General features: G+C 64.9%; 106 protein-coding genes and 1 pseudogene (1 of these 107 only partly in view). 54 read left to right on the forward strand and 53 right to left on the reverse strand.

Features of this window, described 5'->3' with window-relative positions; genetic code table 11:
* A pseudogene (locus ACN0SE_RS10335) lies at positions 1-1,214 on the reverse strand (IS21/IS408/IS1162 family transposase); the annotation flags it as partial.
* Positions 1,215-1,261: 47 nt separating this feature from the next.
* Between ACN0SE_RS10335 and ACN0SE_RS10340 the strand changes: the two are divergent.
* The 3 genes from ACN0SE_RS10340 to ACN0SE_RS10350 all read left to right on the forward strand — a co-directional run bounded on the left by ACN0SE_RS10340 (position 1,262) and on the right by ACN0SE_RS10350 (position 3,005).
* Positions 1,262-1,807 (forward strand): alpha/beta fold hydrolase, encoded by a 546-nt coding sequence (locus ACN0SE_RS10340; protein WP_417524436.1) that lies wholly within the window; start codon positions 1,262-1,264, stop codon positions 1,805-1,807.
* Positions 1,804-2,499 (forward strand): RraA family protein, encoded by a 696-nt coding sequence (locus ACN0SE_RS10345; protein ID WP_417524437.1) that lies wholly within the window; start codon positions 1,804-1,806, stop codon positions 2,497-2,499. The genes ACN0SE_RS10340 and ACN0SE_RS10345 overlap by 4 nt, the downstream gene beginning before the upstream one ends.
* A 116-nt stretch (positions 2,500-2,615) precedes the next feature.
* Positions 2,616-3,005: a hypothetical protein gene (locus ACN0SE_RS10350; RefSeq protein WP_417524438.1), complete on the forward strand. Its 390-nt coding sequence runs from the start codon at positions 2,616-2,618 to the stop codon at positions 3,003-3,005.
* Between the two features lie 97 nt (positions 3,006-3,102).
* On the opposite strand, the gene ACN0SE_RS10355 is transcribed toward ACN0SE_RS10350, so the two are convergent.
* The 6 genes from ACN0SE_RS10355 to ACN0SE_RS10380 all read right to left on the reverse strand — a co-directional run bounded on the left by ACN0SE_RS10355 (position 3,103) and on the right by ACN0SE_RS10380 (position 7,901).
* Positions 3,103-4,065, reverse strand: a complete 963-nt coding sequence (locus ACN0SE_RS10355) for a pirin family protein (protein WP_417524439.1) — start codon at positions 4,063-4,065, stop codon at positions 3,103-3,105.
* Positions 4,066-4,236: 171 nt separating this feature from the next.
* Positions 4,237-4,941, reverse strand: a complete 705-nt coding sequence (locus ACN0SE_RS10360) for a pirin family protein (RefSeq protein WP_417524440.1) — start codon at positions 4,939-4,941, stop codon at positions 4,237-4,239.
* Positions 4,942-4,981: 40 nt separating this feature from the next.
* Entirely contained in the window at positions 4,982-5,590 is a 609-nt protein-coding gene (locus tag ACN0SE_RS10365) for an alpha/beta hydrolase (protein WP_417524441.1), read from the reverse strand.
* Between the two features lie 11 nt (positions 5,591-5,601).
* Positions 5,602-6,534: a ring-cleaving dioxygenase gene (locus ACN0SE_RS10370; protein WP_417524442.1), complete on the reverse strand. Its 933-nt coding sequence runs from the start codon at positions 6,532-6,534 to the stop codon at positions 5,602-5,604.
* 248 nt (positions 6,535-6,782) lie between these two features.
* Positions 6,783-7,139, reverse strand: a complete 357-nt coding sequence (locus ACN0SE_RS10375; RefSeq protein ID WP_417524443.1) for a c-type cytochrome — start codon at positions 7,137-7,139, stop codon at positions 6,783-6,785.
* 57 nt (positions 7,140-7,196) lie between these two features.
* Positions 7,197-7,901 (reverse strand): hydrolase, encoded by a 705-nt coding sequence (locus ACN0SE_RS10380; RefSeq protein WP_417524444.1) that lies wholly within the window; start codon positions 7,899-7,901, stop codon positions 7,197-7,199.
* Between the two features lie 273 nt (positions 7,902-8,174).
* Between ACN0SE_RS10380 and ACN0SE_RS10385 the strand changes: the two genes are divergently transcribed.
* Positions 8,175-9,095 (forward strand): LysR family transcriptional regulator, encoded by a 921-nt coding sequence (locus tag ACN0SE_RS10385; protein ID WP_417524445.1) that lies wholly within the window; start codon positions 8,175-8,177, stop codon positions 9,093-9,095.
* 16 nt (positions 9,096-9,111) lie between these two features.
* Positions 9,112-10,185: a maleylacetate reductase gene (locus ACN0SE_RS10390; protein ID WP_417524446.1), complete on the forward strand. Its 1,074-nt coding sequence runs from the start codon at positions 9,112-9,114 to the stop codon at positions 10,183-10,185.
* 1 nt (position 10,186) lies between these two features.
* Here the strand turns inward: ACN0SE_RS10390 and ACN0SE_RS10395 are convergent, their stop codons facing one another.
* Positions 10,187-11,224, reverse strand: a complete 1,038-nt coding sequence (locus tag ACN0SE_RS10395; protein ID WP_417524447.1) for a LacI family DNA-binding transcriptional regulator — start codon at positions 11,222-11,224, stop codon at positions 10,187-10,189.
* Positions 11,225-11,569: 345 nt separating this feature from the next.
* Between ACN0SE_RS10395 and ACN0SE_RS10400 the strand changes: the two genes are divergently transcribed.
* The 11 genes from ACN0SE_RS10400 to ACN0SE_RS10450 all read left to right on the forward strand — a co-directional run bounded on the left by ACN0SE_RS10400 (position 11,570) and on the right by ACN0SE_RS10450 (position 21,005).
* The gene (locus ACN0SE_RS10400) at positions 11,570-12,847 is read left to right on the forward strand and encodes an amino acid ABC transporter substrate-binding protein (RefSeq protein ID WP_417524448.1); all 1,278 of its coding nucleotides are present in this window, start codon (positions 11,570-11,572) and stop codon (positions 12,845-12,847) included.
* A gap of 73 nt (positions 12,848-12,920) precedes the next feature.
* On the forward strand, positions 12,921-13,664 hold the full coding sequence (locus ACN0SE_RS10405; protein ID WP_417524449.1) for an ABC transporter ATP-binding protein: 744 nt from the start codon (positions 12,921-12,923) through the stop codon (positions 13,662-13,664).
* Positions 13,664-14,392: an ABC transporter ATP-binding protein gene (locus tag ACN0SE_RS10410; protein ID WP_417524450.1), complete on the forward strand. Its 729-nt coding sequence runs from the start codon at positions 13,664-13,666 to the stop codon at positions 14,390-14,392. The genes ACN0SE_RS10405 and ACN0SE_RS10410 overlap by 1 nt, the downstream gene beginning before the upstream one ends.
* An 11-nt stretch (positions 14,393-14,403) precedes the next feature.
* On the forward strand, positions 14,404-15,279 hold the full coding sequence (locus ACN0SE_RS10415; RefSeq protein WP_417524451.1) for a branched-chain amino acid ABC transporter permease: 876 nt from the start codon (positions 14,404-14,406) through the stop codon (positions 15,277-15,279).
* A complete protein-coding gene (locus ACN0SE_RS10420) occupies positions 15,279-16,316 on the forward strand; it encodes a branched-chain amino acid ABC transporter permease (RefSeq protein ID WP_417524452.1) in 1,038 nt (345 codons plus the stop codon). The genes ACN0SE_RS10415 and ACN0SE_RS10420 overlap by 1 nt, the downstream gene beginning before the upstream one ends.
* A 4-nt stretch (positions 16,317-16,320) precedes the next feature.
* Complete coding sequence (locus tag ACN0SE_RS10425) at positions 16,321-17,118, forward strand: glutathione S-transferase family protein (RefSeq protein ID WP_417524453.1); 798 nt, start codon at positions 16,321-16,323, stop codon at positions 17,116-17,118.
* 3 nt (positions 17,119-17,121) lie between these two features.
* A complete protein-coding gene (locus tag ACN0SE_RS10430) occupies positions 17,122-18,018 on the forward strand; it encodes a dioxygenase (RefSeq protein WP_417524454.1) in 897 nt (298 codons plus the stop codon).
* The gene (locus ACN0SE_RS10435; protein WP_417524455.1) at positions 18,015-18,761 is read left to right on the forward strand and encodes an SDR family NAD(P)-dependent oxidoreductase; all 747 of its coding nucleotides are present in this window, start codon (positions 18,015-18,017) and stop codon (positions 18,759-18,761) included. The genes ACN0SE_RS10430 and ACN0SE_RS10435 overlap by 4 nt, the downstream gene beginning before the upstream one ends.
* Positions 18,761-19,639 (forward strand): 3-keto-5-aminohexanoate cleavage protein, encoded by an 879-nt coding sequence (locus ACN0SE_RS10440; protein WP_417524456.1) that lies wholly within the window; start codon positions 18,761-18,763, stop codon positions 19,637-19,639. The genes ACN0SE_RS10435 and ACN0SE_RS10440 overlap by 1 nt, the downstream gene beginning before the upstream one ends.
* Before the next feature lie 24 nt (positions 19,640-19,663).
* The gene (locus tag ACN0SE_RS10445) at positions 19,664-20,668 is read left to right on the forward strand and encodes a quinone oxidoreductase family protein (RefSeq protein ID WP_417524457.1); all 1,005 of its coding nucleotides are present in this window, start codon (positions 19,664-19,666) and stop codon (positions 20,666-20,668) included.
* 1 nt (position 20,669) lies between these two features.
* Positions 20,670-21,005 carry a cupin domain-containing protein gene (locus tag ACN0SE_RS10450; protein WP_417524458.1) on the forward strand — a complete coding sequence of 112 codons (336 nt, stop codon included), beginning with the start codon at positions 20,670-20,672 and terminating at the stop codon, positions 21,003-21,005.
* A 180-nt stretch (positions 21,006-21,185) separates the two neighbouring features.
* Here the strand turns inward: ACN0SE_RS10450 and ACN0SE_RS10455 are convergent, their stop codons facing one another.
* From ACN0SE_RS10455 to ACN0SE_RS10475, 5 genes are all read right to left on the reverse strand, one after another.
* A complete protein-coding gene (locus tag ACN0SE_RS10455) occupies positions 21,186-22,859 on the reverse strand; it encodes a BCCT family transporter (protein WP_417524459.1) in 1,674 nt (557 codons plus the stop codon).
* Between the two features lie 95 nt (positions 22,860-22,954).
* Positions 22,955-24,292: a dimethylsulfonioproprionate lyase DddP gene (gene dddP / locus ACN0SE_RS10460; RefSeq protein WP_417524460.1), complete on the reverse strand. Its 1,338-nt coding sequence runs from the start codon at positions 24,290-24,292 to the stop codon at positions 22,955-22,957.
* Between the two features lie 72 nt (positions 24,293-24,364).
* Positions 24,365-25,402 carry an aldo/keto reductase gene (locus tag ACN0SE_RS10465; RefSeq protein ID WP_417524461.1) on the reverse strand — a complete coding sequence of 346 codons (1,038 nt, stop codon included), beginning with the start codon at positions 25,400-25,402 and terminating at the stop codon, positions 24,365-24,367.
* 51 nt (positions 25,403-25,453) lie between these two features.
* On the reverse strand, positions 25,454-26,947 hold the full coding sequence (locus ACN0SE_RS10470; protein ID WP_417524462.1) for an aldehyde dehydrogenase family protein: 1,494 nt from the start codon (positions 26,945-26,947) through the stop codon (positions 25,454-25,456).
* On the reverse strand, positions 26,944-28,491 hold the full coding sequence (locus ACN0SE_RS10475; protein WP_417524463.1) for a lyase family protein: 1,548 nt from the start codon (positions 28,489-28,491) through the stop codon (positions 26,944-26,946). Before ACN0SE_RS10475 ends, ACN0SE_RS10470 begins: the two co-directional genes overlap by 4 nt.
* Here ACN0SE_RS10475 and ACN0SE_RS10480 point away from each other — a divergent pair.
* The gene (locus ACN0SE_RS10480; protein ID WP_417524464.1) at positions 28,475-29,392 is read left to right on the forward strand and encodes a LysR family transcriptional regulator; all 918 of its coding nucleotides are present in this window, start codon (positions 28,475-28,477) and stop codon (positions 29,390-29,392) included. The genes ACN0SE_RS10475 and ACN0SE_RS10480 overlap by 17 nt on opposite strands.
* Positions 29,393-29,736: 344 nt before the next feature.
* Here the strand turns inward: ACN0SE_RS10480 and ACN0SE_RS10485 are convergent, their stop codons facing one another.
* The 9 genes from ACN0SE_RS10485 to ACN0SE_RS10525 form a co-directional block, all read right to left on the reverse strand.
* Complete coding sequence (locus ACN0SE_RS10485; protein WP_417524465.1) at positions 29,737-29,934, reverse strand: hypothetical protein; 198 nt, start codon at positions 29,932-29,934, stop codon at positions 29,737-29,739.
* A gap of 1,052 nt (positions 29,935-30,986) precedes the next feature.
* On the reverse strand, positions 30,987-31,364 hold the full coding sequence (gene mnhG, locus ACN0SE_RS10490; protein WP_417524466.1) for a monovalent cation/H(+) antiporter subunit G: 378 nt from the start codon (positions 31,362-31,364) through the stop codon (positions 30,987-30,989).
* Positions 31,361-31,648, reverse strand: a complete 288-nt coding sequence (locus ACN0SE_RS10495; RefSeq protein WP_417524467.1) for a K+/H+ antiporter subunit F — start codon at positions 31,646-31,648, stop codon at positions 31,361-31,363. Before ACN0SE_RS10495 ends, mnhG begins: the two co-directional genes overlap by 4 nt.
* Positions 31,645-32,145, reverse strand: coding sequence for a Na+/H+ antiporter subunit E (locus tag ACN0SE_RS10500; RefSeq protein ID WP_417524468.1), 501 nt, complete (start codon positions 32,143-32,145; stop codon positions 31,645-31,647). The genes ACN0SE_RS10495 and ACN0SE_RS10500 overlap by 4 nt, the downstream gene beginning before the upstream one ends.
* 1 nt (position 32,146) lies before the next feature.
* A complete protein-coding gene (locus tag ACN0SE_RS10505) occupies positions 32,147-33,688 on the reverse strand; it encodes a monovalent cation/H+ antiporter subunit D (RefSeq protein WP_417524469.1) in 1,542 nt (513 codons plus the stop codon).
* The gene (locus ACN0SE_RS10510; RefSeq protein WP_417524470.1) at positions 33,685-34,041 is read right to left on the reverse strand and encodes a Na+/H+ antiporter subunit C; all 357 of its coding nucleotides are present in this window, start codon (positions 34,039-34,041) and stop codon (positions 33,685-33,687) included. Before ACN0SE_RS10510 ends, ACN0SE_RS10505 begins: the two co-directional genes overlap by 4 nt.
* Positions 34,042-36,921 (reverse strand): monovalent cation/H+ antiporter subunit A, encoded by a 2,880-nt coding sequence (locus tag ACN0SE_RS10515; protein ID WP_417524471.1) that lies wholly within the window; start codon positions 36,919-36,921, stop codon positions 34,042-34,044.
* A 449-nt stretch (positions 36,922-37,370) separates the two neighbouring features.
* Positions 37,371-38,648 carry a hemolysin family protein gene (locus ACN0SE_RS10520; RefSeq protein WP_417524472.1) on the reverse strand — a complete coding sequence of 426 codons (1,278 nt, stop codon included), beginning with the start codon at positions 38,646-38,648 and terminating at the stop codon, positions 37,371-37,373.
* A gap of 97 nt (positions 38,649-38,745) precedes the next feature.
* Positions 38,746-39,714: a DUF6635 family protein gene (locus ACN0SE_RS10525; protein WP_417524473.1), complete on the reverse strand. Its 969-nt coding sequence runs from the start codon at positions 39,712-39,714 to the stop codon at positions 38,746-38,748.
* A gap of 258 nt (positions 39,715-39,972) precedes the next feature.
* Between ACN0SE_RS10525 and ACN0SE_RS10530 the strand changes: the two genes are divergently transcribed.
* The 4 genes from ACN0SE_RS10530 to ACN0SE_RS10545 all read left to right on the forward strand — a co-directional run bounded on the left by ACN0SE_RS10530 (position 39,973) and on the right by ACN0SE_RS10545 (position 45,205).
* On the forward strand, positions 39,973-40,893 hold the full coding sequence (locus tag ACN0SE_RS10530) for a calcium/sodium antiporter (protein ID WP_417524474.1): 921 nt from the start codon (positions 39,973-39,975) through the stop codon (positions 40,891-40,893).
* Positions 40,894-41,295: 402 nt separating this feature from the next.
* A complete protein-coding gene (secD, locus tag ACN0SE_RS10535) occupies positions 41,296-43,755 on the forward strand; it encodes a protein translocase subunit SecD (protein ID WP_417524475.1) in 2,460 nt (819 codons plus the stop codon).
* A gap of 93 nt (positions 43,756-43,848) precedes the next feature.
* Positions 43,849-44,523, forward strand: coding sequence for an exopolysaccharide biosynthesis protein (locus tag ACN0SE_RS10540; RefSeq protein ID WP_417524476.1), 675 nt, complete (start codon positions 43,849-43,851; stop codon positions 44,521-44,523).
* 301 nt (positions 44,524-44,824) lie between these two features.
* Positions 44,825-45,205, forward strand: coding sequence for a DUF4112 domain-containing protein (locus ACN0SE_RS10545; protein WP_417524477.1), 381 nt, complete (start codon positions 44,825-44,827; stop codon positions 45,203-45,205).
* Positions 45,206-45,247: 42 nt separating this feature from the next.
* Here ACN0SE_RS10545 and ACN0SE_RS10550 read toward each other — a convergent pair whose 3' ends face one another.
* Complete coding sequence (locus tag ACN0SE_RS10550; RefSeq protein WP_417524478.1) at positions 45,248-45,577, reverse strand: DUF6476 family protein; 330 nt, start codon at positions 45,575-45,577, stop codon at positions 45,248-45,250.
* Between ACN0SE_RS10550 and ACN0SE_RS10555 the strand changes: the two genes are divergently transcribed.
* From ACN0SE_RS10555 to ACN0SE_RS10565, 3 genes are all read left to right on the forward strand, one after another.
* A complete protein-coding gene (locus ACN0SE_RS10555) occupies positions 45,576-46,595 on the forward strand; it encodes an RluA family pseudouridine synthase (RefSeq protein WP_417524479.1) in 1,020 nt (339 codons plus the stop codon). The genes ACN0SE_RS10550 and ACN0SE_RS10555 overlap by 2 nt on opposite strands.
* A 267-nt stretch (positions 46,596-46,862) precedes the next feature.
* Positions 46,863-47,759 carry an RNA polymerase sigma factor RpoH gene (gene rpoH, locus ACN0SE_RS10560; RefSeq protein WP_417524480.1) on the forward strand — a complete coding sequence of 299 codons (897 nt, stop codon included), beginning with the start codon at positions 46,863-46,865 and terminating at the stop codon, positions 47,757-47,759.
* Between the two features lie 116 nt (positions 47,760-47,875).
* Complete coding sequence (locus tag ACN0SE_RS10565; protein ID WP_417524481.1) at positions 47,876-48,850, forward strand: Gfo/Idh/MocA family protein; 975 nt, start codon at positions 47,876-47,878, stop codon at positions 48,848-48,850.
* Between the two features lie 576 nt (positions 48,851-49,426).
* Here ACN0SE_RS10565 and phaZ read toward each other — a convergent pair.
* Positions 49,427-50,689 (reverse strand): polyhydroxyalkanoate depolymerase, encoded by a 1,263-nt coding sequence (gene phaZ, locus ACN0SE_RS10570; RefSeq protein ID WP_417524482.1) that lies wholly within the window; start codon positions 50,687-50,689, stop codon positions 49,427-49,429.
* 115 nt (positions 50,690-50,804) lie between these two features.
* On the opposite strand from phaZ, the gene ACN0SE_RS10575 reads away from it, so the two are divergent.
* The 4 genes from ACN0SE_RS10575 to phaR all read left to right on the forward strand — a co-directional run bounded on the left by ACN0SE_RS10575 (position 50,805) and on the right by phaR (position 55,006).
* On the forward strand, positions 50,805-52,598 hold the full coding sequence (locus tag ACN0SE_RS10575; protein ID WP_417524483.1) for a PHA/PHB synthase family protein: 1,794 nt from the start codon (positions 50,805-50,807) through the stop codon (positions 52,596-52,598).
* A gap of 133 nt (positions 52,599-52,731) precedes the next feature.
* Complete coding sequence (locus tag ACN0SE_RS10580) at positions 52,732-53,187, forward strand: phasin family protein (RefSeq protein WP_417524554.1); 456 nt, start codon at positions 52,732-52,734, stop codon at positions 53,185-53,187.
* Positions 53,188-53,383: 196 nt separating this feature from the next.
* Complete coding sequence (locus ACN0SE_RS10585; RefSeq protein ID WP_417524484.1) at positions 53,384-54,340, forward strand: HlyD family secretion protein; 957 nt, start codon at positions 53,384-53,386, stop codon at positions 54,338-54,340.
* A gap of 120 nt (positions 54,341-54,460) precedes the next feature.
* The gene (gene phaR / locus ACN0SE_RS10590) at positions 54,461-55,006 is read left to right on the forward strand and encodes a polyhydroxyalkanoate synthesis repressor PhaR (protein WP_417524485.1); all 546 of its coding nucleotides are present in this window, start codon (positions 54,461-54,463) and stop codon (positions 55,004-55,006) included.
* A gap of 67 nt (positions 55,007-55,073) precedes the next feature.
* Here phaR and ACN0SE_RS10595 read toward each other — a convergent pair whose 3' ends face one another.
* From ACN0SE_RS10595 to ACN0SE_RS10655, 13 genes are all read right to left on the reverse strand, one after another.
* A complete protein-coding gene (locus tag ACN0SE_RS10595) occupies positions 55,074-56,273 on the reverse strand; it encodes a DegT/DnrJ/EryC1/StrS family aminotransferase (protein ID WP_417524486.1) in 1,200 nt (399 codons plus the stop codon).
* 102 nt (positions 56,274-56,375) lie between these two features.
* On the reverse strand, positions 56,376-57,671 hold the full coding sequence (locus tag ACN0SE_RS10600; RefSeq protein WP_417524487.1) for an NAD(P)/FAD-dependent oxidoreductase: 1,296 nt from the start codon (positions 57,669-57,671) through the stop codon (positions 56,376-56,378).
* An 83-nt stretch (positions 57,672-57,754) separates the two neighbouring features.
* Positions 57,755-59,113, reverse strand: a complete 1,359-nt coding sequence (locus ACN0SE_RS10605; RefSeq protein WP_417524488.1) for a glutamine synthetase family protein — start codon at positions 59,111-59,113, stop codon at positions 57,755-57,757.
* Positions 59,110-59,787, reverse strand: a complete 678-nt coding sequence (locus ACN0SE_RS10610; protein ID WP_417524489.1) for a type 1 glutamine amidotransferase — start codon at positions 59,785-59,787, stop codon at positions 59,110-59,112. The genes ACN0SE_RS10605 and ACN0SE_RS10610 overlap by 4 nt, the downstream gene beginning before the upstream one ends.
* A 15-nt stretch (positions 59,788-59,802) precedes the next feature.
* A complete protein-coding gene (locus ACN0SE_RS10615; RefSeq protein ID WP_417524555.1) occupies positions 59,803-61,137 on the reverse strand; it encodes a glutamine synthetase family protein in 1,335 nt (444 codons plus the stop codon).
* Positions 61,138-61,340: 203 nt separating this feature from the next.
* The gene (locus ACN0SE_RS10620; protein WP_417524490.1) at positions 61,341-62,147 is read right to left on the reverse strand and encodes an ABC transporter permease; all 807 of its coding nucleotides are present in this window, start codon (positions 62,145-62,147) and stop codon (positions 61,341-61,343) included.
* 97 nt (positions 62,148-62,244) lie between these two features.
* Positions 62,245-63,129, reverse strand: a complete 885-nt coding sequence (locus ACN0SE_RS10625) for an ABC transporter permease (RefSeq protein WP_417524556.1) — start codon at positions 63,127-63,129, stop codon at positions 62,245-62,247.
* Between the two features lie 103 nt (positions 63,130-63,232).
* On the reverse strand, positions 63,233-63,961 hold the full coding sequence (locus ACN0SE_RS10630) for a transporter substrate-binding domain-containing protein (RefSeq protein WP_417524491.1): 729 nt from the start codon (positions 63,959-63,961) through the stop codon (positions 63,233-63,235).
* Positions 63,962-63,987: 26 nt separating this feature from the next.
* Positions 63,988-64,764, reverse strand: coding sequence for an ABC transporter ATP-binding protein (locus ACN0SE_RS10635; RefSeq protein WP_417524492.1), 777 nt, complete (start codon positions 64,762-64,764; stop codon positions 63,988-63,990).
* 139 nt (positions 64,765-64,903) lie between these two features.
* Positions 64,904-65,341, reverse strand: coding sequence for a TerB family tellurite resistance protein (locus tag ACN0SE_RS10640; protein WP_417524493.1), 438 nt, complete (start codon positions 65,339-65,341; stop codon positions 64,904-64,906).
* 698 nt (positions 65,342-66,039) lie between these two features.
* A complete protein-coding gene (locus ACN0SE_RS10645; protein WP_417524494.1) occupies positions 66,040-66,495 on the reverse strand; it encodes a TerB family tellurite resistance protein in 456 nt (151 codons plus the stop codon).
* 3 nt (positions 66,496-66,498) lie between these two features.
* Positions 66,499-66,792: a DUF1330 domain-containing protein gene (locus ACN0SE_RS10650; RefSeq protein WP_417524495.1), complete on the reverse strand. Its 294-nt coding sequence runs from the start codon at positions 66,790-66,792 to the stop codon at positions 66,499-66,501.
* A 71-nt stretch (positions 66,793-66,863) separates the two neighbouring features.
* Complete coding sequence (locus ACN0SE_RS10655; RefSeq protein WP_417524496.1) at positions 66,864-67,439, reverse strand: DUF6151 family protein; 576 nt, start codon at positions 67,437-67,439, stop codon at positions 66,864-66,866.
* A gap of 149 nt (positions 67,440-67,588) precedes the next feature.
* Here ACN0SE_RS10655 and ACN0SE_RS10660 point away from each other — a divergent pair, with 149 nt between their 5' ends.
* Positions 67,589-69,547, forward strand: a complete 1,959-nt coding sequence (locus tag ACN0SE_RS10660) for a bifunctional 2',3'-cyclic-nucleotide 2'-phosphodiesterase/3'-nucleotidase (protein ID WP_417524497.1) — start codon at positions 67,589-67,591, stop codon at positions 69,545-69,547.
* 132 nt (positions 69,548-69,679) lie between these two features.
* Here the strand turns inward: ACN0SE_RS10660 and ACN0SE_RS10665 are convergent, their stop codons facing one another.
* From ACN0SE_RS10665 to ACN0SE_RS10685, 5 genes are all read right to left on the reverse strand, one after another.
* Complete coding sequence (locus tag ACN0SE_RS10665; protein ID WP_417524498.1) at positions 69,680-70,084, reverse strand: hypothetical protein; 405 nt, start codon at positions 70,082-70,084, stop codon at positions 69,680-69,682.
* A gap of 128 nt (positions 70,085-70,212) precedes the next feature.
* Positions 70,213-71,046 (reverse strand): matrixin family metalloprotease, encoded by an 834-nt coding sequence (locus tag ACN0SE_RS10670; protein WP_417524499.1) that lies wholly within the window; start codon positions 71,044-71,046, stop codon positions 70,213-70,215.
* Positions 71,047-71,468: 422 nt separating this feature from the next.
* Entirely contained in the window at positions 71,469-73,112 is a 1,644-nt protein-coding gene (locus ACN0SE_RS10675) for a CTP synthase (protein WP_417524500.1), read from the reverse strand.
* A 186-nt stretch (positions 73,113-73,298) separates the two neighbouring features.
* Positions 73,299-73,658 carry a preprotein translocase subunit SecG gene (gene secG / locus ACN0SE_RS10680; RefSeq protein WP_417524501.1) on the reverse strand — a complete coding sequence of 120 codons (360 nt, stop codon included), beginning with the start codon at positions 73,656-73,658 and terminating at the stop codon, positions 73,299-73,301.
* A 294-nt stretch (positions 73,659-73,952) separates the two neighbouring features.
* Positions 73,953-74,348 carry a DUF6524 family protein gene (locus ACN0SE_RS10685; RefSeq protein WP_417524502.1) on the reverse strand — a complete coding sequence of 132 codons (396 nt, stop codon included), beginning with the start codon at positions 74,346-74,348 and terminating at the stop codon, positions 73,953-73,955.
* 175 nt (positions 74,349-74,523) lie between these two features.
* Between ACN0SE_RS10685 and ACN0SE_RS10690 the strand changes: the two genes are divergently transcribed.
* From ACN0SE_RS10690 to ACN0SE_RS10700, 3 genes are all read left to right on the forward strand, one after another.
* Positions 74,524-75,819: an adenylosuccinate synthase gene (locus ACN0SE_RS10690; RefSeq protein ID WP_417524503.1), complete on the forward strand. Its 1,296-nt coding sequence runs from the start codon at positions 74,524-74,526 to the stop codon at positions 75,817-75,819.
* A gap of 7 nt (positions 75,820-75,826) precedes the next feature.
* Entirely contained in the window at positions 75,827-76,084 is a 258-nt protein-coding gene (locus ACN0SE_RS10695; RefSeq protein ID WP_417524504.1) for a DUF2842 domain-containing protein, read from the forward strand.
* A gap of 94 nt (positions 76,085-76,178) precedes the next feature.
* A complete protein-coding gene (locus ACN0SE_RS10700; RefSeq protein WP_417524505.1) occupies positions 76,179-77,108 on the forward strand; it encodes a DMT family transporter in 930 nt (309 codons plus the stop codon).
* Here the strand turns inward: ACN0SE_RS10700 and ACN0SE_RS10705 are convergent.
* Positions 77,056-77,751, reverse strand: coding sequence for a thiamine diphosphokinase (locus ACN0SE_RS10705; protein WP_417524506.1), 696 nt, complete (start codon positions 77,749-77,751; stop codon positions 77,056-77,058). The genes ACN0SE_RS10700 and ACN0SE_RS10705 overlap by 53 nt on opposite strands.
* 138 nt (positions 77,752-77,889) lie before the next feature.
* Between ACN0SE_RS10705 and ACN0SE_RS10710 the strand changes: the two genes are divergently transcribed.
* Entirely contained in the window at positions 77,890-79,980 is a 2,091-nt protein-coding gene (locus ACN0SE_RS10710; RefSeq protein ID WP_417524507.1) for a hypothetical protein, read from the forward strand.
* Positions 79,981-80,049: 69 nt separating this feature from the next.
* Here ACN0SE_RS10710 and ACN0SE_RS10715 read toward each other — a convergent pair whose 3' ends face one another.
* Positions 80,050-81,423, reverse strand: a complete 1,374-nt coding sequence (locus tag ACN0SE_RS10715) for an L-serine ammonia-lyase (RefSeq protein WP_417524508.1) — start codon at positions 81,421-81,423, stop codon at positions 80,050-80,052.
* Positions 81,424-81,660: 237 nt separating this feature from the next.
* Here ACN0SE_RS10715 and rpiA point away from each other — a divergent pair, with 237 nt between their 5' ends.
* From rpiA to ACN0SE_RS10745, 6 genes are all read left to right on the forward strand, one after another.
* Positions 81,661-82,461: a ribose-5-phosphate isomerase RpiA gene (rpiA, locus tag ACN0SE_RS10720; protein ID WP_417524509.1), complete on the forward strand. Its 801-nt coding sequence runs from the start codon at positions 81,661-81,663 to the stop codon at positions 82,459-82,461.
* Between the two features lie 10 nt (positions 82,462-82,471).
* The gene (gene gor / locus ACN0SE_RS10725; RefSeq protein ID WP_417524510.1) at positions 82,472-83,830 is read left to right on the forward strand and encodes a glutathione-disulfide reductase; all 1,359 of its coding nucleotides are present in this window, start codon (positions 82,472-82,474) and stop codon (positions 83,828-83,830) included.
* A 70-nt stretch (positions 83,831-83,900) separates the two neighbouring features.
* Positions 83,901-85,064: an FtsH protease activity modulator HflK gene (gene hflK / locus ACN0SE_RS10730; protein ID WP_417524511.1), complete on the forward strand. Its 1,164-nt coding sequence runs from the start codon at positions 83,901-83,903 to the stop codon at positions 85,062-85,064.
* Positions 85,064-86,113, forward strand: coding sequence for a protease modulator HflC (gene hflC, locus ACN0SE_RS10735; RefSeq protein WP_417524512.1), 1,050 nt, complete (start codon positions 85,064-85,066; stop codon positions 86,111-86,113). Before hflK ends, hflC begins: the two co-directional genes overlap by 1 nt.
* Positions 86,110-86,307: a DUF2065 domain-containing protein gene (locus ACN0SE_RS10740; protein WP_417524513.1), complete on the forward strand. Its 198-nt coding sequence runs from the start codon at positions 86,110-86,112 to the stop codon at positions 86,305-86,307. The genes hflC and ACN0SE_RS10740 overlap by 4 nt, the downstream gene beginning before the upstream one ends.
* A 244-nt stretch (positions 86,308-86,551) precedes the next feature.
* Positions 86,552-87,994, forward strand: coding sequence for a DegQ family serine endoprotease (locus ACN0SE_RS10745; RefSeq protein ID WP_417524557.1), 1,443 nt, complete (start codon positions 86,552-86,554; stop codon positions 87,992-87,994).
* 162 nt (positions 87,995-88,156) lie between these two features.
* Here ACN0SE_RS10745 and ACN0SE_RS10750 read toward each other — a convergent pair whose 3' ends face one another.
* The 3 genes from ACN0SE_RS10750 to ACN0SE_RS10760 all read right to left on the reverse strand — a co-directional run bounded on the left by ACN0SE_RS10750 (position 88,157) and on the right by ACN0SE_RS10760 (position 89,570).
* Complete coding sequence (locus ACN0SE_RS10750; protein ID WP_417524514.1) at positions 88,157-88,363, reverse strand: cold-shock protein; 207 nt, start codon at positions 88,361-88,363, stop codon at positions 88,157-88,159.
* 193 nt (positions 88,364-88,556) lie between these two features.
* The gene (locus ACN0SE_RS10755) at positions 88,557-89,105 is read right to left on the reverse strand and encodes a peptidoglycan-binding domain-containing protein (RefSeq protein WP_417524515.1); all 549 of its coding nucleotides are present in this window, start codon (positions 89,103-89,105) and stop codon (positions 88,557-88,559) included.
* A 45-nt stretch (positions 89,106-89,150) separates the two neighbouring features.
* On the reverse strand, positions 89,151-89,570 hold the full coding sequence (locus ACN0SE_RS10760; protein ID WP_417524516.1) for an OB-fold nucleic acid binding domain-containing protein: 420 nt from the start codon (positions 89,568-89,570) through the stop codon (positions 89,151-89,153).
* Between the two features lie 121 nt (positions 89,571-89,691).
* Here ACN0SE_RS10760 and ACN0SE_RS10765 point away from each other — a divergent pair, with 121 nt between their 5' ends.
* Positions 89,692-90,015, forward strand: a complete 324-nt coding sequence (locus ACN0SE_RS10765) for a 2Fe-2S iron-sulfur cluster-binding protein (protein ID WP_417524517.1) — start codon at positions 89,692-89,694, stop codon at positions 90,013-90,015.
* On the forward strand, positions 90,015-90,791 hold the full coding sequence (locus ACN0SE_RS10770; RefSeq protein ID WP_417524518.1) for a VCBS repeat-containing protein: 777 nt from the start codon (positions 90,015-90,017) through the stop codon (positions 90,789-90,791). The genes ACN0SE_RS10765 and ACN0SE_RS10770 overlap by 1 nt, the downstream gene beginning before the upstream one ends.
* A 117-nt stretch (positions 90,792-90,908) precedes the next feature.
* Here ACN0SE_RS10770 and ACN0SE_RS10775 read toward each other — a convergent pair whose 3' ends face one another.
* Positions 90,909-92,678 carry a trypsin-like peptidase domain-containing protein gene (locus ACN0SE_RS10775; protein ID WP_417524519.1) on the reverse strand — a complete coding sequence of 590 codons (1,770 nt, stop codon included), beginning with the start codon at positions 92,676-92,678 and terminating at the stop codon, positions 90,909-90,911.
* A 223-nt stretch (positions 92,679-92,901) separates the two neighbouring features.
* Between ACN0SE_RS10775 and ACN0SE_RS10780 the strand changes: the two genes are divergently transcribed.
* The 9 genes from ACN0SE_RS10780 to glmM all read left to right on the forward strand — a co-directional run bounded on the left by ACN0SE_RS10780 (position 92,902) and on the right by glmM (position 104,387).
* Complete coding sequence (locus ACN0SE_RS10780; protein WP_417524520.1) at positions 92,902-93,846, forward strand: glycine--tRNA ligase subunit alpha; 945 nt, start codon at positions 92,902-92,904, stop codon at positions 93,844-93,846.
* A complete protein-coding gene (locus ACN0SE_RS10785; protein WP_417524521.1) occupies positions 93,843-94,373 on the forward strand; it encodes a DUF6446 family protein in 531 nt (176 codons plus the stop codon). Before ACN0SE_RS10780 ends, ACN0SE_RS10785 begins: the two co-directional genes overlap by 4 nt.
* A 50-nt stretch (positions 94,374-94,423) precedes the next feature.
* Entirely contained in the window at positions 94,424-95,290 is an 867-nt protein-coding gene (locus ACN0SE_RS10790) for a DUF1206 domain-containing protein (RefSeq protein ID WP_417524522.1), read from the forward strand.
* Between the two features lie 81 nt (positions 95,291-95,371).
* Positions 95,372-97,420, forward strand: a complete 2,049-nt coding sequence (gene glyS / locus ACN0SE_RS10795; RefSeq protein WP_417524523.1) for a glycine--tRNA ligase subunit beta — start codon at positions 95,372-95,374, stop codon at positions 97,418-97,420.
* Positions 97,421-97,630: 210 nt separating this feature from the next.
* The gene (locus ACN0SE_RS10800) at positions 97,631-100,135 is read left to right on the forward strand and encodes a putative PEP-binding protein (protein WP_417524558.1); all 2,505 of its coding nucleotides are present in this window, start codon (positions 97,631-97,633) and stop codon (positions 100,133-100,135) included.
* A gap of 176 nt (positions 100,136-100,311) precedes the next feature.
* Complete coding sequence (locus tag ACN0SE_RS10805) at positions 100,312-100,953, forward strand: cell wall hydrolase (protein ID WP_417524524.1); 642 nt, start codon at positions 100,312-100,314, stop codon at positions 100,951-100,953.
* A 107-nt stretch (positions 100,954-101,060) separates the two neighbouring features.
* Positions 101,061-101,993, forward strand: coding sequence for a dihydroneopterin aldolase (locus tag ACN0SE_RS10810; RefSeq protein ID WP_417524525.1), 933 nt, complete (start codon positions 101,061-101,063; stop codon positions 101,991-101,993).
* 27 nt (positions 101,994-102,020) lie between these two features.
* Positions 102,021-103,040, forward strand: a complete 1,020-nt coding sequence (gene folP / locus ACN0SE_RS10815; protein ID WP_417524527.1) for a dihydropteroate synthase — start codon at positions 102,021-102,023, stop codon at positions 103,038-103,040.
* Positions 103,041-103,043: 3 nt separating this feature from the next.
* Positions 103,044-104,387 (forward strand): phosphoglucosamine mutase, encoded by a 1,344-nt coding sequence (gene glmM / locus ACN0SE_RS10820; protein ID WP_417524528.1) that lies wholly within the window; start codon positions 103,044-103,046, stop codon positions 104,385-104,387.
* 265 nt (positions 104,388-104,652) lie between these two features.
* Here the strand turns inward: glmM and ACN0SE_RS10825 are convergent, their stop codons facing one another.
* The 3 genes from ACN0SE_RS10825 to ACN0SE_RS10835 all read right to left on the reverse strand — a co-directional run bounded on the left by ACN0SE_RS10825 (position 104,653) and on the right by ACN0SE_RS10835 (position 106,982).
* Entirely contained in the window at positions 104,653-105,777 is a 1,125-nt protein-coding gene (locus ACN0SE_RS10825; protein ID WP_417524529.1) for an aminotransferase class V-fold PLP-dependent enzyme, read from the reverse strand.
* Positions 105,778-105,841: 64 nt separating this feature from the next.
* A complete protein-coding gene (locus ACN0SE_RS10830) occupies positions 105,842-106,300 on the reverse strand; it encodes an Lrp/AsnC family transcriptional regulator (protein ID WP_417524530.1) in 459 nt (152 codons plus the stop codon).
* A 226-nt stretch (positions 106,301-106,526) separates the two neighbouring features.
* A complete protein-coding gene (locus ACN0SE_RS10835) occupies positions 106,527-106,982 on the reverse strand; it encodes an Lrp/AsnC family transcriptional regulator (protein ID WP_417524531.1) in 456 nt (151 codons plus the stop codon).
* A 136-nt stretch (positions 106,983-107,118) separates the two neighbouring features.
* Between ACN0SE_RS10835 and ilvC the strand changes: the two genes are divergently transcribed.
* The 3 genes from ilvC (at position 107,119) to ACN0SE_RS10850 (ending at position 109,869) form a co-directional block, all read left to right on the forward strand.
* A complete protein-coding gene (gene ilvC, locus ACN0SE_RS10840; protein WP_417524532.1) occupies positions 107,119-108,141 on the forward strand; it encodes a ketol-acid reductoisomerase in 1,023 nt (340 codons plus the stop codon).
* 215 nt (positions 108,142-108,356) lie between these two features.
* A complete protein-coding gene (locus tag ACN0SE_RS10845) occupies positions 108,357-109,577 on the forward strand; it encodes a S8 family serine peptidase (protein WP_417524533.1) in 1,221 nt (406 codons plus the stop codon).
* A 49-nt stretch (positions 109,578-109,626) separates the two neighbouring features.
* Positions 109,627-109,869, forward strand: coding sequence for a hypothetical protein (locus ACN0SE_RS10850; protein ID WP_417524534.1), 243 nt, complete (start codon positions 109,627-109,629; stop codon positions 109,867-109,869).
* 3 nt (positions 109,870-109,872) lie between these two features.
* On the opposite strand, the gene ACN0SE_RS10855 is transcribed toward ACN0SE_RS10850, so the two are convergent.
* Positions 109,873-111,069 (reverse strand): UbiH/UbiF family hydroxylase, encoded by a 1,197-nt coding sequence (locus tag ACN0SE_RS10855; protein ID WP_417524535.1) that lies wholly within the window; start codon positions 111,067-111,069, stop codon positions 109,873-109,875.
* Between the two features lie 112 nt (positions 111,070-111,181).
* The gene (locus ACN0SE_RS10860; protein WP_417524536.1) at positions 111,182-111,826 is read right to left on the reverse strand and encodes a pyrimidine 5'-nucleotidase; all 645 of its coding nucleotides are present in this window, start codon (positions 111,824-111,826) and stop codon (positions 111,182-111,184) included.
* 98 nt (positions 111,827-111,924) lie between these two features.
* Here ACN0SE_RS10860 and ACN0SE_RS10865 point away from each other — a divergent pair, with 98 nt between their 5' ends.
* Positions 111,925-112,409: the 5' portion of a GntR family transcriptional regulator gene (locus ACN0SE_RS10865; RefSeq protein WP_417524537.1), read on the forward strand. The gene runs 160 nt beyond the window's last position; only the first 485 of its 645 coding nucleotides appear in the window; the start codon lies at positions 111,925-111,927; its stop codon lies off the right edge, out of view.

Here is a 112,409-nt window from a genome sequence, read left to right on the forward strand (position 1 = left end):
CGAAGCTTTCGAGCAGCCGGAGGACCTGGACGTATTCACGCCGGCCGGCTTTCAGCAGGCGAGCTTCCATCAGCCGCTGCAGGGTGGTGAATGCCTTGGGCAGGTCCCATCCTGCCAGTGGTGCCGCCTGCTCGAAGGCGCCGATCTTCTTCTTGATGAGCGGCAGGTAGTGGATCGGATCGAAGACCATATCCTCGCGGTCGTAGCTGCGCAAATGGCGGGCGATGATCTCGCCGCCACAGCCGATCAGAATCCGATCGACATAGGCACGGATCCAGACATCGCGGTGCCCGTAGGCAACCGGCACGGAATAGTCGTTGGTCTTGTAGCGCACCAGCGCGAGCGAGCTGACACGGCCCGATGTCTGGTCGCAGGCTTTAAAGGAAGTTGCAGGAAGCGTCGCCATCGCTTCCAGATCGCGTTGGAGCCTCTCGCCAATCGTCTTGTTGTGCCCGCGCAGCTTGTCTGATTGCCGCTTCCGGCACTGCTCTTCGAGCCAATCGTTGAAGGCATCCCAGGTCGGGAAGGTCGGGATCGGCACCATGAAGTTGCGTCGGGAGTATCCGACCAAGCCCTCGACCGATCCTTTGTCATTGCCCTTGCCGGGGCGCCCATATCGATCCCGGATCACGTAGTGAGACAGCATCTCGCTGAACAGCTTTGCCCGCCTGCGCGTCCCGTCCGGTTCGATCTTGGCCACCAGACAGCGGTCGTTGTCGTAGAGGATCGACCGGATATGCACGGACGTAGCAGGCATCGCTGTGCGGCAGATCAAGGGCAAAGAAGTGAGCCTTTTGTTCGACACCGCCGATCACCACCACCGCTTCACCGAAATCGGCCTGGGCATGGCCCGGTGCGTGCGTCAGAGGAACGAACACTTCGCGATTCCGCCGACCATGCTCGCGGACATAGTCCTTGATGATGGTGTATCCGCCCGCAAAGCCATGCTCGTCGCGCAGCCGCTCGAAGACCCGCTTGGCCGTATGCCGCTGCTTGCGGGGTCTCTCCCGGTCTTCTGAAAGCCATTGATCGATGATTCCGGTGAACCCATCCAGCTTGGGCCGCCGGATCGGCGCTGAGCGCCGATAGCCAGGCGGAACCGAAAATGCCAAAATCTTCCGAACGCTGTCACGAGATATCCCGAAATGCCGGGCCGCTTCACGCTGGCTCATGCCCTCGGCACAGGCCAGACGAACCTTGCGATACAAATCCACGGTGAAGATCCTCCCGCCCTCCCTCCGTCAAATAAAGAAGAGCAAAGATGGACGACTTTTGCGCCGCCCGCAGCAGGCTCATCCTGCCGCTACCGTGGACGACTTTCTCACCGCCGTTCTCACCCGGCCGCGTAGACCGCATCGCGCTGCTCGACACCAATCCGCTGGCCGAGACCGAGGCCGTCAAGGTCCGACGCGGACCGCAGATCGACAAGGCTCGCGCGGGCCGCATGGCCGAGGTCATGCGCGACGATATGATGCCGAATTACCTTGCCGACGGTCCGGGCAAGCAGCCGCTGCTGGATTTCTGCATGGAGATGGCCCTGGATCTCGGACCGGAGGTCTTCATCCGGCAGTCCATGGCCCTGCGCGACCGCCCGGATCAGAGCGACACCTTGCGCGGTTTCGAGGGACCGGCCCTGGTGCTTTGCGGGCGGCACGACGTTCTCTGCCCCGTGGCGCGGCACGAGTTGATGGCCGGCCTGCTGCCCAATGCGACGCTCGCGATCATCGAGGGCGCCGGACACATGCCCACCCTGGAAAAACCGAACGAGACAAATGCGGCGCTTGAGCGTTGGCTGGAGATACCATGACACCCGACCTTCTGGACCTTCTGCGCAAGGTCGACACGCCCACCGTCTGCAACGCCATCGAAGTGGTCGAGGGCAAGCGCGGCTTTGATCGCTTTACGCGCGGCACGGTGCTTTGCAGCGACCCCGATGCGGGCGCGATCGTCGGTGTCGCCCGCACCGCCAAGATTGCCGCCGCCGCCCCGCCGGACGAGGCGCCGGAGGTGATCAAGACCAGGCGGATGGACTACTACCGCCACATGGCGACCGGACCCCGGCCGGCTCTGGCGGTGGTCGAGGACCTCGACGGTGCGAATGCCGTCGGTGCCTATTGGGGCGAGATCAACACCAATGTGCACAAGGGCTTCGGCCTCGCCGGGGCGCTCACCAACGGGGTGATGCGCGACCTCGGCGACTTGCCAACGGGCTTCCCGGTGATCGCCGGGTCGGTCGGCCCCAGTCACGCCTTCGTTCATGTCCGCGAGATTGGCACGCCTGTCACGGTTTTCGGCCTGGTAATCTCCGATGGAGAGCTGGTCCACGCCGACCGCCATGGGGCGTTGGTGATCCCGCAGGACTACGTCCCCGAGCTCGGCGCCGCGATCAAAAAGTTGCAGGGCACCGAGGCCATCGTGCTGGAGGCTGCCCGCGCGCCGGGGTTTGATTTCGACGCGTTCGAGGCGGCCTGGACCGCGTTCGAAAAGGCGCGCACCTGACCGTCGGGCGCTAAGATCCGAATTGGCGGGATCGGAACGTCAACCGGCAGGATCGTCACTCGCACCGCAGCTGAATGGCGGTTAAAACGCAAAGAACCACTACAATGGAACCAAACGTGCCCCAACTTCTTCGCTTCGGCCTTCTTGCCCTTGTCGCGTATTTCGTCTGCATGGCGATAGCGCATTTCTTCGGAATCAAGGTTCCGATCCTGTTCGTCTATTACGACACGCCGTTTTACGCCTACCAGGACAAGATCATCTCGTTCGCGGTGCTCAGCTATGTCGGGCTGTTCTACGCCGCTGCCCGCGATATCAAGGTGGTCCCGATTGCCTTGGCCGTGCTCGGAATGACTGCGCTCGGCCTCGCGTCGGTCAACATGTCGGATGCGCTGGCGTCGGTGCTGGCCGAGGGACAGTCGACCTGGCCCTACTGGGCGCAGACCGGGATGATCGCAGGCCTTTGGGTCATTCTGACCGCCCTTTATCTCAGGCGGTCAGACGGCTGACCGTCGCGCGGCGGAACAGATCGCTGCCAGCACCGTCCCGCAATCATGCCGCGCGTTGATCCCTTCACTTTGCCCCGGCGACGGAACCGGCGGGCGGCTACCAGTCGCGCGGCCGCGTGCGTTCGAGCTCGGGGCTGATCGGGATGAATTCTCCCTCGTCCCCCGGCGGCAGCCTGAAGGGGCCGCCCGTCCAGTCCGCCGCCTTCCAGTCTTCTTTGGCCTGCTCGATCCGATCCTTCGACGAAGAGACGAAATTCCACCAGATATAGCGCGGCCCGTTCAACGTCGCGCCGCCAAGCGCCATCAGCCGCGCTCCCTGCAGCCCGGCCTTGACCGAGATCCGGTCGCCGGGGCGAAACACCATCATGCGGCCGGCTTCGAACGTGTCGCCGCTCACTTCGATGCTGCCTTCGGAAACATAGATACCCCGATCCTCATGGTTGTCGGGCAAGGGGAAGGATGCGCCGGGCTGAAGGATGACGTCGAGATAGAAGGTTTCGGATTGCATGGTGACGGGGCTGGTCTTGCCATAGGCCTCGCCGAGGATCAGCCGCGCGGTGGCGCCGCCGTCCTGAAACTGCGGCAGCGCGGCTTCCTTGTGGTGCTCGAAATCCGGCGCCATCTCCTCGCGGTCTTCGGGCAGGGCGATCCAGGTCTGGATGCCGAACAGCTTGTGCCGAGTTGCGCGGGTCTCTTCGCTGGTTCGCTCGGAATGGGTCACGCCGCGGCCGGCGACCATCCAGTTGACCTCGCCCGGGTAGATCATCTGGTGGGTGCCGAGGCTGTCGCGATGTTCGAACTCGCCCTGGTAGAGGTAGGTCACGGTGCCGAGCCCGATATGCGGGTGCGGTCGCACGTCGATGCCGCCCTCGGTGATGAACTCGGCCGGGCCCATCTGGTCGAAGAAGATGAAGGGGCCGACCATCTGCCGGTCGGGCGAGGGCAGGGCGCGGCGCACCTCGAAACCGCCAAGGTCGCGGGCACGGGGAACGATCAACGTTTCAATCTCCCCGGAGTGCTCCTGCGGGCATTCGGGGTTTTGTGTCGGGATCCAGCTCATCGGTGTCCTCTCCGGAAATCTTGTGTCAGTTTGAGCGGCCGGTCAAGACGGCCCGGCGGGGCAGCCACTTCAAGAATAGGACCTGCCGGACGCGAGCGAGGGGAGCGGGTTTGCGTCCGGCAAGCAGGCCGATCCACCCAAAGCGGGCTCAGGATCAGCCTTGTTCAAAGGTCAATGCAGCCGTCTTCTCGGCGCGGGCATGGTGAAGAGCAGCGCCGCGCCCTCCGTGGCCCAGTCGAGCGAGGTCGTCTCGCCCGACGGGATTTGCAGCCCGTCGCCGGCGCTCAGGCGCTCGCCCTCAGCAAAGCCCAGACCGTCAAGCACATGCACGAAACGGTCGGCTCCGGGGCGGGCGAGGTCGGTGGTCTCGCCGTCACCCGCGCGGATCAGCGTCACCGTGGTCTGCGACCCAAGCGGCAGCAGCGCCCCCGAGGTCGCAGGGCCGGCCAGCAGGACGTCGCCGGCCTCAGGCACTTTGGTCTGCGCATAAGAAGGCACACCGCCACTATGGTCCGGGATCAGCCAGATCTGCAGGAGGTGGGCGGATTCGCTGTCCGAGGCGTTGTATTCGGAATGCGCGACGCCGTCGCCGGCCGACATCAGCTGCGCCTCGCCCGCGTTGATCACCGAGACGTTGCCCTGGCTGTCCTCGTGCCGCAACTGGCCCTTGGTGACGTAGGTCAGGATGTCCATGTCGGCGTGGTCGTGCATGGGAAAGCCGGCGCCGGGGATGATCCGGTCCTCGTTCAACACGCGAAGATTGCCGAACCCCATCCGCATCGGATCCTGGAAGGTGCCGAAGGAGAAGGTGTGGAAACTGTCCAGCCAACCGCCGCGCGTATGCCCGCGAACGGTCTTTTCGTGGATGGTGATCATGGCAAAGCTCCTTTCGTTCGCAGTGCGGCACCGGGTCAGGTCAGGGTGCCGAAACCAGCGTTTGCAGTGCAAGAAGTTCTGGCTGACGCAATTCGTGCCCGCCGTCGTGGATTTCAGTTGCGACCTCGGCGCACTGGTCGGCGTACCAGTCGACCAGCGCCCTGGTTGCGGGCCAGGGGCAGATCGGATCGCGTTGCCCCGCGGTGATCAGCACCCGCCTCCCGGCGAGGGCGGGGACAGGCTCGGGTGTCCAGGGGATCAGCGGGTGCAGCAGGCCGATCCGGTCGAAGAGATCCGGGCGGGCCATGCTCACCGAAGCCAGGATGTTGGCGCCGTTGGAATAGCCGAAGCCGTAAACCGGGCTCTCCGGGTGACGCGCCTTGTGCTCGGCGACATACTCCGCCATCGCTTCGGTCCGCCGGGCCAGGTCTGCCATGTCGTAGACGCCCTCGCCGGTCCTGCGAAAGAAGCGCGCGGCGCCCCTCTCCGAGACGTCTCCCCGGGGCGAGACGACTCCCGCGCCCGAGAGAAGCTGACCGGCGAGATCGAAGAACTGGGTCTCGTCCCCGCCGGTGCCATGGAAGGCGAAGATCAGCGGTGCGCCCGGCTCCGGGGATTTGGTGAGCGCATGGTAGGTGTCCGTCAGCATGGGGGTGCTCCTCAGGCGGCGATCGGGGGAAGCAGCCCCTCGATCTGCGCGCGGTGCGGTTCGTAGCGGGTCGGCAGCTTCAGCGCCTCGCCCAGGTGCGCGGTATCCTCGTCCCGGTCGAAGCCGGGTTCGTTGGTCGCCACTTCGAAGAGCACGCCGCCGGGGGTGCGGAAGTAGATCGCCCAGAAGTAATCCCGGTCGATCACCGGCGTGACCTGGTAGCCGGTGTCCATCAGTGCGCGGCGCACTTCGAGCTGGGCGGCGCGGTCTTCCACCGCAAAGGCGATGTGGTGCACCGATCCGGCCCCTTGTCCCGCGGTGCGTGCCCCCGGCAGTTCCTCGATGTCGATGGTATCGGCCGCGTTGCCGCCCTCGATCCGGTAGCGGGTGATGTTGCCGGCGCTCTCGTTCTTCTGGTAGCCCATGAAGGTCAGAAGCTCGCCGGTCGCTGCCGCGTCGCGCAGGCTGAACCGCGCGCCGTGGAAGCCGAGGATGCCAGCCTCTTCCGGCACATCGGTCCCGGTCCAGGGGGTACGGCCGCGGGGATCACTTTCCACCAGTGCGAAACCGTCCCCGTCCGGGCCGTCGAAGCCGAGCCGCGCCTCGCCCAGGAAGTTGCCTTCGGTCAAACCGGTCACGCCTTTCGCGGTGAGCCGCTCCTTCCAGAAGCCCAGCGCGCCTCTGGGTACGGCGAATTCGGTCGTCCCGACCTCGCCGGTGCCGCGGCGACCCTTCGGCATCTGGCCGAAGGGAAAATAGGTCATGACCGAGCCGGGGGTGCCGATCTCGTCGCCGTAATAGAGGTGATAGACCTCGGGCGCGTCGAAGTTGACCGTCTTCTTGACCCGGCGCAGCCCGAGGGTATCGGTGAAGAACGCGTTGTTTTCATTGGCATCGGCTGCCATTGAGGTGACGTGGTGCAGGCCCTTGATTTCGGTGATCATCGTCTTGCCTTTCGTGTCGTCCGTGAGTGTTGAGACCAAGATAGGGCAAAGCGGGGCGCGCCTTAATCGAAACGTTTCTGCATTTACTATTGTCTGAAATGCAATAATCGTTGCACTGGCGACAACGATCGGGCCCGCGGCCCGATCTTGGCGACGTGAAACGACAGGCGCCCCGCACGGTGGGCGAACACCGGGCGAGGCGCGTGTCATCGGGCAGGGGCTGCGTGGCGTAGCTCTCAAGCGGCCGTTTAGTCCGCCGGTATCGGGGTATCGAGTGCCGGCGCGGCCATGAAGCGGATGGCGGCCTCGATGTCGTCGCGGGAGCAAGCGTCGCAAAGCCCCATCGGCGGCATAGCCCCGAACCCTTTGACGGCGCGGTCGATCACGTGATCCAGCCCAGGGGCCAGCCGTTCCCGCCACTGAGCTGCATTGTTCAACTTGGGCGAGGACACCATGATGTTTTCGGGCGCATGGCAGGCGGCGCAATGGCTCTGGTAAATCGCCTCGGCGCGGGAGCCGACCTCGGCGGATACGGGCAGGGGCGCGGCATTTGCAAGGGCGGCCAGCGCCAGTGCCGCGGGGAGGCTGGGGACGTTGCGTGTCATATTTCCTCTCCGGAACGAAGGATGCCGGGCGGTATGACCCGCCCGGCACCGCGTGGATTACTGGCCTTCCTTGGCGTTGAACATCTGCTCCGCATAGATCACGCCGAGGCCGTAGCCGCCGGCATGTTCCTTGGCGATCTCCAGAGTGCCGGCGTAGGTTTCACCGCGCGCCCAGTCACGTTGCAGCTCGAGCAGGTACTGGACCCAGGTGATCGGGGTGGCACCGGCATCGATCATGCGCTGCACGGCCATGTCGTGGGCCTCGTCGGTCACGCCGCCCGAAGCATCGGTGACGACATAGACATCATAGCCCTCCTGCAGCGCCGACAGCGCGGGCAGGACGATACAGACCTCGGTCCAGAGACCGGCCATGACGATCTTCTTGCGACCGGTCTCCTCGATCACGTCGACCACGTTGTCGTCTTCCCAGGTGTTCATGGTGCTGCGGTCGATCGGCGCCTGTTCCGGGAAGACGTCCTGGATTTCCGGGAAGATCCGGCCCGAGAAGCTTTCCGCCGCCACGGTGGTCAGGATGGTCGGCACCTCGAAAAGCCTGGCGCTCTTGGCGAGGCCGACGGTGTTGTTGCGCAGCTCGGCCACGTCGATGGACTTGGTGGCAAAGGCCATCTGCGGCTGGTGGTCGATCAGCAGCAGGGTGTGGTTGTCCGGGGTCAGCAGGCTGTCGGCCGGGTCGGCGGCCTGGGCGGCGGTGAGGGAGAGGGTGAAGGCGACGAGCGTCGCGCCGAGGGTCTTGAGTTTCATGAGTCTTCCTTTCGGGGTTGGAATTGCGTTGGTTGAGGGTTGCAGGGGACCGTTCCGGAAAGCGTCACTTTCCAGCAGGTCGGCCGGTTGAGATGCGGGGTATCGAGAAGCGCGCGGTTACCGCGGGGCGCAGATCAGGGAGCGTCTTCGGTGTTCATTCATCTTGCCTTTCGGGGTCGTCTCTGGGTGACGAGGCCAAGGTATGGCGAAGAGGTGTGAAGAAAAATCGAAATGATCTTGCATTTACTGTTGTCGCAAATGTAATGAACGCCCATGCAGGACATCAAGCCGATCCGCGTGTTTCTGAAGGTCGTCGAGCTCAGCAGCTTTGCGGCGGCGGCGCGCGAGCTGAAGATGACGCCGGCCTCGGTCACCCGCATCGTCGCCCGGCTGGAAGAGGACCTCGGCCAGCAGCTCTTGGTGCGCACCACGCGGCAGGTCTCGCTGACCAGCGCCGGGGCGATGGCCGCGGCCCGTTTCGGGCCGGTGGTGGAGGACTTTGATCAGGTCGCGGAAGAGATCACCCGCGCCGTCCGCCCCGATCATGGGCGGCTGTCGATCAACGCGCCGATGTCGCTGGGCCTGCGGCTCATGCCGTCGATGATCGACAGGTTCCGCCTGGCCTATCCGAACATCACCCTGGACGTGAGCCTGACCGATGCCTTCGTCGACGTCGTCACGGAACGCTGCGATCTTGCCATCCGCATTTCCGGCCCGCCAAGCGACAAGTCGACCATCTGGCGCAAGATCTGCGAGGTGCCGCGCCACCTGGTTGCCGCGCCGGGCTTGTTCGACCGGGTCCCGCGGCCGGAAACGCCCGACGATCTCGATCCGGCGCTCTGCATGTCTTATTCCGCAGCGGGACGGGCGGAGCGCTGGACCCTCAGCAACGGCGCGCGGAGCCGGGCTGTCACCGCCGGGATCTCGGTGGTCAGCAACAACGGCGACTTTCTCTACGCGATGGCGAAGGCCGGCAACGGCATCGCGCTCCTGCCGGATTTCATCGTCAGCGAGGGGCTCGCCTCGGGGGCCGTCGAGACCGTCCTGAGCGACTGGTCCGCGCCGTCGCTCTGGTTGACGATGTTCTACCCGCCCTACGAGGCGCTGCCGCCGCTGGTCGCCACCTTTACGGATTTCTTCGAAGCGCACCTGCAGGAAGTCAACGGGCTGACTTTCGGCACGCCGGCGCCCTAGTCACGGAGCAAGACAGATGTCCCATTTCCAGCGCGAGTTTGCCGTCACCCTGCCCGCCGGGCGCGTGCGCTTCGGGCCGGGCGTCCGGCATGACATCGGCGCAGAAATCGCCCGCCTCGGGGCCGAACGTGCGCTGATCCTGACCACCCCGCGGCAGGCCGACGCCATGCGGGCCTTCGCGACAGAGGCCGAGGGGCGCGTGGTGGACGTGTTTGCCGGGGCGAAGATGCACACGCCCGTATCGGTGACCGAAGACGCGCTGGCCGAGGTCGAGAAGATCGGCGCCGATTGTCTGGTGGCCGTCGGCGGCGGCTCCACCACCGGTCTCGCCAAGGCGCTGGCGTATCGCACCAACCTGCCGCAGATCATCGTGCCGACCACCTATGCCGGGTCCGAGGCGACGCCGATCCTGGGCCAGACCGAGGACGGGATCAAGACGACCCTGAGGGACCCCAGGGTGCAACCCGAGGTGATCCTCTACGATGCGAAACTGGTCACCGGTCTTCCCGTCGCCATGACGGTGACCAGCGCGCTCAACGCCATCGCCCATGCGGCTGAAGGGCTTTATGCCGAGGACCGCAACCCGCTCTCCAGCGTGATGGCGGTGGAGGGGATGCGCGCTTTTGCCGATGCCTTGCCGCGGGTGCTGGCCGATCCCGGCGATCTGGATGCCCGGGGCGAGACACTCTATGGCGCCTGGCTCTGCGGCTCGGTTCTGGGCCAGGTCAGCATGGCGCTGCATCACAAGCTCTGCCACACGCTGGGCGGCACGTTCGACCTGCCGCATGCCGAAACCCATGCGATCATCCTGCCCCATGCCATCGGGTTCAATGCTGCGGCGGTGCCGGAGCTTCTGGCGCCGGTGGCAGAGATTTTCGGCGCGGGCTCGGCGGGCAGGGCCCTGCACGGCTTTGCGGCGCGGATGGGCGCCCCGACACGGCTTTCGGACCTCGGGCTGAAGGAGAGCGATCTCGACCGCGCGGCGGAACTGGCCACGCAGAACGCCTATCCGAACCCGGCGGAGATCACGCCGCAGGGGGTGCGCCAGATCCTGGAGGCGGCCTATTGCGGGCGCCCGCCAGTGCGCTGACTCAGCCGCGCGCCGCTCTGCGGGGCGCCGCGACGCTGGCGCGCCGGATCAATTCGACCGGCAGGATGGTCCGCTGCGGCACAGCACCGACGTCACCGCGGATCAGCGACAGCAGGTGCCGGGCGGCGGTCTGGCCGGCCTCGAATTGCTGGATGCGCACGGTGGTCAGCCCCGGCGGGATCAGGTCCAGAAGCGGCATGTCGTTGAAGCCGGTCAGGGACACATCCCCGGGGCAAGTCAACCCGCGCTTGCCAAGCGCGCGCAAGGCCCCGAGCGCCAGCCTGTCGTTGGCGCCGAGGATCGCCGTCGTGCCGGGGGCCGCGTCGAGGATCTCATGCGCACAGCGCTCGCCTTCCTCCTCGTCGAAGCGCAGCGCCTCGGAAATGGCCAGCCCCGACGGATCTAGGCCATGGGCGCGCGCGGCGGCGAGGAAACCCTCGCGCCGCAGCTTCCCCGTCGACAGGTCCGCAGGGCCCGCGATATGCGCGATCTGGCGGTGGCCGAAGCTCGTCAGATGGGCAAAGACCGCGGCAATGCCCGCCTGCTCGTCGTTGATGACATAGGGGATCTCGGTGCCCTCGATCTTGCGATTGAGGGTCACGATGGGCAGGCCCGAGGCGGCGGCCTCGACGATCGACGGCTCGTTGCGCAGGGCGGCGGTGTGGATGATGCCGTCGACACCGCGTTCCTGCAAGGTGCCCAGCAGGGCGACCTCGCGCCCCCTCTGGCTGTCGGTATTGACCATGATCGAGGCATAGCCCTTGGGCTCCATCACGCTTTCGATGCCGCGCACGATTGGCGGAAAGAGCGTGTTGGTGATGTCGGGGATCATCACGCCGATGGTCATGGTCCGATTGGTGCGCAGGCTGTAGGCGGCGCGGTTGGGGCGGTAGCCAAGCTCGCGGGCCGCATCCTGCACCTTCTTCACCACGTCGTCCGAAATCGGCGTCGCGCGATTCGGATCGAGCGCCCGGGACACAGTGGAGACATGGACTCCGGTGGCCTTGGCGATGTCTTTCAGCGTGGCGCGTTTGTTCATGCGGTCCTCCGATCCCGTTCTGAATAAGGGGGTTTCGCGCGAAGCGCAATCGATTGCGCGATTTTCGTTGACGCTTTGTCGCAGTGCGTGGTATCAATTTACGCAATCGATTGCGTGAGATTGCATCTGGAGGAGGGCAGCCACGCAGGATCGAGCCAAGGAGGACAGCCGACCCCGGGTGCCGCAGGACGCGGCAGACCGACACCGACCACCCCGAAGGCGCGCCATGCCGGACCTCGACAGGGGACCGCCTGGCTCGGTCGGGGCGCGGGACACCTACGCCCAATCACGCAAACGATTGCGTGACTGGGCGACACGAGAAATCACCAACGGAGGAGTGACGTGATGACTTACCGACTGATGGGCGCGACGGCGCTGACGGCCGCCTTGGCGCTGCCGGTCCTGGCCCAGGACGGGCCGCTGAAAATCGGGGCCTCGCTGCCCCTGACCGGCAACTTCTCGGTCGCGGGCCAGAAGCACCAGCAGGGCTACGAGCATTGCGTCTCGCTAATCAACGAGCGCGGCGGCATTCTCGGTCGCGAGGTCGAGCTGATCGTCTCCGACAACCGCTCCGATCCGGCCACCGCGATCAACCAATACGAGCGATTTATCAACGTCGACGGGGTCGAGGCGGCCTATGGCACCTTCTCGTCGCGCCTGACCTTCCCGGTGGCCAATATCCTGGCCAAGAACGGCTTCGTCCACCCGGTTCCGGCGGGCGGGGCGCTGCGCATCTATACCCAGGGCCACGACAACATCTATTATTTCCAGCCGAACGCCGCCGAATATGTCGGCGCCTCGCTGGCCGGTGTCCTGTCCGACCTCGTGCCGGCCGAGGGCAGGCCGAAGACCGCCGCGGTGATCTCGGCGGACGATTTCTTTGCCAATGGCGTCTGGTCCGGTCTGATGGGCGACAAGGTGATCGACCCGGCAGATGGCAGCGAGGTCGCCGACCTCGCCCCAGGCTACCTGGCCGACAATGGCATCGAGGTGGTCTTCTCGCAGAAATGGCCGGAAGAAGGCTTCAATGACTGGCTGAACATCGCCAATCAGGTCAAGCGCTCCGGTGCGGAGCTGATCATCGGCCTGACCGCCTCGGCCGAGGAAGCCGTGCAGCTGACCCGTGCCTTCAAGACCGTGCGCGCCGAGCCGCAGATGGTCTATCTCAGCCAGGGCACACAGGCCGAATTCCTCGAAGGCACCGGCGAAAGCTCCGACGGGGTTCTGATCCACACGTCTTGGCACAGGGACGCGCCGTTCCAGTCGGTGCTGGGCGGGCAACCCTTCTCCAACGCCGAGTTCGTGTCCACCTTCGAAGCCAAGTACGGCAGCGTGCCGGACGAGGACAGCGCGATCCCCTTCGCCGTCTGCCAAGGCATCGAACAGGCGATTGTCGGCGCAGGGACCACCGACAACGCGGCGATGGGCGACTGGCTCGATGCGCGCACCAAGGACGACCCGGTCCGCACCATCCTGGGCCGGTTCAACTGGGATGACATCGGCCTGCCGTCGGAAAAACCTTTCCTGATGACCCAGTGGAATGGCGGCGCATTGCAGTTCGTCTACCCGACCGACGAGTTCGAGGGCGTGGCACCGATGACCTACCCCAAGGGCAATTTCTGAAACCTCCCTGAACTGCCGGGCCCACGCAGGGCGTGGGTCCGGGTTTTTTCACCACTCACGGAAAGGACAGGACATGCTCGAGGTAAAGGGACTCTGCAAGTACTTCGGCGGCATCAAGGCGATCGACGGATGCAGCTTCGAGGTCGAGAAGGGATCGATCACCGCGTTGATCGGGCCGAACGGCGCCGGCAAAACAACCGCCTTCAACTGCATCAGCCGGACAGCCCAGCCCACAAGGGGCGAGATCTGGCTGGATGGCCAACGCATCGACGGGCTGCGGCCCCACAAGGTCACCCAGAAGGGGCTGAGCCGCACCTTCCAGATCAGCCGCAACCTGGCCGACATGACGGTGCTGGAAAACGTTATCGCGCAATCCAAGGTGGGCGGCTGGCGCGACATGATGAAGCCCGCCATGAGCCCGGAGGAGATCGACAAGGCCATGGGCCTCCTGGATTTCCTCGGCATCACCCGGATCGCCTACGAGGACGGCGCGAACCTGAGCTACGGCCAGAAGAAGCTGATGGACCTCGCGGCGCTCCTGATGAGCGACCCCAAGATCATCCTGCTCGATGAACCCGCGGGCGGCGTCAACCCCTCGCTCCTGGAAGAGATCATCGGCCACATCCGCAAGCTGAACGAGCAGGGCATGACCGTGCTCATCGTCGAACACAACATGGACCTCATCATGCGCCTCAGCCACCACATCGTGGTGATGGCGCAGGGGCAGGTGATCGCCTCGGGCGAACCCGCCGAGATCCGTGAAAACCCCGCCGTTCTCGATGCCTATTTGGGCGGCGTTCTGGAGGAGGCGGCATAATGACCGAACTGTTGGAAGTCACCAGCCTGACGGCCGGCTACGGCGACGGCCCGGCGATCTTGGACGGCGCGCATCTCACCGTGGAGCCGGGCAAGGTGCATTGCATCATCGGCCCGAACGGCGCCGGCAAATCCACCCTGCTCAAGGCAATCTGCGGGATGCTGAAGATCCGTCAGGGCGATGTGCGGCTCAAGGGCGAAAGCCTCAAGGGCCTGCGCCCTGACCAGATCCTCAAAAAGGGCGTCTGTTTCGTGCCGCAGGAGCGGGCGCTGTTTCCCAAGATGACGGTGCGGGAAAACCTGCGCATGGGCGGCTATTCGCTGGACGACAAGTCGGACCTGGAACGGCGCATCGACGAGATCGAGGAGCGGTTCCCGATCCTGCGCGAACGCCGCGACCAGCACGCCGGCACCATGTCCGGCGGCCAGCAGCAGACGCTGGCCATGGCCCGGACGCTGATCATCAAGCCCGACATCGTCATGCTGGACGAGCCCTCGCTCGGCCTCGCGCCGAAGATCGTGCAGGAGGTGTTCGACATCATGAAGATGATGGCCTCTGAAGACATCACCATCCTGCTGGTCGAACAGAACGCCTTGATGGGGCTGAAAAACTCCGATTGGGGCGTGGTGCTCGACCTTGGCCGGACGCTGTTCGAAGGCCCCTCGGAAGAGGTGCTGGCCGATCCCCGCATTCAGGAACTTTACCTCGGCGGCAAGAAAGCCGCCTGACGGAGGACATCATGGACATTCTGCAAACCCTCATACTGGGTCTCGCCCTTGGCGGCGTCTTCGCCCTCATGGGCTCTGGCCTCAGCCTGATCTTCGGTGTCATGCGCATCGTCAACCTCGCCCATCCGGCGCTGATCATCGGCGGGGCCTATGTCGCCTATTGGGCGTTCCGCCTCTGGGGCGTCGATCCGCTGGTGATGTTGCCGGTGGCCGCCGTTATCCTCGCCGCCATCGGCGTGGTGCTCTACAAGCTGGTGTTCGAGCGTGAAGCGCGCTCGGCCAAGTATACCGAGATGACCGTGCTTCTGACCTTCGCGCTGGCGATGATGGTCGAGGGCGCGCTCGGCACCGCCTTCAGCAACACCCAGCGCGTGACCTCGCCCGACTATGCGACCGACGCCTTCTTCATCGGCTCCGTCTTCATCCCGAAGGGCCAGCTCTATGCCGGCATCGTGTCGCTTGCGATCATCGGCGGGCTGGCGCTGTTCCTGAAGTACTCGCGCTTTGGCTACGCCATCCGCGCCACCACCCAGAACCGTGACGCCGCCGAGCTTCTGGGCGTCAACGTGAACCTCGTCGGCATGATGAGCTTTGCCATCGGCATCGGCCTGGCCGGGGCGGCAGGGGCGCTGGTGTCCTTCGTCTTCTCGTTCTTCCCGGCGAAGCATTGGGAGTGGATCGCCGTGCTGATGAGCCTCGTGGTGCTGGGCGGCATGGGCTCGATCCTCGGCACCGTCGTCGCCTCCTTCCTGCTCAGCGTCATCGCGGCCTTCGTCGGCGTCTATGCCGGTGCCAGCTGGTCGACCATGACCTTCTTCCTCGCCCTCTTCCTTGTCCTGCTGATCCGGCCCCAGGGCCTCTTCGGCGAGAAACCGGAGCTTGCCTGATGACCATCGCATTCGACAACACATCCGCCGTCCTCGAAGCGCGCAAGGCGCACAACCTGAAACTGGCCGCCGCCGCCGACAAGACCCGCGCGACCTGGTTTCCCCTGACGATCCTCGCCGTTCTGCTGGCGCTGCCCGCGCTGCAATTCGTCGGCAACTACAACTACCTGCTGCACCTTGTGCTGTTCACCGCCTGCTACGTGACGATGGCCTCAGGATGGAACGTGCTCGGCGGCTTCACCGGCTACATAAGCCTCGGCCACAACGTCTTTTTCGCCATCGGCGGCTATTTCGCCGGGGTGATCTTTGCCCGGCTCGGCATCTCGACAATCCTCCTTGCGCCATTGGCGGGGCTGGTCTGCGCGGTCGCGGGCTTCCTCTTGGGCCAGATCATGCTGAAGACGCGCGGGCCTTCCTTCATCATCTCGTCGCTAGCCCTGGTGATGATCGTGCGCATCCTGCTCGATCACTGGACCTTCGTCGGCGGGGCCAACGGTCTGGCGCTTCAGGCCAATGACCTGACGGTGCAATGGGCGAAGCTGCCCTACTACTACGCCTTCGTGATCCTCGCCGCCTTCACCGTCTGGGCCTGCTACAAGATCAAGCATTCCAAGTTCGGGCTGGGCCTGCGCGCCATCTCGAAGGACGAGATCAAGGCCGAGAGCGCCGGCATCAACACCCGCCTCTACAAGCAGCTGGCCTTCGCCATCTCCGCCGCCTTCGTCGGCATGGCGGGCGCAATCTGGGGCGAGTACCTGACCTATATCCGGCCCAATATCTTCACCATCATCCTGGTGAGCGTCTACATGGTGCTGATGTGCATCCTGGGCGGCAAGGCCACCATCGCAGGCCCGGTGATCGGTGCCATCCTGATCATCGCCTTCAACGAGCTCTTCGTCGCCACCCTCGGCGCCTCGGAGATCAACATCCTCGCAACCGGCGGGATCATGGCGATCGTCCTGATCTTCTTCCCGCTGGGCATCGTCGGAACGCTGGCGCGCAACCACCGCCTGCCGCGCGTGCTGAACTGGGACTGAGATCATGGCTTTCACCCTCTACAACGCCCCCCAGTCCACCTGCTCCCAACGTGTGCGGTTCGCACTGCACACCAAGGGGCAGGGGTTCACCGAGCACAAGCTCGACCTCTTCGCCGGCGACCAGCTGAAGCCCGCGTATCTGGCGATCAACCCCAACGGCGTCGTCCCGGCGCTCGTGCATGATGGAGCTCCGGTGATCGACAGCGTGGTGATCCTCGAATACCTCGAGGACATCCTGCCCGACGCCTCGCCGCTGCGGCCAACCGATCCGGTGGAGATTGCGCGGATGCGGGCGATGATGCGCTTCATCGACGAGGTGCCGACCCCGGCGATCCGCATCCCCAGCTACAACCTCGCCTTCCTGCCGCATTTCCGGTCGATGACCGAGGCCGAGTTCCAGGCGCTGGCCGACAGCAAGCCGCTGCGCCGCGAATTCCTGCTCAAGATGGGCCGGACGGGGTTCCCGAAAGCCGACATGGACGAGGCGCTGGGCCGTTTGCAGCGCGGCGTCGACCGGATGGCAGGCTGGCTGGAAGAGAGCGGCGGACCGTGGATCATGGGCGCCGACCTGAGCCTCGTCGATATCGCGATCATGCCGGTGATCGTGCGCATGGCCGACATCAACCTCGACCACATGTGGGCCGACAAACCGGCGATTGCCGACTGGCTGGACGCCATTCGCGATACGCCGGCGTTCCGCGCGACCTATTACCACGGCTCGCTGCTGACCGAGAAATATCCGCATCTGGCCAAGGGGATACAGGCTCCCTCTGAGCCGCTGCGCGAAGCAGAAAGGATCTGAGCAATGAACATCCAGACCAAACCCAAGACGCTGATCACCTCAGAGGCGGATGTGACCCCCTTCGTGCTGGCCGCGATGGAGAACACAGACAACGCACGGCTCAAGGAGATCGTGACCTCGCTGGTCACGCACCTGCATGCCTTCGTGCGCGAGGCGAGGCCGACCGAGGAAGAGTTCGAACAGGGCATGCATATCCTCAATTCCATCGGCCAGGCCACGAACGATGGGCATAACGAGGCGGTGCTCTATGCCGATATCCTCGGCGTCTCCACCCTGATCGACCTGATCAACAACGACGGCATGCAGGGCGAAACCATGTCGGCGCTGCTCGGGCCCTTCTATCGCGGCGAAGCCCCCGAATGTGCCAGCGGCGACAGCATCGTGCGCTGCGAGACGCCGGGCGATCGGCTGGTCCTGAAGGGGCGTGTGGTCTCCACCGACGGCAGCCCCATCGCCGGCGCCACGCTGGATGTCTGGCAGGCCTCGCCGGACGGGCTGTACGAGAACCAGGACCCCGGCCAGGCCGATCACAACCTGCGCGGCAAGTTCACCACGCGCGAAGATGGCACCTATGAGATCGTCAGCGTCAAACCTGCGGGCTACCCGATCCCGATGGACACGCCCGCCGGTGATCTGATCCGGGCGCAGAACCGGACCCCGATGCGCCCGGCGCATGTCCACTTCATCGTTTCGGCGCCGGGGTGCAAGACACTGGTCACGCAGATCTTTTCCGACACCGAGGAGGCGCTTCTGAACGACGTGGTCTTCGGCGCCAAACGCCAGATCGCGGGCGATCTCGTAAGGCTGGAGGACGGCTCCTACACCTGCGAATACGATTTCGTGCTGAAGCCGGGCGTGCCGAGCTTTCCGGAACCGCCGATCAAGGGCAAGGTCGGATGACCGGGGTCCTGCAAGACAAGGTCGCCGTCATCATCGGCGGCTCCGGCGGGATCGGTGCGGCGACGGCCGAGGTGCTGGCCAGGGCAGGCGCGCAGGTGGTCGTCGGCTATCGTTCGAACGCCGAAAAGGCAGCGGCGCTGGCAGGCAGCCTGGCGGGCGAGGGGCATGTGGCACTGCCGGTCTCGGTCACCGAAACGCCGTCGATCGAGGCGCTGCGCGACGCCGTGGCCGAGCGTTTCGGCCGGGCCGACATCCTCGTCAACGCTGCCGGGACCACGACGCCTGTGCCGCACAAGAACCTCGACGGGTTGACCGACGCGATCATCGACGAGGTCTTCGCCTCGAACTGGCGCGGGGTCTTTGCCACAATCCGGGCCTTTGCTCCGATGCTCAAGGCCAGCGGGCAGGGGGTTGTCATCAACCTCTCGTCGATTGCCGCCTACAAGGGGTTCGGTTCCTCCATCGCCTATTGCGGGGCCAAGGCGGGGCTCGACGCCATGACCCACACGCTGGCGCTGGCTTTGGCGCCCAAGGTCCGCGTGCTCTCGGTCAGCCCCGGCATGGTCGCCACCGGCTTCGTGCCCGGGCGCACGGAAGAGGAGATCGCCAGAGCCGGAGCGGCAACGCCGCTGGAGGTCGTGGCGCGGCCCGAGCACGTGGCCGAGACGATCCTCGCCGCCGTCGCGCACCTGCCGCTTTCGACCGGGATCCGCATTCCGGTGGATGCCGGGAGGGCGCTGTGATGCAACCCAAGGTCATCATCACCTGCGCGGTCACCGGCAACCTGACGACGCGCGAGCATCATCCCGGCCTGCCTGCCAGCCCCGAGGAGATCGCCCAGGCCTGCCTAGACGCCGCCGACGCCGGGGCCGCCATCGCGCATATCCACGTGCGCGACCCTGAGACCGCCGAGCCTTCGATGGACCTCGCGCTCTACGAGGAAACCGTGCGGTTGATCCGGGCGAAGAACAGCGCGCTGATCCTCAACCTCACCACCGGACCGGGGGGACGCTATGTCCCCTCCGAGGACGACCCGGCAAGGGCCGGGCCCGGCACCACGCTCATGGCCCCAGAAAAGCGGGTGGAGCATGTGCTCAAGCTGAAGCCCGAGATCTGCACGCTGGATTTCAACACGATGAATTCCGGCGGCCAGGTGGTGATCAACACGCCGCGCAACGTGGGCGTCATGGCCGAACTGATGCGCGACGCAGAGGTCAAACCCGAACTGGAGCTCTTCGACAGCGGCGACATCGTGATGGCGCGCGATTTCCTGAAGGCGGGCCGGATCGACAGCCCGGCGATGTGTTCCATCGTCACCGGCGTCAAATACGGCTTTCCGTCGACGCCCGACGCCTTGGCCTTCGCCGCCCGGATGCTGCCGACGGACGCGCAGTGGACCGGTTTCGGCATCGGCCGCATGGCCTTTCCCATGCTGGTGCAATCCTGGCTGCTTGGCGGCCATGTGCGCATCGGCATGGAAGACACGAGCTACATCGCGCGCGGGCAATTGACCGCCGGCAACGGCGAACTGACCGAGCGTGCGCGCGATCTCATCGAAAAGCTGGGGGGCGTCATTGCCTCGCCGGAAGAAGCCCGGGCCATCCTGCGCCTCGATGCGTAAGCCCCAACCGAAGGAGACCAGACAATGAACATCCAGACCAAGATCGCAGCCGGACCGGCCCTCTGGGTCACCGAGAAGGCCGCAGACCTCGACAGTCTCACCATCGACGTGATCGAGGCCGACACGCCCAAACCCGGCCCCGGGCAGGTCCTTATCGAGATCAAGGCCGCCGGGGTGAATCCTTCGGACGTCAAGGCCTCGCTCGGCCACATGCCGCATGCCGTCTGGCCGCGTGTGCCGGGCCGGGATTTCGCCGGGGTCGTGGTCGAGGGACCGAAACACCTCATCGGCACCGAGGTTTGGGGCGGCGGCGGCGAGCTGGGCATTACCCAGAACGGCAGCCACGCGAAATACATGGCGCTGCCCCAAGCGGCGGTGCGCGCCAAGCCTGAGAACTTCAGCTACGAGGAAGCCGGGTCCATCGGCGTGCCCTTCATCACCGCCTTCGAAGGCCTGCGCGAGGCAGGCGGCGTTCAACCCTGGGACACCGTGCTGGTCAGCGGTGCCAACGGCAAGGTGGGGCAGGCGGCGATCCAGCTGGCCACCATGGCCGGCGCGCGGGTCTTCGCGGTGGAATACAAGCCCACCGATTACATCGGCCACACCAACGCCGAGATCGAGATGCTCGACAGCTCGTCGCAGGACGTGGCGGAGCTGGTGCGGGAACGGACCGGCGGGCACGGTGCCGACATCGTCTTCAACACCGTCGGCAGCCCCTATTTCGAGATCGCCAACAAGGCGCTCGCCAAGCAGGGCCGACAGATCTTCATCTCGACCTTCGACCGGGACGTGTCCTTCGACATCTTCAACTTCTTCCGCGGCCGTCACAAGTTCATCGGCATCGACACGCTTGCGCTCGACAGCGTGCATGGCGCCCGGATCTTCGACGTGCTGAAGCCGAAGTTCGAACAGGGATTGCTGAAGCCCTTCCCGATCAATCCTGAAACGGTCTACGGGCTGGGCGACGCGGCAAAGGCCTACAAGTCGGTGCTGCGCTCGACCCCCGATCGCGTGATCCTGAAGCCCTGACATGCAGGTCACGCGCATTGCGGAAGCTCCGTCCTACCAGGCGCCGGAGCATTTCGACATGGCTTGCCTGCGCCTCCAGGGGCGCGAGGCAAGCCGGACCGAGGCGATGTGGGTGGGCCTATCCCACCTGCTGCCGGGCGGGCATACCTCGCTGAAAAGCTCCGAGCAGGAGAAGATATACGTGGTCATCGAGGGCCAAGTGATAGTGCGGACGGAGACCGGCGAGGCCGATCTCGGGCCGCTGGATTCGGCGGTGATCCCGCGGGGCGAAACGCGGGCGCTGGAAAACCGCACCAATCGGCCGGCAACAGTTCTGCTGCTGATGGAAGGGACATGACGAGCGACCTCTGACACGAGGTGCCCCCGTAGAGACCGGGATGCCACGGCCCGACAGCCTACAACCGCAGGTCATGTATAAGCGCAACCGCCCCCTCAGCCTTAGGCTGAGGGGGCGTGCGGTGTTTGTTGGGCACGGGCGACCGTCTCTGGCCGATCGCCCCTTGGACCTGCCGCCGGCTTACCCGTCCGACAGCCTCTCCTCGCCGGTGATCGAAGTCGCGGCGGCCGCGGCGGCGGTGCGGCGTGAATCGTTGATGATCGCCTTGATGAGGGACACGCCCATCAACATCATTGCAAAGCTGAACGGCAGGGCGGCGATGACCATCGCGGTCTGAATGGCTTTCAGACCGCCGACCACGAGCAGCGCGCCCACGACCAGGGCCAGCGCGATCCCCCAGAAGATGATGTGGGGCCGCGCCTTCGGGCCATCATCGCCGGCGGCATTGATCGTGTTGATGATCAGAACCGCCGAGTCCGCCGAGGTCACCAGGTAGGTCAGCAGCAGCACGACGACGATCACGGAGAATACCCAGGTCAAGCCGTCGCTGAGCAGCACCGAAAGTGTTGCATAGAGCTGATCCGAGATGCCGACGCCGAGGATCGCGTTGTCTGCGGCGCCGTTCAGCTCGAGATCGATGGCGGTGCCGCCGATGAAGGCGAACCAGATGAAGCACATGATCGAGGGAATGATCATCGCGCCCAGGATGAATTCCCGCACGGTCCGGCCGCGGGAAATCCGCGCAAGGAACAGGCCGACGAAGGGCGTCACGGCAATCCACCAGGCCCAGTAGAACACGGTCCAGCCGCCTTGCCACCCGGCCAGCGCCGCGCCCTGTTCGGTGCCGTCATCGGACCAGACGGCGAAGCTGATCTCGGGCAGGGCGCGCAGGTAGTCCCAGATGCCGACGAAGAAGACCTCGAGGGCGAAGAGCGTCGATCCGAAGACGAGGAAGAAGGCGAGCAGGAAGAAGCTGAGCCCCATGTTCAGGTTCGACAGCCATTTGATGCCGCGCCCGACGCCGGACAGGGCCGACAGGGTGGAGGCGCCGACGATGATGAAAAGCGCCAGCAGGATCGCCGCGAAGGAAGCGCGCTCGTTGCCGTCCTCGCCGGTCACCAGGAGCCAGTCGCCGAGCCCGATGCGGGCCAGACCGGCGACGAATTGCTCGACGCCATAGCCGAGCGTCTGGGCAATGCCGAGAACGATGGCGACCACCGCCACGATGTCGACCACATGGCCCAGCCGCCCCGACAGCGCCTTGCCGAACAGCGGGATCAGCGCGGTGCGCACCGTCAGCGGCAGATCGCGGCGGTAGGAGAAATAGGCAAACGCCAGCCCGGCAATTGCATAGGCGCCCCAGGCCGACAGGCCCCAATGGGTGAAGGACCAGACATAGGCCGAGCGCACGGCCTCTGCCGAGTTGCCGGCGACCTCGCCCAGGATCACGTTGGGGTTGTTCTGGAAATGATAGATCGGCTCGGCAGTGGCGAAGGTCAGCATGCCGATCCCGATGCCGGCGCTGAACATCATGGAAAACCAGGAGAAATTGGAAAACTCCGGCCGCTCCTCATCGCGCCCCAGCCGCAGGCGACCCGAGGCGGGCAGGAGCGCCAGAACCAGACAGAGGATCAGGAAAAAAGCCACCGCATAGATGTACCAGTAGTTGAAGACGCCGAGGATCAGCGTGTTGAGATACCCCAGCGCCGAGGCCGCGTTCTCTGGAAAGGCCACCGCCCAGACCACCAGCGCCATGATGAGCAGCTTGGCGCCAACGGCGACATCCTTGGAAAAGCCGGCGTAGAAGCCGTGCTCCGACACCGGAATGTCCAGTTTGCTTAAAGGTGGTCTCATGTTTTCCTCCCATTAGGTAAAGACCGGCCCTTCGGCAGACCGGGGTGCGGTCTGCCGTCGGGAATTTCATTTTTCTGGATGCAGGCTTTGGGCGCTCAGCCCAGGAAGCGCTCGTCGAGCGGGTAGGTCGAGATCGTCTCGAAGCCGCTCTCGGTCACCACGCCCTGGTCCTCCAGCTTGACCATGTGATCCCCGCCGACCTCACCCACCAGCGCCTCGACGCAGAGCGTCAGGCCGGGTTCGAGCACCGCGTCGAAGGCGCCCTCGACCAGACGGTCGGGGTAGGCGATCAGGGGCCACTCGTCGCACATCCCCACACCGTGCATCGGCGAGGAATATTTGAGCGCCTGGTATTTGTCCTGCAGCACGTGCAGCGCGCGGGTCAGCTCGTCCATGTGCAGCCCGGGCCGCAGCAGCGACGTGTTGTAGCGGATGTGTTCGACCGCCTCGGCATAGCTCTCGCGCATGTGCGACGGCGCCAGATCGTCGCCGATCCACCAGGTGCGGCTGAGGTCGGCGCAGATGCCATAGGGGCCGATCAGATCGGTGTCGAAGGCCAGGATCTCGTTTTCCGAGATCACCCGCGGTCCGCATTCCTGGAACCAGGGGTTGGTGCGCGGGCCGGAGGTGAGAAGCCGCGTCTCGATCCACTCGCCGCCGCGCTTGATGTTCTCGGCATGCAGCACGGCCCAGACGTCATCCTCGGTCACACCGCCCTTCGGGATCTCGGTGCGCGCGAAGTCCTCCATCGCGGCCATGGCGCGCTCGCAGGAGTGGATGGCGCAGCGCATGGCGCGGATTTCGTGCTCGGTCTTGATGCCGCGCGTGCGTTCGGTGACTTCCTCGCCGTCGCGATACTCCAGCCCGGCGCGGCGGATCGCGTCCAGACCGGCGGGCTGGATCTTGTCGATGCCGATTTGAGTGTGGCCCGGCGCATGGGTGGCCAGCAGGTCTGCCACTTCGGCGGCAAAGGCATCGGCCGCGGGGCCGATCCGGTCGCCGCGGGCGAAGTAGAACATGTCCGCGCCGGACCGGCTCTCGCGGACGAGGGGATTGAATTCGGCGAGGAAGGGCGCGTTCTTGTAGTCCCAGAGGACCATGTAACCATCGGCGCAGAGCAGGCAGGCGCGGAACGGATTGTGGGTGTTCCAGAGCTGCATGTTGGTGGTGTCGGTGGCGTATCGGATGTTCAGCGGGTCGAACATCAGAAGCCCGCCGTAGCCGCGCGCCACGACGGCATCGGTCAGGCGCTGGTGCCGGGCCTTGCGCATTTCGGCGAGGTCGGGCAATTCCAGCCCAGCCTCGCGCCATTCGGCATGGGCCAGCGCCGTCGGGCCGATCTCGACCCGGTCGCCCTCATTGATGGTGCCATCGCCGAGCCGAGGGCCCTGGCTCGGGTCGATCTTGCGGCGATCCCTGTAATGCGTGTTCATTCTGGGCATCCCTCTCAGATGCTGGGTGATACGAAAAGCCCGCGCAACCCAGAGGGGCGCGCGGGCAGGGGATCAGGCCGCGGTTTCCACCGGTTCGGCGTATTTGCCGCGGGCGGGGCGCGCGCTGCGCGGAATGCGCCGCTCCGAAGTGTAGTCGTTGATCAGGTCGCAGGGCGTATAGTGCCGGTCGATCTCGTGCAGGTCCTCCTCGTCGAGCTCCGTGTCGAGCGCCGCAATGGCGGTGTCGAGTTGGGCGACGCTGTCCGCCCCCACCAGCATCGACGAGATCTCGGGCTTGCGCAGAACCCAGGCTTGCGCCACCTGCGGCGCGGTGATGCCCTTGGCTTCCGCCACGCGCTGCACCGAACAGGCGATGTCATAAGAGCAGCGGTCGCTGTACATCTGCGTGGTGAAGAAGTCGGTCTTGTTGCGCTTCGAGTGCGGCTCATTGGCAAGGATACCGCGGGCCAGCGGGCTGAAGGCCGAGACGCCGATCCCCTGGTCCATGCAATAGGGAATCATTTCGCGCTCTTCCTCGCGGTAGGCGCAGTTCAGCTGGAGCTGCATGTTGATCGGCTTGGTCCAGCCGTATTTTTCGCAGACATTCAGGATCTTGGCGAACTGCCAGGTGTACATCGTCGACATGCCGATGTAGCGCGCCTTGCCGCTGCGCACGACGTCGTTCAGCGCCTCCATGGTCTCCTCGACCGGCGTTTCGGTGTCGAAGTAATGCAGCATGTAGATGTCGACGTATTCCATCTTCAGACGCCGCAGCGACCCGTTGATGGCGTCGAAGATATGCTTGCGCGACGTCCCGTAGGAGTTCACGTCCTGGCCGATCTGGTAGCCCAGCTTGGTGGTCAGGATCAGCTCGTCCCGGCGCCCCAGGCGGCTCAGGATGTTGCCCACCACGGCCTCGCCTTCGCCGGCCGAGTAGAAATCGGCGAGATCGATGAAGTTGATTCCGCTGTCCAGCGCGTGGCCGATCAGCGGCTCGCTTTCGGTTTCATCGAAGATCCAGGGCTTCCAGTCCTTCGACCCGATGTTCATTGTGCCCAGGCACAGCCGAGAGACGCGCAGGCCCGAATTTCCAAGGCGTGTGTACTTCATCCGACAGTCTTTCCCATGAGGTGGATGGTTGGTGGAGAGGGGGGAGCCCGATCACCCGTAGGCGATCCAGACCCCTTTGGTCTTGGTGTAGGAACTCAGCGAATGGATCGCCATTTCCTTGCCCCAGCCGCTTTCCTTGAAGCCGCCGAAGGGGCTGGACAGGCCGTAACAGCCATAGCGGTTGACAAAGATCATCCCGGCATCGAGGCGATCGGCCATGCGGTGGGCGGTGTTGATGTTGCCGGTGTAGACTCCGGCGGCGAGGCCGTAGGTGGTGTCATTGGCCAGTTGCAGCGCCTCTTCGGCGGTGTCGAAGGGCGTGCAGGCCAGAACCGGGCCAAAGATTTCCTCCTGCGCGATGCGGGCGGAGCCGGGCACATTGGAGAAGATCGTCGGGCGAATGAACAGACCCTCGGCGTTGTCGCCCTGCCGGTCCACCTCGCCGCCGGCGACCAGTTCCGCCTCGCCCTTGCCGATCTCGATGTAGTCCATGATGCGCTTGAACTGTGCCGCGTTGCATTGCGGGCCCTGCTGCGCCTCGGCGGACAGCGGATCGCCGCAGCGCACCGCCTCGGCCTTTTCGATCAGCCGGGTCATGACATGGTCATAGATCCCCTTCTGGATCAGGAAGCGGGTGGGTTCCGAGCATTTCTCGCCCTTGTGCGAGAACATGACGGTAAAGGCGCGGTCGATCGCGGCCTCGAGGTCCGGGGTGTCGTCGAAGAAGATGCAGGGCGACTTGCCGCCCAGTTCCAGCGTCACCGCCTTGAGGTTCGACTGGCCCGAGTTCTGTACGATGCGGCGGCCGACATTGGTGGAGCCGGTGAAGGAGACCTTGTGCACGTCGCGGCTGACCGTGAGGTGATTGGCGACAGAGCCATCACAGACCAGCAGGTTCAAAAGCCCGGCGGGCAGGTCCAACTCGCGATCGATCAGCTCGAACAGATACTGGGTGGCCAGCGGCGTGAATTCCGAGGGTTTCATCACCACCGTATTGCCCATGGCCAGCGCCGGGGCGATCTTCAGGCTGGCCTGATAGAGCGGAAAGTTCCACGGTGCGATCAGGGCGCAGACGCCCACCGGCTCCTTGTTGGTGAAGTTCAGAAACCCGTCCTCGACCGGCGAGACCTCGCCATAGAACTTGTCGGTCCAGCCGGCGTAATACTCGAAGATATCGGCGCAGGTCGGGATGTCGTCGGTCATCGCCTCGGAGAGCAGCTTGCCGTTGGGCAGGCTTTCGAGGATGGCGAGCTTCTGGGTGTTCTCGCGGATCAGCCGGGCGATGGCATTGAGCACATCGGCGCGCGCCTTGCGCGTCGTCTTGCGGCTCCAGACATCGCTCTGGTGGCAGCGATGGGCAGCGGCGGCAGCGGCATCGGCCTGCGCCTCATCGGCCAGCGCGACGGTGGTCAGCGTCTCGCCGGTGGCGGGGTTCTTGACCTCCCAGGCCTCACCTGCACCGGCCACCCATTGGCCGTTGATGTATTGCTTCTTGTCCTCTTTCAGCCAGGTCTTGGCCCAGCTCAGATCTACATCGAGTGTCATTGATCTTCCTCTTTTTCGGAAAGGGCGGCGCGCAGGACGGAGAGGTCGCCCGCGGCCTGTTTCGCCAAGGCCGACGCCCGGCTGTAGCCAAGCCGGCGCTTGAGCTGCATGAGGCTCGGCGCCAGGCCTTGCGCGTTTTCGGTGTTGCGCGGGATGTCCAGTTCCAGCCCCTGAACGCAGTTGCGGCGCAGCGTGCTGACCCCGCTCTGCAAGAGCGCGATCATGTCGAGGAGGGCGATCACCACCAGCATCTGCCAGGGGTTGTAGTCCAGCTCGCCATGGTCCTGGGTCATGCGCACGGTCGCCGCGCGGCCGCAGGCCATCATCGCGCATTGCATGGTGAACTCGGGGATCGTCGGGTTGATCTTGCCCGGAATCGCCGAGGAGCCCGGCTGTTTCTGCGGCAGGCGGATCTCGCCGAAGCCTGCCGCCGGCCCCGAGGCCATCAGACGCAGATCGCCGCCGAAGCGGATCAGCGTCCGGGCGATCTGGTCCAGCGAAGCGGCGAGGTTTTGCAACGGATCATGCGCCTGCGAGGCGGCAAACAGGTTGTCGGCACGGCGCAGGTCATGCGCGAGGCCCGCCTCTTGCAGCACCGCGTTCAGCTGGTCGATCACCTGCGCGAAGAAGGCCGGGTCGCAATCGTCCGAGCGCCCGATGATATTGCCGCCGAGGTTCACCGCCGCCAGAGCGGCAGCGTCGGTCCGGGCACGCCGCGTCAGCCGCTGCAGGTTATGCGCGACTCCGCGAAAGTAATCGCCCGCGCGGATGTCCACCGCATCCTGCAGGCAGGTGCGGGCCAGCTTGGGCTGGTCCCCCATGCGACCAGCGCTCCGGTCGAGGTCCTCCACCAGACCCGACAGCTCGCCTTCCAGCCCCGCCCAGGCGGCCCGGACCGCGATATGGCAGGCGGTGGACAGGGCGTCGCTGGTGGAATGGTTGAGGTTGATATGATCGTTGGGATGCAGCGGCACGTAGTCGCCAAAGGGCGTGCCGAAGCCACGGAGATTGGCGAGATTTGCCAGCACTTCGTTGACGTTCATGTTGAGGCCGATCCCGCCGCCGCCATGAAATGAATGTATGGGAAACGGGGAGTCGGATGTTTGCGCCAACGCCTCGTCGATGACCGCACCGATCGCGGTTTCCATCTCCGATGGCAGCGCTCCGATCACCCGGTTGGTACGCGCCGCGGCGCGTTTGACGTGCAGCATCGCCGCGATCAATTGCGGGTAGTCCGACAGCTGCTGCGCGCCGGAAACCGGGAAAAGCTCCAGTGTCCTTTGGGTTTGAGCGCCATACCACGCATCGCCAGGCAAAGCGACGGCGCCGAGTGTGTCACGCTCTGTCCTGAAATGCTCCACGGGATTCGACGCCTTTCCTGTCGGGGATTGCCACGGCGTGTCTTTCGTCGAATTGCGGGATTCAGGCAAATTCCCAATTTGAAAGATCATTCGTTTTTGTAATGACCTTGCGACGAAAGACGGATAGACTGACAGAAATCCCTTCCGCTCTGAAAACCGCGCCCCCATGCTTTCCAGGAACACTCCCAGCCTCACCTCGCTTCGGGCCTTTTCTGTTGTCGGCAATTGCCTGAGCGTCACCGGCGCCGCCCGACAGCTTGGCGTCACCCAGAGCGCGGTCAGCCGGCAGATCAAGGCGCTGGAAGACACGCTGGATTTCAAGCTGTTCGACCGCGTCGGCAACAGCATTGCGCTGACCGCCGAGGGTCAGGCTTTCCATCAACGGATCTTCGAGACCTTCGGCCTTCTCGAAGACGCCGTGAACGACGCGACCGGCACCTTCCAGCGGCAAAAGATCAACCTGCTGGCGCCGCCGACCCTGGCGGCCCGCTGGCTGACCCGGCGCCTGCCGTCCTATCCCAGGCGGTTTCCAGGCGTCGAGCTGGCCGTTCACACCCAGCCACGGCCCAATGTCCGAATGGATTGCGTTGTCCATTTCGGCACGCATCCAACGGCGGGGTCGGATCATGTTCAGCTTTTGGTGGAGCAGCATATCGCCGTCTGCTCGCCTGGGCTCTTCGAAGACCGCGAGGCCATGCGCACAAGCTGTCTGCTGCATGTCTTCGACAAGGGCGACCGCTTTCCCCTGTGGGAGGACTGGCTGGCGCTGGAGCCGGACCACCCCGACCTGCCCACCGGGACCTCGATGGAATTCGCCTCGCTCGAGCTGGCCATCCAGTCGGCCAAGAACTCGGTCGGCATTGCCGTGGTGGATCGCAACATGATCGAATATGAGCTAAGCGCCGGCAGCTTGGTGCAGATTTCGCCGACAACGGTGGTGGGACCAAACGGGTACTGGCTGGAGATTTCAGGCGAACAACAGGCCAAGGGCCGCTCGGTGCAATTCTTTCGCTGGCTCAGGGGCATGGCAGGAGAAACGGCGGGAGGCCCGAAGGTGGAAGCCGCACGGTCCCCCGGACGGTGACGCAAAATAATCTTAAGCTTGGCTACGGAAGCCACTGACCGGTTCCTGAGTCAGCTAACCATCTGACATGCGGTGACAATGTCGCGAAGACGCGATTGACTACTGTTCAGGCAGTCGCGTGGGACGGCAGTTTCGACCCGCGTGCCGTCCGTCACTCGCTACCTGCCATTTCGGCGCGGTGCATCAATGGCCGGTCTGGTGAAGCTGCATTGCGGCATTGGGGCTGAGCGCGGAGGTCTGCTTTGGGCCGACCTTTGTCGCGCGGGTTCGCTGCGGTTGCAAATTTCTGCAGCTGCGCGCTCGGCAAAAAGGGCTCGAAGCGGACCTCTGCAACGCCCCCAGATCTACGATGCGCGGACAAGCTCCGCGGTTCCAATCCCCGCCAGTTGCACCTCGAGCCAACGGATGTGGCCGTTCAGCTTCTTGCTGGCCGGCCCAAACAAAGGGATGATGAACCTCTCGTAGCAGGCGTGGAGCGTGTTCACGTTCTGGATGTGATGGCGGCCTGAGGCCAAGCGCTTGCCGGGCTTGTTGCCGACCACGAAGTGCCAATTCTTGTGTCGTGAAGTCTTCCCAACGAGGACGCGGCGGTCGCGGGACGTTCTGCGGTTCGGCGAAGTTCCGGACCCATTCACGGGTTCCGTTGCGCGACTCCCGCTGGTAGGTCTCGTCCGCTAGATGATCCCGGAGAAGCTCGCCGTTGAACCGCTGCTCCCCATGATCGTAAACACCAGCATCAGCCAGCGCCAGACAGTGTATTTGTTTAGTCCGACCGTCTCGCGAGCTTGCGCACCGGCTGCGGAGCAGAGGTGCCCAGCATATCCCGCAGCGCCACGAAGAACAGGTCTGGGCGATTGATGCGCGGCCGATGGCTTTGCCGGTTCGGCCCGAACAGTTTAAAGGCAGCCGATGCGGCGGTAGCGCTGGATTTTGGTCCGTGTGCGGCCCCACTTCTGGCGGCGGTCGTCGCCGCAGAAGCGGCACTTGTGATCTCGGTTTGTGGATCAAGAGGTCGCCCGTTCGAACCGGGCAGGCGGTACCATTTCAAACCAATAGGTTACATGCCGATCCTCGTGTGGATAAGGCTGTTTAGTCTCTTTTTCACTCAGATGAATTGTTGCAGATCGACGGGTTCAGCGATTGCTTCAGCTCGATTCTCGGCCGGAATATTTGGTGTGTGATCGGTATCATTGTGGATCATGTCGGTGCGCTTCCTGGCTCTGCAACGTGCATATGCCAATGCGTCACCCAGGGCGGTACCAGTCTCGACAACAGCGCCGAGCCGGCCTTTCCGAGACCGCGTGCAGTCCAGTGAGAGTTCTTTGCGATTTCCGCCGAGGTTGCACGCGGGGTCCTCGGCGGAACCGGGCGCGGGCTTCGGCATCGGGTCTCAAGCCGTTTGTTGAATCGCCTTCGGGACGTCAGCCAATCTCAAAAAGTACCTCGGGAACGCTGAATCGAACTCGAACTTGCATCGGCGCCCGCTGAGGCGACCGAGCGGGGACACTATCGGGCGGCTCTGCAAATACGGCTCGAGCGGCCGGTCCTCGCAACGCGGCCTCCTGATGTGCAAGATACCAAGGTCCTCGTCACATCAAGAGTCGACTTCCGGGATTGTCTCCACGGTCTTCAACGTCGACCATGTGTCGTCGCGTGGCGGGGACGGGGGCAGGTCGCAGGTGCGACCATGGATGCTGAGCTTTGCAATGAAGTGTGCGGAAATTGGAGCCGTGACAAACAGGAACGCCATGATCAGCAGTTCATGCATCGAGGGTTCGCCTTGGATGGCCGATTGGATCATCGATGCCAGAAGCAGCATGCCGATCCCCATGGTCCCCACCTTTGTCGGGGCATGGAGACGGGTCATCGGATCATTGAACTTCAACAGCCCGATCACCCCCACCACGACAAACCCCGCTCCGATCAGCAGGCAAAGGGCGACAGCATAGGTTGTAATGATCTGACCCGTCATTCGATGATATCTCCCCGCAGGATAAAGCGCGCCAGTGCGACGGTCGAGACAAAGCCCAGCATGGCAATGAGCAGCGCGACTTCGAAGTAGATCTGCACCCCCAGCTGGAGGCCGAGAACGATCACCAGACCCAGAGCGTTGATCACCATCGTATCGAGCGCGAGGATCCGATCGCCCGGCGTCGGGCCCATCACCAGCCGTACCATCGACAGGATCTGACCAAGGACCAGCGCGCCGAAGGCGATGGCCAAGGCGATGTCCAGAACTTCGGTTGCCGTCGTCACGCGAAGATCTCCTTCAGTCGGCGTTCGTAGCGGGTCTTGATCTCGTCGCGCACGCCCTCGGGGTCGTCGGTATGCAGCACATGCACCAGCAGGCTGTGGCCCTCGTCAGAGAGGTCCGCAGAGACGGTGCCTGGGGTCAGGGTGATGGTCCCCGCGAGCAGCGTGATGGCCTCGGGCTTGCGCAACTCCAGCGGCACCACGATCCAGGCGGGCTTCAGCCTGGCATTCGGCACCGAGATGACGATCCATGCCACCTGCACATTGGCGACGAGAATGTCCCACATCACCATGACGCAATAGGTGATCATCTTGCCCAGCCGAAAGCCTTTTGGCGTGTCGGGCCACCAGACCGAGGTTCCCCATGGAATGACGATACCGAGGATGATGCCAAAGACCACCATTCCGGCAGAGACTTCGTTCTGCAAGAGGGTCCAGACCACTGCCAGCAGCAGGGTCAGAAACGGATGCGGCAGCAGCCAATGCAAGGCACGTCCCATGTCACTGCTCCTCCTTTTGTTCGCTCAGCTTGCCGGGCGTGTTCAGCACCGTCGAGATATAGCGCTCTGGCGCAAAAAGCTCGGTGGCGATGGCGGCGGTGTAAACCTGTACCCGTCCGGCAAAGACCGTATGGGCAACCAGAAGCGCAATCAGCCCGCCGACGGCAGCATAAGACAGCGCAGACGGGCGCGGCATGGGCGCCGCATTCTCCGCCGCCGCGACAGACTGCGCCTTCCAGAACAGAACGCTGCCAGCGCTGGCAAATCCGACCACGGCGATCAGGCTGGTGGCCAGAACGATGACCCAGATCCAGACCACGAGGCTCGTGCCGTAAGCTGCCTGCATCACCAGCAGTTTGCCGATGAAGCCCGACAGCGGCGGCAGGCCCGCCATGGCGATCGCCCCCACCAGAAAGAGCCCCGAGGTCAGGACAGCTCCGGCGACTGGCGGCTGCGGCGTCAGGTCGAGGTTGGCCCGACCGGTGCGCACGAGGTCGACAATCAGGAACATCAGCGCGCCGGCGAGGGTCGAATGCACGATATAATACAGGGCCGCGGCGATGCTGGTCGGGGTGAAGAGCGAGATCGCCACCATCACCATGCCCATCGACCCGATGATCGAGAAGGCCACCAACCGATCCAGCCGTTTCGCCGCCAGCACGCCGATCATCCCGATGCTGAGCGACAGCAGGGCCGCTGGCAGAAGCCAGAGGTCATGCAGCCCGGCGGTGACGGAGAGCTCTGGCGGAAACACCAGCGTGTAGACCCGGATGATCGCATAGGCTCCGACCTTCGTCATGATCGCAAACAGCGCCGCCACCGGCGCCGGCGCCTCGGCATAGCTGGACGGCAGCCAGAAATGCAGCGGCACCAGTGCGGCCTTGATGGCAAACACCAATAGCAGCAGAACCGCAGCAACGCGAATGCCCACCGTATCCTCGGGCCCGATCAGGGCAACGCGCCTGGCCAGATCGGCCATGTTGAGCGTGCCGGTCTCGGCATAGAGCGACCCCAGCGCAAAGAGAAAGAGCGTCGAGCCGATGAGGTTGAACAGCACGTATTGCACGCCCGCCCGCAGCCGCGCGTTGCCGCCGGCGTGGATCATCAGGCCGTAAGAGGCGATCAGCAATACCTCGAAAAAGACGAAGAGGTTGAAGAGGTCACCGGTCAGAAACGCCCCGATCACCCCCATCAGCTGGAACTGGAAGAGCGCGTGGAAATGCCAGCCGCGTTTGTCCCATCCGGACCCGATGGCATAGAGCAGCACGAACAGCCCCAGCACCGCCGTCAGCAGGACCATCACCGTCGACAGCCTGTCGCCAACCAGCACAATGCCAAACGGCGCCGCCCAGTCGCCGAGCCGGTAGAGCAGGAACGACCCGTCAGAGACCTGCACCGCCAGCCCCAGCGCAATGCCCCCCAGCATCAACACGCCGGCGACCGAGACGGCGCGCTGAATGGCTACGTGGTGACGCGCGGCCAGCACGATGAAGGCTGCGAGCATGGCTGGCAGAACGACGGGGGCAATGAGCCAATGGGTCATGATCTGCCTTCGGCGGGATTGTCCGCAGCCTCTGGTACATCATCCACATGGTCATCTTCCGATCCCAGAAATGCTCCGAGGCCGATCATCACCACCACAGCGGTCATGCCGAATGAGATCACGATGGCGGTCAGCACCAGCGCCTGCGGCAGCGGATCCGCATAGGTGCTGACGCCGTCGCGCAGGATCGGCGGCGCCGAGACGGTCAGGCGGCCGGAGGCAAACAGGAACACGTTGACTGCATAGGTCAGCAGCGCCATGCCGAGGATCACCGGAAACGTGCGCAACCTCAGCATCAGGTAGAGGCCCCCGGCGGTCAGAATGCCAATGGCAGACGCGACGAGCAATTCCATTCAGTCGCCCTCCCTGACGGACACGGCCCTGGCCACCAGCGGATCCTCGCGCGAGGGATCGATATCCATCGGATGTTCGCTCTCGGGCATCTGCGCGCGCCGCGCGAGACGCGAGAAGCTTTCCAGCGACAGCATCACCGCACCGACCACGGCCAGAAACACGCCGAGATCGAAAAGCGCCGCGGTGGCCAGTTCGAACTTCTCGAAGGGCGGGATGCGGACATAGGTGAAATCCGAGGTGAGGAAAGGTTTGGCCACGAACCAAGAGCCGATGCCGGTCAGGCCGGCGATCAGCACGCCGGACCCGATCACCCCGTGGTAGGGGTACTTCAGACGCGCCGAGGTCCAGGCAAAGCCGCTGGCCATGTATTGCATCACAACCCCGATAGAGACGATCAGGCCGGCGATGAATCCGCCCCCCGGTTCATTGTGGCCGCGCCAGAAGATGTAGAACCCGACCAAGAGAATCACCGGCATCATCACCCGGGTCAGCACAACCATCATCATCGGATGTACATCGCCGGCGCGCGGCTGGTCGGGCTGGCGGTTGAGCAGCCGTGCCCGTACCGGCCCGCGCAGCAGAGTTTCGGTCAGCGCATAGATCAGCAGGGCTGCGATACCCAGCACGATGATCTCGCCATAGGTGTCAAACCCGCGGAAATCGACGAGGATCACATTGACCATATTGGTGCCGCCGCCGCCCTTGTAGGCATTTGCCAGATGGAACTCCGAAATCGGTGTGCCGACCGCGTCGCGCAAGAGATAGTGATAGGCCAGAGCAAAGGTCGCCAGACCGCCGGCAATGGCGACGCCGGCATCGCGGACCCGGCGTAGAACCGTGCTCTCAACCGGCGTGCGGTTCGGCAGGAAATTCAGCGCCAGAAGCAGCAGGATGATCGTCACCACCTCGACGGTGAATTGCGTCATCGCCAGATCGGGTGCGCTGAAGAACACGAACCCGATCGAGACCATCAGGCCGACAATCCCGATCAGGATGAGTGACAGCTGTCGATTGCGGTGCATCAGCACCAGAGCGCCAACCGCCGCCACCAGCATCAGCCAGCCGGCGATGGTCACCGGGCCGGCCGGTTGCAGGGCACGGGTCTGCGGCCCCACCGTTCCCGTGCTCCAGGCGTGAAAGCCTGCGGCAAGGATCACCACAGTGCCGATGGCGGCATAACGGGTGAAGGCGCCATCGTGGACCGGCAGGATCAGCTTCCGGGCCAACCGGACGGCGGCCGCGACCATGGCTTCGAAAATCACCTTGGCCTCTGGCCTCGGCGCCGCATCCCAAAGCCGGAGCGAAGGATTGAACACCGCCAGCATGATCAGACCGCCGACAGCGGCGATCACGGACATATAAAGCGCTGGCACCAGCCCGTGCCAAATCTTGAAGTGGACGTCTGGCAACTCCGTCGCTCCGCCCAGCACCGAGGCGGTCACGAGCTTGACAAAGGGTTCGGCGAGGTAAGGCGCCACGCCGATCACCACCACCGGCACCACCAGCAGTGCCGGCGGCAGCCACATCCCCGGGTTGGGATCATGCGGGCGGGCCGGATAATCGTCGCGAACCGGTCCCAGAAACACGTGACCGATCAGCCGGAAGCAATAGGCGGCAGAAAACAGCGCCCCAAGCGTCGCCAGTACCGGCACCAGCCAGGGCACTCCGAAAAGCGCCGTCTGATAGGCTTCGTCCAGCATCATTTCCTTGGACAGGAACCCGTTCAGCAGTGGTATCCCCGCCATCGACAGCGCCGCCAGCGTCGCGATCACAAAGGTGACCGGCATCAACCGGCGCAAACCCCCGAGACGGCGGATGTCGCGGGTATGGGCCTCGTGGTCGATGATCCCGGCCGACATGAACAGTGCGGCCTTGAAGGTTGCGTGGTTGAGAATGTGAAACACTGCCGCCATGGCGCCAAAAGCGGTGCCGGTGCCCAGAAGCATGGTGATCAGCCCCAGATGACTGACGGTCGAGAACGCCAGCAACGCCTTCAGGTCATGCTTGAACAGCGCAATTACCGCGCCCAGCACCATGGTGACCAACCCGGCGGTGGTGACGATCACCACCCATTCCTGCGTGCCCGAGAGTGCCGGCCACATCCGCGCCATCAGGTAGATGCCGGCCTTCACCATCGTGGCCGAATGCAGATAGGCGGAAACGGGCGTTGGTGCCGCCATCGCGTGCGGCAACCAGAAATGGAACGGAAACTGCGCCGACTTGGTGAAACAGCCCAGCAGGATCAGAATCAGCGCCGGCACATACAAGGGATCGGCCTGGATGAGGTCGCGGCTCTGCAGGATCACGCTGAGATCATAGCTGCCGACAATCTGGCCGAGGATCAGCATCCCACCGATCATCGCCAGCCCGCCGGACCCGGTGACGATCAAGGCCATCCGGGCCCCTTGCCGGCCTTCGGGAAGATGTTTCCAATAGCCGATCAGCAGGAAGGATGACAGCGAGGTCAACTCCCAGAAGATCAGCAAGAGCAGAATGTTATCGCTCAGAACCACACCCACCATCGCGCCCTGAAACAGCAGCAGATAGGTGAAGAACTCTCCCATGTGGTCGTCACGGCTCAGGTAGTGCCGAGCGTAGGCAATGATCAGCAGGCCGATGCCCAAAATCAGCAGCGCAAAGAGAAAGCCCAAGCCGTCCAGCATCAACGTGACGTTGAGACCCAGCGACGGCATCCAGTCGATCCGCGCCGTCACCACTTCGCCCGCCAAGACCGCAGGCAGATTGGTCAGCAAGCCAATGAAAGCCGCCAATGAGACAGTCAATGTCACGCCGGCGCAAGCAGAGCGCCCGGCCGAGTTCATCAAACCGGGCAAAAGCGCGCCCAGGAAAGGTAAGGCAACGAGAAGCAGGAGGGACACACGAACTCCTTTTGGTAATCTGTACAAACTTGGATCGGATTTGCAAAGACCCAGAGAAAGATACCGTATGGGACTCTTGCGCCAGTCTCCGCGGCACGCGGACCGAAAGATGCGAGGCCACGGTGGCACCATGGGGGCAATGATCAGTGATTATCTGGAGAAGACGTTCACTGGTGGATGGCAACATTTCGTGTCGACCTTGTCCTCCAGCATGTTCAGTGCAGTCCTGAACCAGGGTTTTCGCACTGATGGGGCAACTGCCTGCGAAAGCACGGGGCGCCTCGGATGCTCTGCTCATCAACCTTGGATCGGCGGAAGCTGGGTTTTCCGGCTGAACCACGATGACGGGCTGGCGACATTACAGGGATGATGCATCGCAATCGCGACGTTCTATCCGATCGTTTTGCCAGGACGATCCCTGCAATGTCGCAGTCAATTATATCCCGAGCTTAGCCTGATCTGCCCACAAGAAGCTTGTCGATCCTCCGCCCGTCCATATCCACCACCTCGACCGTCCAGCCCCGCAATTCCAGCCGCTGCCCGACTGCAGGCAGGTCTCCAACCTTGTCGAGCACAAGACCCGCCACCGTCTCAAAATTTCGATCCGCGTCGATCTCCAGAGACAGGAGATCCGCGAACTCGTCGACCGGCATCCAGCCTGCAATCAGGTAGGATCCATCCGCTCTGGTCACAACCTTCGGCTCGTCCATCGCGCTGTCCGGAAACTCGCCCGCGATCGCTTCGAGAACGTCCATCGGCGTGATAATCCCCTCGAAATGCCCATATTCGTCATAGACAAGCACCATGTGGGCCGGCGCGGTGCGAAGGCGATCCACGACCTCCAGCGCGCTTTGCCCGTCCCGGACCGTCGGCGCTTCGCGCAGCAGAGCGCGCAAATCGAAGGGTTCGTTCATCAGCGCGGGCGCGAGGATGTCGCGGGTGGTCAGAACGCCGATGATATTGTCGGCATCCCCGTCCCAAACCGGCAGGCGGGACCGGCTGACGTCATGCAGGCGCTGCAGAAGTCCCGCCTTGTCGCTGCTGGCATCGAGGGTCTCGACCTCGTGCCGGGCTGTCATCAGTCCACGCGCAGTCCGGTCCGCGACCCGCATCACTCCGGCAATCATCTGGCGTTCGGCGCGATCCATGGCACCGGAGCTTTCGGCCTCGGCAATGATCAGGCGGACCTCCTCGTCGCTGACCCCGCGTGACTGGCTTCCCGATTGTCCCAGCAGGGCCAGCACCAGCTTGCCGGACCGGTCAAGCACCCAGATCAGCGGCGCTGCGACACGGGCGATGATCCGCATCATCGGAGCCACGCGAACGGCGACCTCTTCGGGCGCGCGAAGAGCGATCTGCTTGGGGACAAGTTCGCCCACGATCAATGACAGGTAGGTGATCGCCACCACCACCGATCCAACGCCGACAGACTGGGCAACGGCAGAGGGCATACCACCGTCGATCAGGCTTGCCGCGAGACGCGTCCCCAGAGTCGCACCCGAGAAGGCGCCCGCGAGAATACCGACCAGCGTTATGCCTATCTGGACACTGGACAGGAACCGGCCGGGGTCATCGGCCAGTCGCATGGCCGTCGCGGCCCCCTTGCTGCCCTTGTCCGCCAGCAGCTTCAGGCGCGCGGGCCGAGCCGAGACGATGGCCAGTTCGGACATCGCCAGTAGGCCATTGATAAGCGTCAGCAAGATGACGATGGCAATCTCGAGGTACATTTTCTCCAACTCTTGCCGGGCTCTCCGGCCGTTGATCTTTTGAATGGGGTTACTTGTGGCGCACCAGTGGGCCACGGCCCCCGCTTCGCGTCTCGGGTCAGTTCCTGAAGGCGTGGAATGCGCTCGTGATCGCGTCCCACAGGTCAAAGACACGGGCAAAAAAATGCTCATGCGCCGCGAAGACCTTGTCTCCGCGCCCGAGGAATTCGACTTCGAGCGCGTCCAGAAGACGTTCGAGGCGGCGTCGATGGATCCCGAGACGACTTTGAACAGGATCGGCAAGGACGCCAGCGAAAGCGGCGAATACCGAGCCGAGCATGACCAGCCCCGCCACGGTGGCTCCCGTCAGCCATGGCGGGGTATCCGCCGCGAACATTCCGTACCACATTCCGCCGAGCGTCTCGCCCAGCGGGAACGCCGCGACTGCATTCGTGCGCGCCATGGCGTCCGCGACGTCCGGCGCCATCGAGATCATGCCTGGCGTCAGCGCCTGGAAGGCAAATGCTCCGACAGCAAGGACGCACAGCGTCGTGGTCATTTCCGCGACGGCGGTACGGGTACCTGCATACTCTCTGAGGGCGCCGGCAATCCGCTCGCCAAGGGCTTCGGCCTCGGAAGGGGTCGGGCGCATTCGGATCATTTCGCGCAACTGGGGCGCAGCCAGGATGGCGTGCGCCAGGGCAGAGGGCTCTCGGTCCGCCGTCTCGGGGTCGGGAGACAGTTCCAGGATATCGGTTACGATCAGCCTTTCGACCCGCCGCGCGACGGATGTGCGCATGAGGATCCGTCGTCGCGCCAGCCAATCGGCTGTTCCTCGCAAACCCACGTAGCGACAAAGAAATGCAGTGACGCGGCTCAGCACGAGGATCGGCGACAGAACAACGTTTACAGGTGCCCGGAGGATGTCCAATCCGAGCGCCGCGCCATGAAGGCGGAAAGTTCCGGGCCAGGTAAAATGCCGCGCCACGAAGCCGTCGACCAAAGCCCGGCGGCCATCGAAGTAGTCCAGGGCGGCTGTACTGCCGATTCCAGGCGCGGTCAGTGACCGGCTCGATGATGTGCCCATGGCGATGCCCTACCATCTCCTTTCTTCAAACTCTTCGAGAAGGTTGCATTTCGCCGATCGACAGGCGGGCATTCGCACTTCGAATTCAATATGTGCACCTCGTGAGGAGATAGCGCGACTGCAAGGGGTCCCGCGAGGATTCTTTTCTATCGATCAACTTCGCAAGCGACATTATTTTCAACGGCACCTTGTAGCCGAACCTTTCAGTACGCAAGTCTGCGCAGATGGCGGATCAACTGCCTGCGAGGGGCGATTGCGGTGGATTATCTCTTTCTGATTGGTGGCTTGGTCGGACTGTTCTTTGGCGGCGAGGCGCTGGTGCGCGGCAGTGCCGGCATCGCCCGGCGCATGGCGATCCCGCCGCTGCTGATCGGCCTGACGGTTGTCGGCTTCGGCACTTCGACGCCCGAACTTCTGGTGTCCGTCGATGCCGCCTGGCGCGGGGTGCCCGATATTGCGCTCGGCAATATCGTGGGCTCCAACATTGCCAACATCCTGCTGATCATTGGCCTGTCGGCGCTGGTCTGGCCGATCAAGATCACGGGGGCGACGCTGCGGCGCGACACGGGCGTCATGATGGTGGCCGCGCTGGTGCTTGTGCCCTTCTTTGCCATGGCGCAGATGGGGCGACCTGCAGGGCTCGTGCTGGTTGCCGGACTGGTGGCCTACCTTGTCTGGGCCTACCGCCAGCCCGGCGACATGGAGGCTGAGGACGTCGACGTGCCCGCTCCGGCCTCGGCGCTCGTGTCGACACTGTGGGTCATTGGCGGACTTGTCGCGCTCATGGTGGGCGCTCGGTTCCTTGTTGATGGCGCGGTGAATATCGCGCGCGGCTTCGGGATTTCCGAGGCGTTCATCGGCCTGACCATCGTTGCCGTCGGAACATCGCTGCCGGAACTGGCGACGTCGCTGATCGCCGCCTTTCGCCGCCAGTCCGAGATCGCCATCGGCAACATCGTCGGTTCGAACATCTTCAACGTGCTCGGCATTCTGGGCGTGACCGCGCTGATCGCGCCGATCCCCGTGGCCTCGCGGTTCCTGACCTTCGATCTGCCCGTCATGATCGCCGTCTCGCTGGTTCTCACGGCCCTGCTGCTGACCCGCCCGGTGATCGGGCGCGGGATCGGCGTGGGGTTGCTGGCGGGCTATGTCGCCTATGTCTGGGCTGCCCAGGGATGACAAACGCGTCCACGCTTGGTGAGAGACGGCCTGGAGCGATCCTGTCGCGTCTTCTCATTGTGCTGGCGCTTGTGCTGGTCGCTCTGGCGCAGGCTCATGCGGGCGGTATGGCGGCAAATGCCGGTCCGGCTGCCCTGAGCAAGGTCGAGCGGGCCTTGGGCGTTGCCGCGACACAGCGGCTTTTGGTGCGCGCGCAGCTACCAGACGACACGTCGCGTGACACCGTGGTTCTGGATTCTGCCGAAAGCGCTTGGCCAAATCGCACCGAAACAACAGTAACGCCTGCGCTGCACCCATCTGTCCTGCCTCTCGCAATCCGTATCCTGCCCTCGGTCCGTGGGCCGCCTGGGGCCTGACGTCTTCTCGTCAGACTGAACTCTCAGGAAAGAATGGATACTGAACATGCGCCGACCAGCATGGGTCGTGATGACCTATATCGTCCTGCTGCTTCTGGCAGTTGCGACGGCCCTCCCGAATTTTCTGCCCTCGACCGTCCGAAACACGCTGCCGGACTGGGCGACCAGTCAGTCCGTGTCGTTGGGTCTTGATCTCCAGGGCGGCGCGCATCTGCTGCTCGCCGTGGATCGCGAGGACCTCGCTGTGTCGCGGCTCGAGGAACTGCGCTCCACCCTCGCCGACGAGATGCGCGCGCTTGACTTGAACCCGGCGGCAATCCGGATCGTGGCAAGGACGCTTTCGGCCCCTGCCAGTGACGCGCTGCTTGCGGCGATGAAGGGGATCGCAGGCGCGACCATGCAACCCGGCTCACCAGTCGATTTCACGGTGGACGCGGCTGACGGGGTCTTGCGGCTGGAACTGACCCAGGCCGGGCTGGACCGCGCCGCCACGACCGCCGCCGACAGCAGCCTCGAGGTGATCCGCCACCGGGTCGACCAGGTGGGCGTGTCGGAACCCGTCATCAGCCGGGTCGGCGAGGACCGGATCCTCGTGCAGATGCCAGGTGTGGAGAATCCGGCACAGCTTCGCGAACTGCTCGGCTCCACGGCGAAGATGAGCTTCCAGATGGTCGCGCCCGGACCGGGGCCGGGCGTGTCGATGCTGAAATTGAGAGACGGCTCGGAGGCGATCCCGGTCGAGGATCGGGTGGCGCTCTCGGGCGACCGATTGGAGCGGGCGGCTCCTGCCTTCGACCCAGATGCCGGGCACCCGATGGTCACTTTCGCCTTCGACCGGCAAGGAGCGGTGGCCTTCGCCGAGATCACGGCGGCGAATATTGGTCAGCGCTTTGCGGTCGTCCTCGATGGCGCGGTGCTGACCGCGCCGGTGATCCAGTCCGCCATTCCCGGCGGTCAGGGACAAATCACCGGTGACTTCACCGTGGAAGAGGCGCAGACCCTGGCGGTTCTGCTGACCTCGGGCGCACTGCCCGCCTCATTGGAGGTGATCGAGGAACGCAGCGTCGGCGCGGCATTGGGTGCCGATTCCATCAGGGCCGGGCTGATCACCGGCGCACTGGGGCTTGCGCTGGTCGTCGCCGTCATGGTCGGGCTGTATGGCGGCTGGGGTCTGCTGGCCAGTTGCATTCTCGGGCTGAACGTCATGTTGACGCTGACCGCGCTCGGAGTGCTGGGCGCAACGCTGACACTTCCGGGGATCGCGGGCATCATCCTCTGCCTCGGGATCGCGGTCGACAGCAACATCCTGATCTTCAGCCGCATCCGTGAGGAAACGGCGAAGGGCGTCACGGCCATCAAGGCGCTGACGCAAGGCTATGCGCGGGCCTGGGCGACGATCCTGGATGCCAACATCACCACGCTTTTGGCGATGCTCCTGCTGTTCATGTTCGGCGCTGGGGCCATCCGCGGCTTTGCCATCACCATGAGCCTCGGCATCGTGATCTCGATGTTCACCGCAGTGGTGTTGATGCGGATGATGATGGAGGTGCTGGTGCGCCGCCGCAAACCCGCGCGGCTGGCCATCGCTCCGCTGGTTGGCGGCGTGCCCACGCCCGCTACCTTCTCGTTCATGCGCCGGGGACGGATCGCGCTGGCGGTCTCGGCGGCGCTGTCGCTGGCGGCGGTGGGCGCGCTGGTATGGCCTGGGCCGAACCTCGGAATCGATTTCACCGGGGGTGTGCAGATGGTGCTGCGGTCCGATGCGCCGGTGCCCCTGGCCGATCTGCGCGCCGCCCTTGCCGCCGGGCTGCCAGGCGATGCGAGCCTGCAGGCCTTCGGCAACCCGAACGAGGCCCTGATCCGCGTGCAAGGCGAGGTCGGACAGGCCACGGTCGCGGCGGTGGAAGCGGCCGCGGCGCAGGCCGTTCCAAGCGCGGTCTTCGATCAGATCGACCTCGTCGGTCCAACGATAAGCAGCGAACTGGCCACGACGGGACTGATTGCCCTCTCGCTCGCGGTGCTGGCGATGCTGGCCTATATCTGGGTCCGGTTCGAGTGGCATTTCGCGGCCGGCGCCATCGTGGTGCTGATCCTCGACGTCACCAAGACCTTCGGCGTCATCGCGGTGACGGGGTGGGAGGTGAACCTGACCACCATCGTCGCCCTGTTGACGCTGATCGGTTATTCGGTGAACGACAAGGTGGTGGTCTATGATCGCATCCGCGAGCACCTCTGTGGCGACGACGCGCCGCTGGCGGATGTGATCGACCGCAGCCTGAACCAGGTACTTGCGCGCTGCGTCTTCACCTCCGGCACGACGCTTGCCGCGCTGCTGCCGATGGCGATCTGGGGCGGGCCGGCGGTTGCCGGCTTCGCCTGGCCGATGATCGCCGGCGTGGTGATCGCGACCGGATCATCGCTTTTCGTGTCTGGACCGGTGCTGGCCTGGCTCGCCGCGCGCAGTCCGGCCGCGACGAGCGGCCGATCTCTACCGCAGGCAGGTTAATAAAGGCGCGCCGTATGACGGAACAATCCTAGCGCATTTCTTCTTACGGCCCTCAGATTACATTCTCACATGAGACAGGTCATGCTCCCGCCAATGAAAGCCCCCGATCCCCTTTTGGACAAATGCCCGATTCATACTGACGGCTTTCGCATCCCGCGACGACTGTCTGACATACTCCAAGAGATCGCAGATGCCCCAGCAACACCTGAGGAACGGATGTCTCTCGGGCACCTTATCGATGGGTTCGGGAACCGAGCCTACGGTGCGCTGCTCTTCATCTTCGCAATTCCTGTCGCATTGCCCATTGCGATTCCTGGTATCTCCGCAGTGCTCGGTGCCCCGCTGCTTTTTCTCTCCTGGCAGCTGATGCGTGGACGTGAAGAGCCTTGGCTGCCGGAGGTCATGCGCCGGCGTTCCTTCCGGCACGGCGACTTCTCCAAAACGATTTCGCGGGGCCTGCCTTGGATGCGACGTGTGGAGCGACTGGTCGGGCCACGGCTCACCTGGTTGGTGAGAGGGCGCAGGGAGCGGGCGATCGGTTGTCTGGTGTTCATTCTCGCTTTGATCCTGTTCCTGCCAATTCCGTTCGGAAACTCGATTCCAGGTTTGGCCATCGCAATCCTGCCGCTGGCTATTCTCGAGCGCGACGGCGCTGCGGCGATAGCCGGAACCTTTCTGGGCCTCGTCGGAATCGGGGCCGTATCGGGTATCATTTTCGGGATGATTAAGGCTGCTGTTTTCCTCCTCCAGTCCGCGATCGGCTCATAGGCGCATTGCATAAAGCCGAAATGTGCAGAGGGCGTGCAGGGTGCTTGCATGCCAGCTGGTAGCATGGGTTCAAACCGACAGTTTGCGAGAGAAGACCGAACCGCTGCCCCTGCGGTGACTTTGTCGTTCCTGCGGGATTTCTACACTGCAAATCGTCCGCTCCTTTCCAAGCCGGGCCAAGGCCTTGCCTCGCCGTTTGCCCTGACGTCACCTCAGGCGCGGAACCGGAAGCGGGCGAGGGCGTTCCTTCACCAGCCCCTCGAGCCCTGAAGGATTCGCCGTGACGCAGATGCCCGACACCATGACGACAGCCCGCCCCGCGCCGGACCGGCAGAAGATGCTGCAGGACCTTGACCGCCTGTCGACCCTGCTCGACAGCAAGTTCCGCGTGCCGGGCACCTCCATTCGCTTTGGTCTGGACGGTATTCTGGGGTTGATCCCCGGTGTCGGTGATCTGGTGACGGCGGGGCCCGCGGCCTATCTGCTTTATCGCGGCTACCAGATGGGGGCGCGCAAGCGGACCATGACGAAGATGGCGGTAAATGCCGGGATCGACTTGACTGTCGGTGCCATTCCGGTGGTGGGCGACCTGTTCGACGTGTTCTTCAAGGCCAATCGGCGCAACGTTGCCTTGCTGCGCCGCGAACTGGAGCGGGATGATCCGCAGGTGCGGGGCGTCTGAACGCCAGCGGTTAATCTGGACGCGCCAGCATTTTCCGTAATGTTATTCCGTCACCGCAGGGGCGGGAGCCGAAATCGTCACCTGCTGCGTCATCCGCCCGGTCACCCGGTCGAAGATCAGGATGCGGTCGTCTTGGGTCACCACCGCCACCCAGCCGGTGCCGAAGGTCACCGCCTCGGCGCTGACGCCGGCGGGCAGGCTCAGGTCTTCGGGCACCTGCGGGCCGGGGTCGCGGAAGCGGATGACAATCAGCGCGATGATCAGTATGACCCCGGCAATCATCACGCCCGTCAGCACCGTGACCAGCAAGCGCAGAAAGCGCAGGTTGGCCGGCTCGGGCAGCTCCGCCTGCGTTTCAGAAGGGTCATCCATGCCGGAACTCCGTTTCACCATCGGCGCCAATCCGCCCGGCCGCCTTGATAAGGCCTTAGCCCGCGATGTGCCAGAGGAGGCGGCGCTGTCGCGCACCCGGTTGGCACGGCTCCTGGAAAGCGGCGCGGTGCGGCTGGATGGCGTGGTCGAGGTGAACCCCAAGGCCAGGGTCGACGAGGGTGCCGAGGTGGCGATCACGCTGGAAGAGGCGGAAGAGAGCCACATCCTGCCAGAGGACATCCCGCTCGAGGTTCTCTACGAGGACGCGCACCTGATCGTGGTCAACAAGCCCGTCGGCATGGTGGTTCATCCCGCGCCGGGCACGCCTTCGGGCACGCTGGTCAACGCGCTGCTGCACCACTGCGGCGACACGCTCTCTGGCGTCGGCGGCATGAAGCGGCCGGGCATCGTGCACCGGATCGACAAGGACACTTCGGGTGTGCTGGTGGTGGCCAAGGATGACGCGGCGCACCATGGCCTCGCGCTGCAGTTCGAGAAACACACCGCCGAGCGCGCCTACAAGGCGGTTGTCTTCGGTCTGCCCGATGCCGCCGATCCGCGGCTGCGGGGGTTGCGCGGCATCAGCTTCGAGCCGGGCAACGTGCTCAAGATCACCACGCGGCTCGCCCGCCACCGCACCGACCGGCAGAAACAGGCGGTGTTCTTTGACACCGGCCGCCACGCGGTGACGCGGGCGCGGGTGGTGGAACGGTTCGGCCAGCCGCCAGCGGCGGCGCTGATGGAATGCCGGCTCGAGACCGGGCGCACCCATCAGATTCGCGTTCACATGGCCCACGCCGGCCACGGGCTGATCGGCGACGCCACCTATGGCGGCAAGCGCAAGATCGCCAAGGGCGCACTGTCGCCAGCGGCGCAGGAGGCGGTGCAGGCCTTTCCGCGTCAGGCGCTGCATGCCGAGACCCTGGGCTTTGTCCACCCGGTCACCGAAGAACAGCTGAGCTTCACCGCGCCGCTGCCGGAGGACATGGAATCGCTGCTCGCCGCCTTGCGCGGCTGACCGGCTGAAACATTTTCGCTGCGAAGACGCACCCTGGCCGCGGTCGGTTCCGCAGGCTCTGTGCATTTGTGCACATAGACACCGATTATTCACGGGTTTATGACAGGTTTTGTCGTGAAGTGCACATGCCTGTGATCCGATGACATGGCGCTTTCAATCTGAACGGATCGGTACAATTATCGTAGGCAAGGTGGATATGTGCTCTTGAAAGGCCCGATTTCCACACCATATGGAATGTTAAAGTCCTAAACATTGGAGGGGACGGACATGGCTAACTACGCAAATCTCCCGGCGCCGACGCCAGAAGGCGGGCTGTCGCGCTATCTGCAGGAGATCCGCAAATTCCCGCTGCTCGAGCCGGAAGAGGAATACATGCTGGCCAAGCGCTGGGTCGAGGAGCAGGACACCGAGGCGGCGCACAAGATGGTCACCTCGCACCTGCGGCTCGCGGCCAAGATCGCCATGGGCTATCGCGGCTACGGCCTTCCCCAGGCCGAGGTCATCTCCGAGGCCAATGTCGGCCTGATGCAGGCGGTCAAACGCTTCGATCCCGAAAAAGGCTTCCGCCTTGCGACCTATGCGATGTGGTGGATCCGCGCCGCGATCCAGGAGTACATCCTGCGGTCCTGGTCGCTGGTCAAGCTGGGCACCACCTCGGCGCAGAAGAAGCTGTTCTTCAACCTGCGCAAGGCCAAGGCCAAGATCGGCGCGCTGGAAGACGGCGACATGCACCCCGACAACGTGGCACAGATCGCCACCGATCTGGGGGTGACCGAACAGGAGGTCATCAGCATGAACCGGCGCCTGTCGGGCGGCGATGCCTCGCTCAATGCCACCGTCGGCTCGGAAGGCGAGGGCACGATGCAATGGCAGGACTGGCTCGAGGATGAAGACGCCGACCAGGCCGCCGACTACGAGGAACGCGACGAGCTGCAGGCCCGCCGGGCGATGCTGGCCGAAGCGATGGATGTGCTCAACGACCGCGAGAAGGACATCCTGACCCAGCGCCGGCTGTCGGACCAGACGGTCACGCTCGAGGATCTCTCGGGGCAATATGACGTCAGCCGCGAACGCATCCGCCAGATCGAGGTGCGCGCCTTCGAGAAGCTGCAGAAGCGGATGAAGGAACTGGCCAAGAAGCAGGGCATGATGGCCCAGGCCTGAGCTGGGTCGGATCACCTGCACGGAATGAAAAGGCCGGGGGAAACCCCGGCCTTTCGCTTTGACGGCCGGTCCGCTTTTGGCGATGTTGGCGCCAACAGTCTAGCGGAGGACAGACCATGGCAGATCACGTTCGTTGGGGCATCCTGGGGGCGGCGAATTTCGCCCGCAAGCACATGGCCCCGGCGCTTCAGACCGCGCGGCGCGGCCGGCTGGCGGCGCTGGCGACCTCGAGCGCCGAGAAGGCCGTTCCCTTTCAGGAACTGACGCCGGAAATCGCGGTGTTCGGCGATTACGACGCGCTGCTGGCCAGCGATGCGGTGGATGCGGTCTATATCCCGTTGCCCAATCACCTGCATGTGGAATGGACCGAAAAGGCCCTGCGCGCCGGCAAGCATGTGCTGGTGGAAAAGCCGCTGGCGATGAGTGCCAACGAATTCGACAGCGTCATCGCGCTGCGCGACGAGACCGGGCTGGTGGCGGCCGAGGCCTACATGGTGGTGCATCACCCGCGCTGGCAGAAGGTGCGAGAGCTGGTGCAGGCCGGCGAGATCGGCGAGCTGATGCTCTGGGACACGGTGTTTTCCTACAACAACCGCGCCGACACCGGCAATATCCGCAACCGCGCCGACACCGGCGGCGGTGCCATCCCTGACATCGGCGTCTACACCTATGGCACCGCGCGCTACGTGACCGGCGAAGAGCCCGAGGCGATCCTCTCGGCCGAGATGCGCTGGGAAGAGGGCGTCGACGTCTGGTCGCATGTCACCGCGCGCTTTCCGTCGTTCCACTTCTCCGGGGTGAACTCGATGCGCATGGCGGGGCGGCAATACGTGGCGATCCAGGGCGATCAGGGCGTGATCACCGTCAAGGCGCCGTTCAACGCGGCGGTGTTTGACCAGGCCGAGGTGACCTTGGAGCGCGCCGGGATGGAAGCGGTGACCTGGCGCTGGCCGGGGGTGAACCAGTATGTCTGCCAGGTCGAGAACTTCAACGCGAGCGTTCTGGACGGGGCGGCCTATCCGTGCCCGCTGGAGTTCTCGCGCGGGACGCAGGTGATGATTGATAAGGTGTTCGAGAAGGCGCGGGGGTAGGGGGCTTTTACCCTCGCGCGACCGCGCCCTGCGCGTTAACAGCGGCCGTCAGGCCGCCGCGCATCGCCGACCCGCCCCCAGGGGCGGCGATTTGGTATGCGTGGGCGCTTCGCTCGGAGATTCTCCGGATTTGGCGGGGATAAAGTTTTGCCGAACTTCGGTCGGACCGCCACCCCGCGGGTCGGCGACGCGCGGCTTTTTGCGCTACGTCGAGGTCGGGTAGCGGTGGGTTGGAAACCCACCCTACGACGTGTGTGAAAGCTGGGCACTGCGCGTTAACAGCGGCCGTCAGGCCGCCGCGCATCCGTTGCCCGGCAGGAGATTTGGCTCTGCCAAATCTGCCGAGAGGGGCCGACCCGCCCCCCCGGGGCGGCGATTTGGCTACCTTAGGCGCGTCGCTCGGAGGTTCTCCGGGATTGGCGGGGATAAAATTTTGCCGAACTTCGGCCGGATCGCCACCCCGCGGATCGGCGATGCGCGGCTCGTCGCTTCGGTTGGCGGTTGGGTGGCGGTGGGTTGGAAACCCACCCTACGGCGGCTGAACGAAGTCCATTTCGGGCATTTCGCCCCCGCGCGTTATACCGCGCGGATGCTGGGCGTCTTGGGCATGCCGCTGTTGGCGTCGATGAAACTCAGCACCAGCGGACGGATGTTGTTGCGCCAGGACTTGCCGGCGAAGATGCCGTAGTGGCCGGCGCCGGGCTCGAGGTGGCTGGCCTTCTTGCTGTCGGGCAGGCCGGTGCAGAGATCGAGCGCCGCGATGCATTGGCCGGGGGCCGAGATGTCGTCCTTGCCGCCTTCGACGGTCTTGACCGCGACGGTGGTGATCTTGCCGATGTCGACCTTCTTGCCGGCGACGGTGAACTCGTTCTTGGCAATCTCGCGGTTCTTGAAGATCCGCTCGACCGTGGTCAGGTAGAACTCGGCCGGCATGTCCATGACAGCCAGGTATTCGTCGTAAAACCGGTTGTGCGCGTCGTGGTCCGAAGCCTCGCCCCGGGCGACGCGGCCGATCTGGTCGACAAAGGCCTTGGAATGGCGGTCGGCGTTCATCGAGATGAAGGAGGTCAGTTGCAGCAGACCGGGATAGACCTTGCGGCCAACGCCCGAGTACTTGAAGCCGACCTGCTGGATCATCGACTGTTCGAGCTGGCCCATGGTCACCCGGCGGCCGAAGTCGGTCACGTCGGTGGGGGTGGCGTCGGGGTCGATCGGCCCGCCGATCAGCGTCAGCGAACGCGGCTGCGCCTCGGGGTCTTCCTCGGCCAGATAGGCGGTGGCGGCCAGCGTCAGCGGTGCCGGCTGGCAGACCGCGATCACATGGGTGTCGGGGCCGAGGTGGCGCATGTATTCCACCAGGTAGAGGGTGTAATCCTCGACGTCGAACTTGCCCTCCGACACGGGAATATCACGTGCATTGTGCCAATCGGTGACATAGACTTCACAATCAGGGAGCAAGGACCGAACTGTCGAGCGGAGGAGCGTGGCATAGTGTCCGGACATTGGTGCAACCAGCAGAACCTTTCGCGGCGCCGGGGTCCGGCCCGCCACCTCGAAGTGAATCAGATCGCCGAACGGCCGGCTGACCTCGGTGCGGATGTTGACCAGGTGATCGCGCCCGTCTTCGCAGGTGATCGAATGGATACCCCAGTCGGGCTTGACCGCCATGCGTTCAAAGGCGCGTTCGGTCACCGAGCCCCAGGCGGCAAGCCAGGTCATCCCCGGATTCGGCCACATGGCAAAGGCCGGATAAGAGGCCATCGCCTCTGCCGTCGCCCCGAGCCACTGGTTCGTGTTCCGAAGGGTTTCCATCATATCGTAGGTGACCATGTAACGCATCTGCGTGTGCTCCGGAGCTGTTGGGGCCCTGCTGCGCCCTGTTGTTTTGTCGCTTTGACCCCTCCAACAAAGCGACCTAATGCTGCGACTGCAAGATTAAAGAGGATTCGTTGAGATGACAATCGAAGAGACCAAGTCGAGTAATAATATTGCTCATCTAGACGAAAATATTGCCAAAATTGATCACTTGACGCAGCGTCTGGCCAAGGCCCTGACGCGCCGCAAGCCGCCGAATCCTCAAATTGCTGCGCCCGAGTCAGAGCTTTTTGCGCGCGCAGCAACCGCCTATTGGCAGGAATGGGTGCAGAACCCGACCAAGATCCTCGAGCACCAGGTCGAGTACTGGGGCAAGTCGCTCAAGCACATGGTCGAAGCCCAGCAGCTGCTGGCCCAGGGCAAGCTTGCGGCCCCGGAAGACACGACTCCGGATGACAAGCGGTTCTCGAACCCGGTGTGGAAGACCAACCCCTATTTCAACTTCATCAAGCAGCAGTACATGATCAATTCCGAGGCCATCAAACAGGCCGTGGAAGACATCGAGGACATCGACGAGAAGGAAAAGAAGCGGCTGCGCTACTTCAGCCAGCAGATCGTCGACATGATGGCGCCGACCAACTTCTTTGCCACCAACCCCGATGCGCTGATGAAGGCGATCGAGACCGAGGGCGACTCTGTCGTCAAGGGGCTCGAGAACCTGGTGGCCGATCTCGAGGCCAACGACGGTGAACTGGTGGTGCGGCTCGCCGATACCGAGGCCTTCGAGGTTGGCGGCAATATCGCCACCTCGCCGGGCAAGGTGGTGTTCCGCAACAAGATGATGGAGCTGATCCAGTACAGCCCCAGCACCGAACAAGTGCACGAGATCCCGGTGGTGCTCTTTCCGCCCTGGATCAACAAGTTCTACATTCTCGACCTGAAAGAGAAGAACAGCTTCATCAAGTGGGTCGTCGACCAAGGCTATACGCTCTTCGTCGTCAGCTGGGTGAACCCCGACCGTTCCTATGCCGACATCGGCATGGAGGAATACGTCGAGCACGGTTACCTGACCGCGATCGAAGAGACCAAGAAGATCTGCAAGGTCAAGCAGGTCAACGCCATCGGCTATTGCATCGCCGGCACCACGCTGAACCTGGTTCTGGCGCTGCTCAAGAAGCGCGGCGACAAGTCGATCAAGTCGGCGACCTTCTTCACCACGCTGACCGATTTCTCGGATCAGGGCGAATTCACCCCCTTCCTGCAGGACGATTTCGTCGACGGGATCGAGGCCGAGGTCGACCAGCACGGCATCCTGCGCTCCTTCATCATGGGGCGGACGATGTCGTTCCTGCGCTCGAACGACCTGATCTATCAGCCGGCGATCCGCAGCTACATGATGGGCGACACGCCGCCGGCCTTTGACCTTCTCTACTGGAACGGCGACGGGTCGGGCCTGCCGGGCAAGATGGTGATGCAGTACCTGCGCGGGCTCTGCCAGCGCAACGAGCTGATCGAGGGCAACTTCGAGCTGATGGGCGAGACCCTGTCGATCAAGGACGTGACCGTGCCGATCTGTGCCATCGCCACCGAGACCGATCACATCGCGCCCTGGAAGGATTGCTACCGCGGCTTCCTGATGACCGGCAGCCGCTCGCGCACCTTCATCGTCGGGCAGTCGGGCCACATCGCCGGCATCGTCAATCCGCCCACCAAGGACAAGTACGGCCACTACGTCAACGAAGAGCTGCCCGACAGCCCCGAGGCCTGGATGGAGGGCGCGGAATTCCACCAGGGGTCCTGGTGGCCGCGCTGGGAATCCTGGCTCAAGTCGCGTGCGGGCAAGAAAGTCGATGCACGCGAACCGGGTGATTCCGACCATCCGCCCCTTGGTGACGCCCCCGGAGACTATGTCCGGGTGAAGGCAAGCCTCTGAATTTACGTAAGGTTATGCTTTTTTCTGCACCGCAGCATAAAACTGTTGAAATGCTGCGGTGCAGCGGCTATATTCCTTGCAGACGCAGAAAACGGGGTGGGCCCGTACTGCGCAGAAACAAAGGATCATCATTATGGCCGCTGCAAAAGCACAAGACGTCACCGCCCTCCTGAAAGACATGATGGGCGCATTCCCCGTCGACACTTCCGCTCTGGAAGATGCCTTCAAGACCCAGGCGACCCTGAACGAGAAACTCTCGAACGTCGCTCTGGAAGCCGCTTCGAAGTCGACCGAGATCTCCTCGAAATGGACCAAAGACACCCTCGCCAAACTGGCCGAGCTGTCCAAAGCCAAATCCGAGCCGGCCGACTACGCCAAAGCCATGACCGACTTCGCGTCGGCTCAAGCTGAAGTTGCTGCTGAAAACGTGGCTGCCTTCGCCGAAATCGCCAAGAAAGTTCAAATGGAAACCGTTGAACTGATGATGGCTGCCGGCAAGGAATTCTCGGAAGAAGCTTCGGCTGCCGTGAAAAAAGCCACTTCGGACGCGACCGCCGCGACCAAGAAAGCGACCGCAACCGCGAAGTAAGCTGGTTGAGATTTCGTCAGCGTTGTCTCCTCCCCCCTGATGCGCGACGACATCATCAAAGACGGGTCCTTCGGGGCCCGTCTTTTTTTGTCTGCCGGTCTCTTTTCGAAAAGGTGATCGGCCAGACCTGCGCCACCCTTGCCAGAGCCCTTCGCATTGCGCACCATCGCCGCGACACCAGGCGGGAGGGCGCACCATGGGAATTTTCGGAAGATCGCAGGTCGGGGCAGGGGCCTTGTCGCTTGTCCTGCTCTCTGCCGGCGCCAGCGCGCAACAGGCCGAGACGCCCCAATTCCAGCCCTTCACCTTTGCCGGCACCGTGGTGGCGCGCGAGATCACCGGCCTGTCCTACGAGGCCGGCGGCTGCATCGTCGAGGTCTCTGACAGCGCGCGGCGCATCGGCGTCGCCGAGAGCGGCCAGGTGCTGGTGAAGCTCGACGCGCAGGATGCCGAACTGGCGCTCGAAACCGCCAAGGCGCGCGTGGCCGATCTAGAGGCCGCGGTGGCCGAGAAACAGCTGGCCATCGACGCCGCCGAGGCCAACGTCGCCCGCCGCGCCCAGGAGCTGGCCTTTGTCGGCAAGGAGTTTGCCCGTAACGAGCAGATGTTCCGCCGCGGCCTGATCAACGAAAGCACCATGGAAGGCGTCGAGAGCCGCAAGATGAACGCCGATTTCGCCGCCGACCAGGCGCGCGAAACCCTGGCCAGCGCCATCTCGGCCAAGAAACGCGCCGAGATCGCGCTCGACATCGGCAAACTCGACCTCAAATCCCAGGACGTGGCCTATGCGGCGCTGGAATTGCGCGCGCCTTATGCCGGGGTTCTCCTGGGCTTCGAGCCCAATGTCGGCGATTGCGTCTCGGCCGGGGCCTCGGCCGCGCAGATCTACGCCCCCGAAAAGAAATCGGTCGAGGTCTTCGTGCGCGTCGACCAGCTGGTGGCGCAGCAATCCTCCGGCGTGACCATCGGCGCGCCGGTGCGGATCGGGCGGATCAATGGCCAGGCCTGCGGCGGTGCATTTACCTGGATCGGCACCGAGGCCGACCTCGAGCACCAATACGTCAAATCCTCGATCGAGGTCGACGAAGCCTGCGCCAGCGCGCTTTATCTCAACGAGGCGGTCGAGGTCGAAACCCTGGCTAATCCGGCCTGATCCCGGCCATTGCGGCGCAGCAGCAGGTTTTTCGCGCTTGCGGCGTCACAACGCTTTTCTTTTCGCAAACACTGGCCTAGGCTTTTCTGCAGCGCTGAAACTCACGGGAGGACGGCCCAAGTGGCGGACAAACCGAAACCCCTTCTGATCAAGCGGTATGCGAGCCGCAGGCTCTACAACACCGAAACCAGCGACTACGTGACGCTCGAAGATATCTCCGGTTTCATCCGCGATGGCCGTGACGTGCAGATCGTGGATCTGAAATCCGGCGATGACCTCACCCGTCAATACCTGCTGCAGATCGTCGCCGAACACGAAAGCCGCGGCGAGAACGTTTTGCCGCTGGGCGTACTCACCGATCTGGTGCGCAGTTATACCACGCAAGCGCAAAGCGTCGTGCCGCAATTCCTGACCGCGTCCTTCGAGATGCTGCGCGAGGGCCAGAACCGCATGCTGGAAATGAGCCCGATGGCCAAGATGCCTGGCTTCGAGGCGATGAAGGCCCAGCAGGACGCCTTCATGAAGGCGATGTCCGGCGGGATCACCCCGCAATGGTCGGGCCCCGAACGCGAGGGCGGCACCGAGGAGAAGGGCGAGGAAGACCTCGACGCCATCAAGAAGCAGCTTGCCGAGCTGCAGACCAAGCTGTCGAAGCTGGACAAGTAGAACCCGAGCAAAGGCTCAGGACACCACAGGCCCCGCGGCATCCGCGGGGCTTTTGCGTTTCCGGGGCTCAGGTGCCGTAGGCCCGGGTCTCGCCCATCACCGTCTCGGCGGCGGCAATCAGCGCCTCGGCGATGAAGTCGCATTCCGCCCGGGTCAGCCGCGCCGGCAGCCGCACGTCGCAGGCCCGCATCAGCATCGCCCGCGTCGCCGGCAAATCCTCGGGCAGGTCCGGCACGAACTTCCAGTTCCAGAAGGCGCGCGCATTGTCGGCCGACAGCCCGAAGATCTGCACCTTGACGCCCATCGCCTCAGCCGCCTCGGCAAAGCTGCGCCGCTCGTCCTCGCGCATGCCTTCGAGGTTGAACTGGATCGAATCCGGCGCGCGCTCCTCCGGCAGAAGAGGGTCGGGCACCCGCATCCAGGGGCTGGTATTGAGCCGCGCGGCGACATGATCGTGGTTCGCCCGGCCATCACGCACCCGCTGTTCCAGACAGGGCAGCTGCGGCCGGATCACCGCCGCCGAGAGGTTCGACATGCGTTGATTGTAAAGCGGCAGGGTGTTCTGCAGCCCCGGAAAGACATCGCGCAGCACCGGGTGTTTCTTCCAGTTGTGCTCGTAGGCGCCCGACATGATGATCGCCCGGGCCACCAGTTCGGCATCGTCGGTCACAAGGATGCCGCCTTCGCCGGCGTTGATCATCTTGTAGCTCTGAAAGCTGAAACAGCCGATCCGCCCGAAGGTGCCGATCTTCTGCCCATTCCAGGTGGTGCCCAGCGAATGCGCCGCGTCCTCGACCACCGGAATGCCGCGCGCATGGCAGAGCGCCATGATCGCATCCATGTCGGAGGTATGGCCGCGCATATGGCTGATGATCACCGCCTCGACACTCCCCAGCTTGGCCGCGAAATCGTCGAGGTTCACCCGGTAGTCGTCGCCCACCTCGCAGAGCACCGGCCGGCAGTCCGCATGCACCACGGCCGAGGGCACGGCGGCAAAGGTGAAGGCCGGGATCAGCACCCGCGCATCCCGCGGCAGGCCCAGCGCCTTGAGCGAGAGAAACAGCGCCGCCGAGCAGGACGACACCGCCAGGGCAAAGTTCACCCCCATCATCTCGGCAAACTCGGCCTCGAGCAGCGAAACTGGGGCGTTCTCGGGCGCGGTGTAGCGGAAGAGGTCGCCGCTTTGCAGCAACCGGTCGATCTCGGCCCGCGCGGCCTCGGGGATCGGCTCGGCGTCATGAACGTTGGGGGCCTGCACTGCGCTCATTTTCGTTTTCCTTAATCCGGGTTTCCAGAAAAGTAAAACAGAGCAATCGGGCAAAAAAGTGAAATTTCCGTAACGGGTCCGGATCGGCGGCGGATTGTGACGTCAGAAGCCCAGCCGGTCGCGCAGGGCAAACCAGGACATCGCCAGCGTCAGCAGCGGCGTGCGCATCATGCCGCCGCCGGGAAAGGCCGGGGCGGGCAGGGCGGACATGGTCTCGAACCCCTCCTGTTCGCCCATGATCGCCCGCGCCATCAGCCAGCCCGCATGGGTCGCCGTGCCCACGCCATGCCCGGAATAGCCCGAGGCCGAGAGCACGCCGGGCGCCACCTGCGCCAGGTACGGCAGCCGCTTCATGGTGATCGCCAGGGTGCCGCCCCAGGCATAGTCGATCTTCACGTCCTTGAGCTGCGGAAAGACCTCCAGCATCGGCCGCCGCACCTTGGCGGCAATATCCTTGGGGAAGCGATAGCCATAGCTCTCGCCCCCGCCGAACAGCAGCCGCTTGTCATGGCTCAGCCGGAAGTAGTTCACCACGAAACGGCTGTCGGCCACCGCCACATCCTCGGTCAGCACCTGCGCCGCACGCGCGCCCAGCGGCTCGGTGGCGACGATGAAATTGTTGATCGGCATCACCCTGGCCCGCACCTTGCGATCAAGCGTGCCGAGATAGCCGTTGCCTGCCAGGATCACGTGATCGGCCTTGACCCGGCCCTCACCGGTCCGCACCAGCCCCGGTTCGACATGGTGCACATAAGACCCCTCATGGATCACCGCACCTGCCTCGGAGGCCGCCTTTGCCAGCCCCACCGCCAGCCGCAGCGGATGCAGATGCGCCGCGTCCCGGTCGATCATCCCGCCCTTGTACTCCGGCGACGGGCAAAGCGCCCGGCAGGCCGCTTCGTCCAGCGCCTCGGCATGGGCATAGCCATAGCGCTCCTGCAGGAAAGCCACGTAGCCCTGCAAATCCGCCACCTGCGCCCGGGTCGAACCGGTCCAGGCCACCCCCGGCTTCAGGTGACAGTCGATCCCGTGCTCAGCCACCAGCCGCTTGACCAACCCCTTGGCATCTTCGCCCAGCTGCCAGTATTTCGCCGCATCCGCGCGCCCGACCAGCGCCTCCAGCCCCTGCTGGTCGACCCTCTGCCCCGATCCCAGCTGCCCGCCATTGCGCCCCGAGGCGCCAAAGCCCACCCGGTGCGCCTCCAGCACCACCACGCGCCGGCCGGCCCCGGCCAGCTCCAGCGCCGCCGACAACCCGGTATAGCCCGCGCCGACGATACAGACATCGGCCGTGACCTCACCGCGCAACGGCGCGAACCGCGGCAGAAACTCGGTCGTCGCCGCATACCAGCTTGCGGGGTATTCCCCAGCCCGATCATTGGAAAACAGCAGGTTCATGAACCCACCCCCCTGCTTCTTCTGTTCACAAATACCCTCGGGGGGAGTCGCCCATGGCGACGGGGGGCAGAGCCCCCCAACCCTCACACGTTCAGCAACAGGTGCTCACGCTCCCAGGGAGAGATCACCTGCAGGAATTCCTCGTATTCCGTCCGCTTGACGATGCCGTAGACCCTGGCAAATTCCGGCCCCAGCACCTCGTGCAGCTCCACCGCCTCGTCAAACAGGTCCAGCGCCGAGCCCAGAACCTGCGGCACGTCAGGCTCGCCCTCATAGGCGTCACCGGAAAACTGCGCCCCCGGCGTGACCTGGTTGACCAGCCCGAGATAGCCACAGGCGAGCGAGGCCGCGATGCCGAGATAGGGGTTGCAGTCCATGCCGCCGATGCGGTTCTCCACCCGACGGGCTTTCGGCGACGAGATCGGGATGCGGATGCCGGTGGTGCGGTTGTCGCGCGCCCATTCCAGGTTGATCGGCGCCGCATGGTCGCGCACGTAGCGGCGATAGGAATTCACGTAGGGCGCCATCACCGCGATGGCCGAGGGCAGATAGCGCTGCAAGCCGCCGATGAAATGCGCGAAGGCCTCGGTCTCGCCGCCCTCATCGTCGGAAAAGATGTTGCGCCCGTTCTCGAGGTCGAGCACCGAGTGGTGGATATGCATCGCGCTGCCCGGCTCGTCGGCGATCGGCTTGGCCATGAAGGTGGCAAAGCAGTCGTGCCGCAGCGCCGCCTCGCGGATCAGCCGCTTGAAGTAGAACACCTCGTCGGCCAGCTTGACCGGGTTGCCGTGGCGCAGGTTGATCTCCAACTGACCGGCGCCGCCCTCCTGGGTGATGCCGTCGATCTCGAAGCCCTGGGCCTCGGCAAAATCGTAGATGTCGTCGATCACCGGGCCGAATTCGTCCACCGCGGTCATCGAATAGGCCTGCCGCGCGGCGGCGGGCCGGCCCGAGCGGCCCATCATCGGCTCGATGCTCTTGGCCGGGTCGATGTTGCGGGCGACGAGAAAGAACTCCATCTCCGGCGCCACCACCGGCTTCCAGCCGCGCGCGTGATAGAGGTCCATCACCCGTTTCAGCACGTTGCGGGGCGAGGCCGGGATCGGCACGCCCTCACGGTCAAAGGCGTCGTGGATCACCTGCAGCGTCCAGTCACCGGTCCAGGGCGCGGCGGTGGCGGTCGACATGTCGGGCCTGAGGATCATGTCGCGCTCGATGAAGCCATCGGCGCCCGCCGCCTCGCCCCAGCCGCCGGTGATCGTCTGATAGAAGATCGAGTCGGGCAGGAAGAAATGCGATTGCCGCGCGAACTTGCTGGCCGGCACCGCCTTGCCACGGGCGATGCCCGGCAGGTCCGAGATCACGCATTCCACTTCATCGAGCCTGCGCCCCTCGAGATAGGCCTGCGCCGCCGCGGGGGTCTGGGTGATCCAGTCGGTCATGCGAAGCTCCTGTCGCGAAAGAACTGGCCGATCATCCGGGCCAGCGTGTCATTGGCCACCGGCGCCCCGACAGAGGCGCGCGCCGCCTCGAGCTGTTCGGGCGGCAGCACCTCGCCACGGGCCTCCATCAACCCGGTGATGAACTCGGCGGTGAACTCCGGATGCGGCTGCACGGAAAACGCCTTGCGGCCATAGACCAGCCCGGCATTGGCGCAGAAATCGGTGCTGGCGATCACCTCGGCCGCCTCGGGCCGTTCGGTCACCTGGTCCTGGTGCCAGGCGTGCAGCGGCAAGGTCTCGCCGCCGAAGTCATATTTCACCCGGCCCACCGACCAGCCACCGATGTATTTCTCGACCCGGCCGCCCAGGGCCTGGGCAATGATCTGGTGGCCGAAGCAGATGCCCACCATCGGGATGTCCGCCGCATAGGCCTCGCGGATCAGCGCCTCGAGCGGCGCGATCCAGGGCAGGTCCTCGTAGGCACCGTGCTTCGACCCGGTGATCAGCCAGCCGTCGGCGTCCTTTACGCTGTCCGGAAAGACGCCATCGACGACGGCATAGCTGTCAAAGTCAAATCCCTGTCCGTCCAGCAGATCGCGGAACATGTCGGGGTAAGTCTTGTGGTCAGGCAGCGCCTCGGGCCTGTGCCCGGTGGTGAGGATGCCGATCTTCATAGGTCACCTGTATGCTTAGACCGTGTCGAGGTAGATCTCGACTCGCTCCGTTTCACTCAATTCTTCCATGTAATGGGCCTCCTGCCGCTTGGTCAGCAGGAAGTTGCGGATGATCTCGGGGGCAAAGATCCGGCGGATGTGCTCGCTGCCCTCGAAGGCATCCATCGCCCCAACCCATGTGGCCGGAATCCGCGGCAGGTCAAGCGCATAGGCATTGCCGGTAATCGGATCAGCGGGTTCGATCGCATCCTCCATGCCGTTCATCGCCGCGCCGAGGATGACCGCCAGCATCAGGTAGGGGTTCACGTCACCCCCCGCCACCCGGTGCTCGATCCGCCGGGCCCGGTGATCGCCAGAAGGTACGCGCACCGCCGCCGTGCGGTTCTCGTAGGCCCAGCAGATGCCGGTCGGGGCATGCGCCTCGGGCACCAGCCGGTCATAGGAATTGTGATGCGGCGCAAAGACCAGCGCGCTGTCGGCCATGGCATCGAGACAGCCGCCGATGGCATGGCGCAGCACGTCGGTGCCCTTGTCGCCGCCGTCGTCAAAAATATTGTCGCCGTTCTCGTCCAGCACCGAGAAATGCGTGTGCAGCCCCGAGCCCGCGTAATCGTCATAAGGCTTGGCCATGAAGGACGCGGCAAAGCCGTGCCGCCGCGCCAGACCCTTGACCAGCCATTTGAACAGCCAGGCATCATCGGCGGCGCGCAGCGCGTCGTCGGAATGCATCAGATTGATCTCGAACTGCCCGAGACCGGCCTCCGAAATCGCGGTATCGGCGGGAATGTCCATCTCTTCGCAGGCATCGTAGAGATCGGTAAAGAACTGGTCGAAACTGTCGAGCGCGCGGATCGACATGGTTTCCGCCGCCTTGCGCCGCTTGCCGGAGCGTTCGCTCACCGGCACCTGCAGCGACCGGCCGCTGTCATCGATCAGGTAGAATTCCAGCTCCACCGCGACGACGGGCGTCAGCCCCTTGGCCTTGTAGCGATCGAGCACGCGCTTCAGCGCATGGCGCGGGTCGCCCTCGTAGGGTGAGCCATCCTCGCGGAACATCCAGATCGGCAGCAGGGCCGTGGGTGCCTCGAGCCAGGGCATCGGCAGAAAGCCGCGCTCGGTGGGCAGCAGCACGCCATCGCGATCGCCGCTTTCGAACACCAGCGGGCTGTCGTCGATATCCTCGCCCCAGATGTCGAGATTAAGCACCGAGACCGGAAAGCGCGTGCCGCTCTCCACCACCTTGTCGGCGAAACGCACCGGCACCCGCTTGCCGCGCGGCTGACCATTGAGGTCGGCGGCGGCGACACGGATCGTGCGCACCTGGGGGTTCTTGCGCAGCCAGGATTTCATTGCATTGCCGGACATGGGGCACCTTGGTTGAATAATTTGATCAAATTATGGATAGCGACCCGCCCCCCGGTTTGGCAAGCGGGAAATGTCGCCGGACGCAAGCCAAAGGAGCCCTCCGCCCCCAAGTACAGCCAACGCCGCCCCGGACCTGATCCGGGGCCTCACCGCCTGCCCAGAAGCTCCCGCTCGGCGCCCGGGACGGCTCAGCGCATCAGGGTCAACCGCAGCTTCATCTTCTCCCGCCGCTCCTGCGGCAGATGCCGGTTGAGCCACCGGTTGATCAGCCCGAAGAGGGTGATCAGCGCCAGCGTCAGCAGGATGAAATAGCCCGCCAGGATCGGGTAGGGCACAAAGGGGTTGAAGGTCTTGTCAGCGAAGTAATTGGCATAATAGAGCGCATCTCCCCGCTGCTGGAACGCCGGAAACCCCGAGAAATAGACCAGCGTGGTGGCGTGAAACAGAAAGATCGCCTCGTTGGTATAAGCCGGCCAGGCCAGCCGCAGCATGGTTGGCCAGATGATCCGCCGAAACCGTGTCCAGCCGGAAAACCCGTAGGCATCCGCCGCCTCGGTATCGCCCTTGGGGATCGACAAGAGCGCACCATAGAAGATCTCGCCGGAATAGGCCGCGGTATTGAGAAACAGCACCACCAGCGCCCCGGCCCAGGCCGAGGTCAGCGGCGTGAAGAAGGGCGCCACCTGTTTCAGAGACAGGAACAGGAAATAGGCAAAGAAGAACTGGATGAAGAGCGGCGAGCCCCGGAACAGAAAGATGAACCACTCCGCCGGCTTGCGCAGCACCGGGCTCTGCGCCGCCTTGCCCAACGCCACCGCCGTGGCCAGGAAGAACCCGGCAAAAAGCGCCAGCACCCCGAAATAGACGTTCCAGATCATCCCCGAACCGATCAGCACCACCTGCTGGCACAGGGTGAAATCCGACCGCGGCAACAGCCGCTCGCCCACACCCACCGAGCGCAGCGCATAATCGGCAATGGTCTCCCAGCAACTCATGCCGCACACCCCCTGCAGCTTCCTCTTGCCGAAAATACCCTCGGGGGAGTCGCCAGAGGCGACGGGGGCAGGGCCCCCATGATACCGCCAGCCCAGCTCATGCCGCGGCCTTTCTCTGCGCTTCGCCACCGGACGTGGCCTGTCCATGGGTCAGCCGCTTCATCACCCGGTCCAGCACCACCTCCGACACCTTGGTGAAGCCCAGGTAGAACACCAGCAGCGCCAGGAAATACCACATCCGCCAGTCGCCATGCGGATACTCGGTGAACCGCGGGTTCTTGGTGCCGCCCAGCTCTCGCGCCCAATAGACGATGTCCTCGACGCCCAGCAGGAACAGCAGCGGCGTCGCCTTGATCAGCACCATCCAGAGGTTCGACAGGCCGGGCAGGGCATAGACCCACATCTGCGGCACGAGGATGCGCCAGAAGCTCTGGCGGCGGGTCATGCCATAGGCCTCCGCCGTCTCGATCTGTGCCCGCGGCACCGCACGCATGGCGCCAAACAGCACATTGGCGGCGAATGCGCCAAAGACGATGGCAAAGGTCAGCACCGCCAGCAGAAACCCATAGGTCTCGTGAATCCACTGCGGTGCGGTGCCAAGCGGCAGCTTGGCCGCGTCGCAGACCACGAAATCATTGCCCTGACGGATCGGCTGGTCCCAGCCGGGGCAGAGCACCTGGTGGCGCAGCCATTCGAAGCCCTGGTCGAGCGCAATGACGAAAAACAGGAAAAACGCGATATCCGGCACACCGCGCACGATGGCGATATAGGTGCGGCCGATCCAGTTCAGCGGAAAGATATGGCTGCGCGCCGACATCGCGCCCAGAAAGCCGAAGCCCAGCGCCACCGGCGCGGTGATCGCCAGAAGCAGCAGCACCGTGCCGAAGGAGCCATAAAAGGCCATGTGCTTGCCCGTCGTCAGGTAGCACGACAGCCAGCGGAGGCCCTCAAGCAACTCCGGTTCTGCACAATAGCTGAAAATGACGCCTCTCCCGCGAGGTGGACGGGCCGGCGGGCCCGTCCGGGTTTAACAAGCTCGCCGCCCCGGGCGCAGGGCGCGGGGCGACAAGCGGAGTGTCAGCGGATCAGAAGGTCTCGCCGACCTCCCATTTCTCGATCAGCGCATTGAGCGAGCCGTCGTCCTTCATCGACTGGATCGCCGCGTCGAACTTGTCGCGCAGCTCGGTGTCGCTCTTGCGGAAGCCCATGCCGATGCCGCCACCCAGCAGCACGTCTTCGGCCACCCAGTCGAGCTCGGCGTTTTCCTCGGCATAAGGTGCGAGGAAGGACTTGTCGGCCAGCACCGCGTCGGCCTCGCCGTCACGCACCGCGCCGATGGTTTCCTCGGGGTTGGCAAATTCCAGCAGGGTCGCGCCCATCTCGGCCACATGCGCGGCCTGGATGGTACCGGCCTGGGCGGCGATCACCGCGCCTGCGGGATCGACCGACGCGCCGGCCATGCCGAGATAGCCCGAGGGATCAGGCTGGGTGTAGTTCTGGGTGAAATCGATCACCTCGGCGCGTTCCTCGGTGATCGACATGCCGGCGATGATCGCGTCGTAGTTGCCCGAGACGAGGTTGGGGATGATCGAATCCCACTCGTTGGTGACCCATTCACAGGTCATCTCGGCACGTTTGCAGAGCTCGTCGCCGACCTCGCGCTCGAACCCGTCGACCTCGCCCGCGTCATTGAGGAAGTTGAACGGAGGGTAGGCGCCCTCGGTGCCCAGGCGGACGGTTTCGGAATGGCTGGCGGCAAAGGCCATGCTGGCGGTCAGCGCCAGGGCGGCGGTTCCGGTCAGGAAAAGTTTCATGAGTGATGCTCCCTTGGTTGGTAGGTTCAGGCGGCTTGTGTCGAGGACAGAAATCCCCGCAACCGCTCGGATTTGGGTGCGCCGAAGAGTGTCTCCGGCGCGCCTTCTTCTTCGATCAGGCCCTGGTGGAGAAAGACCACGTGGTCGCTCACGTCATGGGCCATCTTCATGTCATGGGTCACGATCAGCATGGTCCGGCCCTCGCTGGCCAGGTCCTTGATGACCTTGACGACCTCCTGTTCGAGCTCGGGATCGAGCGCGCTGGTGGGTTCGTCGAAGAGCAGCGCCTCGGGCTCCATGCAGAGCCCGCGGGCAATCGCCGCGCGCTGCTGCTGGCCGCCCGACAGCTGCGCCGGGTAGGCGTCGCATTTGTCACCGATGCCCACCTTGTCGAGATAGCGCCGCGCGCGCGCCTCCACCTCGGCACGGTCGCAGCCCAGCACCGTCACCGGCGCCTCCATCACGTTCTGCAGGATGGTCATATGGGCCCAGAGGTTGAACTGCTGGAACACCATGCTGAGGTTGGTGCGGATGCGCAGCACCTGTTTCGGATCGCTGGGCCGGCGGGCCAGTCCCTGGCCCTTCCAGCGCACCGGTTCGCCCTTGAACAGGATCTCGCCCTGCTGGCTGTCTTCCAGCAGGTTGGCGCAGCGCAGCAGGGTCGATTTGCCCGAGCCCGAAGAGCCGATCAGCGAGATCACCTCGCCCCGGTGCGCCGTGATCGACACGCCCTTGAGCACCTCGAGCTGGCCGTAGCTCTTGTGAAGGTCGCGGATCTCGATGACGGGGGTCTGGTCTGTCACGATGGGCATTCTGTGAGTGAAGGTTCCCCGTAATAGGGCGGAAAATCGCCCGTCATGCAACTTGCAAAACGGCGGATCTGCGCCGAAACCGGCGGAGGTGCCGTCACGGCAGGGCTGAATTTGACGGCGAGGGGGCTCTTCAGTCCTTGGCGACGCGCTGCCGGGCCATGGCGCTGTCGACATCGCTGATGCCCAGGAGCGGTGCCACCATCCGCAGAAGCGCATCCTCGGCCTCGTCGCGTTCGCCATCGGCCAGCACCACCTGCCAGAGCGCCTCGATCACGCCGATGCGCGCCTCGAAGGGCACCGAATCCTTGATCGCGCGGGTAAAGCGGACGGTGTCGGGGGCCTCGGATTCCAGCTGTTCGGCGTGGCCGCGCAGGGCGCTGGCCTCGAAGGGCGAGAGGCCATAGCGCTCGGCCGCGATCCTGTCGATCAGGGCGCGTTCGTCGGCGTCATAGCTTTCGTCAGACCGCGCCACCCGGACCAGAAGCGCGGTAAGCGCGAGGCGGGCGTCTTCGTCTGGCAATTGGGCGGGCTCGGGCTGGGTCAGCCGTTTGAGGAAATCAGCGAACATTCGGGAGATATAGGCGGAAGATCGGGGAGGGCAAAGGGGATATGGGGCCGGTGATGGATGCACCAAGCGCGTTGACAGCGGCTGCAAGCCGCCGCGCATCATGCCGGAGGCATGCCTTCGGCGTGGCGGGCCGCCCCTCGGCACGGCGATTTGGCTGGCGTGAGCGCCCCGATCCGATCTTTTGCGGATTTGGCCGGGATAAAGCGCTGCTGAACTGAGCGAGGGTCGCCGTACCGCGGCCCCTCGCTGCGCGGCTCACGTCGACGACGCATGTTTGAAGCCCCAGCGCGTTAACAGCGGCTGCAAGCCGCCGCGCATCGCCGGGCCGCCCCCCGGCACGGCGATTTGGTTGGCGTAGGCGCGTCGATCCGATCTTTTGCGGAAGTGGCTGGGATAAAGCGCTGCCGAACTGAAGGTTGATCGCCGCACCGCGGCCCGTCGCTGCACGGCTCACCTCAGCCGTTTGCGATTGAAGCACCGAGCGCGTTGACAGCGGCCGCAAGCCGCCGCGTGTCATGCCAGAGGCATGCCTTCGGCATGACGGGCCGCCCACCGGCACGGCGATTGGGTTGGCGTGAGCGCGCCGATCAGGTCTTTTGCGGATTTGGCCACCATAAAACACCGCCGAACCCACCGACGATCGCCGCACCGCGGCCCGGCGATGCGCGGCTCACCTCAAACGGCCACACCGCCACCCCTCAGCGAATGCTCTCCGCCGCCGCCCTGGCTTCCTGGCTGTGGTCTTCCGACACGCCCAGCATGTCCTCGATCACCTCGACCAGCGCCACCTCGTGCTCTTCGCGCACGCCGTCGGAGATCACCACCGCCCAGAGCGCCTCGGCGATCTTGCGACGGTCCTCGTAGTCGACGGCCTCCTGCAGCTTGGCCACGAAATCCGGCGTCTCCGGCACCGCCGCCTCGAGCCTTTCGCATTCCGCCCGCATCTTGGCCGCCGCCACAGGGTTGAGCCCGTTGCGATGGGCGAGGATGCGGTCGATCTGCTCGAGTTCCTCGAACAGATAGGCGTGATCGGCCTTGGCCACCCGCACCAGCAGCGCGCCAAGCGCATGGGCGGCGTCAAGCTCTGGCAGCGGCTGGTCGCGCGGTTTGTCGCCGCTGAAATACCGGGTGAGACGGTCGATGATATGGGTCATGGGTTAGGGGTCACAGCCTTCTACCAGAGTGAAATCCGCCTCTGAGGCGGCAAGACGCAGCGCCCGGACCTCTTGATAGGCCGGGCTGTCGTAACAGTCGCGCGCGGCCTGATATGAGGGAAATTCGATGATGACAGTGCGGGGTCTCGCGCGACCCTCGGGCGTCTCCTGAGCGCCGGCGCGGACGATGAACCTGCCACCGAACGCCTCGAGCGACGGGCCGACACTGGAGCGATAGACGGCGTAAGCCTCGGGATCGGCCACGTCGACCTGTACCACCCAGTAGCCTTTTGCCATCGCCTGTCCCCCCGTTACGAAAACCCTGACGCGGGACCCTCAGTCTGTCAAGCGCGGCTCATCAAACGCCCTCAGGGCCGTGCCCTGAGCCGCTCGGTCTTGCTGATCACATGCGGTTCGGCCACCGGCGCCCAGTCCGGCGGGGCAAAGAACGGCGTCTGCTGCCAGCGCCCGGAAACCCGCTCGGCCAGCAGCCGCTGGGCAAAGGCAATGACCATCCGGCCCAGCCCCTTGTCCTTGGCGGGCTTGCCGGCCCCCTTGGCCCAGACGGTGTTCACATGCGCCCGCACCGGACCCAGAGCCTTGTCCTCGCCCTGATGCGCTGCGCACATCAGCGAGGCAAACGGCAGTTTGGCCGATTTCAGCGTATTGGCCACCGGCGTGTTGCAGCACGACGTGTGCCAGCGGCAGAGCCCCTTGGGCGAGAGCTTGAGCAGCGCCAGATTCTCGGCACCGCGCACGAAAGTCACCTGCGACGGCGCGGCCTGCAACAGGTCGGTACCGCCGGCCTCGGTCAGGATATCGGCGCCCAAGTGGCGGGCAAAGCTCTGACAATCGGCGCAATAACACACCAGCCGCGTGCCCCGGCGGGGCGCGGTCACATGCCATTCGGTGGCGCCACAGGAACAGGAGAATGTCGCGGTCATGACGGCAGGTTAGGCGCAGTCCCCGGGCCGCGCAAGCGCGGTCCTCCGCCCGACCCGACGGAAGCCTGTCATGGTTCTTTTGCGGAATCAGGCCATGGTGCTAGGCTCTCGGCATAACAATCCAAAAACACGTCTCAGGGAGTATCTTCATGGCTTTCACACTGTCCCGCCGCGGCTTTCTTGCCGGCACCGCCGGCCTGGTCGCGCTGCACCCGTTCTCGCTTCGCGCCGCTGCCAATCAGGCGCATCTGCGGATCATGGAAACCACCGACCTGCACGTCCACGTCTTTCCCTATGATTATTACGCCGACAAGCCGATCGACACCGTGGGCCTGGCCCGCACCGCCGCGCTGATCAACAATGTCCGCGCTGAAGCGACCAATGCGCTGCTGATCGACAACGGCGATTTCCTGCAGGGCAACCCGATGGGCGATTACATCGCCTATGAGCGCGGCATGAAGGAAGGCGACATGCATCCGGTGATCGCCGCGATGAATGCGCTGGGCTTTGATGCCTCGACGCTGGGCAACCACGAATTCAACTACGGTCTGTCCTTCCTCGAGAAATCGCTGGCCGGGGCGAACTTCCCGGTGGTCTGCGCCAATATCGCCAAGTCCATGGGCGCCAGCCCGACCGAAGACGAGACCCTGCTGCCGCCCTACGTGATCCTCGACCACAAGGTCACAGACGGAGCGGGCGAGGAACATCCGATCAAGGTCGGCCTGATCGGCTTTGTTCCGCCGCAGGTGATGAACTGGGACCGCCGCCATCTGGAGGGCAACGTCCAGGCGCGCGACATCGTCGAGACCGCCAGGGCCTATGTGCCGCAGATGCGCGAAGCGGGCTGCGATCTGGTGGTGGCGCTCTCGCACTCCGGCATCGGTGCGGCGGATCATGCCGAAGGCATGGAGAACGCCTCGGTGCCCTTGGCCGCGGTCGAGGGCATCGACGCCATCCTCACCGGCCACAGCCACCTTGTCTTCCCGTCCTCGACCTATGCCGATTTCGCCGGTCTCGATGTCGAAAAGGGCACGATCATGGGCAAGCCCGCCGTCATGGGCGGCTTCTGGGGCTCGCACATGGGGCTGATCGATCTGATGATCGAGCGTGACGGCAACGGCTGGCGGGTGCTGTCGCATACCTCCGAGGCGCGGCCGATCTACACCCGGGGCGAGGATCGTTCGATCACGCCTACGGTGGACAGCGTCGACGAAGTGCTGGCGGCCGCCGAGCAGGAGCATCAGGAGACGCTGGCCTATGTCCGCCGCGCCGTCGGCAAGACCGACGCGCCGCTGCACAGCTATTTCGCGCTGGTGGCCGATGATCCCTCGGTGCAGATCGTGTCCAACGCCCAGACCTGGTATATCGAGCAGATGATGCAGGGCACCGAGTACGAGGGCCTGCCGATCCTCTCGGCCGCGGCGCCGTTCAAGGCCGGTGGCCGTGGTGGCCCCGAGTATTACACCGATGTCGCGGTGGGGGATGTGGCGATCAAGAACGTCGCCGACCTCTATCTCTATCCCAACACCGTGCGCGCGGTGAAGGTGACCGGGGCCGAGGTCAAGGACTGGCTCGAGCGGTCGGCCGGGATGTTCAACCAGATCGAGCCCGGGGCCGAGGATGCGGTGCTGCTGAACCCCGAGTTCCCGAGCTACAATTTCGACGTCATGGACGGGGTGACCTATCAGATCGACCTGAGCCAGCCGTCGAAGTTCGGCCCCAAGGGCGAGTTGATCAACCCCGAGGCCAGCCGGATCGTGAACCTGGCCTACAATGGCGAGCCGATCGATCCAGGCCAGGAGTTCATCATCGCGTCCAACAACTATCGCGCCGGTGGCGGCGGGTCTTTCCCGGGCGCCTCGCCCGAGACCACGATTTTCGAGGGGCCCGACACCAACCGCGACGTGATCGTGCGCTACATCGTCGAGAAAGGCACCGTCAGCCCGCGCGCCGACGGCAACTGGTCCTTCGCGCCGATGGAGGGCACCACGGTGATCTTCGAGACCGGTCCGGCGGGGGCGTCCTATGCCGACAGCGTACCGGGTGTGACGATCGAGGAGGCCGGGATGTCGGACACCGGCTTCGCGCGGTTCCGCATTTCGTTGTAGGCTGGAAAAGTACTGCGGGAAAAATGCAGATTGTCGCCAGTTGCCATGGTAGTTTTCGGGAAAGCCTCGAACTACCATGGAGCGACCACGTCTGTCGAAATGCTCAAGAAAACTTGTGGTTCCGAAGCTGTTCTATCTACCTATAAGATTTCGTACCATGTCGGTGGTCGCCTTGGCTTGTGACATCGGAACGAACCGTTGGGGATGATCTGCAGCGTGCACGTCCATTCCGATGTTCGGCAGTGGGCGCAGAAACCAGAGGCCTTTTGTTCCGACTGCATAGGTAATTGTGTCACTCGCGACCGGCATGATGGACTGCGGCAGCAAAAGCAGGACCGACTGGGTGTTCTGAACGTTCTTTAGTTCAGTTTCGACTTCGATCCGACCGACTTCCAATTGGCCAGAAGGGGATTGGAGTTCTAACTGTTCGACCAAGGTGCCGACAACGATAATCTCCGAGGTTTCAATTAACTGTACATCGGTGAGTTCAGCAAACATCGCCTGTGCTCCGTGGGAAAAGACCGCAAGAGCGGTCATCGCAGTAAGTATGGTGCGACGTGTCAAATATGATGACATGATTGTGCCTTCAAAAAGGTGCGAAAAGGGTTCGGCCCGCGATGTTTGCACAAGGCGGGCCGAATCAGAAATCAGATTGTCTTGATCGCTCAGGCTGCGTTGCGCCGACGCCGCCAGCCAAACAGTCCCATCACCGCAAAGGCGGAGCCCATAAGCGGCAACGCTGCGGGAACCGGGATCGGTGTCGTCGTTGGTGCACCGTAGATGAACTGCATCCCCGCAATGTCGTCAGCTTGCGGGCCGCTGAACGCTTCAGTGTAGAACTCATTCATCAGCGAACCCGGAACAGCTGTGTGTGCAAGACCCAATGCATGGCCCAATTCGTGCGTCATGACCTGGAATACGTCGAAGCCAGGACCGACAAAACCGTCTTTCCAAATTTCAGCTGAGTCGAAGTGGATGTCGCCCGCGGCTGACACAGCACCGTTCACTGGTGGAAAGAAACCGTGGGCCAAAGTGCCACCAGGGCCGTCAAATGCATGCGCGCCAATTCGGATGTCACCAGAGCCCAGGGTCGTGTTAAAGGGGGCACCGTCATCGGGAACTTCGGAAAACGTCAGATCGGCCACAGCGGACCAGGCGGCAAAGGCGCTTTCGACAATAGTTTTGAAGAGGCTAAATGTGCCGGGCCCCATCAGGCTGTCGAGATCGGTCGTGGACGTCGCGTCCGTAGGAATGCCCGCGCTCATGAAGCTGTAGGTCACGCTTGCCCCGGTGCCCATTACCGAAGATCCCCATTTCCCGGGTGTTGTCGGTCCCAGCACGAAATCGGATGATGATATAGGTGCCGCATTGGCCGACCCCGTCATCAAGGCCAACGCAACACCAGCGCCGACCAAAGCAAATTTGATCTTGTTGAACACAATAATCCCCCTTTTTGTGAATGAATAATTGAAGTTGCGCGAAATAACAAAAAAACGCATGCGCGATGCTTAACGGAAATGTAACACATGTGTGTATAAGAGCAAGAATTTCGCGACTTTACCGAGGTGGATTGCACCTTTTGCGTGAAGTACGCATCGAAAGATCTCCAATAGATTGAGCGGTGTGATCTGAGACCCTTCAGAGCGAGACGATAGGACCCGAGGCATGTTTCTGTGTCATGGCTGTTTCCGCAGCACCCTTCAGGTCTCGGGCTAAGGGATGCGTGCAGAGACAAACCCACGCCGATGTGCATTCAGGAAGTCAGCGTGGCGCTTCATCAGACTGCGGGGGAAGTTCACGGGGAGCGGTTATGTTGCGTTGATCACGCGAATGACGCGGGCAAAGTCAAAATATGGCGTAAGGCATGAGCTTTGCAGGGGCCGATCGAGGCTCATACGGCCCGCCAAGATAGCCGACCGTCTTAAACCAACCTCGACACATCCTTAGCAGCCCGCACGAAGTCCTTGAACAGAGGATGCGGCTCGAAGGGCTTCGACTTCAGCTCAGGGTGGAACTGCACCCCGATGAACCAGGGATGATCCTGCCATTCGACGATCTCCGGCAGCCGCCCGTCAGGCGACATCCCCGAGAACACCAGCCCGTGCTTCTCCAGCTGGTCGCGGTACTTGATGTCGACCTCGTAGCGGTGACGATGCCGCTCGTCGATCTCCTGGGTGCCATAGACCTGTGCCACCCGCGAGCCTTCCTTCAGCGCTGCGTCATAGGCGCCCAGCCGCATGGTGCCGCCCTTGTCGTCGGTGGCCGAGCGATGCACCTTGGCATTGCCCTGCACCCATTCCTTGAGGTGATAGACCACCGGCTCGAACCGCCGCTTGCCGGCCTCGTGGTCGAATTCTTCCGAGCCCGCGCCGGAGACACCGGCAACATTCCGCGCCGCCTCGATCACCGCCATCTGCATGCCGAGGCAGATGCCGAGATAGGGCACCTTGTGCTCGCGGGCGAACTGCGCCGCCTTGATCTTGCCCTCGGTGCCGCGCTCGCCGAAGCCGCCGGGCACCAGGATGGCGTGAAAGCCCTGCAGGTGGATCGCCGGATCCTCGCGGTCGAAGAGCTCCGCATCCACCCATTCGACCTTGACCCGCACCCGATTGGCAATGCCGCCATGGGTCAGCGCCTCGGCGATGGATTTGTAGGCATCTTCGAGCTGGGTGTACTTGCCGACGATCGCCACGCGCACTTCGCCCTCGGCGTTGTGGATGCGGTCCGAGACGTCTTCCCACTTGCTCAGCTCGGGCTTGGGGGCAGGGGAGATCTGGAAGGCATCCAGAACCGCCTGGTCCAGCCCCTCGCGATGATAGGTCAGCGGTGCGTCATAGATCGTCGAGAGGTCCTGCGCGGCAATCACCGCCTCGGGGCGCACGTTGCAGAACAGCGCCAGCTTCTCGCGCTCCTTGGCCGGGATCGGCCCTTCGGAGCGGCAGACCAGGATGTCGGGCGCGATGCCGATCGACCGCAGTTCCTTGACCGAGTGCTGCGTCGGCTTGGTCTTCAGCTCGCCGGAGGCGGCGATATAGGGCAGCAGCGTCAGGTGCATGAAGATGCACTGGCCGCGCGGCTTGTCCTGGGAAAACTGCCGGATCGCCTCGAAGAAGGGCAGGCCCTCGATGTCGCCGACGGTGCCGCCGATCTCGCAGAGCATGAAATCGACCTCGTCCTCGCCGATCGAGATGAAATCCTTGATCTCGTTGGTGACGTGCGGGATCACCTGGATGGTCTTGCCGAGGTAGTCGCCGCGGCGTTCCTTCTCCAGCACGTTGGAATAGATCCGGCCCGAGGATACCGAATCCGTCTTGCGCGCCGCCACACCGGTAAAGCGCTCGTAGTGCCCGAGGTCGAGATCGGTCTCGGCGCCATCGTCGGTGACAAAGACTTCGCCGTGCTCGAAGGGGCTCATGGTGCCGGGATCGACGTTCAGATAGGGGTCCAGCTTGCGCAGCCGCACCGAGAACCCGCGGGCCTGCAACAGGGCACCAAGCGCGGCCGAGGCCAGCCCCTTGCCAAGCGAAGACACAACACCGCCGGTGATGAAGATAAAGCGCGCCATGCTGAAGGAAACTCCCGTAGTCGAACGTCGATTGAACCGCGCGGCCAGGGGCCAAATTCTCGCGGTACCACGGGAGTCCATCGTTACAGGATTCGCGTGGATTTGACAAGCCGACCGCAAGATACTGTTGCGGTCAGCCGAGGCATCTCAATGGATTGTGGAGTGCCGGGCAGGCCCGGCCGGGCCTCAGTCGGCCCGGGGCACCAGCGGCGCGGTGTCGTCCTGCGACGGCGGCAGAAGTTCGTCACCGGGCAGGGCCGGGGTCGCGGCATCGCCGTCGGTCTCGGCTGCGGGCACCAGCCGGTCGATGACCGAGCTGCCGGCGGAGTTCTGGGCCGCGATGATGGTCAGGGTGATCGAGGTAACGATGAAGGCCGCGGCAAGGATCCAGGTGACCTTGCCCAGGGCAGTGGCCGCCGACCGGCCGGCCACGGCACCGCCGCCGCCACCCATGCCAAGGCCGCCGCCTTCCGAGCGTTGCATGAGCACAACGCCAATCAGCGCCAGCGCCAACAGCAGGTGGATGATCAGGACGACGTTTTCCATGGGGCCTCGCGGGGTATCGTGTTGCCGGGCTATGTAGGCGGAAAGATCCCCACGCGCAACCCGCAACCCGGCAAGAGCGCGCCGGCCTTCGCACGACGGCGCCAGACCCCGACGTCTCTCACCAACATATCACTGGATTTCGGCCAATCCGACCACCAAACCCCACGGCAGACACCTCAAGGCACCCCGCCCCCCTCTTCCTTTTGCCGAAAATACCCTCGGGGGAGTCCGGCCCTGCCGGACGGGGGCAGCGCCCCCGATCTCCCGCCACCAGCCAGACGCACCAGCGATCCCTCAGGCGTCGACGTCGTCCACATCCGCCTGGCCAGACAGCTTGCGCCGCACGATCGACCAGCTCAGCCCGATCCCCAGCACCGCCGAGAGCGCCAGGATCCCCAGCCAGGTGTTGAGCGCCTGGTTGTCCAGTGTCAGCACGCCGACATCGTAAAGCACCCAGAGCAAAGCCGCGACGATGGTGGCGATCAGCAGCATGCCGAAGGCCCCGATCGAGCGCAGGGTGGCGCGCAGGTAGATGATCCAGCCCACCAGCAGCAACAGCCCCAGCAGGATCACCAGCGGCAGCTGGCTGTCCCAGTTGCGCAGGGCCCAGCCGAGATAGTTCATCTCGGTGGGATTGAAGGTGGCGGCGACCAGCACCAGGGCGAAGGCCCAGCGAACGAGAAAACCCATGACGGCCTCTTTGAGAAAAACCCGGACCACATCTAGCCGATTGGCGGGACTTGTCCAGCGGCCGGGGCAGGGGCGCAGCGCACCAAGCCGGGCTGCGGATGCATTTCGCGGTTTCGCCCCCGCGCGGCAGCCGCTATATCGGCGCGGGTTTGGCACCGTAACGAAGGGATGTGACATGGCCAATGTTGTCGTGGTCGGCGCACAATGGGGCGACGAAGGTAAGGGCAAGATCGTTGACTGGCTCAGCGAACGCGCCGATGTGATCGCGCGCTTTCAGGGTGGCCACAACGCGGGCCACACCCTTGTCATCGACGGCAAGGTCTACAAGCTGCATGCGCTGCCCTCGGGCGTGGTGCGCGGCGGCAAGCTCTCGGTGATCGGCAACGGTGTCGTGCTCGATCCGTGGCACCTCTTGCAGGAGATCGAGACGATCCGTGCCCAGGGCGTCGAGATCACCCCCGAGACGCTGATGATCGCCGAGAACACGCCGCTGATCCTGCCGTATCACGGCGAGTTGGACCGGGCGCGGGAAGAGGCGGCCTCGAAGGGCACCAAGATCGGCACCACCGGTCGCGGCATCGGGCCCTGCTATGAGGACAAGGTCGGCCGCCGCGCCATCCGCGTCGCCGATCTGGCGGATCCCGCCACGCTGGAAGCTCGCGTCGACCGGGCGCTGCAGCACCATGACCCGCTGCGCAAGGGTCTGGGCATCGAGGCAATCGACCGCGACGGTCTGATCGCCCTGCTGAAAGAGGTCGCGCCGAAGATCCTCGAATATGCCGCCCCGGTGTGGAAGGTGATGAACGAGAAGCGCAAGGCCGGCAAACGCATCCTCTTCGAAGGCGCCCAGGGCGCGCTTCTGGACATCGATTTCGGCACCTATCCCTTTGTCACCTCGTCGAACGTGATCGCCGGGCAGGCGGCCACCGGCGTCGGCATCGGCCCTGGTTCGATCGATTACGTGCTGGGCATCGTCAAGGCCTACACCACCCGCGTTGGCGAAGGCCCGTTCCCGACCGAGCTCGACGACGCCGACGGACAGCGTCTGGGCGAGCGTGGCCACGAGTTCGGCACCACCACCGGCCGCAAGCGCCGTTGTGGCTGGTTCGACGCCGCGCTGGTGCGCCAGACCTGTGCCACCTCGGGCGTGACCGGTATCTCGCTCACCAAGCTCGACGTGCTCGACGGCTTCGAGACGCTGAAGATCTGCACCGGCTACGATCTCGACGGCGAAGTGCTGGATTATCTGCCCACCGCCGCCGACCAGCAGGCGCGCTGCACGCCGATCTACGAGGAGATGCCCGGCTGGTCCGAAAGTACCGAGGGCGCGCGCAGCTGGGCGGACCTTCCGGCCAACGCCATCAAATACGTGCGCCGGGTCGAAGAGCTGATCCAATGCCCGGTGGCGCTGCTCTCGACCTCGCCGGAACGGGACGACACCATCCTCGTCACCGATCCCTTCGCGGACTGAGATCGTCATGGCGGTTGGCAAAGGTCTCAGCTACAAGGCCCGGCGGCGCTGGACGCTGGTGATCCTGCTCATCGGCCTGCCGCTCTATATCGTGGCGGCGGTCAGCATCGTGAACCTGCTCGACCGCCCCTCGATCCTGGTCGAGCTGCTGGTCTACGTCGGTCTCGGCTTCCTCTGGGCGCTGCCCTTCCGCTACGTCTTCCGCGGCGTGGGGCAGGCCGACCCTGACGCCGAGGGTGACGACAGCAATGGTCCCGGCGCCTGAGCCGGGACAAACGCGCGCAATTACTTGGCCGAAAGGCGCATTTTCCCGCCGGGCATCATTGCCCCGGCGGGAAGCATCGGCCAAGCTTGCAATCATGACGCGCAAGACATCCCCCGAGTCTCAGGACAATCCTTTCCTCGGCATTCTCCTGATGCTGGGCTTCTGCGTGCTGGCGCCGCTCGGTGATGCCATCGTCAAGCTGCTGGGCGAGACGGTGCCGCTGCTGGAGATTCTCACCATCCGCTTCGTGATCCAGGCGGTGGTGCTGGCCGGTCTTGTTGTCGCCACCGGCCGCTCCTGGCACATGTCGCGGCGGGTCTTCCGACTGGCCTGGCTGCGCGCCTTCCTGCACATGGCGGGCATTGCCGCGGTCTTTGCCTCGCTGCGCTATCTGCCGCTGGCCGAGGCCATGGCGATTGCCTATGTCATGCCCTTCCTGATGCTGTTGCTCGGTCACTACGTCCTGGGCGAAGAGATCGGCGCCCGCCGCGCCTGGGCCTGTGCCGTGGGCTTTGTCGGCACGCTTATGGTGGTGCAGCCGACCTTTGCCGATGTCGGCTGGCCGGCGCTGCTGCCGCTTCTGGTGGCGGTGATCTTTGCGCTCTTCATGCTGGTCACCCGTCAGATCGCGCGCGAAACCGATCCGATCTCGATGCAGGCAATCAACGGCGCCATGGCCACCGCGGTGCTGATCCCCTTGTCGCTGCTGGTGCATGGCGGCGGCGCCGGCCTGACCTACGTTACGCTCGACCAGACCGAGGTGCTGCTGCTCGCCGCCGTGGGCATCACCGGCACCGCGGCGCACCTCTTGATGACCTGGAGCCTGCGCTACGCGCCCTCGGCCACCGTCGCGCCGATGCAATACCTCGAGATCCCTGTGGCGGTGTTCTTCGGCTGGCTGATCTTTGCCGATCTGCCCAACGAGCTGGCGTTCCTCGGCATCTGCGTGACCATGGCGGCGGGGCTCTACATCATCCTCCGCGAACGGTCGATGGCGCGGGCCCCTGTGCTTGAACAGCCCTGACCGCCGCAGCCAGACAGTCGCGCGGCAGGATCACCAGCATGCCGGGCCCGTCCATCGCCAGATCGACCCGGGGCTCCGAGGACTCGTTCGAGGTGCCGACCCGGCCCCCCGGCGCAAAGTCCAGCCCGCCGATCGGCCAGCGCAGCCCGGTGCTCTGCCCGGTGACCAGCTGCATCGGAAAGAGCGAGACCCGTGTGCCCACCGCCAGTTCCAGCGTCAGCCGGGGCGGCGCATGAAACACCACGTCCTCGCGCCCGATCAGGATGCAGGGCCGGTCCGGCCGCGCCGCCAGCCGGTTGAACACCGAAAGCTGGTGATCCACCCGCGCGCCCAGAAACCCCAGGCCCAGGATCAGCGGCGCCTTGATATTGCGCAGGCATTTGTCGAAATCGGTGCTGTCCTGCTCGGCGATGTGATGCAGGATGCCGGGGCGCAGCGCCGCCCGCGTCGCCTCTGGCAGCGAGTCGAAATCGCCGATCACCGCCTCCGGCACCACCCCATGGCGCAGCAGAACCGTCGCGCCGCCATCCGCCGCCACCGCGCGCCGTGCCCAGGTTTGCGCCAGTACCAAGTCGGCGTGGCGAAATTCGCCGCCGCCAGCCAGCAGGATCGGCTCTGATGCGGAAATCAGGGGGTCATTCATGGCTTTTTAGCCGTATTCCGGGAGAAAGGTCACAATCTAGTCACGAAATGATACGCTCACTTGCACAGATTCGGGCCGCTTTGGCCGGGACCATCATGATAAACATGACCTTGCAGGTATTTGGAAGGCGAGCATCCGATGGTACAGACAAATAAAATCCTGACCGTCTCTTACGGCACATTCTCGTGCACGTTGGAAGGGTTCGACGAATCCTTCGAGACCATGAAGGCAATTGCGGAATACTTCCGCGACCTCGCGGCGGATGACCGGTATTTCGGAGCCGAGCCGCCAACGCCCGACGCCGAAATGCTGGCGCGGATCGCGGAAAAGGAAATCTCCCGCCGCGTGGAGGCCCGCTTCGAGGATGACGGCATCGTGCTGCGCCCCTCGCTGGCCGCCGTGGCCGAGGCCGAGACGGCGCCCGAGCCCGTGCAGCAAGAGCCGGTCCAGCAAGCGGAGCCGGAAGCGCCCGAGCCCGAGGCCGAGCCCCAGGCTGAGGTCGCAGCGCAGGTCGAAGAGACCCCCGAAGCACAGCCCGAACCGGCCCCCGCCGTCTCGGACACGGTGAGCGATGCCGATCTCGACGAAGAGCTCGAGACCATGGCCGCCGCGCTGGACCTCTACGACGCAGAGGAAGCCGCGGCCGAAGAGGCCGAAGCCCCCGCTGAGGAGGCCGCCGAAGAGGAAGCCCCCGCAGCAGAGATCGCGGCCCCGGCCAAGGTGGAGGTCGACGATTCCGCTGTCGAGGCCGCCAAGCCCGACCGCATGCCCGAATCGATCGCCGACAAGCTGGCCCGCATCCGTGCGGTCGTCTCCTCGGCCGCCTCGAAGCCCAAGGCCGAAGCGCCGGTGGTGGAAGAGGCCGAGATCGAGGAAGAGACAGCCGAGGCCCCCGAGGTCGAAGCCGTCGAAACCCCTGACATCGCCGCCGGAAGCGACAGCGACCCGGTGATCGGCAACATCATGTCGACGCTCACCTCCGGCGACGCCGAAGACACTCTGATCGAGACCCCGGCGATGGAAGAGGCGCCGGTCGAGATCAGCCTCGACGGCATCGAAGACCTGGCGCCGCAGAAGCCTGAAATGCTCGAAGAGGCCGTGGAAGCGACCGAAGAGACCCCGGTGGTGGAAGAAGAGGCCGCCGAAGAGGAGCAGGTTGAAGCTGCCGAAGCGTCCGAGGAAGAAGCCGAAGCTGCCGAAGTGCAAGCCGAGGCCGACGACGCGCCCGAAGCACAAGCCGAGGCGCCCGGCGAGACCGCCCCGGTCGCGCCGCGCCGTGTGGCTCCGCGCCGCCCGGTGCGCGTGATCAAGGTCAAGCGCCGCGCCGTCGACACCCCGCCCAGCACCCTGTCGCAGGACGACGAGGCCGAGCTGATGCGCGAACTGGCCGAGGTGGAAGCCGAGCTGGAGACGCCGAAAGTCGAAGCAGCCGAGCCCGCAGAACCCGAAGAGACCCCGATCTCCGAGGAAACCGCGCTCGAGATTTCCGACGTGGTCGAGGACACCCAGCGCGCGGTGCGCGCCATGGCCCGCCGCGACCGTCGCGACAGCTTTGCCGAGGAAGAGGGTGATGTCTCGCGGCTGCTGGCCGCCACCGATGAGCAGCTGCAGGAGCCCGAAGGCCGCTCGCGCCGCAACGCCATCGCGCATCTTCGCGCCGCCGTTGCCGCCACCCGCGCCGACCGCTCCAAGGGGATGGGTAGCGACGAGGGTCACGACCCCCGCGGTGCCTATCGCGATGACTTGGCCGCTGCGGTCCGCCCGCGCCGTGCCACCGCGGCCGAGCCCGAGACCGAGCTCAAGCGTGTCGCCCCGCTCAAACTGGTGGCCGAACAGCGCGTCGATCTGCCGACCCGGGAAGAGCCCGCCGCCGCTGCCGTCGCACAGACGGTCCGCCCGCGCCGCGTCTCGATGCCGGTCGAACAGGAGGCGGATGACAGCGCCGGCGGGTTTGCGGACTTCGCCGAAGAGGTGGGCGCCCATCGTCTGCCCGAACTGCTCGAAGCCGCCGCCGCCTACATGTCCTTTGTCGAGGGCCGCGACGAGTTCTCGCGCCCGCAGCTGATGACCAAGGTGCGCCAGGTCGAAGCCAGCGACACCAGCCGCGAGGACCGTCTGCGCAGCTTCGGCCAGCTGCTGCGCGACGGCAAGATCGAGAAGGTGCAGGGCGGCCGCTTCGCTGTTTCCGACAGCATCGGCTACCGTCCCAAGGATCGCGCCGTCGGATAAGGCTTGCAGATACCAGACAAAAGGCCGGAGCATCTGCTCCGGCCTTTTTTGTTGGATAATGGCGCTAGATCAGCAGTTTGGCACGTTGACTGCAAGTCCGCCCAAGGAGGTTTCCTTGTACTTTTCATGCATGTCGGCGCCGGTCTGTCGCATCGTCTCGATCACCGCGTCGAGCGGCACGAAGTGATGACCGTCGCCGCGCAGCGCCAGGCTGGCGGCCGAGACCGCCTTGATCGCGCCGAGGCCGTTACGTTCGATGCAGGGCACCTGGACCAGTCCCTTGACCGGGTCACAGGTCATGCCGAGGTGATGCTCCAACGCGATTTCTGCCGCATTCTCAATCTGTTCCGGCGTGCCCTTCATCACCGCGCACAGCCCGGCAGCGGCCATGGCGGCGGCCGAGCCGACCTCGGCTTGGCAGCCGGCCTCGGCACCGGAGATCGAGGCGTTGTATTTCACCAGCCCGCCAATCGCCGAGGCGGTCAGCAGGAAGTCCGGCACCCCGGCGCGATAGGCACCCGGCACATGGTCCAGCCAGTAGCGGATCACTGCCGGCACGACGCCGGCCGCGCCATTCGTCGGCGCGGTAACCACCTGGTTTCCGGCGGCATTCTCCTCGTTCACCGCCATGGCATAGGCGCTCATCCAGTCGTTGATCGTATGCGGCGCCGAGAGGTTTCGGCCGCGCTCGGCCAGCAGCGCCTCATGGATGTTCTGCGCCCGCCGCCGCACGTTCAGACCGCCGGGAAGAATGCCGCCGCTGGTCAGCCCGCGGTCGATGCAGTCGTTCATCACCTGCCAGATCCGGTCGATGCCCTTTTCCAGCCGGTCGTGCCCCCCGCGCGAGATCTCGTTGGCGCGTTTCATCTCGGCGATGGTCTTGCCTGAAATCTTCGCCATTTCAAGCATTTCCGCGGCGGACTTGAAGGGGAAGGGCACTGGCGGGCCATCGTCCTTGTCGCGGCCCTCGGCCAGCTCGGCCTCGGTCACCACGAAACCGCCGCCGATGGAGTAATAGGTCTCCGACAGGATCACGTCGCCCTGGGCATCCTTGGCGCGCAGCACCATGCCATTGGCATGTCCCGGCAGGTTGGGGCCGAAGTCAAAGACCAGATCGGCCTTCGGATCAAAGGCCAGCGTGCCAAGCCCCTCGGGTAAAATGGTTTTCTCGGCCTGAATGCGCGCCAACTCGGCATCGGCGCGCTCGGCCTCATAGCTTTCCGGGGTGAAGCCCGCGAGCCCGAGGATGGTGGCGCGGTCGGTGGCATGGCCGACGCCGGTAAATGCCAGAGAGCCGTGAAGTGTGGCGCTCAACCCCTTGAATTCGAACGGAGAGGCGCGCATCGCGTCGAGAAAGCGGGCGGCGGCCACCATCGGCCCCATGGTATGCGAGGACGACGGGCCGATGCCCACCTTGAACATCTCGAAGACCGACAGAAACATCGTGGCACTCTCCTCAGGCCGATTTGGCTGGCTCTTGCGGCGAGTGGTACAGGCCCTGCTGCAAATTCCAAGGCCGGAAAACGACGTCTTTGCCGGCGTTCCGGTCGCGCTGACTTGCCCGAAGGGCGCAAACCTCACGCAAAACTGCACGAATCCGGGGAAATGCCTGCCGAAACGGTCTCGCAACCCCACCGGCGATTTCCTATAACTCCGCGAAGCTTGAGGGAGTCGCTGATCATGTCCGGAGAATTGTCGCCGATCGACAAGGCCAAGTTCGTCGCCGCCAAACGCGCGTCAGATATCGTCGAGGACGGCATGCGGGTGGGGCTGGGAACCGGCTCGACCGCCGCCTGGCTGGTGCGGTGCCTGGGAGAGCGGGTGCGCGAGGAGGGGCTGCGCTTTCGCGGCGTGCCGACCTCGACCCGCACCGCCGAGCTGGCCCGCGAGGTCGGCATCACCGTCATCAGCCTCGACGAGGCGCGCTGGCTGGATGTCACCATCGACGGCGCCGATGAATTCGATGGGGATTTCAACCTGATCAAGGGCGGCGGCGGCGCGCTGTTGCAGGAAAAGATCGTCGCGACCGCCAGCGACCAGATGGTGGTGATCGCCGATGCCGCCAAGCGGGTCGAACATCTGGGCGCCTTCCCTCTGCCGGTCGAGGTGATCCCCTTTGGCTGGCCCACGACACAGGCGCTGATCGAGGAAATGCTGGTCTCGATGGACGTGATGGGGCGCAATTCGACCCTGCGAATGACCGGCGATGCGCCCTATGTCACCGACGAGGGCAACCACATCCTCGACCTGCATCTCGGCCGGATCGGCGACCCGCGGCAATTGTCGCTGGTGCTCAACCAGATCCCCGGGGTCGTTGAAAACGGGCTGTTCGTGGATATCTGCGATACCGTGATCGTCGGTTTTGGCGACGGTCGCATCGAGCTGCGCGACATCAACACCGGCGAAACCGAGAACGAGCGGCTCGATTTTGTCGAAAACGAGAACATGTTCGCCGACCTCGGCGATTGGAAACGCGATTAAGGGACCCTTCATGGATTTTGACTACGACCTGTTTGTCATCGGTGGCGGCTCCGGTGGCGTTCGCGCCGCGCGGGTTGCGGCTGGCGAAACCGGCGCCAAGGTGGGACTGGCCGAAGAAGACCGCTACGGCGGAACCTGCGTGCAGCGTGGCTGCGTCCCGAAAAAGCTGATGGTCTTTGCCTCGGGCTACGGCGTCGCCGCCAAGGAAGCCCAGGACTATGGCTGGACGATGATGGCGGGCGGCTTCGACTGGCCCAAGTTCCGCGGCACCATGGAGTCCGAGCTTGACCGGCTGGAAGGGGTCTATCGCAAGATCCTGTCGAACAACGGTGTCGAGACCTTTGATGCCCGCGCCAAGATCGTCGATCCGCATACCGTCGAGCTTTCGACCGGCGAGCAGAAGACCGCCAAGCACATCCTCGTGGCCACCGGCGGCTGGCCGGTGCGTCCGGATATCCCGGGTGCCGAGCTGGCGATCACCTCGAACGAGATTTTCCACCTCGAGACCCTGCCCAAGAGCATGCTGATCGTCGGCGGCGGCTATATCGCCTGCGAATTTGCCTGCATCATGAATGGCTTGGGCGTGAAGACCACGCAGTTCTATCGCGGCGCGCAGATCCTGCGCGGCTTTGACGAAGAAGCGCGCGGGCTGGTCTCGGAAGAGATGATCCAGAACGGCGTCGACCTGCACCTCGGCACCAATGTGCTCGAGATGAAGAAGGTCGAGGGCGGCATCTGGGTCAAGGCCACCAACGGCCAGGAATACACCGTCGATCAGGTGATGTTCGCCACCGGCCGGGCGCCGAATTCCAGGGATCTCGGTCTGGAAGAGATCGGCGTCAAGCTTGGCCGTCACGGCGAGATCGAGGTCGATGAATACAGCCAGACGGCGGTGCCTTCGGTCTATGCCATCGGCGACGTGACCAACCGGGCCAACCTGACCCCGGTGGCGATCCGAGAGGGCATGGCCTTTGTCGAGACGGTGTTCAAGGGCAACCCGACGCCGGTCGATCACGAGCTGATCCCCAGCGCGATCTTCACCCAGCCCGAGATGGGCACCGTCGGCCTGTCGGAAGAGGTTGCGCGCGAGCGCGAGCCGATCGAGGTCTATTGCACCTCGTTCCGGCCGATGCAGACTGCCTTTATCGGCAAGAGCGATCGGGTGATGATGAAGCTGGTGGTCAGCCAGAAAACCCGCAAGGTACTGGGCTGCCACATCGTGGCGCCGCAGGCCGGCGAGATGATCCAGCTGGCGGGCATCGCGGTCAAGATGGGCGCGACGAAAGAGGATTTCGATCGGACCGTGGCGGTACACCCGACCATGTCCGAAGAGATGGTGACCATGCGTACACCGGTGCGCACGGGTTGAAAACAGAGCGCCGCTCCCCGACTTAAGGGAGTGGACGAGGTATGAAGCGAACCTGAAGGGAAGAGCGGACATGGCAGGCAATTCTGGCGGACCCTGGGGCGGTGGCTCCGGCGGCTCGGGTGGCGACGGGCGCGGTTCTGGCGGCAACAAGGGCGGCGGACGTCGCCCCGGTGAGGGCGAGACCCCGCAGATCCCCGAGATCGACGAGTTGATGAAAAAGGGCCAGGAGCAGCTGCGCGTGCTCATGGGCGGGCGCGGTGGCACCATCCGGCCCAACGGCGGCGGCACCGGCGGGGGCAGGGGCAATGGCCCGATGTTCACCCGGGGCACCATCGGTCTCGGCATTCTCGGCGCGGTGATCCTCTGGGGGATGGCGAGCTTCTATACCGTCAAGCCCGAGGAACAATCGGTCGAGCTGTTTCTGGGCGATTATTCCAGCACCGGCGGCCCCGGTCTGAACTTTGCGCCCTGGCCGTTTGTCACCGCCGAGGTCATCCCGGTGACCCGCGAACAGACCGAGGATATCGGCGTTGGCGGCCGCGGTGGCGAAGCCGGCCTGATGCTGACCGGCGACGAGAACATCGTCGACATTGATTTCCAGGTGGTCTGGAACATCAACGACCCGGCGCAATTCCTGTTCAACCTGCGCGAACCGCAACAGACCATTCGCGCGGTGTCTGAATCGGCGATGCGCGAGATCATCGCGCAATCCGACCTCGCGCCGATCCTCAACCGGGACCGGGGCGTCATTGCCTCGCGCCTGCAGGAACTGATCCAGTCGACGCTCGACAGCTACGACAGTGGCGTCAACATCGTCCGGGTGAACTTTGACAAGGCCGACCCGCCGGCCTCGGTGATCGCGGCCTTCCGCGACGTCCAGGCCGCCGAGCAGGAGCGTGCCAGCTTGCAGAACGTCGCCGACGCCTATGCCAACCGGGTGCTCGCCGAGGCCCGCGGTGAAGCCGCGCAGCTTCTGGAAGAGGCCGAAGGCTATCGCGCCAAGGTGGTCAACGAGGCGGAAGGTGAAGCCAGCCGCTTCTCGGCCGTGTTGTCGGAATACCAGAAGGCACCGGAAGTGACCCGTCGCCGTCTCTACCTCGAGACCATGGAAGAGGTTCTGGGCCGCGTCGACAAGATCATCCTCGATGAAAACAACGGCAACGGTCAGGGCGTCGTGCCTTACCTGCCGCTCAACGAGCTGCGTCGCAACACCACCAACGGAGGGTCCAACTGATGCGGAAAACCACCTATCTGCTGCCCGTCGTCGTTATCGCCGTCGTGGTGGCGCTGTCGTCGGTCTTCATCGTCGACGAACGTGAAAAGGCGCTGGTGCTGCAATTCGGCCGCGTCGTCGCGGTCAAGGAAGAGCCGGGCCTCAGCTTCAAGCTGCCGCTCATTCAGGACGTTGTGCGCTATGACGACCGCATCCTGTCGCGCGATGTCGACCCTCTCGAGGTGACGCCGCTTGATGATCGTCGTCTCGTGGTCGACGCCTTTGCGCGCTATCGCATCGCCGATGTGAACAAGTTCCGCGAAGCCACCGGTGCCGGTGGCGACATCGCCATCGAGGTGGCCGGGCGCCGGCTCGATTCGATCCTGCGGTCGCAGACCCGGGAAATCCTCGGTTCGGTGTCCTCCAACGACATCCTGTCGTCTGATCGGGCGGCGCTGATGCTGCGGATTCGCAATGGTGCCTTGAAGGACGCCAGCGCGCTGGGGCTCGAGTTGATCGACGTGCGGCTCAAGCGCACCGACCTGCCGGCGGAAAACCTCGACGCCACGTTTGAACGGATGCGCGCCGAGCGGGAGAGGGAAGCGACCGACGAACGCGCCCGCGGTAACGAGGCCGCGCAACGGGTGCGCGCCCAGGCGGATCGGACCGTGGTCGAACTGACCTCGGACGCCGCCCGCCAGGCCGAGATCATCCGAGGCGAGGCCGATGCGCGCCGGACCGGCATCTTTGCCGCGGCCTTTGGCGAAGACCCTGAATTCTTTGAGTTCTACCGGTCGCTCGCCGCCTACCAGCGCGCGCTGCAAAGCGGCAACTCGACCATGGTCCTGTCGCCCGACAGCGATTTCTTCAACTACCTGAAATCGGACACCGGCGCCCAGGCCGACACCGCGCTTGCCGCGGCCAGTGCCGCCCGTGACGCAGAGGCAGAGGCCGAGGCACAAGCGCCCGAAGCCGAGGCGCCTGCAGCCCCGGAAGCGCCCGAAGCCCAGGTGGAAGAGCCGGCCGAGGAACCCGCAGAAGAGCCTGTGGACGAGACCGCGACTCAATGATCGAGACCGCGTTCCTGGCCCTCGGGCTGGTATTGATCGTGGAGGGGCTGGCCTATGCGCTGGCCCCTTCGCTTGTGGAGCATCTGCTTGAGACCCTGCGCACGCTGCCGGAGGCGCAGCGTCGCAACGTCGGTCTGATGGCGCTGGGCCTTGGCGTCGTGCTGGTCTGGATCGGCAAGACGCTGGGCGCGTGAACCGCCCGCACTCCCACGCGCTTCTGCCGAGGATGTGATCTTTTCGCCGGCGGCGGATATGCTAGGCTCTTCACGATCAAGTCACAGCGCGTTGATGGCGCGAGAGTTCCTTTGCCTGTGGCTTTTGAGTACCTAGATTGGAAAGAGTTATTCGGGCAAAGGGCCGCCGCCCCGCGGTCAAACAGGAGGAGTTTTTGACTTGAGACCCCAGTTCAACGCAATTTCCACGACGGCAGAGGCCGGGATGCATCCGCTGCGCCTGCGCATGGCGTGGATGATCGGCCTGACGGTGATGTTCGTGCTGACCCAGGCGCTGGCCGTGGCCGCGCGCACGCCCGACAGCTTTGCCGACCTGGCCGAGCGGATCAGCCCCGCCGTGGTCAACATCACCACCTCGACCACCGTGGCCGGCCGCACCGGCCCGCAGGGCATCGTGCCCGAAGGCTCGCCCTTCGAGGATTTCTTCCGCGAATTCCAGGACCGTGGCGGTCAGGGTGACCGGCCGCGCCGGTCCTCGGCGCTGGGTTCGGGCTTTGTGATTTCCGAAGACGGTTTCGTGGTCACCAACAACCACGTCATCGAAGGCGCCGACGAGATTCTGATCGAGTTCTTCGGCGGCCAGGAGCTGCCGGCAGAGGTGATCGGCACCGATCCCAAGACCGACATCGCGCTGCTCAAGGTCGAGGCCGAGACGGCGCTGCCCTTCGTCAGCTTCGGTGACAGCGACACCGCCCGCGTCGGCGACTGGGTCATCGCAATGGGCAACCCGCTGGGGCAGGGGTTCTCGGTCTCGGCCGGGATCGTCTCGGCCCGTAACCGGGCGCTGTCGGGCACCTATGACGACTACATCCAGACCGACGCCGCGATCAACCGTGGCAACTCTGGCGGTCCGCTGTTCAACCTGGATGGACAGGTGATCGGCGTGAACACCGCGATCCTGTCGCCCAACGGCGGCTCGATCGGCATCGGGTTCTCGATGGCATCGAACGTGGTGACCAAGGTTGTCGACCAGCTCAAGGAATTCGGCGAAACCCGCCGCGGCTGGCTGGGCGTGCGCATTCAGGACGTGACCGACGACGTGGCCGAGGCGATGGGGCTTGCCTCGACCTCGGGCGCGCTGGTCACCGATGTGCCCGAAGGCCCGGCCCGCGACGCCGGCATGGAAGCTGGTGACGTCATCGTCAAGTTCGACGGCCGCGACGTGACCGACACCCGCTCGCTGGTGCGCCAGGTCGGCAATACCACCGTCGGCAAGGCCGTGCTTGTGGTGGTCAACCGCGATGGCAAGACCCAGACGCTCAAGGTGACGCTCGGCCGTCGCGAAGAGGCTGAAGGCGCCGCCGTGCCGGCCTCGCAGCCGATGGATGACACCACCGATGCGCCTGCCGAGGTGATGATCCTCGGGCTGACGATCTCGCCGCTCGACGACACGCTGCGCGAACAGCTCGAGCTGCCGGCCAGCGCCGAGGGCTTGGTGGTCACCGATGTGGACGAGGTGTCCGAAGCCTATGAGAAGGGCCTGCGCGCCGGTGACGTGATCACCGAGGCCGGCCAGCAGAAGGTGACCGACATCGCCGCGCTGGAAGAGCAGATCGACGCCGCCCGCGAAGCCGGCCGCAAGTCGCTGCTGTTGCTGGTGCGCCGCGCCGGTGACCCGCGCTTCGTGGCGCTGGGCCTCGACGAATAGGCCTTCGGCACTTCTCGATTTGGGAAAGGGCGTCCTGCGGGGCGCCCTTTTTCGTATCCGACAGGGGCCGACCGCAGGGCATCGCGCAAAGAAAGCAGGGCATCACGCAAAGAAAAAGGGCGCCCGAAGGCGCCCCGTTCCGAACTCCGGTGAACCCGTGGTTCAGGCGAGCTGAAGGTTCGACGCCGACTCACGACCGTCACGGCCGGATTCGATGTCGAAGGTCACTTTCTGGTCGTCGTTCAGCGAGGTCAGGCCTGCGCGCTCGACGGCGGAAATGTGGACAAAGACGTCCTTGCCGCCCGATTCGGGTGCAATGAAGCCGAAGCCTTTGGTAGAGTTGAACCATTTCACGGTGCCATTGGCCATCGTGTGTCTCCTAGTGTTTTCAACCTGTTCGCGGAAGTGCAACAGCGTGGCGCGGTCGGCCGGTATCGAGTTCGCTGAGGTCCGTGAAGGGAAAGCAGAGGATCGACTGAGGTAACGTAGCCCGGCCCTTGTGACAGGCTGCGGTGGGTCTGTCTATCTTTATTCTCGTGACGCGGCGGAACACTGCCGGCGGTCAGTTCCGCTCGACGGCCGCCAGCCCCAGATCGCGGGCGGTGGCGATGGTCAGTAGCGCGGTCTCGACACCTTGGGCGCGCTGATAGAGCCGCAGCGCCGCCTCGGTCTCGGGGTTGATCGCGCCAGAGATCGGCCCGTCGTAGCGCCCGCGCGCCTGCAGCGCGCGCTGCAACGAGGCGATGAACTCGGGCGTGATCTCCTCGGCGCAGAGCGTCTCGAAGACATATTCCTTGCGCGGGGTGACGATCTCCTGGCGGATTTCGGTGGAATAGATCGCCGGCGCCAGCAGCGAGCCGTCGGTGTTGAGGATGGCGGGCTGTTCCAGCACCTGGGCGGTGCGGGTCTCGATCACCGCCGGGGTCACGTCGCGCGCCCAGCAGCTGCCGGGGCGGGCGCCGGCGGGGGCGGGCACCCGGGCCTGTTCCAGCGCGGTGAATGCGAAACGGGTCGGGGTCTCCGGCACCGGGGCGCAGGCCGTGAGCGCAAGACAGAGCCCCACGCCAAGCGGCGCGGCGCAGGCCCTGAGGAATGCGGTGCGGTGGATCATCTGCGTCTGCCTCTGGCTCTCTGACGGAGCGTTTCGGCGGCGAGACTAGCGTCTTTGATCCGGGCCGGGAAGGGGGGCGGAAACTTCGTCGGCATCTGTGACATCGAGAAGACTGTCGAGCATGGCCGAGATATCCTCGACCTCCTCGGCGATCACATGGGTGACGCCGGCCTCGCGCTGCAGCCGCCCGGTGACGCGCAGCATCCGCCCGGCGATGACCGCACGGCGAAACCGCTCGTAGAGCTTGCGCCAGACGATGACATTGACCACCCCGGTCTCGTCCTCGAGCGTGATGAAGATCACCCCCTTGGCAGTGCCCGGCCGCTGCCGCAGGATCACCAGCCCAGCCACGGTGACGCGCGCGCCCTGCGGCGGCTCGTCCAGCCGCGACGCCTGCAAGGCCGAAGGCGGGCGCGGCCAGCTGTCACGGGCCTGGGAGAGAGAGGAGGAGCGAAGGATTTGCATGAGAACGAATATAGAACATTTTCTTCTCACCGCAAGTTGCAAGAGCCGGGGTCGCAAAAGGGGATGAAACACCATAAGAGGCTTTGCTAACACCAAGTCGAGATTCCAAAGAGGTTCAGGAATGGCAAAGATCACCTATGTCGAGCACAACGGCACCAAGCACGAGGTCGAGGTGGCCAACGGGCTGACCGTGATGGAAGGCGCGCGCGACAACAACATCCCCGGCATCGAGGCCGATTGCGGCGGCGCCTGCGCCTGTTCGACCTGCCACGTCTATGTCGACACGGCCTGGCTCGACAAGCTGCCCGAGAAGGATGCGATGGAAGAGGACATGCTGGATTTCGCCTATGAGCCCGATCCCGAGCGGTCGCGGCTGACCTGCCAGATCAAGGTCTCCGACGCGCTCGACGGCCTGGTCGTCCAGATGCCCGAAAAGCAGATCTGATGAAAGCGCCGCGCCCGCCGCTGCGCCTGTGCCGGGCCTCCGCCCGCGGCGTCTGGCTGGCGGCGGGCCTGTGTCTCGCCGGGGCTGCCGCGGCGCAGGACCGGGCGGCGGGATGTGACGATTTGCAGGCCAGCTACGGCGCCCCGACCGACCGCTATCCCCATGGCGTGCTGGGCGACGACCTGGAATGGGGCGCGCTCAGCGTCACCTGCGGCCCGCGGCAGCTGACCGCGCAGCTGCCCGAGACGCTGGTCTTCGAAGACGTCGCCCCGCGGCTGGCGCAACTCGACGGGCAGGGGCCTGCCGAGATCATCGTGGTCGAAAGCCACCGCGACAAGGGCGCCCGGCTCGCGGTCTGGGCGCTCACCGACGACACCCTGCAACGCATCGCCAGCACGCCCTTCATCGGCACACGGTTTCGCTGGCTGGCCCCGCTGGGCGCTGCCGATCTCGACGGTGATGGCCGCATGGAGATCGCCTATGTCGACCGGCCACATCTGGCCAAGGTCCTCCGCGTCTGGCGCTTCACCGAGGACGAGACCCTCACCGAAGTAGCCTCGCTGCAAGGCGTGACCAACCACCGCATCGGCGAGCGCGACATCGCCGGCGGCCTGCGCGACTGTGGCCAGGGCCCCGAGATCATTCTCGCCGACGCCACCTGGCGCCAGGTGGTCTCCGTCCGCCTCTCGGGCCAGACCCTCACCGCCACCCCCCTCGGCCCCCACCAAGACCGCACCAGCTTCACCAGGGCGCTGGCCTGCCACCCCCTGCCATAAAAAAATCGGGCCCCGAAAAGAGCCCGATCCCGCATCTTCCTCTTGCCGAAAATACCCTCGGGGGTCCGGGGGCAGCGCCCCCGAAACCCCCTCAGACAGGGGCCATAAGCCCCACACTCACTCCCAGCAGCTGACCAGCACCGCCATGCCACGCGCCTTGTTGGTCAGGTCCTCGGGCGCCATCTCCGGCCCGCCGCGCGCCGTGCGCACCGAGACACCGGCCTTGCGCATCGCCGCCTGCAAAGCGCCGGCATCGACCGAGAAGCTCACCTCTTCCGGTAGGGTCCGCCCCTCGCCATCGCGCGGCAGCAACATGCCGATCACCGCGCCGGAGCGGTCCATCACCGGCCCGCCGGCATCGCCGGGAAGGGCCTTGAGCGACACCCGGTCGCGCGCCTCGTTGCCGTCGAGACCGCGCAGGTCGACCAGCTTGCCAAAGGTCATCGAGGGCGCGCCCAGCACGCCTTCATAGGAAAACCCGGCGACGGCGATCTCGGATTGCAGTCGCGGCGCACTGGTGGCCAGCTCGGCCACTTCCAGCGGGGCAAGCGTGGTTTCCGGCGTCAGCAGCGCCATGCCCAGCGCCGCGTCGCTGCTGGCGACCCGCGCCTCGGTCTTGCCGTCGAGGGTGATGCGGGTGCAGCCGTCGACCGCCTCGGTGGTGGTCAGGACCGTGCCGTTGTCCGAGACAAAGAACCCGGTGCGCGACAGCCGCGGCGTGCGGATCTGCAGGCCTGACAGCAGGTCGACGGACTGGGTGTCACCGACCCCCACGCCGGAAGGCAGCACACCGGGAATGCGGGTGAAGCTGTCGGACATCTCCTGCAGCACCCGGGTGCGACGCTCTTCGTCACCGGCGGGCCAGACCAGCATGAAGCCCTTGATCTCGCCGTCGCGCAGGCTCACCTCGGTATGCGAGACGATGTCCTTGTTGGTGCCGGTGATGGTAAAGCCGCTGTTGCGGCGCTCGCGCGGGCCGTCCAGCGGCACCACTTCCAGCGTCTGGAGGATGTCATAAAGGCCGAAGAGCCGGCGCTGGTCGCCCTCCTGCGAGATCAGCAGCACCTGTGCCGGCAGATCGCCGCTGGGCACATAGCGGGCAAAGGGCGATTCATGCGCCTCGAACTTCACCACGCCCAGCGGCACCCTCATCTCGATGCCGGCGCGGTCGTCGGTCACCAGTTGCAGGTCCATGCCGTCGAGCACCGCATTGTAGTTCTGCAGCGCCAGCGCGCGCTGGCGGGTGGTCATGACGCCGGTGGCCTCGAAGCCGTTGGCCTCCTGCCAGGCGGCCATGGCGCGACGGGTGCCGGCACCATAGGCGCCGTCGATGGCGGCGTTGTAGAAGCCGGCCCATTGCAGGGCGACCTGCAGATCGCGTTTCTCCTGGCCGGTCATCTGCGCTTCCGAGCGCCGGGCCTCGGCCACTGTCTCTTCGGGCTCGGCCTGCGGGGTCTCGTCGACGACGGTGTCCTGGGCGGTCTCTTCGGCCTGCTCGGTCTCGTCGCTCTCGGGCAGGTCAGAGGTCTCGACCGCCGGGGTCGGCGACTGGGCATCTGCGCCCACCGGCCAGAACTGCCGCTGCAGCGAGCTGGTGGTCACCACGAAACTGTCGCGCGGGATCCGGCCCTGGCCGCGCAGCACGCGCAGCTCGCCGGTGGCGGCATTGCGGGTGTCATAGGGGCCCAGAACCACCGCGTACCAGCCAGAGCCGATGGCAAAGCCGTTCACATTGGGCAGGAACTCGGCGTAGTCGCGCACGCGATCCTCGGCTTCGAGAAGGCTTGGCAGCGCCTCGACCCGGATCCAGGCACGGTCCTCCTGAGCCGAGACGGCGCGCAGGCAGAATACCAGCGCGAAAAGTGATGCGAAAAACAAACGTGTCATATGATGTGGTCGTCCTGGCCTGCATATTGCTCGTGTCGGCACAGTGTAGCTCATGGGGCCGGGCTTGCGAGCCGAAAATGGCGGATTTCCGCTTTTGTCACGGGATAGTCAGACCCACCTTGCCGCGCTGCCACAGTGCACTAATTGCTGCCGACAGGGGCCGGTTGATTGACCCTCGCGCCGCATCCGCCTAAGCAGGCGCAAAGCTTGCAAGGGCCATGACATGAAACGCGACACCACCGCCAAACCGCGCTCTTTCCAGGAGATCATCCTGCGTCTTCAGGCCTATTGGGCCGACAAGGGCTGCGCCGTGCTGCAACCCTATGACATGGAGGTCGGCGCCGGCACCTTTCACCCGGCCACCACGCTGCGCGCGCTGGGATCGAAGTCCTGGGCCGCGGCCTATGTCCAGCCCTCGCGCCGCCCGACCGATGGGCGCTACGGCGAGAACCCGAACCGGCTGCAGCACTATTACCAGTACCAGGTGCTGATCAAACCCAGCCCGCCCGACCTGCAGGAGCTGTACCTCGGTTCGCTCGAGGCCATCGGCATCGACATGACGTTGCATGACATCCGTTTTGTCGAGGACGACTGGGAAAGCCCGACGCTGGGCGCCTGGGGTCTGGGATGGGAAGTCTGGTGCGACGGCATGGAAGTCAGCCAGTTCACCTATTTCCAGCAGGTCGGCGGGCACGACTGCCACCCGGTCTCGGGCGAGCTGACCTACGGGCTCGAGCGGCTGGCGATGTATGTGCTGGGCGTCGATCACGTGATGGAAATGCCCTACAACGACCCCGACGCGCCGATCGCGCTGGCTTATGGCGATGTCTTCCGCCAGACCGAGCAGGAATACTCCCGCTGGAACTTCGACGTGGCCGACACCGAGGTGTTGCTGCGCCACTTCGAAGAGGCCGAGGCCGAATGCGCCCGCATCCTGGCCCAGCCGCATCAGGACCCCAAGACCGGCAAGCGCATCGTCATGGCGCATCCGGCCTATGACCAATGCATTAAGGCGTCGCATATCTTCAACCTGCTCGACGCGCGCGGGGTGATCTCGGTCACCGAACGGCAGGCCTATATCGGCCGGGTGCGGACGCTGGCCAAGGCCTGCGCCGATGCCTTTGTCCAGACCGAGGCCGGCGGTCACGTGGTGGAGGCCGCGGAGTGAGCGGCAAGATAATTGCAGGAGTGATCGTGATGGTGGCCCTGGTTGCTGGTGCGCTGCTCTATTACATGCAGATCTACGCCTTTTACTCGCCTGTGGCTCCCACCGGCCAGAATGACGTGCAACTGGTTTCGCTGACCTCTGGCAGCCCGGAGCCCATTGTGTATGAGGATTTCGAGGCGATCGACGCCGACAGCTCGCCGATCCGCTACCGCGCCTGTTTCACCACCATCCACAGCCTCGCCATGCTGACCGAAACCTACGAGCTGTACGAGGCCGCCGAGCCGCGCAATGCGCCCGGCTGGTTCGATTGCTTCGACGCCGAGGCGATCGGCGAAGAGCTGCAGGCCGGCAGCGCGTTGACCTTTCTCAGCCAGAAGAACGTGGCCTATGGTGTCGACCGGGTGGTTGCCGTCACCGACGATGGCCGCGGCTATGTCTGGCACGAGCTGAACGACTGCGGCGACAAGGCCTATGACGGCACCGTGGTGGGCGAGGAATGCCCCCCACGCGAGAATTCCGCCAACTAGGGAACAATTGTAGACGTTCGCGCGCTGACCTCCCAACAGGAGGTACGCCGATGTCACGAAGCAATGCACCCGATTGGGTCATCCCCGTCATGCGCGCCGGTTATTCGGCGCGCGGGCTCGTCTATCTCATCCTTGGCGGGCTGACGCTTTCGGCCGCCGTGTCGGGCGGGGCCACCGAGGGCACCAAGGGCGCCGTCGAGACCCTGCGCAGCGCGCCTTTCGGTCAGGTGCTGCTCTGGCTCGTGGCGCTGGGCTTTGTCTGCTACGGCGTCTGGCGGCTGATCGCCGCCTGGTTCGATCTCGAGCGCCGCGGCGATGACGAAGAGGGCATGGCGAAACGCTTTGCCTTGGTGGTGACCGGCCTCATCCACATGGCGCTTGGCGCCGGTATCGCGGCGCTGGCGCTGGGGATCGGCGGAAGCTCCGGCGGTGGCGAAGGCTCTGGTGCCTCGAACTGGACGGCCAAGGTGCTGCAGATGCCCGGCGGCAAGTGGATCGTCGGCATCGCCGCTCTGGCGATTTTCGGGGCCGGGGTGCACTACATCCTCAAGGGCTGGCAGAAGAAGTACAAACGCTATATCGAGAGCAACGAAAAGACCCGCAAGCTGCAGCCGCTGCTGCGCTGGGGCTTCGTGAGCTACGGCATCGTGCTGATGATCGTCGGCGTCTTCCTGTTCTTCGCTGCGCTGAATTCCGACCCCTCGAACGCCAAGGGCATCGGCGGTGCGCTGGAATACATCCGGGGCCTGACCGGCGGTCGCTTCCTGCTGGGCTTCATCGCGCTTGGCATCATCGGTTTCGGTGTCGAGAACTTCGTCGAGGCGCGCTACCGTGTGGTGTCGGGCGTCGACTATGACAGCGACGTCAAGACCATGGCGCAGGCCGCCAAGGCCAAGGCCAAACAGAAGATGGCCTAGGGTTTTCGCCGCTATCGGCTTGCCGTGCAGGGGCAGGGGCTTTAAGCACCGGGGCGTTGATACAGAACACCCGGTGACCCCATGCCCGACCTGCTTATCGAACTCTTTTCCGAAGAAATTCCCGCGCGGATGCAGGCGCGCGCCTGCGACGACCTGAAAAAGCGGATGACCGAGGGGCTGGTCGAGGCCGGGCTGACCTATGCCTCTGCCGCCGCCTTTTCCACGCCGCGCCGGCTGGCGCTGACGGTCGAGGGTCTTCTGACCGAAAGCCCCACGGTGCGCGAAGAGCGCAAGGGCCCCAAGGTGGGCGCGCCCGACAAGGCAATCGACGGCTTCCTGCGCGGGGCCGGCATCAGCCGCGACGCGCTGGAAGAGCGCGAGACGCCGAAAGGCGCGGTCTATTTCGCCACGATCACCAAACCGGGGCGGCCCGCGGGTGAGATCGTGGCCGAGGTGCTGGAAGACGTGATCCGCAACTTCCCCTGGCCCAAATCAATGCGCTGGGGCGCTGGAACCTTGCGCTGGGTGCGGCCGCTGCATTCGGTGATCTGCCTGCTGACCGATGAGGCCGGCGCCCAAGTGGTGCCCTTCGAGATCGACGGCATCCGTGCCGGCGCCACCACCCGCGGCCACCGCTTCATGGCGCCTGACGAGATTTCCGTAACCTCTTTCGAGGATTACGCCGCAAAGTTGAAGCGCGCGCATGTGGTGCTGGACGCTGCCGAGCGTGCCGATCATATCTGGAACGACGCCACCAACGCGGCCTTCTCCCAAGGTCTGGAAGTGGTCGAGGATCGCGGTCTGCTGGCCGAGGTTGCCGGCCTGGTGGAATGGCCGGTGGTGCTGATGGGCGAGATCGGCGCCGATTTCCTCGGGCTGCCGGCAGAGGTGTTGCAGACCTCGATGAAGGAACACCAGAAGTTCTTTTCGGTGAAGAACCCCAAGACCGGCCGGATCGAAAAATTCGTCACCGTCGCCAACCGCGAGACCGCCGACAACGGCGCCACCATCCTCGCCGGCAACCAGAAGGTGCTCTCGGCCCGGCTGTCGGATGCAAAGTTCTTCTGGGAGAACGACTTGCGCGCAGTTGCTGATGCGGGTCTCGAGGGCATGGCGGCGCCGCTGGCTCAGGTCACCTTCCACAACAAGCTGGGTTCCCAGGCCGAACGCATCGCCCGCATAGCTGCCATGGCGCGGAAGATCGCGCCGGTGGTGGGCGCCGATGCCGACGAGGCGGAACTGGCGGCCAAGGTGGCCAAGGCCGACCTGTCGTCAGAGATGGTCTACGAATTCCCGGAATTGCAGGGGATCATGGGCCGCTACTACGCGATGGAAGCGGGGCTGTCGCAGCCCGTGGCCGACGCCTGCCGCGACCATTACTCGCCGCTGGGCCCGTCCGACGACGTGCCGACCGATCCGGTCTCGGTCACCGTGGCGCTGGCCGACAAGCTCGACACGCTGACCGGCTTCTGGGCGATCGACGAAAAGCCCACCGGCTCGAAGGACCCATTCGCCCTGCGGCGGGCAGCTTTGGGGGTGATCCGATTGATTTTGAACAACAATCTGACACTGCCGATGTCGACCCATTTCGACGCGGCCTATGGCGATGACCTCCTCTCCTTCTTCCACGACCGCCTCAAGGTCTTCCTGAAAGACCAGGGCATCCGTCACGACGTGATCGACGCCTGCATCGCCATGCCGGGCAGCGACGATCTGGCGCTGCTGGTCAAACGGGCGCAGGCGCTGCAGGGCTTCCTCGGCACCGAGGATGGCGCGAACCTGCTGCAGGGCTTCAAGCGCGCCAACAACATCCTGACCCAGGCCGAAGAGAAGGACGGGGTCGAGTACAGCTTTGGCGGCGACATCAAGTTTGCCGAGGAAGCCGAGGAAAAGGCGTTGTTTTCCGCGCTGGAGGCCGCCGAGCCGAAGATCAAGACAGCGCTCGAGGCGCAGGATTTCGAAGCGGCGATGCTGGCGCTGGCGGGGCTGCGCGGCGCGGTCGACGGCTTCTTCGAAGCGGTGCAGGTCAATTCCGACAACGCGGTGCTGCGTCGCAACCGGCTGAACCTGTTGTCGAGCATTCGCACCGCCTGCCTCTCGGTCGCCGACCTGCGGAGCATCGAGGGCTGACGCGTAGGGTGGGCAGCTCTGCCCACCATCAGCGCGCCTGACATGGCGGTGGCGGGACAGCTCACGCCCTAGGGTGGTGAAAGGTACACCGAAAAGCAACGTTTAACGCTTGTGCGATGCGTGGTGGCGCTTATGCTGCAGTGCAACGCAAAGGACACGCGCTTGCTTCAGGACAATCCCGATATCACGCCGATCACGCCGACGGCCCAGATGAAAGCCCATACCCACGGCGGGCGGGCGAAATGTCTGCAGCGGCTGGTGCGGCTCGACATGCCGGTGCCGCCGACCGTGGCGCTGTCCTTCGATACGGTGCATGGCATCGCCAGCGGCCATATGCCCGACATGAAGGCGATCCTTGCGTCCTTCCCCGAGGGCGCGCTGCTTTGCGTGCGGCCGTCGAGCCAGGACCCGGACTGGGGCGGGCCGGGGGCGATCCTCAACATCGGCATGAACGACGCCCGCTATGTCGAGATGTGCGATACCCTGGGCCGCCACGCCGCATCGGCGCTTTATGCAAGGTTTGTCGAGGCTTACGCGCTGCACGTCGCGCGGCTCGACCCGGATGTGTTCGAAGAGATCACCTCCGAAGGGCCGCAGGCGCTGTCAGAGGCGCTGCGCGCCTATGAGGACGAGGCCGAGGAACCCTTTCCCCAGGACCCGGCGGTGCAACTGGCGCAGGTCTTGCGCTCGATGGCCCGCGCCTGGGAAGGCACGACGGCGCGGCTGTTACGCCAGGCCAAGGGCGCGCCGGCGGATGCCGGGCTGGGCCTCGTGGTGCAGGAAATGGCGCTTGGCATCGGCCACCCCGAGGCGCGCGATGGCGAGACAGGATCCGGCGTGCTGCAACTGGTCAACAGCCAGACCGGGCTGCGTCAGATCACCGGGCGCTACCTGAGCCAGAGCCAGGGCCGCGACGCGCTCTCTGGTGCCGCCGAGGCGTTGTTTCTGGCGCGCGACGACCGTGGGCCTTCGCTGGAAGAGGTGGCGCCGGAGGCCTTTGCCGAGATCGTCGGCATAGCCGAGCGCATGCGCCGCAAGCTGCGCGCCGAGATGCAGATCGAATTCACCATTCAGGGCGGGCGGGTCTATGTGCTCGATGGCGTGCGGGTGCGCCGCTCGAACCGGGCGGCGGTGCGGATCGCCGTGGCGCTGGCGCAGGACAAGATCATTCCGCGCGAAGAGGCCCTGATGCGGGTCGAGCCGCGGGCGCTGAGCGAGCTGTTGCACCGTCAGATCGATCCCGATGCACCGCGCGACATCCTGGGCCATGGCGTCGCTGCCAGCCCGGGGGCTGCCACCGGCAAGATCGTCTTTACCGCCACCGCCGCGCAAGCCAGCGCTGCGCGCGACGAGCCCTGCATCCTGGTGCGCCGCGAGACCTCTCCCGAGGATATCCGTGGCATGCAGGCGGCGGTCGGCGTGCTGACCGAGCGCGGCGGCATGACCAGTCATGCCGCGGTGATCGGCCGGGGCATGGGCATTCCCTGCATCGTCGGCGCCGCCAGCCTGGCCTTTCACGTCCGCAAGAAGCGGCTGGTGGCCAGTGATGGCCGCGTGCTGAGCGAAGGCGACATCATCACCATAGACGGCGCCACCGGCGAGGTGCTGGCCGGCAGCCCGCCGATGCTCGAAGCGGCGCTGGACGAGAGCTTTACCACGCTGATGGACTGGGCCGACGCGGTACGCGACATCGACGTGCGCGCCAATGCCGACACGTCGATGGACGCTCAGACCGCGCGCAACTTCAAGGCCGACGGTATCGGGCTGTGCCGCACCGAGCACATGTTTTTTGAGACCGACCGGATGATCGTCATGCGCGAGATGATCTTTGCCAAGTCGTCAGAGGACCGCCGCGCCGCGCTCGAGCTGTTGCTGCCGATGCAACGCGCTGACTTCATAGAGCTTTTCCGCATCATGCAGGGGCTGCCGGTCTGTATCCGGCTGTTCGATCCGCCGCTGCACGAGTTCCTGCCGTCTGACAAGCCCGGCATGCGGGCGCTGGCCGAGGCGCTGGACCTGCCGGTGTCCGACGTCGAGCGGCGGGTGGAAAGCCTGAGCGAATACAACCCGATGCTGGGCATGCGCGGGGTACGGCTGGGGATCACCCTGCCGGAGATCTACGACATGCAGGCCCGTGCGATCTTCGAGGCGACGCTTGCCGCCAGCCGCGAGGGGGCGCCGGTGGTGCCGGAAATCATGATCCCGCTGGTCTCGGCCCGGCGCGAGGTCGAGATCGTCAAGACACGGGTCGATGCCGTGGCCGCTGCGGTGCGCAACGAGACCGGGCGCGACTTCGACTACCGGCTGGGGGTGATGGTCGAGACGCCGCGCGCCGCGCTGCGCGCCGAGGAAATCGCCGGTCACACCGATTTCCTCAGCTTCGGCACAAACGACCTGACACAGATGACCTATGGCCTGTCGCGCGACGATGCCGGGCGCTTCATGTCGGATTACGTCAAGCAGGGGGTCTTTGCCGAAGACCCGTTCCATGTGCTCGATCCCGACGGCGTTGCCGAGCTTCTGCAGATCGGCGCCGAGCGCGGCCGCAAGGCGCGGCCAGACGTTGTTCTGTCGATCTGCGGCGAACATGGCGGCAACCCCGAATCGATTGCCATCTGTCGGGACATGGGATTCACCTATGTTTCCTGTTCACCCTTCCGCGTTCCGGTCGCGCGGCTTGCTGCAGCGCAGCTTGCGTTGGGCGGCAAGATATAGCGGAAGGCCCTTTTCCCTAGGGTCAGTCTTGTGTGTGCGCGCCTGTCGGATGTTGCACTGCGGCGGAATTTTGCCCTGCGGCAGCCTGCCGCTAGAAGAAAATTCACTTCTTGTCTATACAACCCGAGTTGCAAGCAGCCCGGGACGTGTCCGGGCTTTCGCGTGTGAGGGAATGTATGAGACTGATAATTGCTGCTTTAGCGGCCGTGGTACTGGGGCTCCCAGGTCACGACGCCGGTGCCGAACTGCGTCCGAACGAGGTCGGTAGCCTGATCCAGCTGGAGCGTCAGGGGCTCAAATCCGTGCCCAAGGGCACACTCAAATGGGCGCTCGGCGCCAACCAGTCGGCCAAGGCCGGCACTGTCACCTACGACGAGGCCTGGCTCAAGAGCCTGCCGAACGGCAAAGGTGGCGAGCAGTTCTCCTGCCTGGCCGAAGCGCTCTACTTCGAAGCGCGCGGCGAGAGCATCAAGGGCCAGGTTGCCGTTGCCGAGGTCATTCTCAACCGCGTCGAGAGCAATAAGTTCCCCGATACGGTCTGTGGCGTGATCAACCAGGGCACCGGTCGGAAATATGCCTGCCAGTTCACCTATACCTGCGACGGCCATGCCGAGAAGGTCAGCAATCCCAAGGCCTATGCCCGGGTTGCCAAGATCGCCAAGGCCATGCTGAGCGGCATGCCGGCCAAGCTGACCGATGGCGCGACCTACTATCATACCACCGCCGTCAATCCGAACTGGGCACGGGTCTTTGCCCATACCACCACCATCGGTGTGCATCGCTTCTACCGCGAAAACACCCGTCTTTCGCAGAAATAACTGCAGGGACTGTTCGCCCGTCGGGGCGAAACCGCCGGTTTTGGGTCTGCCAGCGCGGCAGGATAGCTGCTAGAGACGGGCGGCAGACCCAAAGCCGGAACTTCAAGATGAGTCAGGACATCCATCTCGCATTCGCGCATCCGTCGGAACGCGCCGCCGCCACCGAGGGCGAGGCGCCGCGCGACCGGATATCTCTGCGCGATCACATCGTCGAGGTCGAGATCGGCGCCTTTCAGTCCGAGCGCGGGCTGACCCAGCGGGTCTGTTTCAATGTCGTGGTCGAGGTCGCCCGTGCCGGCGACCGGGTCGACGACGACGTCGACCGCATCCTCAGCTATGACAAGGTGACCGAGGCCATCGCCCACGAACTGGCCGAGGAACGACTGAACCTGCTCGAGACCCTGGCCGAGCGGGTGGCCGAGCGCATCCTTCTGGAGCCGCAGGCAATGCGGGTCTTCGTGCGGATCGAAAAGCTCGACCGTGGCCCCGGCGCGCTTGGCGTCGAGATCGTGCGCAGCCGCGGCGACGTCGATCCCGAGCATGTGGCGGCCCTCACCGAGGAGCATCCGCATCCTCGCGTGGTCTACCTTTCGAATGCCGCAATTTTGTCGCCCAACCTGCCGGGCTGGCTCGACTGGCTGGCGGGGCAGGCGGCGCCGGCGGTGCTCTGCGTCGGACTTCCCGATGGTCCGCGTCCGCAGGCCGCTCATCCGCTGGCGCAGCGCCGCGTCGACCTTCTGGCGATCGAGCAGAACGGCTGGGTGCTGGCGGCGCGCGATCCGCGCTGCGTGGTGGTGACCAGTTGGACCGAACTCGATTGGGGCATGAAGCACGACCAGATAAGCCTCTGGGCGCCCTCGAAGATCGTGCTCGACGCCGTCGAAGGCCCGAAGACCCAGCCACGCGACAGCGTGGCGCTGGCGGCCTGGCTGGCCGAGCAGCTCGATGCCCTGGAATTGCTCGTCATCGGCGAAGACCTGCCCGAAACCGCTGGACCCGGCGCCCGGGCCGTCGATGCGGCATCTGCACTGCTTGCATGACCGGCAGGATTGGACCAAGGACAGGGCATGACCGTGTCGCGTGACGTATATTTCCGCCCGCTGTTGCAGCGCGGCGGGCCTCGCCCGGAGGGGGCCGTGCCTCTGGCCGGCGGCCCCGGCTGGTTTGTTCTGGCCGAGCGGCTGACCCGCAAGGGCAGCCAGGGCTTCGTGGCGGCAGGCGACCTGCCCGAAGACGTGCTGCAGGCGCTGAGCGCGCCGCGCCCGCCGATTGCCGGTCTGGGCATGGACCGTCCGCGGCTGATGGGCATCCTCAACGTCACGCCTGACAGCTTCTCCGACGGCGGCCGCCACGACGGCATCGAGGCCGCTCTGGCCCATGGCCGGCAGATGGCCGAGGCCGGCGCCGACATCATCGACATCGGCGGTGAAAGCACCCGCCCCGGCGCGGTCGACGTGCCAGAGGGCACCGAGATCGACCGGGTGGCGCCGGTGATTGCCGCCTTGAAGGATGCCGTCGACCTGCCGATCTCGATCGACACCCGCAAACGGGCAGTGGCCGAGGCGGCGGCAAGCGCCGGCGCGGCGCTGGTCAACGATGTCTCTGGCTTCACCTTCGACGCGGGCCTTGCGCCGTTCTGTGCCGAGGCGGGCCTGCCGGTCTGCATCATGCACACCAAGGGCACGCCGCAGACCATGCAGGACGACCCGCGCTACGACAACGTTCTGCTCGAGGTCTATGATTTCCTGGCAGAGCAGATCGCCCTGGCCGAGGCCACCGGCATCCTGCGCGACAGGATCGTCGCCGATCCCGGCATCGGCTTCGGCAAGACCAACACCCACAACCTCGCGCTGCTGGCCGGGTTGAGCCTGTTTCACGGACTGGGCGTGCCTTTGCTGCTGGGCGTCTCGCGCAAGGGGCTGATCCGCGATATCGGCCAGGCGCCGAATGCCCGCGACCGCATGCCGGGCTCGGTGGCGGTGGCCCTTGCCGGGGTTGCGCAGGGCGCACAGATCCTCAGAATTCATGATGTGGCTGAAACCAGACAGGCCTTGCGGCTCTGGCTGGCGATCGAGGATGGGCTCTAGAAGATGACACGCAGTCTGTTTGGCACTGACGGAATTCGCGGCACGGCAAACGACGATCCGATGACGGCGGACATGGCGCTGCGGCTTGGCGCCGCCGCCGGGCGGTATTTCCGTCGGGGTCATCAGGGTGTGCACCGGGTGGTGATTGGCAAGGACACCCGCCGCTCGGGCTACATGTTCGAGACCGCGCTGACCGCCGGGCTGACCTCGACCGGCATGAGCGTGCTGCTGCTGGGCCCGGTGCCGACGCCGGCGGTGGGTCTGCTGACGCCCTCGATGCGGGCCGACGTGGGCATCATGATCTCGGCCTCGCACAACCCGGCCGAGGACAACGGCATCAAGTTCTTCGGCCCCGATGGCTTCAAGCTCTCTGACGAGGCCGAGGCGGAAATCGAGCGGCTGGTCGAAGAGGGCGTCGAGCCCGCCAAGGCCCACAACATCGGCAAGGCCAAGCGCATCGACGACGGCCGCTTCCGCTATCAGGAGCGGGTCAAGAGCACCTTTCCGACCGACATGCGGCTTGACGGCATGAAGGTGGTGATCGACTGCGCCAATGGCGCGGCCTATCGCGCCGCGCCGGAGGTGCTCTGGGAGTTGGGCGCCGAGGTGATCGCCATCGGTGTCGAGCCCGACGGCTTCAACATCAACGCCAACTGCGGTTCGACCAAGCCGCAGGCCGCCGCGGCGCGGGTGCTGGCCGAGGGCGCCGACGTCGGCATCTGCCTTGACGGTGACGCCGACCGGGTGATCATCATCGACGAAAAGGGCAAGGTGGCCGACGGCGATCAGATCATGGCGCTGATGGCGGCGCAATGGGCCGAGGAAGACCGGCTGCGGGGTGGCACGCTGGTGGCCACGGTGATGTCGAACCTCGGGCTCGAGCGGTTCCTGCAGGCCAAGGGTCTGCGGCTCGAACGTACCGGCGTCGGCGACCGCTACGTGGTCGAGGCGATGCGCGCCGGCGGCTGGAACCTCGGTGGCGAGCAGTCGGGCCATATCGTGATGACCGATTACGCCACCACCGGCGACGGCCTGATGGCCGGCCTGCAGTTTCTTGCCGCGATGACCCGCACCGGCCGCCGCGCCAGCGAGCTTGCCAACAACTTCGACCCGGTGCCGCAGATGCTGAGAAACGTCCGCTTCGGCGCAGGCCAACTGCCGCTGGAGACCGAGGGCGTGAAGGCCGCGATCGCCTCGGCCGAGATCGAACTGAACGGCAAGGGCCGGCTGCTGATCCGCAAGTCCGGCACCGAGCCGCTGATCCGGGTGATGGCGGAATGCGAGGACCCGGCGATGCTCGCCGCCGTGGTTGACCGGGTGGTCGGCGCGGTGGAAGAGGTGGTCTGAGGGGGGGCTGAGGCCGAGGCCGAGGCTGAGGCTGAGGTCCCGGATCGGGGTCCGGGACGGCGTTGGGCTTTTAGACCGCCGCGGCGCTTGACAGCCTCGCGCCCCGGGCTTGACCCGGGGCCTCCTGCTCGGCGCTTAAGAGTGTGCGCCTGCCGCGACCGTTGAGGTCCCGGATCGGGGTCCGGGACGGCGTCGGGCTTTTAGGCCGCCGAGGCGCATAAGCACCTCGCGCCTTGGGCTCGACCCGGGGCCTCCCGGTCAGCCTCTACAGAACCTCGCCCAGAACGGCGTCGAGCCGCGCGACGGTGGCGTCGACGTCATAGAGCTTGTCCAACCCGAAGAGCCCCAGTCGGAAGGTCGAGAAGCCTTCACCCTCGTCGCATTGCAGCGGCACGCCGGCGGCGATCTGCGTGCCCTGGGCGGCGAAGGCGCGGCCGGATTGCACCTCGGGGTTGTCGGTGTAGCTCACCACCACGCCGGGCGCCTCGTAGCCCTCGGCCGCGACCGAGGCGATCCCTTTCGACGCCAGCAGTGACCGCACCTTGGTGCCCAGCGCCCATTGCGCCATCTTCAGCCGGTCGAAACCGTAGTCGCGGCTCTCCAGCATGGTGTCGCGGAACATCCGCAGCCCGTCGGTGGGCATGGTGGCGTGATAGGCATGGCCGCCGTTTTCATAGGCCGTCATGATCTGGTGCCATTTCTTCAGATCGGCGGCAAAGCTGTTCGACGTCGTCTCTTCCATCCGCGCCAGCGCGCGGTCGGACAGCATCACCAGACCGGCGCAGGGCGTGGACGACCAGCCTTTCTGCGGTGCCGAGATCAGCACGTCGACGCCACTGGCCGCCATGTCGACCCAGATGCAGCCCGAGGCGATGCAGTCGAGCACCATCAGCGCGCCGACCTCATGGGCGGCCTCGGTCAGGGCGCGCAGATAAGAGTCCGGCAGGATGATGCCCGAGGAGGTTTCCACATGCGGCGCGATCACCAGATCGGGCTTTTCCTCGCGGATGCGGGCGGTGACCTCTTCGATCGGGGCCGGGGCAAAGGGGCTTTGCGGGTCGTTGCCGCTGCGCCGCGCCTTCATCACGGTCTCGGAGCCGGTGAAACCTCCCATCTCGAAGATCTGGCTCCAGCGAAAGGAGAACCAGCCGTTGCGCACCACCAGACACTTGGCGTCCTGGGCGAACTGCCGCGCCACGGCCTCCATGCCAAAGGTGCCGCCGCCCGGCACCACCACCGCGGCCTGGGCGCCGTAGACGGTCTTCAGCGTCTCGCTGATGTCGCGCATCACCTGCTGAAAGGTGGCCGACATGTGGTTGAGCGAGCGGTCGGTGAAGACCACCGAGAACTCGTCGAGACCTTGGGGATCGATATCGTCGCGCAGGGCCATGCGGGCCTCCCTTGTGATGGATTTTCCTCAGGGCTAGCGCGGCGGCGGTGAAAAGGCAATCGCGTCAGCCGAGCGGTCCCGGCAGGCGCTCTTCCGACAGCAGCACGTTGGCCTCGACCTGCCCGGCGCCGGGCAGGGTCATGATCCGGCGGCGCAGCACCCGCTCGAAATCCGACAGATCCCGCGCCACCACCCGCAGGCGATAGTCGTAAAGGCCTAGAATGTGCTCGACGGTCTGCACCTCTGGGATGGCGCAGACCGCGCGCTCGAAATCCTCAAGGCTGATGCGGCCCTTGGTGGCCAGTTTCACCCCGAGAAAGACGGTGACGCCGAAGCCCAGCTTCTCGCGGTCGAGCACCAGCCGTGTGCCGGAGATCACGCCGCCCTCGCGCAGCCGCTTGATGCGCCGCCAGGTGGCAGGTTGCGACAGGCCGAGACGGCGGCCGAGCTGGCCGGCCGAAAGGCTGGCGTCGCGGGTCAGGGCGCGCAGGATGGCGCGGTCGGTGTCGTCGATGTCGATCACTGTATCGCCTGCCTCGCGCGTTGATGGCTCGCGCAACCGCAACCAAACCGCGCACCCGGCGCGCAGGCGCCATGCCCGACCTCCCCCCCGGGAGGGCATTCGTCAATCCGCCGGCAGCACGCGCGGCGATGATGCGTCAGGGAACGCAGGGCGTCGCGGGCCTTGAGGCCCTCCCGAGGTCGGGCATGGCGCCTGCGCGCCTCTCTGGTCGATGGGGTAGAGGGTGTCATACCGGCAGCGCCTCGTCGTCCTTGATCCGGCTGACATGCATCAGCGCCTCGACATCGGCGATATGGGGCAGGGTGAGCAGACGCTCGCGGTAAATCTGCTGGTAATGCGGGATGTCGCGGGCGATGACGGCAAGGCGCACGTCGACCTGGCCGAGGAAGGTCTGAATCTCGATCACCTCGGGCACCTCACGCGCGGCGGCGAGGAAATCCTCGAAGGCGCGCGACTGGGTCTTGTCGAGAGTCAGCCGGAGCGACACCTCGACGGCGTAGCCGAGGCTCGGCCAATGGACCTCGGCGCGCTTGCCTTTGACGATGCCGGCCTCGCGCATCCGCTCGAGCCGCCGCGACAGGGTGGCGGGGGTCAGATCGGCGCGCTGCGCGAGATCGGAAAGCGGCAGGTCCGGTGCGGCCTGCATCTGGCGAAGGATGCGTCTGTCTGTATCGTCGAGCATGATTTCATCGAGATACTGCAATCGTACGAATAGTTAAATCGCCAATCGGTGAAATCATCGCGGTTTTGAACGCGCATTCACGCCAGCCCTCGCGTAGGTTGCCCCCAAACGCACACCACCAAGAAGGAAGACCGATATGCGCGTCTACTACGATCGCGATTGCGATGTGAACCTGATCAAGGACAAGAAAGTCGCCATCCTGGGCTACGGCTCGCAAGGCCACGCCCACGCGCTGAACCTGCGCGACTCTGGCGCCAAGAACATCGTCGTCGCCCTGCGCGAAGGCTCGGCCTCGGCCAAGAAGGCCGAAGGCGAAGGCCTTCAGGTCATGGGCATCGCGGAAGCCGCGGCCTGGTGTGACGTGATCATGTTCACCATGCCCGACGAACTGCAGGCCGAGACCTACAAGAAATACGTTCACGACAACCTGAAAGAAGGCGCGGCGATTGCCTTTGCCCACGGTCTGAACGTGCACTTCGGCCTGATCGAGCCCAAGCCCGGCGTCGACGTCATCATGATGGCGCCCAAGGGCCCCGGCCACACCGTGCGCGGCGAATACACCAAGGGCGGCGGCGTGCCCTGCCTCGTGGCCGTTCACCAGGACGCCACCGGCAAGGCGCTGGAAATCGGTCTGTCCTACTGCTCCGCCATCGGTGGCGGCCGCTCGGGCATCATCGAGACCAACTTCCGCGAGGAATGCGAAACCGACCTTTTCGGTGAGCAGGCGGTTCTCTGCGGTGGCCTCGTCGAGCTGATTCGCATGGGCTTCGAGACCCTGGTCGAAGCCGGCTATGCACCGGAAATGGCCTATTTCGAGTGCCTGCACGAGGTGAAGCTGATCGTGGACCTGATCTACGAAGGCGGCATTGCCAACATGAACTACTCGATCTCGAACACCGCGGAATACGGTGAATATGTCTCCGGCCCGCGCATCCTGCCCTACGACGAGACCAAGGCCCGGATGAAAGCGGTTCTGCGCGACATCCAGACCGGTGCCTTCGTGCGTGACTTCATGCAGGAAAATCAAGCGGGTCAGCCGTACTTCAAAGGCACCCGTCGTCTCAACGACGAGCACCAGATCGAGCAGGTCGGCGAGAAGCTGCGCGGCATGATGCCGTGGATTTCCGCCGGCAAGATGGTCGACAAGGAAAAGAACTGATCTTCGCGCAAGAGCGCTGAGACCAGGCGAGACGCGCCCGGCAGTCGACAGGCTGCCGGGCGTTTTTTCATTGCGGCCGCCGGCAGGGGGCGCTGGCTGCATAGGTTGAAAAATTCTCTAGTTATGCTACCATTGCGGGTATCGGTGCAGGTGAGTTGCACCATATTTTCCCAGCTTCAAGACCCGTCCCTTTTCCAACAAAATCGGTTGAACCCATGTCACAGATCCTTCAGGAACTTCTCCGCCCGCAACCTACCGGCGGCACCATCGTCACCTTTCACCCCGACTCCGACGTGGCCGAACAACGCCGCGCGCTGACCAACAGCGCCGGTGAAGGCATACAGTCGCTGTCCACCCGCGCCGGCCGATCGGCCGAGGTCCGCGAAGACGCCCCGGCGCTTCTGCTCGAGGACGTCGGCATTGCCGTGATCTCCGAGAACGTCGATGCCCAGCGCTCGGGCGATCTTCTGTCGAACGAGCAATCGGTGCTCGAGGCGCGGCCGGAGTTCTGGATGTTCGCCATCCAGGCCTTTCAGGACAACACCGAGCGCACCTGGGGCGTGGCGGCTACCGGGGCCGAGACCTCGCGCTTTACCGGCGAGGGCATCAAGCTGGCGGTGCTCGACACCGGGCTCGACTTCGACCACCCGGATTTCATCGGCCGCGACGTGGTACAGCAGAGCTTTGTCACCGGTCAGACCGCGCAGGACGTCCAGGGCCACGGCACCCATTGCGCCGGCACCGCCGCCGGGCGGATGGCGACCGCCGGGGTGCCGCGCTACGGCGTGGCGTCTGAGGCGCTGCTGCATGTCGGCAAGGTGCTCAACGATTCCGGCTCGGGGCGCGAGCGTGACATCCTTAACGGCATGGTCTGGGCGATCCAGCAGGGCTGCCAGGTGATCTCGATGTCGCTGGGCCGCTCGGTGCGTCCGGGCGAAGAGCCCTCGGCCGCCTATGAGCGGGTGGGGCAGCTGGCGCTCGACTCCGGCTCGCTGATCGTGGCGGCCGCGGGCAACAGCTCGGCCCGGCAGTTCGGCTTCATCGCGCCGGTGGGCGCGCCGGCCAATTCCCGGTCGATCATGGCGGTGGCGGCGCTCGACGAAGAGCTGAAAGTCGCCAATTTCTCCTGCGGCGAGATCAACGCCGGGGGTGGCGAGATCGACATCGCGGCCCCTGGGGTCGCCGTGCTCTCTTCGGTGCCACGGCCGCAACTCTACAACGCGCTGAGCGGCACCAGCATGGCCTGTCCGCATGTGGCGGGACTTGCTGCCCTGTTGGCAGAGAGCGACGCGAGCCTGCGCGGCCAGGCGCTGTGGACGGCGCTGACCGACAGCGCAAAGACGGTCTCGGGGCTGGCCACTGACGTCGGCACCGGACTGGGCCAGGCGCCGCAGGGCGCGCCGGTTGGCGATTGCGAAAAGGTGCCGGTGGCATAGGGAGCGGCGGCCTCCTATATCAGGGAGGCCCCTCGCAAAGGAATTGGCCATGTCCGATGTCACCCTGAAGATCGTGCTCGACGATGCGCATCGCGACAAGCCCGACGAGGTCTGCCGCGCGCTGACGGCGGCGGGCCTGCGGATCGAGAACAGCATCCCGGCGATCGGGGTGATTTTTGGCACCGCTGACAGCGAGAACCTGGAAAGGCTCAAGGCTACCGAGGGCGTGCTCGAAGCCGAGCCGGAAGCCGGGTATCAATTGCCGCCGCTCGACAGCAATACGCCGCAGTAAAGTCTAGCGGCCCTGGCCGAGCCCCAGCTGCATCAGCGCCCGGCGCAGTGGCGCCGCCCCGTGCAAAGCGCCGAGGCCTGCGGCGCGCAGGTCGCGCAGCATCGGCGTCGACATCATCGACACTCGGTTGAGCGCGGTGATCCCGGCAACGCGGGCGCGGATGTCGATGATCCGGGCGCGGTGATAGCCTTCGAGCATGGCGGCATCGCCAAGGCTCTCGGGCGCGGCACTGGCAAGGTCGCGCAGCACCTTCAGATCGGTCAGCGACATGTTGAGCCCCTGCGCGCCGATCGGCGGCACCACATGCGCGGCCTCGGCCACCAGCGCCAGCCGCTCCGAGGACAGTTCCCGGGCGTGCTGAGCAATGATCGGCCAGATCGAGCGCCGCGACGCCAGGCTCAGCGGACCGAACTGATGCGCCGAACGCTCGGTCATTGCCGCCTCGAAGTCGGGCACGTCCATGGCGTGCAGCGCGGCGGCCCTCGGGCCTTCCTCCATCCAGACCACCGCCGACGAGGGCCGGCCTTCGTGATCGGGCAGCGGCACCAGGGTGAAGGGGCCGCCGGTGCGGTGGATCTCGGTCGAGACATTGCCATGCGGGATCGGGTGGGTGACGGCAAAGGCCAGAGCCTTCTGGCCGAAGCGGGTGCAGGCGACATCTATGCCCGCGGCCTGCCGCAGCGCGCTGTCGCGACCATCGGCGGCGATCACCAGCCGGCAGGTTACCTTGCTGCCGTCAGACAGGGTGACGCTGGCAGAGCTGGTGCGGGTGAAGAGCGTCTCGACGGCGACACCGGTGCGGAAGGTGACGGTCTCCATCTCGTCCAGCCGCGCGGCCATCTCGCGCCGCAGCAGCCAGTTCGGCAGGTTCCAGCCAAAGGGCAGGTCGGGCGAGAGATCCGCCGCCTCGAAATCGCGGCTGAGCCGGGCCTCTGACGTGGCGCCGCCGGCGTCGATGATCCGCATGGTCTGCAATGGCGTAGCATGGGGGGCGAGACGGTCCCAGAGGCCGGCCTCTCCGAGGAAGCTGCGTGCCGGTTGCAGGAAAGCGGTGCTGCGCAGGTCGGCACCCTCGGCCTCGCGGCTGGTGACGGGCGGGGCGGGATCGACGCAGAGCACCGAGAAACCAGCGGTGCCATAGGCCGCCGCCGCAGTCAGCCCGGCGATGCCGCCGCCGGCGATGAGAATGTCGTGATCCATGGCGCGCCTCTGTCGTCTTGCTTGGCGAGGTTATAGCGCCCGGGGCGGCGGTTGCCATGGGGCAGGGTGCGGCATGGTGGTATTGACCGGAGCGGTGGGTTGGAAACCCACCCTACGTGAGCGTGCCGAGGAAACCGCTGAGGTCGTTGGTGTGGTGGTGGATGTGATCGGCCTCGAGCCGTTCGGGCGCGACATGCACGGTGCGCATTCCCATAGCATGCGGCGCGGCGAGGTTGCGGGGATCGTCCTCGAACATCGCGGCGCGGGCGGGATCGGTGCCGTCTCGGGCAAAGATCGTCTCGAAGGCTTCCCGCTCGGGCTTGGGACGGAACTCGGCATGTTCAACGCCATAGACCGCATCGAACAGCCCCGAGAGCCCGCGCGCCGCCAGCACCTCTTCGGCGTAAGGCGATGTGCCGTTGGTGTAGACGATGCGACGCCCCGGCAGGGCGCGGATCCGCGCGGCGAGCTCCGGATCGGGGGTCAGCACCGAGAAATCGATCTGGTGCACATCCTCGAGATAGGGCGTCGGGTCGACGTCATGTTCGCGCATCAGCCCGGCCAGCGTGGTGCCGTAGGTCTTCCAGTAGTGCACCCGCAGGTGGCTGGCTTCGGCCTCGGTCACGCCGAGCGCCTGCATCACATAGGCCGTCATCCGCGGCTCGATCTGGGCAAACAGCCGGCTTTCGGGCGGATAGAGCGTATTGTCGAGGTCGAAGACCCAATGGGCCACATGCGAGAAGAGGTCTTTTGCCATGGCCCGGACGCTACGCGCCCGCGGCAGCGCGCGCAATGGCCGTATTGCCGGGCCGGGCCGGGCTGGCTAAGGTCGCGCCCGGGACAAAGGAGACATGCGTGAGCCAGAAGACGACGCCGCAGAAAGACGCCTATACGATGATCCTCGAAGCGATTGACGTGGGCACCTTCCGCCCCGGTGATCGGCTGGTTGAGAGCGATCTGGCCGAACGTCTGGGCATGAGCCGCACGCCGATCCGCGAGGCGCTGCAACGTCTGGAAACGCAATCCCTGCTGTCGCGTGACGGCCGTTCGCTGATCGTGGCCTCGCTCGATCACAACCAGATGGCCGAGCTCTACGTGGTGCGCACCGAGCTGGAAGGGCTGGCCGCGCGGCTGGCGGCGCGTCATGCCACCGCGGAAGAGGTCCGGGTGCTGCGTGACATGGTCAAGGAAGACCGGGCGCTGGTCGACAACCCCTCAGCGCTGTCGCGTGCCAACCGGCGGTTTCACAAGCAGATTCACCTGGCCTCTCACAACCGCTTCCTTGTGCAGCAACTCGACCTGGTGCACCGGTCGATGGCGCTGATGGCCACAACCTCGCT

It is taken from the genome of Marinovum sp. (assembly GCF_048263515.1).
Taxonomy (GTDB): domain Bacteria; phylum Pseudomonadota; class Alphaproteobacteria; order Rhodobacterales; family Rhodobacteraceae; genus Marinovum.

Coding starts and splice junctions, on each gene's coding strand:
- ACN0SE_RS10340 (WP_417524436.1), top strand. CDS start 1,262: ATGGACGACTTTTGCGCCGCCCGCAGCAGGCTCATCCTGCCGCTACCG.
- ACN0SE_RS10345 (WP_417524437.1), top strand. CDS start 1,804: ATGACACCCGACCTTCTGGACCTTCTGCGCAAGGTCGACACGCCCACC.
- ACN0SE_RS10355 (WP_417524439.1), bottom strand. CDS start 4,065: ATGAGCTGGATCCCGACACAAAACCCCGAATGCCCGCAGGAGCACTCC.
- ACN0SE_RS10360 (WP_417524440.1), bottom strand. CDS start 4,941: ATGATCACCATCCACGAAAAGACCGTTCGCGGGCATACGCGCGGCGGT.
- ACN0SE_RS10365 (WP_417524441.1), bottom strand. CDS start 5,590: ATGCTGACGGACACCTACCATGCGCTCACCAAATCCCCGGAGCCGGGC.
- ACN0SE_RS10370 (WP_417524442.1), bottom strand. CDS start 6,534: ATGATCACCGAAATCAAGGGCCTGCACCACGTCACCTCAATGGCAGCC.
- ACN0SE_RS10375 (WP_417524443.1), bottom strand. CDS start 7,139: ATGACACGCAACGTCCCCAGCCTCCCCGCGGCACTGGCGCTGGCCGCC.
- ACN0SE_RS10380 (WP_417524444.1), bottom strand. CDS start 7,901: ATGAAACTCAAGACCCTCGGCGCGACGCTCGTCGCCTTCACCCTCTCC.
- ACN0SE_RS10385 (WP_417524445.1), top strand. CDS start 8,175: ATGCAGGACATCAAGCCGATCCGCGTGTTTCTGAAGGTCGTCGAGCTC.
- ACN0SE_RS10390 (WP_417524446.1), top strand. CDS start 9,112: ATGTCCCATTTCCAGCGCGAGTTTGCCGTCACCCTGCCCGCCGGGCGC.
- ACN0SE_RS10395 (WP_417524447.1), bottom strand. CDS start 11,224: ATGAACAAACGCGCCACGCTGAAAGACATCGCCAAGGCCACCGGAGTC.
- ACN0SE_RS10400 (WP_417524448.1), top strand. CDS start 11,570: ATGACTTACCGACTGATGGGCGCGACGGCGCTGACGGCCGCCTTGGCG.
- ACN0SE_RS10405 (WP_417524449.1), top strand. CDS start 12,921: ATGCTCGAGGTAAAGGGACTCTGCAAGTACTTCGGCGGCATCAAGGCG.
- ACN0SE_RS10410 (WP_417524450.1), top strand. CDS start 13,664: ATGACCGAACTGTTGGAAGTCACCAGCCTGACGGCCGGCTACGGCGAC.
- ACN0SE_RS10415 (WP_417524451.1), top strand. CDS start 14,404: ATGGACATTCTGCAAACCCTCATACTGGGTCTCGCCCTTGGCGGCGTC.
- ACN0SE_RS10420 (WP_417524452.1), top strand. CDS start 15,279: ATGACCATCGCATTCGACAACACATCCGCCGTCCTCGAAGCGCGCAAG.
- ACN0SE_RS10425 (WP_417524453.1), top strand. CDS start 16,321: ATGGCTTTCACCCTCTACAACGCCCCCCAGTCCACCTGCTCCCAACGT.
- ACN0SE_RS10430 (WP_417524454.1), top strand. CDS start 17,122: ATGAACATCCAGACCAAACCCAAGACGCTGATCACCTCAGAGGCGGAT.
- ACN0SE_RS10435 (WP_417524455.1), top strand. CDS start 18,015: ATGACCGGGGTCCTGCAAGACAAGGTCGCCGTCATCATCGGCGGCTCC.
- ACN0SE_RS10440 (WP_417524456.1), top strand. CDS start 18,761: ATGCAACCCAAGGTCATCATCACCTGCGCGGTCACCGGCAACCTGACG.
- ACN0SE_RS10445 (WP_417524457.1), top strand. CDS start 19,664: ATGAACATCCAGACCAAGATCGCAGCCGGACCGGCCCTCTGGGTCACC.
- ACN0SE_RS10450 (WP_417524458.1), top strand. CDS start 20,670: ATGCAGGTCACGCGCATTGCGGAAGCTCCGTCCTACCAGGCGCCGGAG.
- ACN0SE_RS10455 (WP_417524459.1), bottom strand. CDS start 22,859: ATGAGACCACCTTTAAGCAAACTGGACATTCCGGTGTCGGAGCACGGC.
- dddP (WP_417524460.1), bottom strand. CDS start 24,292: ATGAACACGCATTACAGGGATCGCCGCAAGATCGACCCGAGCCAGGGC.
- ACN0SE_RS10465 (WP_417524461.1), bottom strand. CDS start 25,402: ATGAAGTACACACGCCTTGGAAATTCGGGCCTGCGCGTCTCTCGGCTG.
- ACN0SE_RS10470 (WP_417524462.1), bottom strand. CDS start 26,947: ATGACACTCGATGTAGATCTGAGCTGGGCCAAGACCTGGCTGAAAGAG.
- ACN0SE_RS10480 (WP_417524464.1), top strand. CDS start 28,475: ATGCTTTCCAGGAACACTCCCAGCCTCACCTCGCTTCGGGCCTTTTCT.
- mnhG (WP_417524466.1), bottom strand. CDS start 31,364: ATGACGGGTCAGATCATTACAACCTATGCTGTCGCCCTTTGCCTGCTG.
- ACN0SE_RS10500 (WP_417524468.1), bottom strand. CDS start 32,145: ATGGGACGTGCCTTGCATTGGCTGCTGCCGCATCCGTTTCTGACCCTG.
- ACN0SE_RS10505 (WP_417524469.1), bottom strand. CDS start 33,688: ATGACCCATTGGCTCATTGCCCCCGTCGTTCTGCCAGCCATGCTCGCA.
- ACN0SE_RS10510 (WP_417524470.1), bottom strand. CDS start 34,041: ATGGAATTGCTCGTCGCGTCTGCCATTGGCATTCTGACCGCCGGGGGC.
- ACN0SE_RS10520 (WP_417524472.1), bottom strand. CDS start 38,648: ATGTACCTCGAGATTGCCATCGTCATCTTGCTGACGCTTATCAATGGC.
- ACN0SE_RS10525 (WP_417524473.1), bottom strand. CDS start 39,714: ATGGGCACATCATCGAGCCGGTCACTGACCGCGCCTGGAATCGGCAGT.
- secD (WP_417524475.1), top strand. CDS start 41,296: ATGCGCCGACCAGCATGGGTCGTGATGACCTATATCGTCCTGCTGCTT.
- ACN0SE_RS10540 (WP_417524476.1), top strand. CDS start 43,849: ATGAAAGCCCCCGATCCCCTTTTGGACAAATGCCCGATTCATACTGAC.
- ACN0SE_RS10545 (WP_417524477.1), top strand. CDS start 44,825: ATGACGACAGCCCGCCCCGCGCCGGACCGGCAGAAGATGCTGCAGGAC.
- ACN0SE_RS10555 (WP_417524479.1), top strand. CDS start 45,576: ATGCCGGAACTCCGTTTCACCATCGGCGCCAATCCGCCCGGCCGCCTT.
- ACN0SE_RS10550 (WP_417524478.1), bottom strand. CDS start 45,577: ATGGATGACCCTTCTGAAACGCAGGCGGAGCTGCCCGAGCCGGCCAAC.
- rpoH (WP_417524480.1), top strand. CDS start 46,863: ATGGCTAACTACGCAAATCTCCCGGCGCCGACGCCAGAAGGCGGGCTG.
- ACN0SE_RS10565 (WP_417524481.1), top strand. CDS start 47,876: ATGGCAGATCACGTTCGTTGGGGCATCCTGGGGGCGGCGAATTTCGCC.
- phaZ (WP_417524482.1), bottom strand. CDS start 50,689: ATGCGTTACATGGTCACCTACGATATGATGGAAACCCTTCGGAACACG.
- ACN0SE_RS10575 (WP_417524483.1), top strand. CDS start 50,805: ATGACAATCGAAGAGACCAAGTCGAGTAATAATATTGCTCATCTAGAC.
- ACN0SE_RS10580 (WP_417524554.1), top strand. CDS start 52,732: ATGGCCGCTGCAAAAGCACAAGACGTCACCGCCCTCCTGAAAGACATG.
- ACN0SE_RS10585 (WP_417524484.1), top strand. CDS start 53,384: ATGGGAATTTTCGGAAGATCGCAGGTCGGGGCAGGGGCCTTGTCGCTT.
- ACN0SE_RS10595 (WP_417524486.1), bottom strand. CDS start 56,273: ATGAGCGCAGTGCAGGCCCCCAACGTTCATGACGCCGAGCCGATCCCC.
- ACN0SE_RS10600 (WP_417524487.1), bottom strand. CDS start 57,671: ATGAACCTGCTGTTTTCCAATGATCGGGCTGGGGAATACCCCGCAAGC.
- ACN0SE_RS10605 (WP_417524488.1), bottom strand. CDS start 59,113: ATGACCGACTGGATCACCCAGACCCCCGCGGCGGCGCAGGCCTATCTC.
- ACN0SE_RS10610 (WP_417524489.1), bottom strand. CDS start 59,787: ATGAAGATCGGCATCCTCACCACCGGGCACAGGCCCGAGGCGCTGCCT.
- ACN0SE_RS10615 (WP_417524555.1), bottom strand. CDS start 61,137: ATGAAATCCTGGCTGCGCAAGAACCCCCAGGTGCGCACGATCCGTGTC.
- ACN0SE_RS10620 (WP_417524490.1), bottom strand. CDS start 62,147: ATGAGTTGCTGGGAGACCATTGCCGATTATGCGCTGCGCTCGGTGGGT.
- ACN0SE_RS10630 (WP_417524491.1), bottom strand. CDS start 63,961: ATGAAACTTTTCCTGACCGGAACCGCCGCCCTGGCGCTGACCGCCAGC.
- ACN0SE_RS10640 (WP_417524493.1), bottom strand. CDS start 65,341: ATGTTCGCTGATTTCCTCAAACGGCTGACCCAGCCCGAGCCCGCCCAA.
- ACN0SE_RS10645 (WP_417524494.1), bottom strand. CDS start 66,495: ATGACCCATATCATCGACCGTCTCACCCGGTATTTCAGCGGCGACAAA.
- ACN0SE_RS10650 (WP_417524495.1), bottom strand. CDS start 66,792: ATGGCAAAAGGCTACTGGGTGGTACAGGTCGACGTGGCCGATCCCGAG.
- ACN0SE_RS10655 (WP_417524496.1), bottom strand. CDS start 67,439: ATGACCGCGACATTCTCCTGTTCCTGTGGCGCCACCGAATGGCATGTG.
- ACN0SE_RS10660 (WP_417524497.1), top strand. CDS start 67,589: ATGGCTTTCACACTGTCCCGCCGCGGCTTTCTTGCCGGCACCGCCGGC.
- ACN0SE_RS10665 (WP_417524498.1), bottom strand. CDS start 70,084: ATGACCGCTCTTGCGGTCTTTTCCCACGGAGCACAGGCGATGTTTGCT.
- ACN0SE_RS10670 (WP_417524499.1), bottom strand. CDS start 71,046: ATGCGTTTTTTTGTTATTTCGCGCAACTTCAATTATTCATTCACAAAA.
- ACN0SE_RS10675 (WP_417524500.1), bottom strand. CDS start 73,112: ATGGCGCGCTTTATCTTCATCACCGGCGGTGTTGTGTCTTCGCTTGGC.
- secG (WP_417524501.1), bottom strand. CDS start 73,658: ATGGAAAACGTCGTCCTGATCATCCACCTGCTGTTGGCGCTGGCGCTG.
- ACN0SE_RS10685 (WP_417524502.1), bottom strand. CDS start 74,348: ATGGGTTTTCTCGTTCGCTGGGCCTTCGCCCTGGTGCTGGTCGCCGCC.
- ACN0SE_RS10690 (WP_417524503.1), top strand. CDS start 74,524: ATGGCCAATGTTGTCGTGGTCGGCGCACAATGGGGCGACGAAGGTAAG.
- ACN0SE_RS10695 (WP_417524504.1), top strand. CDS start 75,827: ATGGCGGTTGGCAAAGGTCTCAGCTACAAGGCCCGGCGGCGCTGGACG.
- ACN0SE_RS10700 (WP_417524505.1), top strand. CDS start 76,179: ATGACGCGCAAGACATCCCCCGAGTCTCAGGACAATCCTTTCCTCGGC.
- ACN0SE_RS10705 (WP_417524506.1), bottom strand. CDS start 77,751: ATGAATGACCCCCTGATTTCCGCATCAGAGCCGATCCTGCTGGCTGGC.
- ACN0SE_RS10710 (WP_417524507.1), top strand. CDS start 77,890: ATGGTACAGACAAATAAAATCCTGACCGTCTCTTACGGCACATTCTCG.
- ACN0SE_RS10715 (WP_417524508.1), bottom strand. CDS start 81,423: ATGTTTCTGTCGGTCTTCGAGATGTTCAAGGTGGGCATCGGCCCGTCG.
- rpiA (WP_417524509.1), top strand. CDS start 81,661: ATGTCCGGAGAATTGTCGCCGATCGACAAGGCCAAGTTCGTCGCCGCC.
- gor (WP_417524510.1), top strand. CDS start 82,472: ATGGATTTTGACTACGACCTGTTTGTCATCGGTGGCGGCTCCGGTGGC.
- hflK (WP_417524511.1), top strand. CDS start 83,901: ATGGCAGGCAATTCTGGCGGACCCTGGGGCGGTGGCTCCGGCGGCTCG.
- hflC (WP_417524512.1), top strand. CDS start 85,064: ATGCGGAAAACCACCTATCTGCTGCCCGTCGTCGTTATCGCCGTCGTG.
- ACN0SE_RS10740 (WP_417524513.1), top strand. CDS start 86,110: ATGATCGAGACCGCGTTCCTGGCCCTCGGGCTGGTATTGATCGTGGAG.
- ACN0SE_RS10745 (WP_417524557.1), top strand. CDS start 86,552: ATGCATCCGCTGCGCCTGCGCATGGCGTGGATGATCGGCCTGACGGTG.
- ACN0SE_RS10750 (WP_417524514.1), bottom strand. CDS start 88,363: ATGGCCAATGGCACCGTGAAATGGTTCAACTCTACCAAAGGCTTCGGC.
- ACN0SE_RS10755 (WP_417524515.1), bottom strand. CDS start 89,105: ATGATCCACCGCACCGCATTCCTCAGGGCCTGCGCCGCGCCGCTTGGC.
- ACN0SE_RS10760 (WP_417524516.1), bottom strand. CDS start 89,570: ATGCAAATCCTTCGCTCCTCCTCTCTCTCCCAGGCCCGTGACAGCTGG.
- ACN0SE_RS10765 (WP_417524517.1), top strand. CDS start 89,692: ATGGCAAAGATCACCTATGTCGAGCACAACGGCACCAAGCACGAGGTC.
- ACN0SE_RS10770 (WP_417524518.1), top strand. CDS start 90,015: ATGAAAGCGCCGCGCCCGCCGCTGCGCCTGTGCCGGGCCTCCGCCCGC.
- ACN0SE_RS10775 (WP_417524519.1), bottom strand. CDS start 92,678: ATGACACGTTTGTTTTTCGCATCACTTTTCGCGCTGGTATTCTGCCTG.
- ACN0SE_RS10780 (WP_417524520.1), top strand. CDS start 92,902: ATGAAACGCGACACCACCGCCAAACCGCGCTCTTTCCAGGAGATCATC.
- ACN0SE_RS10790 (WP_417524522.1), top strand. CDS start 94,424: ATGTCACGAAGCAATGCACCCGATTGGGTCATCCCCGTCATGCGCGCC.
- glyS (WP_417524523.1), top strand. CDS start 95,372: ATGCCCGACCTGCTTATCGAACTCTTTTCCGAAGAAATTCCCGCGCGG.
- ACN0SE_RS10800 (WP_417524558.1), top strand. CDS start 97,631: ATGAAAGCCCATACCCACGGCGGGCGGGCGAAATGTCTGCAGCGGCTG.
- ACN0SE_RS10805 (WP_417524524.1), top strand. CDS start 100,312: ATGAGACTGATAATTGCTGCTTTAGCGGCCGTGGTACTGGGGCTCCCA.
- ACN0SE_RS10810 (WP_417524525.1), top strand. CDS start 101,061: ATGAGTCAGGACATCCATCTCGCATTCGCGCATCCGTCGGAACGCGCC.
- folP (WP_417524527.1), top strand. CDS start 102,021: ATGACCGTGTCGCGTGACGTATATTTCCGCCCGCTGTTGCAGCGCGGC.
- glmM (WP_417524528.1), top strand. CDS start 103,044: ATGACACGCAGTCTGTTTGGCACTGACGGAATTCGCGGCACGGCAAAC.
- ACN0SE_RS10825 (WP_417524529.1), bottom strand. CDS start 105,777: ATGGCCCTGCGCGACGATATCGATCCCCAAGGTCTCGACGAGTTCTCG.
- ACN0SE_RS10835 (WP_417524531.1), bottom strand. CDS start 106,982: ATGCTCGACGATACAGACAGACGCATCCTTCGCCAGATGCAGGCCGCA.
- ilvC (WP_417524532.1), top strand. CDS start 107,119: ATGCGCGTCTACTACGATCGCGATTGCGATGTGAACCTGATCAAGGAC.
- ACN0SE_RS10845 (WP_417524533.1), top strand. CDS start 108,357: ATGTCACAGATCCTTCAGGAACTTCTCCGCCCGCAACCTACCGGCGGC.
- ACN0SE_RS10850 (WP_417524534.1), top strand. CDS start 109,627: ATGTCCGATGTCACCCTGAAGATCGTGCTCGACGATGCGCATCGCGAC.
- ACN0SE_RS10855 (WP_417524535.1), bottom strand. CDS start 111,069: ATGGATCACGACATTCTCATCGCCGGCGGCGGCATCGCCGGGCTGACT.
- ACN0SE_RS10860 (WP_417524536.1), bottom strand. CDS start 111,826: ATGGCAAAAGACCTCTTCTCGCATGTGGCCCATTGGGTCTTCGACCTC.